Origin of the sequence: [Scytonema hofmanni] UTEX 2349 (genome assembly GCF_000582685.1) — a bacterium.
GTDB classification, from domain to species: domain Bacteria; phylum Cyanobacteriota; class Cyanobacteriia; order Cyanobacteriales; family Nostocaceae; genus Hassallia; species Hassallia hofmanni.
The window spans coordinates 1-115,343 of sequence record NZ_ALWD01000163.1 but is presented as its reverse complement, the minus strand read 5'-3'; the positions used below and the strand labels follow the sequence as shown (position 1 = coordinate 115,343).

At 40.8% G+C, this 115,343-nt stretch carries 87 protein-coding genes and 3 CRISPR repeat arrays; of the genes, 28 read left to right on the top strand and 59 right to left on the bottom strand.

The window, feature by feature from the left end:
* Window positions 1–50 precede the first annotated feature (50 nt).
* The 9 genes from TOL9009_RS41905 to TOL9009_RS37545 form a co-directional block, all read right to left on the bottom strand.
* Window positions 51–5,777, bottom strand: coding sequence for a tetratricopeptide repeat protein (locus TOL9009_RS41905; RefSeq protein ID WP_051502750.1), 5,727 nt, complete (start codon window positions 5,775–5,777; stop codon window positions 51–53).
* Window positions 5,778–5,879: 102 nt separating this feature from the next.
* Window positions 5,880–11,417 carry a CHAT domain-containing protein gene (locus tag TOL9009_RS41900; RefSeq protein ID WP_051502749.1) on the bottom strand — a complete coding sequence of 1,846 codons (5,538 nt, stop codon included), beginning with the start codon at window positions 11,415–11,417 and terminating at the stop codon, window positions 5,880–5,882.
* Window positions 11,418–11,434: 17 nt separating this feature from the next.
* On the bottom strand, window positions 11,435–12,835 hold the full coding sequence (locus TOL9009_RS0102130) for a CHAT domain-containing protein (protein WP_084763069.1): 1,401 nt from the start codon (window positions 12,833–12,835) through the stop codon (window positions 11,435–11,437).
* Between the two features lie 110 nt (window positions 12,836–12,945).
* Window positions 12,946–13,506 carry a tetratricopeptide repeat protein gene (locus TOL9009_RS37555; RefSeq protein WP_038295751.1) on the bottom strand — a complete coding sequence of 187 codons (561 nt, stop codon included), beginning with the start codon at window positions 13,504–13,506 and terminating at the stop codon, window positions 12,946–12,948.
* 199 nt (window positions 13,507–13,705) lie between these two features.
* The gene (locus tag TOL9009_RS0102120) at window positions 13,706–14,377 is read right to left on the bottom strand and encodes a tetratricopeptide repeat protein (protein WP_029630861.1); all 672 of its coding nucleotides are present in this window, start codon (window positions 14,375–14,377) and stop codon (window positions 13,706–13,708) included.
* Between the two features lie 165 nt (window positions 14,378–14,542).
* Window positions 14,543–15,034: a hypothetical protein gene (locus TOL9009_RS0102115; RefSeq protein WP_029630859.1), complete on the bottom strand. Its 492-nt coding sequence runs from the start codon at window positions 15,032–15,034 to the stop codon at window positions 14,543–14,545.
* Window positions 15,035–15,426: 392 nt separating this feature from the next.
* Window positions 15,427–16,149 carry a hypothetical protein gene (locus TOL9009_RS37550; RefSeq protein WP_051502748.1) on the bottom strand — a complete coding sequence of 241 codons (723 nt, stop codon included), beginning with the start codon at window positions 16,147–16,149 and terminating at the stop codon, window positions 15,427–15,429.
* A complete protein-coding gene (locus TOL9009_RS0102105; RefSeq protein WP_029630857.1) occupies window positions 16,142–18,661 on the bottom strand; it encodes a CHASE2 domain-containing protein in 2,520 nt (839 codons plus the stop codon). The genes TOL9009_RS37550 and TOL9009_RS0102105 overlap by 8 nt, the downstream gene beginning before the upstream one ends.
* 65 nt (window positions 18,662–18,726) lie before the next feature.
* Window positions 18,727–23,136, bottom strand: a complete 4,410-nt coding sequence (locus TOL9009_RS37545; RefSeq protein ID WP_186227455.1) for a CHAT domain-containing tetratricopeptide repeat protein — start codon at window positions 23,134–23,136, stop codon at window positions 18,727–18,729.
* 446 nt (window positions 23,137–23,582) lie between these two features.
* On the opposite strand from TOL9009_RS37545, the gene TOL9009_RS0102095 reads away from it, so the two are divergent.
* The 4 genes from TOL9009_RS0102095 to TOL9009_RS0102080 all read left to right on the top strand — a co-directional run bounded on the left by TOL9009_RS0102095 (window position 23,583) and on the right by TOL9009_RS0102080 (window position 24,787).
* On the top strand, window positions 23,583–23,789 hold the full coding sequence (locus tag TOL9009_RS0102095) for a hypothetical protein (RefSeq protein ID WP_015198127.1): 207 nt from the start codon (window positions 23,583–23,585) through the stop codon (window positions 23,787–23,789).
* Between the two features lie 88 nt (window positions 23,790–23,877).
* On the top strand, window positions 23,878–24,072 hold the full coding sequence (locus tag TOL9009_RS0102090; protein WP_029630852.1) for a hypothetical protein: 195 nt from the start codon (window positions 23,878–23,880) through the stop codon (window positions 24,070–24,072).
* A gap of 90 nt (window positions 24,073–24,162) precedes the next feature.
* Window positions 24,163–24,483 carry a hypothetical protein gene (locus TOL9009_RS0102085; protein WP_029630851.1) on the top strand — a complete coding sequence of 107 codons (321 nt, stop codon included), beginning with the start codon at window positions 24,163–24,165 and terminating at the stop codon, window positions 24,481–24,483.
* A gap of 76 nt (window positions 24,484–24,559) precedes the next feature.
* Window positions 24,560–24,787, top strand: a complete 228-nt coding sequence (locus tag TOL9009_RS0102080) for a type II toxin-antitoxin system Phd/YefM family antitoxin (protein WP_029630849.1) — start codon at window positions 24,560–24,562, stop codon at window positions 24,785–24,787.
* A 65-nt stretch (window positions 24,788–24,852) separates the two neighbouring features.
* Here the strand turns inward: TOL9009_RS0102080 and TOL9009_RS0102075 are convergent, their stop codons facing one another.
* The 4 genes from TOL9009_RS0102075 to mobV all read right to left on the bottom strand — a co-directional run bounded on the left by TOL9009_RS0102075 (window position 24,853) and on the right by mobV (window position 30,982).
* On the bottom strand, window positions 24,853–25,764 hold the full coding sequence (locus tag TOL9009_RS0102075) for a DUF4351 domain-containing protein (protein ID WP_029630847.1): 912 nt from the start codon (window positions 25,762–25,764) through the stop codon (window positions 24,853–24,855).
* A gap of 63 nt (window positions 25,765–25,827) precedes the next feature.
* Entirely contained in the window at window positions 25,828–27,216 is a 1,389-nt protein-coding gene (locus TOL9009_RS0102070) for a DUF1822 family protein (RefSeq protein WP_051502747.1), read from the bottom strand.
* A 9-nt stretch (window positions 27,217–27,225) separates the two neighbouring features.
* A complete protein-coding gene (locus TOL9009_RS0102065; protein ID WP_029630843.1) occupies window positions 27,226–28,632 on the bottom strand; it encodes a hypothetical protein in 1,407 nt (468 codons plus the stop codon).
* A 574-nt stretch (window positions 28,633–29,206) separates the two neighbouring features.
* The gene (gene mobV, locus TOL9009_RS0102060; protein ID WP_029630841.1) at window positions 29,207–30,982 is read right to left on the bottom strand and encodes a MobV family relaxase; all 1,776 of its coding nucleotides are present in this window, start codon (window positions 30,980–30,982) and stop codon (window positions 29,207–29,209) included.
* 960 nt (window positions 30,983–31,942) lie between these two features.
* Between mobV and TOL9009_RS0102055 the strand changes: the two genes are divergently transcribed.
* The 6 genes from TOL9009_RS0102055 (at window position 31,943) to TOL9009_RS41890 (ending at window position 42,130) form a co-directional block, all read left to right on the top strand.
* Complete coding sequence (locus tag TOL9009_RS0102055; protein WP_051502746.1) at window positions 31,943–33,151, top strand: ParM/StbA family protein; 1,209 nt, start codon at window positions 31,943–31,945, stop codon at window positions 33,149–33,151.
* Window positions 33,148–33,663, top strand: a complete 516-nt coding sequence (locus tag TOL9009_RS0102050; RefSeq protein WP_029630837.1) for a hypothetical protein — start codon at window positions 33,148–33,150, stop codon at window positions 33,661–33,663. The genes TOL9009_RS0102055 and TOL9009_RS0102050 overlap by 4 nt, the downstream gene beginning before the upstream one ends.
* A 30-nt stretch (window positions 33,664–33,693) precedes the next feature.
* Window positions 33,694–34,803, top strand: a complete 1,110-nt coding sequence (locus TOL9009_RS0102045; protein WP_199341399.1) for a P-loop NTPase family protein — start codon at window positions 33,694–33,696, stop codon at window positions 34,801–34,803.
* A 385-nt stretch (window positions 34,804–35,188) separates the two neighbouring features.
* Window positions 35,189–35,869, top strand: coding sequence for a DUF6753 family protein (locus TOL9009_RS0102040; RefSeq protein ID WP_029630833.1), 681 nt, complete (start codon window positions 35,189–35,191; stop codon window positions 35,867–35,869).
* A gap of 16 nt (window positions 35,870–35,885) precedes the next feature.
* Window positions 35,886–36,911: a hypothetical protein gene (locus TOL9009_RS41895; protein WP_051502745.1), complete on the top strand. Its 1,026-nt coding sequence runs from the start codon at window positions 35,886–35,888 to the stop codon at window positions 36,909–36,911.
* A 425-nt stretch (window positions 36,912–37,336) separates the two neighbouring features.
* Entirely contained in the window at window positions 37,337–42,130 is a 4,794-nt protein-coding gene (locus TOL9009_RS41890) for an nSTAND1 domain-containing NTPase (RefSeq protein WP_051502744.1), read from the top strand.
* 473 nt (window positions 42,131–42,603) lie between these two features.
* On the opposite strand, the gene TOL9009_RS41885 is transcribed toward TOL9009_RS41890, so the two are convergent.
* Window positions 42,604–44,007, bottom strand: coding sequence for a peptidoglycan-binding domain-containing protein (locus TOL9009_RS41885; protein WP_029630831.1), 1,404 nt, complete (start codon window positions 44,005–44,007; stop codon window positions 42,604–42,606).
* A 718-nt stretch (window positions 44,008–44,725) separates the two neighbouring features.
* On the opposite strand from TOL9009_RS41885, the gene TOL9009_RS0102015 reads away from it, so the two are divergent.
* The gene (locus tag TOL9009_RS0102015; RefSeq protein WP_029630828.1) at window positions 44,726–46,891 is read left to right on the top strand and encodes a caspase family protein; all 2,166 of its coding nucleotides are present in this window, start codon (window positions 44,726–44,728) and stop codon (window positions 46,889–46,891) included.
* A gap of 69 nt (window positions 46,892–46,960) precedes the next feature.
* Window positions 46,961–47,188 (top strand): WCX domain-containing protein, encoded by a 228-nt coding sequence (locus TOL9009_RS0102010; RefSeq protein ID WP_029630826.1) that lies wholly within the window; start codon window positions 46,961–46,963, stop codon window positions 47,186–47,188.
* Window positions 47,189–47,292: 104 nt separating this feature from the next.
* On the opposite strand, the gene TOL9009_RS0102005 is transcribed toward TOL9009_RS0102010, so the two are convergent.
* A complete protein-coding gene (locus TOL9009_RS0102005; RefSeq protein WP_029630824.1) occupies window positions 47,293–48,339 on the bottom strand; it encodes a hypothetical protein in 1,047 nt (348 codons plus the stop codon).
* A 318-nt stretch (window positions 48,340–48,657) separates the two neighbouring features.
* Here TOL9009_RS0102005 and TOL9009_RS0102000 point away from each other — a divergent pair, with 318 nt between their 5' ends.
* Window positions 48,658–49,269, top strand: coding sequence for a hypothetical protein (locus tag TOL9009_RS0102000; protein WP_029630823.1), 612 nt, complete (start codon window positions 48,658–48,660; stop codon window positions 49,267–49,269).
* Window positions 49,270–49,645: 376 nt separating this feature from the next.
* Here the strand turns inward: TOL9009_RS0102000 and TOL9009_RS0101990 are convergent, their stop codons facing one another.
* The 4 genes from TOL9009_RS0101990 to TOL9009_RS0101975 form a co-directional block, all read right to left on the bottom strand.
* Window positions 49,646–51,355 carry a DEAD/DEAH box helicase gene (locus TOL9009_RS0101990; protein WP_029630821.1) on the bottom strand — a complete coding sequence of 570 codons (1,710 nt, stop codon included), beginning with the start codon at window positions 51,353–51,355 and terminating at the stop codon, window positions 49,646–49,648.
* Window positions 51,327–51,548, bottom strand: coding sequence for a hypothetical protein (locus TOL9009_RS44995; RefSeq protein ID WP_144238118.1), 222 nt, complete (start codon window positions 51,546–51,548; stop codon window positions 51,327–51,329). The genes TOL9009_RS0101990 and TOL9009_RS44995 overlap by 29 nt, the downstream gene beginning before the upstream one ends.
* A gap of 68 nt (window positions 51,549–51,616) precedes the next feature.
* Window positions 51,617–52,750: a ParB/RepB/Spo0J family partition protein gene (locus tag TOL9009_RS0101980; protein ID WP_029630817.1), complete on the bottom strand. Its 1,134-nt coding sequence runs from the start codon at window positions 52,748–52,750 to the stop codon at window positions 51,617–51,619.
* Window positions 52,747–53,562 (bottom strand): ParA family protein, encoded by an 816-nt coding sequence (locus TOL9009_RS0101975; protein WP_029630815.1) that lies wholly within the window; start codon window positions 53,560–53,562, stop codon window positions 52,747–52,749. The genes TOL9009_RS0101980 and TOL9009_RS0101975 overlap by 4 nt, the downstream gene beginning before the upstream one ends.
* A 222-nt stretch (window positions 53,563–53,784) precedes the next feature.
* Here TOL9009_RS0101975 and TOL9009_RS0101970 point away from each other — a divergent pair, with 222 nt between their 5' ends.
* Window positions 53,785–54,816, top strand: a complete 1,032-nt coding sequence (locus TOL9009_RS0101970) for an NADP-dependent oxidoreductase (protein ID WP_029630813.1) — start codon at window positions 53,785–53,787, stop codon at window positions 54,814–54,816.
* Window positions 54,817–55,217: 401 nt separating this feature from the next.
* On the opposite strand, the gene TOL9009_RS37520 is transcribed toward TOL9009_RS0101970, so the two are convergent.
* The gene (locus tag TOL9009_RS37520; RefSeq protein ID WP_051502743.1) at window positions 55,218–58,955 is read right to left on the bottom strand and encodes a hypothetical protein; all 3,738 of its coding nucleotides are present in this window, start codon (window positions 58,953–58,955) and stop codon (window positions 55,218–55,220) included.
* A gap of 141 nt (window positions 58,956–59,096) precedes the next feature.
* Between TOL9009_RS37520 and TOL9009_RS37515 the strand changes: the two genes are divergently transcribed.
* Window positions 59,097–59,303 carry a hypothetical protein gene (locus TOL9009_RS37515; RefSeq protein ID WP_038295739.1) on the top strand — a complete coding sequence of 69 codons (207 nt, stop codon included), beginning with the start codon at window positions 59,097–59,099 and terminating at the stop codon, window positions 59,301–59,303.
* Between the two features lie 491 nt (window positions 59,304–59,794).
* On the opposite strand, the gene TOL9009_RS48320 is transcribed toward TOL9009_RS37515, so the two are convergent.
* The gene (locus tag TOL9009_RS48320; protein ID WP_199341398.1) at window positions 59,795–59,965 is read right to left on the bottom strand and encodes a hypothetical protein; all 171 of its coding nucleotides are present in this window, start codon (window positions 59,963–59,965) and stop codon (window positions 59,795–59,797) included.
* A complete protein-coding gene (locus tag TOL9009_RS0101950) occupies window positions 59,962–60,435 on the bottom strand; it encodes a hypothetical protein (protein WP_029630811.1) in 474 nt (157 codons plus the stop codon). Before TOL9009_RS0101950 ends, TOL9009_RS48320 begins: the two co-directional genes overlap by 4 nt.
* Before the next feature lie 258 nt (window positions 60,436–60,693).
* On the opposite strand from TOL9009_RS0101950, the gene TOL9009_RS44250 reads away from it, so the two are divergent.
* The 4 genes from TOL9009_RS44250 to TOL9009_RS44990 are packed head-to-tail and all read left to right on the top strand — an operon-like array spanning window position 60,694 to window position 61,787.
* A complete protein-coding gene (locus tag TOL9009_RS44250) occupies window positions 60,694–60,870 on the top strand; it encodes a transposase family protein (protein ID WP_186227453.1) in 177 nt (58 codons plus the stop codon).
* 25 nt (window positions 60,871–60,895) lie between these two features.
* Window positions 60,896–61,252, top strand: a complete 357-nt coding sequence (locus tag TOL9009_RS44245; protein ID WP_084763063.1) for an ISAs1 family transposase — start codon at window positions 60,896–60,898, stop codon at window positions 61,250–61,252.
* Window positions 61,228–61,527: a hypothetical protein gene (locus TOL9009_RS44240; RefSeq protein WP_084763061.1), complete on the top strand. Its 300-nt coding sequence runs from the start codon at window positions 61,228–61,230 to the stop codon at window positions 61,525–61,527. The genes TOL9009_RS44245 and TOL9009_RS44240 overlap by 25 nt, the downstream gene beginning before the upstream one ends.
* A gap of 26 nt (window positions 61,528–61,553) precedes the next feature.
* Window positions 61,554–61,787 carry a transposase gene (locus TOL9009_RS44990; protein ID WP_186227452.1) on the top strand — a complete coding sequence of 78 codons (234 nt, stop codon included), beginning with the start codon at window positions 61,554–61,556 and terminating at the stop codon, window positions 61,785–61,787.
* A gap of 41 nt (window positions 61,788–61,828) precedes the next feature.
* Here the strand turns inward: TOL9009_RS44990 and TOL9009_RS0101940 are convergent, their stop codons facing one another.
* The 13 genes from TOL9009_RS0101940 to TOL9009_RS0101880 all read right to left on the bottom strand — a co-directional run bounded on the left by TOL9009_RS0101940 (window position 61,829) and on the right by TOL9009_RS0101880 (window position 75,381).
* Window positions 61,829–62,023, bottom strand: coding sequence for a hypothetical protein (locus TOL9009_RS0101940; protein WP_190909780.1), 195 nt, complete (start codon window positions 62,021–62,023; stop codon window positions 61,829–61,831).
* Window positions 62,024–62,176: 153 nt separating this feature from the next.
* Window positions 62,177–63,034 (bottom strand): hypothetical protein, encoded by an 858-nt coding sequence (locus tag TOL9009_RS0101935; protein ID WP_144238114.1) that lies wholly within the window; start codon window positions 63,032–63,034, stop codon window positions 62,177–62,179.
* Between the two features lie 184 nt (window positions 63,035–63,218).
* Entirely contained in the window at window positions 63,219–63,527 is a 309-nt protein-coding gene (locus tag TOL9009_RS0101930; RefSeq protein ID WP_029630805.1) for a hypothetical protein, read from the bottom strand.
* Window positions 63,524–64,096, bottom strand: coding sequence for a siphovirus Gp157 family protein (locus TOL9009_RS0101925; protein ID WP_038295736.1), 573 nt, complete (start codon window positions 64,094–64,096; stop codon window positions 63,524–63,526). The genes TOL9009_RS0101930 and TOL9009_RS0101925 overlap by 4 nt, the downstream gene beginning before the upstream one ends.
* 68 nt (window positions 64,097–64,164) lie before the next feature.
* Window positions 64,165–64,359, bottom strand: coding sequence for a hypothetical protein (locus tag TOL9009_RS0101920; protein ID WP_029630801.1), 195 nt, complete (start codon window positions 64,357–64,359; stop codon window positions 64,165–64,167).
* Window positions 64,360–64,460: 101 nt separating this feature from the next.
* Window positions 64,461–65,549: a hypothetical protein gene (locus TOL9009_RS0101915; protein ID WP_029630799.1), complete on the bottom strand. Its 1,089-nt coding sequence runs from the start codon at window positions 65,547–65,549 to the stop codon at window positions 64,461–64,463.
* Window positions 65,550–66,040: 491 nt separating this feature from the next.
* A CRISPR array of direct repeats spans window positions 66,041–66,807; the repeat unit is 37 nt; unit sequence CTCGCGCCGACTGCGTTAAGTCGGATTAGTTGGAAAC.
* Between the two features lie 84 nt (window positions 66,808–66,891).
* Entirely contained in the window at window positions 66,892–68,025 is a 1,134-nt protein-coding gene (locus TOL9009_RS0101910) for a CRISPR-associated protein (RefSeq protein WP_029630797.1), read from the bottom strand.
* A gap of 193 nt (window positions 68,026–68,218) precedes the next feature.
* Window positions 68,219–69,901: a hypothetical protein gene (locus TOL9009_RS0101905; RefSeq protein ID WP_029630796.1), complete on the bottom strand. Its 1,683-nt coding sequence runs from the start codon at window positions 69,899–69,901 to the stop codon at window positions 68,219–68,221.
* Window positions 69,898–70,302: a hypothetical protein gene (locus TOL9009_RS0101900; RefSeq protein ID WP_029630794.1), complete on the bottom strand. Its 405-nt coding sequence runs from the start codon at window positions 70,300–70,302 to the stop codon at window positions 69,898–69,900. Before TOL9009_RS0101900 ends, TOL9009_RS0101905 begins: the two co-directional genes overlap by 4 nt.
* Before the next feature lie 2 nt (window positions 70,303–70,304).
* On the bottom strand, window positions 70,305–71,207 hold the full coding sequence (locus TOL9009_RS0101895) for an RAMP superfamily CRISPR-associated protein (RefSeq protein ID WP_029630792.1): 903 nt from the start codon (window positions 71,205–71,207) through the stop codon (window positions 70,305–70,307).
* Between the two features lie 21 nt (window positions 71,208–71,228).
* Window positions 71,229–72,320, bottom strand: a complete 1,092-nt coding sequence (locus TOL9009_RS0101890) for a type III-B CRISPR module-associated Cmr3 family protein (protein WP_051502742.1) — start codon at window positions 72,318–72,320, stop codon at window positions 71,229–71,231.
* Window positions 72,308–74,122: a Cas10/Cmr2 second palm domain-containing protein gene (locus tag TOL9009_RS0101885; RefSeq protein WP_029630789.1), complete on the bottom strand. Its 1,815-nt coding sequence runs from the start codon at window positions 74,120–74,122 to the stop codon at window positions 72,308–72,310. Before TOL9009_RS0101885 ends, TOL9009_RS0101890 begins: the two co-directional genes overlap by 13 nt.
* Before the next feature lie 269 nt (window positions 74,123–74,391).
* Window positions 74,392–75,381, bottom strand: coding sequence for a hypothetical protein (locus tag TOL9009_RS0101880; protein ID WP_029630788.1), 990 nt, complete (start codon window positions 75,379–75,381; stop codon window positions 74,392–74,394).
* A 227-nt stretch (window positions 75,382–75,608) separates the two neighbouring features.
* Here TOL9009_RS0101880 and TOL9009_RS0101875 point away from each other — a divergent pair, with 227 nt between their 5' ends.
* Window positions 75,609–76,220 (top strand): hypothetical protein, encoded by a 612-nt coding sequence (locus tag TOL9009_RS0101875; protein ID WP_029630786.1) that lies wholly within the window; start codon window positions 75,609–75,611, stop codon window positions 76,218–76,220.
* 147 nt (window positions 76,221–76,367) lie between these two features.
* A CRISPR array of direct repeats spans window positions 76,368–80,440; the repeat unit is 36 nt; unit sequence GTTTCCAACTAATCCGATTTAACCCAATCGGTAGGG.
* Window positions 80,441–80,938: 498 nt separating this feature from the next.
* On the opposite strand, the gene TOL9009_RS0101865 is transcribed toward TOL9009_RS0101875, so the two are convergent.
* The 6 genes from TOL9009_RS0101865 to TOL9009_RS0101840 all read right to left on the bottom strand — a co-directional run bounded on the left by TOL9009_RS0101865 (window position 80,939) and on the right by TOL9009_RS0101840 (window position 85,704).
* Window positions 80,939–81,970, bottom strand: a complete 1,032-nt coding sequence (locus tag TOL9009_RS0101865) for a M48 family metalloprotease (protein ID WP_029630782.1) — start codon at window positions 81,968–81,970, stop codon at window positions 80,939–80,941.
* Between the two features lie 264 nt (window positions 81,971–82,234).
* The gene (locus TOL9009_RS0101860; RefSeq protein ID WP_029630781.1) at window positions 82,235–83,659 is read right to left on the bottom strand and encodes a HesA/MoeB/ThiF family protein; all 1,425 of its coding nucleotides are present in this window, start codon (window positions 83,657–83,659) and stop codon (window positions 82,235–82,237) included.
* A gap of 244 nt (window positions 83,660–83,903) precedes the next feature.
* A complete protein-coding gene (locus TOL9009_RS0101855) occupies window positions 83,904–84,389 on the bottom strand; it encodes a hypothetical protein (RefSeq protein ID WP_029630779.1) in 486 nt (161 codons plus the stop codon).
* Between the two features lie 59 nt (window positions 84,390–84,448).
* The gene (locus TOL9009_RS0101850; protein WP_029630777.1) at window positions 84,449–84,646 is read right to left on the bottom strand and encodes a hypothetical protein; all 198 of its coding nucleotides are present in this window, start codon (window positions 84,644–84,646) and stop codon (window positions 84,449–84,451) included.
* Window positions 84,643–85,086, bottom strand: coding sequence for a hypothetical protein (locus tag TOL9009_RS37500; protein WP_051502757.1), 444 nt, complete (start codon window positions 85,084–85,086; stop codon window positions 84,643–84,645). The genes TOL9009_RS0101850 and TOL9009_RS37500 overlap by 4 nt, the downstream gene beginning before the upstream one ends.
* 42 nt (window positions 85,087–85,128) lie before the next feature.
* Window positions 85,129–85,704 carry a LabA-like NYN domain-containing protein gene (locus TOL9009_RS0101840; protein ID WP_029630776.1) on the bottom strand — a complete coding sequence of 192 codons (576 nt, stop codon included), beginning with the start codon at window positions 85,702–85,704 and terminating at the stop codon, window positions 85,129–85,131.
* Window positions 85,705–85,891: 187 nt separating this feature from the next.
* On the opposite strand from TOL9009_RS0101840, the gene TOL9009_RS41875 reads away from it, so the two are divergent.
* The gene (locus TOL9009_RS41875) at window positions 85,892–86,851 is read left to right on the top strand and encodes a LabA-like NYN domain-containing protein (RefSeq protein ID WP_084763060.1); all 960 of its coding nucleotides are present in this window, start codon (window positions 85,892–85,894) and stop codon (window positions 86,849–86,851) included.
* A gap of 64 nt (window positions 86,852–86,915) precedes the next feature.
* Window positions 86,916–88,459: a CRISPR direct-repeat array (repeat unit 36 nt; unit sequence GTTTCCAACTAATCCGATTTAACCCAATCGGTAGGG).
* Window positions 88,460–88,677: 218 nt separating this feature from the next.
* Here TOL9009_RS41875 and cas2 read toward each other — a convergent pair.
* The 18 genes from cas2 to TOL9009_RS0101745 all read right to left on the bottom strand — a co-directional run bounded on the left by cas2 (window position 88,678) and on the right by TOL9009_RS0101745 (window position 103,636).
* Window positions 88,678–88,953, bottom strand: a complete 276-nt coding sequence (gene cas2 / locus TOL9009_RS0101830; RefSeq protein ID WP_029630772.1) for a CRISPR-associated endonuclease Cas2 — start codon at window positions 88,951–88,953, stop codon at window positions 88,678–88,680.
* A gap of 196 nt (window positions 88,954–89,149) precedes the next feature.
* The gene (gene cas1 / locus TOL9009_RS0101825) at window positions 89,150–90,154 is read right to left on the bottom strand and encodes a CRISPR-associated endonuclease Cas1 (RefSeq protein WP_029630770.1); all 1,005 of its coding nucleotides are present in this window, start codon (window positions 90,152–90,154) and stop codon (window positions 89,150–89,152) included.
* Between the two features lie 176 nt (window positions 90,155–90,330).
* Window positions 90,331–91,299, bottom strand: coding sequence for a reverse transcriptase domain-containing protein (locus tag TOL9009_RS0101820; RefSeq protein WP_029630768.1), 969 nt, complete (start codon window positions 91,297–91,299; stop codon window positions 90,331–90,333).
* Between the two features lie 269 nt (window positions 91,300–91,568).
* The gene (locus TOL9009_RS0101815) at window positions 91,569–92,159 is read right to left on the bottom strand and encodes an HD domain-containing protein (protein WP_038295731.1); all 591 of its coding nucleotides are present in this window, start codon (window positions 92,157–92,159) and stop codon (window positions 91,569–91,571) included.
* Between the two features lie 16 nt (window positions 92,160–92,175).
* Complete coding sequence (locus TOL9009_RS0101810; RefSeq protein ID WP_029630765.1) at window positions 92,176–93,678, bottom strand: TIGR03985 family CRISPR-associated protein; 1,503 nt, start codon at window positions 93,676–93,678, stop codon at window positions 92,176–92,178.
* 185 nt (window positions 93,679–93,863) lie between these two features.
* A complete protein-coding gene (locus TOL9009_RS0101805; RefSeq protein WP_029630763.1) occupies window positions 93,864–94,244 on the bottom strand; it encodes a hypothetical protein in 381 nt (126 codons plus the stop codon).
* A 93-nt stretch (window positions 94,245–94,337) separates the two neighbouring features.
* Window positions 94,338–95,207, bottom strand: a complete 870-nt coding sequence (locus TOL9009_RS0101800) for a bifunctional DNA primase/polymerase (protein WP_038295729.1) — start codon at window positions 95,205–95,207, stop codon at window positions 94,338–94,340.
* 8 nt (window positions 95,208–95,215) lie between these two features.
* Window positions 95,216–95,398: a hypothetical protein gene (locus TOL9009_RS0101795; protein ID WP_029630761.1), complete on the bottom strand. Its 183-nt coding sequence runs from the start codon at window positions 95,396–95,398 to the stop codon at window positions 95,216–95,218.
* Window positions 95,399–95,410: 12 nt separating this feature from the next.
* Window positions 95,411–95,767 (bottom strand): DUF6876 family protein, encoded by a 357-nt coding sequence (locus tag TOL9009_RS0101790; RefSeq protein ID WP_029630760.1) that lies wholly within the window; start codon window positions 95,765–95,767, stop codon window positions 95,411–95,413.
* 109 nt (window positions 95,768–95,876) lie between these two features.
* Entirely contained in the window at window positions 95,877–96,266 is a 390-nt protein-coding gene (locus tag TOL9009_RS41870) for a hypothetical protein (protein WP_029630759.1), read from the bottom strand.
* A gap of 163 nt (window positions 96,267–96,429) precedes the next feature.
* Entirely contained in the window at window positions 96,430–99,279 is a 2,850-nt protein-coding gene (locus TOL9009_RS37485; protein WP_144238113.1) for a DEAD/DEAH box helicase, read from the bottom strand.
* A gap of 164 nt (window positions 99,280–99,443) precedes the next feature.
* Window positions 99,444–99,710 carry a hypothetical protein gene (locus TOL9009_RS0101775; protein WP_242055215.1) on the bottom strand — a complete coding sequence of 89 codons (267 nt, stop codon included), beginning with the start codon at window positions 99,708–99,710 and terminating at the stop codon, window positions 99,444–99,446.
* An 84-nt stretch (window positions 99,711–99,794) separates the two neighbouring features.
* Window positions 99,795–100,106 (bottom strand): single-stranded DNA-binding protein, encoded by a 312-nt coding sequence (locus TOL9009_RS37480; protein WP_038295765.1) that lies wholly within the window; start codon window positions 100,104–100,106, stop codon window positions 99,795–99,797.
* A gap of 9 nt (window positions 100,107–100,115) precedes the next feature.
* Complete coding sequence (locus TOL9009_RS0101765) at window positions 100,116–100,478, bottom strand: single-stranded DNA-binding protein (RefSeq protein WP_029630757.1); 363 nt, start codon at window positions 100,476–100,478, stop codon at window positions 100,116–100,118.
* 429 nt (window positions 100,479–100,907) lie between these two features.
* Complete coding sequence (locus TOL9009_RS0101760; RefSeq protein WP_029630756.1) at window positions 100,908–101,492, bottom strand: hypothetical protein; 585 nt, start codon at window positions 101,490–101,492, stop codon at window positions 100,908–100,910.
* Window positions 101,493–101,503: 11 nt separating this feature from the next.
* Window positions 101,504–101,668, bottom strand: coding sequence for a hypothetical protein (locus tag TOL9009_RS46770; protein ID WP_186227451.1), 165 nt, complete (start codon window positions 101,666–101,668; stop codon window positions 101,504–101,506).
* Window positions 101,669–101,693: 25 nt separating this feature from the next.
* Window positions 101,694–102,281, bottom strand: coding sequence for a hypothetical protein (locus tag TOL9009_RS44985; RefSeq protein WP_221928625.1), 588 nt, complete (start codon window positions 102,279–102,281; stop codon window positions 101,694–101,696).
* Between the two features lie 275 nt (window positions 102,282–102,556).
* Window positions 102,557–103,636, bottom strand: coding sequence for a hypothetical protein (locus tag TOL9009_RS0101745; protein WP_029630754.1), 1,080 nt, complete (start codon window positions 103,634–103,636; stop codon window positions 102,557–102,559).
* Window positions 103,637–104,733: 1,097 nt separating this feature from the next.
* Between TOL9009_RS0101745 and TOL9009_RS0101735 the strand changes: the two genes are divergently transcribed.
* The 7 genes from TOL9009_RS0101735 (at window position 104,734) to TOL9009_RS0101710 (ending at window position 115,196) form a co-directional block, all read left to right on the top strand.
* On the top strand, window positions 104,734–108,471 hold the full coding sequence (locus TOL9009_RS0101735) for a DUF3987 domain-containing protein (RefSeq protein WP_029630753.1): 3,738 nt from the start codon (window positions 104,734–104,736) through the stop codon (window positions 108,469–108,471).
* 253 nt (window positions 108,472–108,724) lie between these two features.
* On the top strand, window positions 108,725–109,717 hold the full coding sequence (locus TOL9009_RS0101730) for a hypothetical protein (RefSeq protein WP_029630752.1): 993 nt from the start codon (window positions 108,725–108,727) through the stop codon (window positions 109,715–109,717).
* A gap of 44 nt (window positions 109,718–109,761) precedes the next feature.
* Window positions 109,762–109,872, top strand: coding sequence for a CHAT domain-containing protein (locus tag TOL9009_RS48315; protein WP_221928626.1), 111 nt, complete (start codon window positions 109,762–109,764; stop codon window positions 109,870–109,872).
* 636 nt (window positions 109,873–110,508) lie between these two features.
* On the top strand, window positions 110,509–111,108 hold the full coding sequence (locus tag TOL9009_RS37475; RefSeq protein WP_051502741.1) for a hypothetical protein: 600 nt from the start codon (window positions 110,509–110,511) through the stop codon (window positions 111,106–111,108).
* 2 nt (window positions 111,109–111,110) lie between these two features.
* Window positions 111,111–111,461, top strand: a complete 351-nt coding sequence (locus tag TOL9009_RS0101720; protein WP_029630751.1) for a hypothetical protein — start codon at window positions 111,111–111,113, stop codon at window positions 111,459–111,461.
* A gap of 4 nt (window positions 111,462–111,465) precedes the next feature.
* A complete protein-coding gene (locus TOL9009_RS0101715) occupies window positions 111,466–114,198 on the top strand; it encodes a hypothetical protein (protein ID WP_029630750.1) in 2,733 nt (910 codons plus the stop codon).
* A gap of 266 nt (window positions 114,199–114,464) precedes the next feature.
* Window positions 114,465–115,196: a hypothetical protein gene (locus tag TOL9009_RS0101710; RefSeq protein WP_029630749.1), complete on the top strand. Its 732-nt coding sequence runs from the start codon at window positions 114,465–114,467 to the stop codon at window positions 115,194–115,196.
* The last annotated feature ends 147 nt before the right edge of the window (window positions 115,197–115,343 follow it).

The following is a 115,343-nucleotide window of genomic DNA, read 5'->3' as shown; positions in this document are numbered from 1 at the left end:
GGTTGGTGATGTATATTTCTAGCTGTTGGGAGGATATGCCAAAATTGGGGCTAAAATTTAGCAGGAGTCCAATCGCCAGAAGGGATGAAAGCAGCCCAGTAAAAAGGATGTTGATACTGCTGGGACTTCAACATTTCTAATTGCGTCTGTCGCAAGGCTTCGGAACGTCCTTCATTTTTGATTAATCGTCCGTAATATTTCACCATCAGTTCTTTAGTTCCCAAATCATCAACATTCCAGAGACTAATTAACTGACTTTGGGTACCAGCCATCACAAAAGCACGACGCAAACCATATACCCCTTCGCCGTTGGTGGCTTTACCCACTCCTGTTTGACAAGCGGAAAGTACGACTAATTTAGTACCCGATAAATTTAAAGAAGATGCTTCTAAGGCTGTCAGTACACCATCTTCATCAGCACTGCGACGGTTGTTAAACCCAGCTAACGCAATACCAGAACGTAAGAGGGGATTTTGAATGTTTTTACTCACCTTGGAACCAAGTTTGACATTGATTCCGCGATTTGCCACAGCTAAATCTTGAATATCTGGAAAGTCTATTTTTTCATCGGTGAGAAAGAAACCGTGAGTAGCGATATGTAAAATACTGGGCGATCGCACTTGTTTCAATGCGTCTTCTGTGGCTTGATTGCCTGTTAGGAGTTTGACATCTTTTAATAAGGGGGTAATGGCTTCGGCTTCTTCCTTTGTTCCTGGTAAGGGTGAGAATTTTAGTCTGTCAAATTCCGAGGAACGTTTTGTTTGGCGATCGCCTTTTCCCGACAGAGATAAATTACTTGCAGCATTGCCAAAATCAATATTTGCCATCACCACAGGTGTTTGACGGCTGGGTGCTTGGTTTGATAAGCGCAGTAAGTCACGTCCGGTAGTAAGGTAATTAATAGTGTAATTTTCTACCAAATAGCGGTTATTTTCATCTACCAGCGCAGCGAAGGGAATTAGATTCAGCTGGCTGTCGGGAGAAAGTAGCAGTTTTCGCTTGTCACCCAATAGTTTGCGGATGGGTTGCATGAGTTTGCTATCCAAGCGACGCGCAACTGGTTTGACATCGCGGGATTTAGTTTGCAGAATTTCACCAAATTCAGTAATTTCTCGATCAATAGCTTCCGCTTCTCCTAAATCTACCCATTGTGGTGCGCCTTGGGATGTTAGGATATATGCAGCATAATGGGGTTTGCCATAGCGATCGCTCTTTTTTCCAGCTTTGGGATTGATTAAGGGTTGATACAGCGTAAATTCTACTAAAGCTGCATCAGTAGGTATTAATTTTTGCACTGATTCAATTGTGGTAATTTGAGTGACAGTGCGAAATTCGCTGCTACGTTTAGAGAGTTCTGCTTCTAATTTGTCGTACTCAGCTTGGAGTTTTGCAAATTCTTTACCAAAGTTACTAGATTCAGTGTATGTGAGTCTTGCAAGTTGGGAACTGATGGTTGTGAGTTCGTCAAATAATTTTTGGTTTTCTGGGGTAAGGTTTTGTCGTAACCAGCTACGACTATCACTGAGAACATCAAGTATACGTCCTTTCCGGCGAAGGATTGTGGTGAGAGCGAGTTTTGCAGCTTCGGAATTATTGGGTGCTGACTGGAGGTGTAAGGAAACTGTGGTGCTGGTTGAATCACTGATTAACGCCATCATATAGTTTTGTTTTTGGCGTTCTGAACCGATGCCAAGGATAATATTGAGATTGCGATCGCTAATATCTAAACTGCGATTTCTCACTTCAATAGCACGGTTTATATCACCTTGAGCATGGTATGCATAAGCTTGTAATCTTAAATCTTTAACAACACCTGGATGTTGGGAGCCAAAAAAGCTTTCTGTCATCGAAAGCGATTTTTGCAAGAGTTCCAGTGCTTTTTGATTATTTCCTAAAAGATAATAAGTCCAACCTTGGTTACTTAAATTGAGTGCAACTTGGGGATGATTAGTACCATATACTTTTTCCAAGATACCTGAAGAACGTTGTAAAAGCTGAAGAGATTCTTGATGTTTATCTTGGTTATTATATAAAAGAGCTAAATTATTCAGACTGAGGGCAACATCAGGATGATTTGCTCCAAATACCTGTTCTCGGATGTCTAAAGCACGTTGCATCAATTTTTCTGCCTCAGTATTATTTTCCTGGTGATAATAAGTAGATGCAAGATTGCTAGCGATTGTCGCAACCATCGGATGATTACTACCAAACACCTTTTCGCTGACAGTTAAAGCTTTTTCGTATAAAGCTTCAGCCTCTTTATCATTCCCCAAATCACTATATAAATTAGCCAAGTTTTGCAGTGATTGAGCAACTAAGGGATGCTCATCATTAAATGCCTTTTTGTTAATTTTCAAAGCTTCTTGATATAACTTTAGTGCTTCTGGATAATTCCCTTGGGCTAAATATGCACCAGCTAAATTGTTCAGGCTATATGCTATCTGGGAATGTTCTGTACCAAATACTTTTTCATTAATTGCTTTAGCGCGTTGGTGTAATTCTATGGCTTCGTTATATTTAGCCAAGCTTTTGTAGATTTCAGCGAGATTATTGATGCTTGATGCAACATCAGGATGTTCTTTACCAAATGCTTTTTCTTGAATATATAAAGCGCGTTGGCTAAGTTTTTGTGCTTCTGGATAGTTACCTTGCTCTGCGTAGAATAGACTTAAGCTGTTAAGAGTCTTGGCAACATCAGGATGTTCAGAACCTAATATTTTTTCTCGTATAGCTAAAGCACTTTGAAATAAAGGAAGAGCTTCTTTATAGTTGCCTATATCAGCGTAAAGACTAGCCAAATTACTAATACTTCTGGCACTGTTAATATTCTCTATACCAAATACTTTATTCTTAATAGCAAGAGCGCGTTGATGTAACTCTATTGCTTGTTGATATTTTCCTTGTGTTGTGTATAATTCTGCTAAATTATTAAGACTAATAGTGATATCTGGATGTTCGGAACCTAAGAGTTTTTCTCGAATTTCTAAAGCACGTTTATGTAAGGAAAGGGCTTCTTGATATTTACCCTGATCTTGATATACACTTGCCAAATTACTCAAGCTACTAGCAACATCTGGATGTTCATCACCAAATATTTTCTGACGGATTTCAAAAGCACGTTTATATAGATCCATTGCTTGTTGATAATTACCTTGTGTGCTATAGAAACCAGCAAGATTATTGAGACTGCTAGCAACTAACGGATGCTCGTTACCAAATGCCTTTTCCCGAATTTTTAATGCACGTTGATATAAATCCAGTACTTGTTTAAATTTACCTTGCTCTTGGTATAGTATCCCTAATATATTAAGGTTTGATGCAACTTGTGGGTGTTCTGCACCAAAATAATTTTGGTTTATTTGCAAAGCACGTTCTAGCAAAGGTATCGCTTCCTGATACTTTCCTAACTGTCTATAAGCAGAAGCAAGATTACTTAGACTCAAAGCAACATCAGGATGTTCTTTTCCAAATGCTTTTTCATGAAGAGATAAAGCTTGTTGATGAAGCTTTACTGCTTCCGTATAATTTCCTTTATCTTGATATAAATTAGCTAAATTATTAAGACTACCAGCAACTCTTCCAGCTAAAGAATTGATTTTATAATCTTTTTCAGGAGGTTTGGCTGTCAACGCATTCTGATATAACTTTTCACGAATGTTGAAACTACGTTGAAATAAAGTTTCAGCTTCTTGATAATTACCAAAGTCTTGATAGAGAGATGCTAAATTATTAAGCTGATTTGCTAAATTAAAATCACTCCAAAAATCACCATTTTTAGAAATATTTTCCAAAATTGATAAGGCTTGCTTATGATTTAATAAAGCTTCTTGGTATTTTCCGAGATTTCTATATATATTACCTAGATTATTAAGACTAGTTGCAACATCATCATGTTTGGAACCATGTACCTTTTTAGTAATTTCTAAAGCGCGTTGAGCAAATTTTAATGCTTCTTGGTAATTTGCTAACTTGATGTGAATATTAGTCAAATGCCAAATCCGTTTAACAACTTCTGGATGTTCTAAACCATGAGCTTTTTCTGTAATAGTCAAAGCGCGTTGAAAATATGGTAAAGCTTCCCGATATTTACCTTGATTATCATAGACATAACCTAACTTTTGGATATTCTGAATAATTTCAATACTATCAGAACCATGTAATTTTTCTTGTATAGCCAAAACTTGTTTATAATATATTTCTGCCTGAGAGTAATTTTGTTGTTCTTCGTGTATTAATCCTAAATAATTAATAATACTAATATTTGAGGTATCTGGAATTTTGATTTTTTGAAAAAGGCTTAAAGTTTGCTTGCAGCTATCTGCTGCTTGATTGTACTGTTTCAAATCAAAGTGAATATGACATATTCCGTAAAGATTAATAGCTTCAAATAAAGGTAGTTGATTTTCTTGAGAAATTGCTAAAGCTTGTTGGGAATATTCAATTGCTTTTTGATGCTGCTGTAAATTTTTGTAGGTTATTGCTATTGAACTAAGCAGCGTTGATTGTGCCGGAGGATTCTTGAGTTCTCGAAAAATTATCAGTGCCTGCTTGTATAGTTCTAAAGATTTATCAAATTTTTGTTGCTGGTTATAAATAGAAGCGATGTTACTGAGAGTGTCTAATTCTAATTCTCGCTGCTTGATCTCTTGAAAAATTCCTAAAGCTTGCTGATATAATGCTAAGGCTTTGTCATACTGTTGCTGCTTACTATAAAATGAGGCAATATTTATCAAAATTTGAGCTTCTTCAGCACGATTTTTTTGTTTTTGATAAATAGCTAATGCTTTCTGAGCTATTTCTAAACTTTGCTGACTGTATTCAAGTGCTTTTTTAGGCTTCTTTAACTCATTATAAGCATCTGCAATATAAGCAAGAAGTTTCATTTCTTCCAATAGATTACCGCTTTGTTTAGCAAGTACCAATGCTGGTTGCATATACTCTAGTTGTTTGTCAGCTTGTCTTGATAAAATATTAACTGTCGCTGCTGACATTAGTGCAGTACTTTCAGCTTTAGGATTATTTACCTGACGACTAAGCTTTAAAGCTTGATTTAACATCTCAAAGCTTTGGTCAATTTTACCCAAAGCATAGTGACTAAAACCCAATAAAGCAATTGTTTCTGGTTCGTTAAAACTATCTTTAATTTGTCGTCGAATAGATAGCGATCGCTCTAAAACTTCTACAGCCTTAGAAAAATAACCTTGATTAATATAAACCGTAGCAATATTACTTAAACTACTTGCCTCACCCTTAATATCTTTAATTTCTCGCCAAATAATCAAAGCTTTTTGAAAATTATCCAACGCTTTTGAATATTGTTTAAATCCACTGTAGGCATTACCAATATTATCTAGTGCTTCTGCTTCCTGTGGGCGATTATTTAATTTTTGAGCGATTGCTAAAGCTTCTTGAGAAAACTTTAAAGCCTGTGTTGGCTGACTCAATAAATTATAAACTTCGCCTAGATAGTTTAGAACGACAGCATCATTTTGTTGTCGTCTTTGCAATAACACTTGTTGAAAGGTTTTTTCAGCATCCCTGAGTTTATATTCGCGTAGCTGCGTGATTCCTTCTTGCAATAATTTATCTGTAGATGTTGCTTGAGAAGTTGGAGAAGGTGAGTTCTGAGCAATAATTTCTTGCTTGGATTTAAGTGCAGTAGCTGCTGGTATACCACTTAATAATCCAGCAATAGTAATGATTGATGCTACCCTCAATATTGCCAGATTAAATTGATTACCTGTTGAGATTAATTTTGGTGTAATATCTGTTTTCATCTTTAATTTTCCTAAGTTTCAATAAATTTAGCTGACACAATACAAGCATTTATCGATCTATTTTGTGAGCATTAATCATAGCCAAGGCAATTATGACTAGATTTATTCCGACTCCCCAATAAGAGTAAAAGCAGCCCATTGAGATGGACTAGAATATTTTTTCTTAGCGGTAAGCATGGCGTTTCGTAATGCAGTGGCTTTGTCAAGTTTCTGTTGCAAATTTTGATAAAATTCAGTCATTAAAAAGGCAGTTGAACCATCATCTACAGCCCATAAAGAGACAATTACACTGGGAGTACCAGCACTAATTAAAGAACGAGATAAACCAATAACACCATCACCAGTTATTCGACCTCTACCTGTGTCACAAGCACTGAGAACAACCAAATCAGCGTTGATTTTCAGATCGAGAATTTCTTCTGCTGTTAATAGTCCATCGCGCTTTTTATCTTCCTTGGTTAGAGATGATGAGAGGGAATTAGGATTTTCTGGTGTGAGAGCGATCGCACTATCTAATCCTCGAATATCATCAAATAAGCCGTGGGTGGCAAAATGAATAATTCCCGCTTGGGGTAAGCGTTGTACAATCGCTGCTTCTGTAGCGTTATTGCCAATTAAAGCTTGGGTGTTAAATAAGGATGCGATCGCTTTGGCTTCTTTCTCTGCACCAGGTAAGGAAGTTAATTGTTGCGGTTTATCCCCAATTTTTAAGGCAACTTTCGGCATGGTAGGATTACCTACAATGAGTGGAGATGTGAAATTAAGCTCTGCTGCCACACTTGTTGAACTTTTCCTTACCTTTTGACGTTGCTGACGGGTTAAATCTAAAACCTGAATTGAGGGTGAGGTGAGAATAGTATGTTTTTCTATCAGATATTTACCCTTTTTATCCTGCAATGCGGGGAAGGGTACAAGAAATAATGAATTTTGAGGTATGAAGATTACTTTGTCAGTTTCTTTTTTAGGTAATAAGTCAGCGATAGGATTAATTAACAGTTCATGTAGTCGTTTTAAATTATTTTCCCCTTTGGATAAACTGGGTTTGTAAGATACTTGAATCCCGCGACTTCTAACACCGATTGATTGACGACTGATGGTAACGAAGCTATTTAAATTTATATTTTCTTTTTGCCACAGAGGTTTAAGGTCTGCTTTGCGGAATGTAACTTCACCTGTAGGTTTTATCACCCAGATATATAGCTCTGATTCTTTGGTTTCTTGTCTATCTGCTACTTTGAAGTCATCAGTAATAATTGAATATTGTACCAATGTGGCGTTTTGTGATTTGGCAGTTTGTTTAATTTGGTCAATATTTGGTGGGTTAGATAATTGTTCTTGAGGGTTAGAAGATACTTGAGAAGCGAGTAACTCTACAAAGGCACGTCCTCTTCCTCGCTCGGCTATTTCTAAAGCTGCATCAGTTTTATTCTGAGCAATAAGAACTTGTTGCAGAGTATTATATGCACTTCTTTGCGTTTCAAAGATAGAGACTTTGCTAGTATCATTTAATTTTGTATTTCGGAGATATTCATAAACTTTAATTCCCTCGTACAGAGTTTTTTCTGCTGCGACAATATCACCAGATTTGTAGAGAGCAAATCCTAAATTATTTAAAGCGGTTCCCTCTCCCAGAAGATATTTAATCTCTCTAGCTTTACTTAAAAACTGCTGAGAATAATCAATCGCTTTTGGATAGTTTGCAAGAGAATAATAAACAACACCTAGATTACCGAGAGCGTTGCTCTCACCTTCACGATCTCCAATCTCTCTAGCAATTACTAAACGTTGCTGATGGTACTCAATCGCTTTCGGGTAATTTCCCTGCTTCTGGTAAACCATACCAAGATTTCCCAGGACGCTACCCTCTCCTTTGCGGTTTTTAATCTCTCTGGCAATTACTAAACTCTGTTGGTAAAAATCAATTGCTGTTTGGTAGTCTCCTAAAGAAACGTAAGCATTGCCGAGATTACTCAGCTCACCACCTTCGCCTTTACGGTCTTTAATATCTCTAGCTATAACTAAACTTTGTTGGTGGTAATCAATTGCTTTTTGGTAGTCTCCTAAAGAAAAGTAAGCGCTACCAAGATTACCCATTGCTGCGCTCTCACCTCGACGATTTTGAATCTCACGAGCAATCGCCAAACTTTGTTCATGATACTCAATCGCTTTTGGGTAGTTTCCTAAACTGTCATAAGCAAGACCAAGATTACCCAATGCTGCGCCCTCACCTTGACGGTATTTAATCTCCTTTGCGATCGCCAAACTTTGTTCATGATACTCAATCGCTTTTGGGTAGTTTCCTAAACTATCATAAGCAAGACCGAGATTACCTAGAGATTGTCCCTCGCTTTTACGGTCTTTAATCTCACGGGCGATCGCTAAACATTGCTGGTAGTAATCAATCGCTTTTGGGTAGTTTCCTATAAAATAATAAGCATTACCAAGATTACCCAGGGTTTTCCCCTCATTTTGTCGGTTTTTTATTTCTCGGTAGATTTGTAGTGCTTGTTGCCAAGAGTCTAATCCAGCTTCAAACTGACTAGTTTGAAATTGCTGAATACCTTGATTAAATAACCTATCAGCTTCCGCTTTGCGGTCAGTATTAGTCTGGGCGAATATCTGCGATGCTACTGGTAAATTAGAAGCTGAATAAATGGAATTTTGAACAAAAGTAGTATTTTGTAATTTAGTATTTTTTTGTTTTTCTAATGGTTGAGGTGATTTGAAATCATCGTTAGCAGTTAAGCGAGACGCCAATAACTCTACAAATGCTCTAGCACGACTACGTTCGGCTATTTCTAAAGCTGCATCAGTTTTATTCTGAGCGATGAGGACTTTTTGTAAAATATTATATGTATTACGTTGGGTTTCAAAAATTGAGATTTTCTCACTATCCTTTAATTCTCGACCTCGCAGAGATTCCAAAACTTTTATGCATTCAATTAGGGTACTTTCGGCTAAAGTTAGTTTTCCTTGTTTGTAGAAAACAAGTCCTAGATTATTCAGCGATTGACCTTCACCAAGACGGTCTTTTATTTCCCGTGCAATTTTCAACCTTTGCTGTTGGTAATCAATGGCTTTGGGGTAGTCTCCCAAAGCACCATAAGCAGTACCAAGATTCCCTAGTGCTGAACCCTGACCAAGACGGTCTTTTATTTCTAGTGCGATCGCTAAACTTTGCTGGTAGTAATTAATGGCTTTGGGGTAGTCTCCCAAGGTATCATAAGCAGCACCTATATTTCCCAGTGATTGACCCTCACCAAGACGGTCTTGAATTTCTCGTGCTAGAGCCAACCTTTGTTGTTGATACTCAATGGCTTTAGGGTAGTTTCCTGAAGCTTGGTAGGCAATACCAAGATTCCCCAATGCTGCACCCTCACCATTACGATATTTGATTTCGCGGGCGATCGCTAAACTTTGTTGATGGTACTCAATTGCCTTGGGGTAGTCTCCCAAGGAATGGTAGGTATTACCGAGATTTACAAGTGAAATACCCTCTCCACGACGGTCTTGAATTTCTCGTTTAATTGTTAAGCTTTGTTGATGATACTTAATGGCTTCGGGGTAGTTTCCCAAGGAATGGTAGGCATTACCAAGATTTCCCAGTGAAATAGCTTCTCCGCGACGGTTTTTTATTTGTCGGTTAATTACCAAGGCTTGTTGATGGTACTTAATTGCTTTGCGGTAGTTCCCTAAGGCATCATAGGCAATACCTATATTTCCGAGTGATTGACCCTCACCAAAACGGTCTTGAATTTCTCGTGCGATCGCTAACCTTTGTTGATGGTACTCAATGGCTTTAGGGTACTTTCCCCAAGCATCATAAACAAGACCTATATTTCCTAGAGCATCACTCTCACTTTGAGGGTCTTTTATTTCTCGTGCAATTTTCAAATTTTCATTGTAATAGTAAAATGCTTTCTGATAATCCCCCAAATCGATATAAGCGTTACCAAGATTGCCCAGTGCTTTTCCTTCGTTTTGACGATTTCCAATTTCTCGAAAGATATTCAATGCATTTTCTTGATACTCAATAGCTTTTCTATATTCTCCAAAAGCATCATGAACAAGACCAATATTAGCCAGCACTTTCCCTTCACCTTGACGGTCTTTGATTTCGCGGTAAATTTGTAGTGCTTGCTCCCAAAGCTTCAATGCTGCTGTAAGTTGACTTGTTTGATACTGCTGAATACCTTGATTCAATAACCTATCAGCTTCCGCTTTACGCTCATTATTAGTCTGCGCTAATATCTGCGATGCTGTAAATACTAATGGTAAATTAGAACTAGAAAAAATTGAATTTTGAACAAAAGTAGTATTTTGTAATTTAGTATTTTTTTGTTTCTGTAATGCTTGAGGTGATTTTAAATCATCGTTAGCGTTAGCAGTCAAGCGAGATGCTAATAACTCTACAAAAGCTCTAGAACGACTACGTTCAGCTATTTCTAAAGCTGCATCGATTTTATTCTGGGCGATGAGGACTTTTTGTAGAGTATTATATGTATTGCGCTGGGTTTCATACAATGAAACTTTTTGATTATCACCCAATTTACTATCTCGAAGAGATTCTTTTACCTTCAATGATTCGATAAGAGTTGTTTCTGCTAAGGCTAACTTACCCTGTTTGTAGAAAATATTGCCTAAATTATTTAGTATTTTTCCTTTGCTAAGAAGGTTTTTTGTTTCCTCTGCAATTAATAAAGACTGTTGTAAATAATCAATAGCTATTGGGTAATTTCCCTGTTCACTATAAACATTACTCAAGTTTAATAAGTCTATTCCCTCACCTCGACGGTCTTTGAATTCCCGTGAAATTCTCAATCCCTGTGTAAAATACTCAACCGCTTTGGAGTAATTTCCTTGTTTCCAATAAACCCGACCTAAACCATCAAGCGCTGTACTTTCAGCATAAGGACGTTTGATATCCCGGAAAATTTTTAATCCCTGTTGGAAATATTCAATTGCTTTCGCATAATCTCCCTCATACCAGTAAATCTCCCCCAATTCTTTTAAGGCGCTCCCCTCTTCTAAATCATTTTTGACTTCCCGTGCTATTTTCAATCCCTGCTCTACATAGTCAATTGCTTTTTGATAGTCTCCCAATTTGCGATACACAGTACCCAAGTCTTGTAATGCATTACCCTCCTTCTGCTTGTCTTTTAATTGCCTTGAAATTATTAAGCTTTGTTCTGCATACTCAATTGCTTGCGGGTAATTTCCCAGCCCAGAATAAGCACTACCAAGATATGAAAGTATCCAAAACTCGATGTCAGGCTTTTTGATCGAGCGTGCGATCGCCAGAGACTGTTGAAAGTATTCAATCCCTTTAGGAAAGTTTCCCAAGTTGATGTATACGTCACCGAAAGCGGACAATGCCATAGCCTCACCTCGACGGTCTTTTATTTCCCGATAAATTTGAAGTGCTTGCCCATGAGACTTTAAAGCTAGCTCAACCTTACCGAATCGACGATAATCGAATCCTTCGTTCAAAAGCCGATCAGCTTCTGCTTTACGCTCAGTATTACTCTGCGCCAAAACCCGCGACGCAGCAAACACCATCGGCAAACTAGAACCCAACGAAGTCGAAACAACAGCCAACAGACAAATAAACACACCTAACCCAAGCTTGCAGGAACGCATCGTCATACCTCACACCACTACAACAAACCAATCAACGTAAAAGCAGCCCAATCTTGAGGATTTGGATACTTTTTCATCGTTTCCAGCATCGCTTGACGTAATGCACCCGCTTTATCCGTATTTTTCCTTAAATTACCATAAAACTCAGTTATAAGAAATGCTGTCTTCATATCATCAACGTCCCATAGCGAACCAATGACGCTATCCGCACCGGCGGCTAAAAAAGCACGAGAAAGCCCAATGACACCATCACCTGTGATTTTTCCCAATGCTGTATCGCAACCAGCCAAAACAACTAAATCGGCTTTGAGGTTTAAATTCTGGATTTCTTCAGTCTTCAACCAACCGTCATCTCGCTCGGAGGAAGCAAGGGCAATCACACCAGGAGAGTTTTCTTCAACGCAATTATTGGGTAAAGTATATGTGGCGAGGTGAATAATTCGCGCTTGGGGCATTTTCTTCACAATTGCGGTTTCTGTGGCAGCATCACCTATTAATGGTTGAGCTTGGAACATCTCTGCAATGTTTTTGGCTTCTTTTTCTGCACCTGGTAACGGTGGAACTTTACAGATTTCCTTTCCTGTTTTAAAGGGTGTTTTTGGCGCCGTCGGATTTCCTACTATTAATAATTCATCACCTGTTATATTTGTAGGGATAAATGATTGTTCACCCTTCCCTTTATTTTTTCGTTGATAGAGTAAATCTAATATCTGAACTGACGGTGCAGTAGAAATAGTATGTTTCTCAATCAAATACTTACCTTTTTCATCTTGCAAAGCTGCAAAAGGAACGGAGAATAAATCACCTTGAGGAATAAAAATTAGTGGTTCATTTGGTTTTTGTGGCAGTAAATCAGCGATTGGTTTAATTAATATTTGATGCAGCTTTTGCAAGTCAGTCCTGGAAAAGTTTTTATTTGGATTGTATTTTAATTTAACTCCTTTTGTAACTTCGCTTCTTGCACCAAGGTTGTGTCGATGTCTTTTAAATAAATTAAGGAATGAATTTTTTTCTATCTCTCCCAAGGCTTTTAAGTCAACTTTACGAAATTGCACATCACCTGTAGGTTTAATTACCCAAATATATAATTCAGATTCTTGAGCCTCTGTTTTTCCATTAACTACAGATTCATCAGCAATAATTGAGTATTGAACAATTGTGGCATTTTGTTGTTTAGCAACCTGCTTAATTTGCTCTGTGTTTAATGTTTCTGAAGATTGGGAAAATTCTTTCGTTAATGGTTTCGTGATTTGCTTAGTTGCAGTTTGCTTAAAACTAATTTTATTTAACTGTAATGCAGGCAATTTATCGTTAGCGATCGCACTGTTATAACTAGCTGTAATAGTTGTCATAATAAGCAATGTGGGAACAACTTTAGTAATCAAGTGGGGAAAATATTCTGTTGATGTTTTCATCATGTTTCTATTGGTGAAAGATTGTTTTTAGAGTTGAAAGTACTGGTAAATAGTGGTGCGTTACATTGACAATAACGCACCTTGCTAATCGAATTATTCAATCTCAAATTGTTCTAGCTAGTCTGAATTTTTTCAATCATATCTTGTGCTTTTTTCGCCAATTCTGGTTTTCCTTGCGCTTTAAAAAGGCTAATTGCCTGATTTAAATCTAAAATTGCTGCTTCTTTATCGCGTAATTGATATCGACTAGCAGCCCGGAAAAAATAAGCATGAGCAAATTTAGCATCAAGCGCAATTACTTGGTCAAAATCTGACTTTGCTGCCTCATATTTATCCGTAGATAAATATGCAATTCCTCTACCAAAATAAGCGTAAGTAGCACTCTCATTATTACGTTCAGTCTGTAGAACTTTGTTAAATGCTTCAATTGCTCCTTTATAATCATTTTTATTTAAGAGGTCATAACCCTGCGATAATTGAGTTTCAACGCTGGAACTATTGCCACTTGTGTTAGCTGGTTTTAGTTGGGAATCTCGAATCTGTGGTTTTTCTTGCAACGGTGAAACTTGTGCTGCCAATTGATTTGGATTTTGGAAGTTTTGAGCATCCGCTTTAGCACTATAAAAACTTGCTCCCAATACAACCAAAGTAACTGCTAATTTTAACCCTTTCATTGTCATGTCTCCTGTGTGTTTACAAATTGGTTACTGTTTCAAGATGATGTATTTCTGAGAGTTGAGAGGATATGCAAAAATGTTCCATATTTGCTTGTCCTTACTCCCTTGAAATGAGCTTGATTCATTAGCCAGAAGCTAGTAACCCCTGGCAATTAAAAGCAGAGAAAACAATCAACATCTCAATCAAAAACAAGTTTTAAGCTGTATGAATTTCTTTCAATACATTTAATGCTAGTTCCGCAGCTTCAGAATCTCGTTGTTTTTGATAAAGTTCCGCAGCTTTTTGTAAATCAGATTTTGCTTCATCTGTTTGAGCTAAATTCGCTTTAGCGATACCTCTCCAAAAATAAGCGTGAGCAAATTCAGGTTTTCTTTTGATAGTTTGCTCAAAATCTGCGATTGACTCACGATATTTTTCCAGTTGAATGCGAGCCAACCCTCTGCCAAAGTAAGGATAAGCGGGACTAGGGTCAATACGTATCGCTTGCTCAAAATCTGCAATTGCTGTTTCATATTGTCCTAAATGGCTGTAAGCAAATCCTCGAAAGAAGTAAGCGGCAAAGTTATTTTTGTCAAGTTTTAAGACTGCATTAGAACCTTCAAGTCCTTTTTGAAAATTTCCTTTATCTAAATCTTCCGAGATTTGAGTTAATAAAGCATCTACATTATTACCATTACGAGCTTTGGGAGAAGAATTGAGCTTGGATAGTGTTTGGATTTTAGGTAGTTTTGATTGGGGTTTTAATTTAGTATTTGCCTGTGTCACATACGATGCATTAGAATCGCTTAGGCTACCCGCAAAAGTTTGGGGAGTAAAAAGGATTGTTGCGACAACTGCGATTAGTGCTGCTAATTTTAAGTTTTTCATTTTGTCTACTCCTTGATATTTGTTGATGTTGGATTGATCTTAGATGAATGAAGTTTTACTAAGATAAATGCACCCGTTGAAATTATGTTTTGCTCGCTTACAGGGATATGTATTTCTAGAGGAAAAGAGGATATGCCAAAATGTATCTCTCTTTAACCAAAACTTTTAAAACCGATAACCTACACCAGTTTTCCAAAGTGTTCCTCCCCCATTGGCGAAATAAGTTGCATCAGCATACAGCACGACATCTTTGCTAACTGCACCTTCTGCACCACCTTGCAATACTGCTCCTGTACCGAAGGAAGCTGAGGAAGTGCTATCGTTTACAGTCAGCGCAGAACCACCAACTCCTGCATAAATATTTACGTCTTTTGCCACACCGATGTCATAAGTAACTGTAGGTATCACTAGAGTTGCACAGACATCACTTTCACAAGCACCTGTTGCAGTAGCACGGATAGAAATTGGTGAATTTTTAAAGTCAATACGTCCTGTCACCGCAGGTAGAACACCACTTCCATCTCCGTTAATTCCCACTCCGATATAGCTTCCATCCATTCCAGTTGCAGCACTTGCTGATTGAGTTGAAAATAAAATTGGAATGCAAGCGATCGCAGAAGCAGCAAAAACAGTAGCTAGAGATTTGAAAGCCTTCATTGTTGTATACTCCTTAATATTTGGGATGAGAAAAGTTGTACGAAAACGAACGATTAAACCTGTTAAAATAGATGAATTACAGGTTAGTTCTGACTTGAGGTGATTCCTCTTTGTCCGCTCGTATTTATATATTTCTGAGCTTTGCGAGGATATGCCAAAATTTGAGATTTTTCTGAGGAAGTGCTTGCAAATTAGCTCATGAATTAGCTCAGAATTCTTATAAAATAAGGCTTTAAGCTATTTGATATTTTTTTGTAAATTTTCGAGAATATTTTTCTTTTATCAGAGTTTTTGTCTCTCCAGAAAACCTGGACTGAGAACACACATAAAAATACCCAGATAATTTATCTGAGTATCTTCTAAAAATATGATTGCTGCTTTATGAACACTTTCTACTTGTCGCACTCTGTTTTCATCTGTTGTAGAATGGCTTTGCGTGTTTTAAGTAACTCAGCAGAAGGTTTTTCTACGGAGTAAGCTTGCTGTAACGCATCAGCCCAGAGTTCTTGCTGTATAAAATAGTCAGCCTTTGTGAGTGCGATCGCTTCCCCATTGGCTCCTTTATATTGATTCTCTAGAGATTTTAATTCATTGGTAATGCGATCGCGTTGTTGTGTTTCCATGACTTGAAATGGAATATTTGCAGTCACCTGCATTTCTCCAGTTGTAGAATCTTTATTCCACACCACCCAAAAGTATTTTAAACCTGGTTGCAAGGATTCTCCTGTATAATTTATAAATTGCTGCCCTGGTGCGATTTTCTGAGTCCAAAGCTTTGTTTTTCTATCCTTATTCAAGCCTACTTCGAGAGGGTTTCCTTGCCAAAGAAATAAAGGACGGTTATTCCAAACAACTCTAGTTTTATCCATAGGAGCATCTGGGGATATCATACAAACAGAATTTGGTGTAGATGAACCAGGATCACGACCAACAGCTTTACGTGGTTTAACAGGGGGTTTTGGTTTCGATAAAGGTAAGAAAATATTAACCCAAGAAAGAGTAGGGTTAGTTTTTTTTGTTTCCGCTTTTGAATTCAGGTTAGGCAATAAAGGCAAACAAGTAATATTTATCGTCAAAAGTAATAAGCAAGGCTTGACATAATTGAAATTATTCATCAACTTTTTTCCTTAAAAATGCTGGCATTACGTATAACCAAATCGTCAGCGATGGTAAAAACCAAGGTAAAATCACCGCGATTGATGAAAGATAAATTTGCAAACTGACCACACCATAAACTACTGTCAATGCACCGGAAACTAATAAAATTTGTAACTTGATATGTGGATTAATTTGTATTATAAAATATAAAGTTTTACCAAGCAAAATAGCTATTAAAATCATCCACAAATCTGGGATAGGTACAACCATCCTGTTATTTAACAAGTGATGTACTTTATAAGCATGAATTTCACCACCAGTCAATACCTCATTGCTATTTTCCGGATTTTCTAAGCGTCGCCATAATTCTATCGCAGGAGGTAAATTAAAGTTATCTTCTCCATCTTTCGACATTCCTGCTTCACCATATCCCCCTGGTGCAATGATGACTATTTGATTTTCGAGATTAGATATAGCTGGATTTTTGTTGCTATTTTCTAACAATTGCCAAGCAGGAATAGTGCGATATACCTGATTTGGAGGCACAGAAAAATCAACTATTGGATGTAACCACATTTGACTAAAATAATAGCTAAATTTTGTGATTGGCTGTAAATGAATTCGCGGTGATGTAAAGCTAGTAATATGCTTAAGATTATTTTCCTTCAGAAACTGTTCAATCTGCTGACTGAAGTTTGTTTTACTATTTAATTGAGGTTGGGGTGGTTGTAGTGCTTGCGTATCTGCAACTGTAATCACTCCTTGTTGTTTTTTATTTGTTGTAATAGCTGTTTGTGGTTCTAGCTTCTGTAACTGATACGATATTGCTAATAAATTAGAAAAGTATAATGGGGATTTATATTTATCTGCTAGGGATAAAAGTTGCATATAACCTGGTATAACCTCAATTTCCCCTCGCAAAGTCCAATTAGGACTAGCAATTTCAGGTAAAACTTTCAGCCTTTCTCCAGTTCCAGCATTAGTTTCTGCCAAAACAAACCATGTTGACTGAGATGAATTCACTCCACTTTGAAGAGATTTCGCTAATACTCTATCATTCTCTCCCTGGTATCGATCCAATAAATAATCAATGCCGATTACCCTAGCACCTTTTGCTCGCAATTTATCAATTATCCTGGCAAAATATTTTCTATCCATCTGTCTTGCATTGGACAGTTTTGAGTCTTTTGTTGCATCCCTAAGTGATTTTTCATCAATTTGTACCAATAAAACTGGAGGAGTTTCTTTTGCTTGAGTTTGTCCTGTTAATTGACGATAAATAGCTTGTACTCTTAAACGCTGTGCTAATAAATTATTCTGTATAGGCAACTGTGTAGTAATAATAAATAAAGCTGAAAGAGCAATAGTTTCAAGTCGAGATGGACTAAGTTTTCGTAAGTTTTCAATAAAACTGGGATTAAAGTGAAATAAGTTTGCCTCTGGATGGAGAAATAAAGAAGGAATAAGATATGCACTCGGATACGTCAAATTATCTTCTAATTTCAGATGCTGACAAGCTGATGTTAAGGCTTCTTGTACATCTTTATATTGAGCCAATATTTGTAGAAAATGTAGCAGAAAGTCAGAAGCAACTTTATTATGAACTGGTTCACGCATAATAGCTACTTGACTTAATCCTAAATCAATCAGTGTGTTAGCAATACTCAAACCATTACAAGAGTTAAATAAAGCAAATTGCAAACCTTTTTCTAAAGCTTGATTTAATAAAGGTATAATTTCACTAATTGATAAAGTTGTGTTAGGGGCAATTGAAATTTCTCCACCTGTCAAAGTTGTTTCATTGCTATGTCCAGCGAATAATAAAATATCCCATCCCAATTCTGATGTAATAGCTTCTTTTAGTTCAGCTTTGAGTTCATCAATATTTTTTCCTGGTTGCCATCCGACAAATTTAATTTCAACAATGCGTTTAAGTTTTTGAATCGCTTTCTTTTCAGCTTCAAAATTTAAGCCTGTATCATCACCTAAAATTACTAAAACTCTAGATTTACCGTGACGGGTATGATTTTGTTTGGCTACTGATTTATGGATATTGATAGGACTGCGAACAATATTAATTTTGCCAAAAGAAAAAGCTAATTCTGTACAAATCTCCCAACTTTCCCAAGGTAAGCGTGCTAATTCTAAAGCATCACAAGTCAGAAAAAGATTAATATTTGCCGATTGGGAATTCGCAGATAATAATGATACTTGAGTTATTGCTGACCTAATTTCATATAGTTCGCTACTACGCAGCCAACTATGAAATTCAGATAGAAATTTTGCCTCTGCTTGTACTAATTTTGCGTGCCAATCAAGAGTTGGTGTTTGAAGAGTGCCGGAATTTTCTACCCTCCCTCGTAAAGATGTTTTGTAAAAACTTAGATAGGTGCGTTGCCATTCTTGATAGAGAAATGTCAAGCTTTCAGGATAGGGAATTTTGGCACTGAGACGTTGTGCGGTTCCCCAAGTTAATTCAAATAAGCAAACCTGTTCGATGCGTTGTACTTTGAGATGAAAGTTAGTCATTTGTGATTTGTGGTTTATTATTTGTTAGTTGGTAGAGATGCAATTAATCGCATCTCTATTAATTTTTAAAGTCCATTGCCAATTAAAATAAATGGTGCCCAGTAGTAAGGATGTGAATAGCCGCTTTGATACTTTTCATTTCTTGAAGAGGTGCCGGGTGATATATTCACTGTAATACCACGTTGTTCGGAGTTTCTGCTGGAGTTATTCCCGTCTAGTAAGCTCAGTTGCGCTTGACGTAATGCTTCAGATTTCGTCATTTTCCCTGTGGCGAGGTTTTTGTAAAATAGTTGCATTAGTTGAGATGTGCTAGGGTCATCAACTTTCCACAGAGATGCCATAACTGCTTTAGCTTTATCTCTTAAGAAATAAGAACTAATACCTTGAATTTCTACACCATTTTGATCTGAACCACCAAGCGCTGTTTCGCAAGCAGACAACACCACAAGATGAACATCACGTAAATTTTGTAAAAATTGAATTTTTTCGATTGGGTACTCCGCACCTGTTCCCAGAAGAATATAAGATTTTGTAGGGTCTTTAGGTTTGAAAAGAGCGTGGGTGGCAATATGTAAAATGTTTCGTCCCTTGAGGTTATTTTCTAGTGCATCTAGATTAAAATCTTTATCAACCAACTTATCACCAGGGTATATTCCTTTCGTGTCGTTAGGTTTTGATTTGATAATGGAGTCTAACTCTATGAGTACATTTTTTAGAGCAGGAAATATGCCATCCGGTGTTTTAGCTTCTTGTGATAAGCCTAAACCTAAAATCTGTGTTTTGTTCACTTCCGAAGGTAGTGTGTCTTTAAAATTTGTTACACCCACATTCAGAATAGATGTGATGGTGTAATTATCTAGCAAATATTTTTCCCCATCAAAAAGCGCCCCCATTGGAATATAATTAATAGCAAGGTCTGGCACAAACACTAAATGTTTGATTTTATTTGCTTTCAGTTCTGCCTCTACAGGTTGAATGAGACAATCATATAGTTTCTTACCTGTTGCTTTTACCTGTTTGATATCACTAGATGAATTTTGTAATAATTTGCGAAAATCAGTAACATCTTTGGTTAGTTCACTTTCACCCATTTTGCAAACTTTACTACCAAAAACGCCACCTTTTGATGCCCAAAGTATTCGGATTTTATCCTTAAGTACTAAGGGATAAATTAAGACTGTATCTGTTTGCTCATCTACTATTTTTGAAGCCCCAGCAATTAAATCAGAAGTACGGTCATATACCTTATCAATACCGGATTTATCAACTTCAGAATTTTGAATATTTTTTACTAGTTGATTGAATTCCTCCGTTAGTTGCCTATACTGATTTTTTAAGCTACTTAATTGAGAACATTTATTTTTGCATTCAGCTAGTTGCTTGCCAAATGCGATTAAAGTTCCATGCTTATTAATAATTTGCTTTTCTGCACTACTTAATTCTACATCTGTGACTTTTGCAGTACTTCTCGTTTGACGGGTAAAATCATTGATATTTTGAAGTGCCAAAAGTTCAAGTATTTGTTGTGCTTCCGCGTTTCGTCCTTGAGAGGATAATAAATCTGCTAGTTGACGATAAATATCAGAGGTTTTGACTTTACCAAAATCAACGGTTGCTTGTAAGAATGAAGCTTGTAATTCTGGCGTTAATAATTTAATACCACTCCGCACTTCTTCAATACGATTGATAGCTTCTTTGTAATAACTAATGGCAAGTTTAGGTTGATTTAAATCAGCATAAGCACGACCTAAACCAGCATAAATTCCCGAATTAGCACCTACAGCTTTCCCTTTAACTTTAATTGCTAATGCTTGATTATATGTTTGGATAGCTTCTTGCTTTTTACCAAACTTACGCTGCAAATCTCCTATAAATGTGAGTACATACTTTTCAAAGCCAGGATTTTTTGACTTTCTAGCAAGTTCTAAACTAGCTTGGGCTGCTGCCATTGCTTTTGGCTCGTTATTTAGCTCACCATAGCCCAGACCAAGTACAATATTTCCTATAATTTCTACTGTAATTTCTTTGGTTTTGGGTAAAATAGCTAAACCTCGATTCGCATATTCAATGATTTTTTGTGGTTGGTCTTTACCGAAATAGCTATAGGCAATAATGAATAAACTTATACCCTCCCTTTGAGGATTTTTTATTTTCTGAGATAGGGTAAGTGATTGTTGTAAATATTCAGTGCTTTGTTGTTCATCTCCTAAAGTTTTATAGAATAGCCCAATTTCTATAAGACTTGACCATTCAGAGTATGGGTCAATATTTTGTTTAGCAACTGACAATGCCTCCTGAAATAATTCCAGAGTTTTCTTATAATTGCCTTGCTTAGTATAAATCTGCCTTTGAATATCTAAAGCATCTATTTTAATCCTAAAGTTTTTAGTTTTTTCAGCTATCAGGAAAACCTGCTGTGAATACTCCAAAGCTTGCTGATAGTCTCCCTTTCCTATGGAAGCTGCACTAAGTTTTTTTAATGCTTCTACCTCCAATTCAATATTATTAATTTCCTTGGCAATTTTTAAAGATTGCTGGGTAAGTTCAATTGCTCTTTGGAATTCTTGGTTATTCTGATATACATCACCTAATGCAATCAATGCGCTAGCCTCAAACTCAGGTTTTTTTAAAGTTTTTGCAAAGTTTAAACGTTGTTGAGCATATTCAAAAGCTTTATCATATTTCCCTATATTCGTGTAGACTAAACTCAAAAAACCCAAAGCAGACAGCTTTTGATAATAAGCATGAGATTGAGAATACTTCGGTAGTTTTTGGATATCAATTTCATTCGATTTGCTTAAAGCTTGTTGTGAAAACTGAATACTTTTATCAAAATCTCCCAAAACACCATAGGTAGTGGCAAGGCTTAATAAAGCCTGTGCTTCAAAAGTTGGATCTTTGAGTTGTTTAGCAATTTCTAATTCTCTCTGACCTAATTCAATAACCTTGCTAATATCTCCTTGGTCTTTATAAACATCGGGGAGAAAAGATAAAGCATATTTCTCAGCATCTAAATTTTCAGACTGTCTAGCAATATTCAAACCTTGTTGAATAAATTTTTCTGCTTTTTCTAATTCCCTTAATTGAAGATGATAATTACCTATGAGTGAGTAGGATTGACTTTGGATTTGTAATATTTCTTTTTCTGCTGTGGAATTATTTAGTTCTCTTGCAAGTTTTAAAGTATCTGGAACTAATTTGAGAGCTTCATTAGCTTGAATTATTACAGGAGAATAATCTTTTTTAAGCGTGAGATCACTAGCACTTCCAAAATAGATGCTCATGATTTGCATGAGAATTTCTAATTGTGCAGAGCGATTATTTGGTGTTTCTCTTTGGAGAGCTAATGCTTGCTGAGAAAATTCAATTGCTTTATCATATTTTTTCTGTAAACTGTAAATCAGTCCAATCCCGGTAAGAGCTTGAAATTCTAATACTTTATTCTTTATTTCCCTAGCGCTTATTAATGACTTTTGTAAATTTTCTATTGCCAAGTCATATTTACCTTGCTGAATATAGGAAACTCCAATAAGCGCAAGTATTCTGGCTTCTTGTTCGGTATTTTTGTTTGCTAATGGTAAAGCCTGTTGATAAAACTCTAAAGTCTTCTCATATTTCTCTTGTTTTGTATAACTATCTCCTAAAGATATAAGAATCCTAGATTCAAGAGATTTATCTTTTACCTGACGAGCTATAGGTAAAGCTTGTTGATAAGCTTCAATAGCTCGATCATATTTTTGTTGATTAAAATAAGTATTTCCTATATTATTAAAAATACTAGCTTCAAAATCACGTATTCCTGCTTCTTGAATGAGCGGTAATGATTGTTGTAAAAATTTCAATGCATTGTCATATTCTTTTTTATTCAAATAAATCAATCCTATCTGCTGTAAACTCCTACCTTCCCAAGCGCGATTTCCGATTTCACGATTCACAGCTAAAGCTTTATTATACCAATCTAAAGCATTGGGATAATTATCTATATTGCTGTAAGCTCCTGCTATCCTAAATAGAGTCAATCCCTCTTGGTATTTATCCCCTAATTCTTTATGCATCGCCAGTGCTTGTTGTAAAAGTTTCAAGCCTTTATCTTGTTGTTTCAAGAAAGTATAAGTTAAACCCATTCGACTGAGAGTAACAGCTTCTCCTGCTTTATCTTTAACCTCACGACGAATTTCTAAAGCTTGCTGTAAAGTTTTTAAGGCTTCCTCATCTTTATCTAAAGCAAGGTAAGCCCCACCGATGTTATCTAGGGTTTCTCCCTCTCCAGCGCGGTCTTTAATTTCTCTACGAATCGTCAATGCTTGCTGTAAAACTTCTAATGCTTTTTCCGGTTGAACCAAGTTGTAAACTTGTCCTATATTATTGAGGGTTTGCCCAATACCTGCCTTATCCCCCAATTGCTGCCTAATCTCCAACACCCGTTGATAAGTCTGCAATGCTTTGGGATATTCCCCACGACGAAACTGCTGCACACCCTCTTGAAACAACTTATCAGCTTCCGCTTTCCCATCTGAACTTGCCGCAGTTTGTGCCAAAGTATGCTTGACTACCACATCATTTGCTGCCAAACCAACACCACAAGTCAGTGAAAACACTAAAGTAGCTAAAGCAAAACTCTTCAAATGGTTAGACATTGGTTACTCCTCTTTTATCCCTACAGTCAATCGCTTGTTCAATCTCTTGTATTTCTGAGGGCAAACCAGGTTATGCCAAAATTGATGCAAAACTCAAAAATAAACCTCAGCATAGTTACGATACCTTGAGGCGACATACTGTACAAACACTGACAGCTATGTGCAATGTAAAGATATTGTGAAGAAAAGCCAAAAAAGTTTCTGGTATTCCCTGCATCACAACATGAATGCCCTTTGCTATTCTATAGATGTAAACCACTTTTGTGATTTATTGGTTGACACTTATGGCAGGAAGAAAGAAACTAGACCGCACAAATCTCCACGCACGAGTCGCCCAAGGGACAGGAGATAAGCTAAAAGAAATCGCCCAAAATTTAGGCTATGTCTATGATGACGAAGGCTCTACCGGACAACTATTGGATGCGATCGCCAATGGAGAGATTATCTTAATCCTCAGCAATAAATCATCTGTAATATCTAAAAATAGTTAAATTTAGTCATTAAAACTGGTGTAAAAGAAAATTAAAATAAATTTGGGGACAATTGTGTCCCCATTTACCGAATTAAGGAGGTGATTTATTGAATCAAAATGGTAACGGTCATCGAGGTTTTTGGAATCCAGTTAAAATCTTTATCCGCACTCTTCTGAGACTTTGGGAGAAGGAAGATAAAGTATCTGGTGAAAGATACCTCGTAGACTCAGAAGTCGTTAATAGCGACCTGGATGATGTGGCTGATGAACCACAACAACGGTCACAAAATGACGACAACTAGTTAACTAGTAAAAATGATAGCCCCTAACCTAACCTGGGGGCTATCTTCCTTAATAATCTTACACTTGTTATTAAATATCGGCGATTAAGTATGTCAGACTCCAGTACAACAATTGTACGTCCGGTTTACTATCGAATTATTCAACGTCGCGGTAATGGTTGGGCTTTTAAGGAGGGTGAACCATTTATAAACCTGTTTAATGCACCTTTACTTTCCCAAGAAGATATATTTGCCGCTTTTGATACTTCGATGAAAAAAGTTGCGATCGCCCTTTTCCGAATTAACGGAGGGAAGCAGGGTTACTACATTGCAAATATATTGGATAAACAATACTACTATTGCGGTACTCAGTGGGAAGATGTGAAAATCAAACTCAAGGAATTGGGGATTGGTAGAGATGACCCAATTTAGAATAAAGGTTAGAGAATGAAGGTAGATTCGGAAATCAGAATATATTCAAGATATTGGGTTTCAATGGAGACTATCAATGCACCAAATTAATTTACAAGAAGCAGAAACTCGATTAGCAGAACTAATTGAAGAAGTAGCATCTGGAGAGGAAGTTATCATCACACGCAGTGACGGTTCAGCTTTTAAGATTGTACCAATTACTGCTAGCGCACCGCGTCCAAAATTTGGTAGTGCCAAAGGATTAGTAAAAATTGCCGATGATTTTGACGAACCACTACCAGACTTTGAGGATTATGCACCATGAGATTGTTGCTTGATACCCATGCATTTCTGTGGTTTATCGAAGGGAATCTCCGCTTCCACTCTCAACTAAGCAAGACTCTCAAACCAAGCTTCTAAATCCCCAATATCAGAGAAATCTAACAGCGCTTCACCCAAATTTTCTAACTCAGGGGTTGACAAATTCTCAATTCTACCCTTTAGCTGTGAACTGATTTCCCCAAAACGACGGTTAATTTGCCGCATTAGCAATTTTAACTCTCCCTGCTTTTCTCCTTGTTCGAGTCCTTGTCGCATCCAACTAGTAACAATTTGCATAACTTCCTCCTGCTCTCTTGCTTCAATGTTAGCAAGTTGTTCTTGAAACACGACTTCTTCTTGGGAGTTCAATTCGAGATAGGTATCAATAAAACCAGAAATTAACTGTACTTGTGCGGGGTTGAGTTGAAGAGTTGTTAACAATTGTAATGATGTCAGTTTAACTTGGGGACGTTCGCTTGTACTCATCCGCATTTTTGCCATTAAAGCGCTAGCGACAGGATTTCGCTGATTCACAAAATCTTGCCAATGCAGTTGATTTAGCTGGATAACATCATAATTAAACTCTAATATTACTTTCTTTGCTAACTGAATACGGTAGGAATTTGGTTCAAGTGTTTTGGGGCTATCGTGGGAATAAATAACAATCGGGTAAATGGGAAGCGCGTATTTTTCGTGCAAACGAGCAAAATAGGTAAACATCCGTTGATTAAACCCAGTTTGGGAATAGGACTGGTGTTCAGTGTGAATGATAAATAAAGTATCTTGGCTTTTAAATGACACTTGCACAAGAACATCAAGAATTTTCCTTTCCCCCTCAGTCACATCGGTAATTACTTCCAAAGGTAAAAACCGTACTGAGTCACGCTCCCACTCAGCACTAATATCAGGGAAAAATAACTCGATAAACTCCGGGAAAAAGTTAGATAGGAGTTCTTTAAACAGGCGATCGTGGTCTATCATCTCAGCATCTTATCGAATTTCCTCAGCCAAAGTATAGACCTAGCAAAAAATTATCAACCTTCCCTACCTCCCCAAATCAAACGCAAACGGTGGTAAAGTCACCTCAACTCCATCCATCAAACTCACACTCACCAGAAACTTCTCATCCCAATTACCCACCACACGGGTAAAGATGTAAGAATCTTCACTTTCCACATTTAATCCCAACTCATCTAAAATACCCGTTTGGTCGCTGACCCTAAGTTTAATATTAGAAGGTAAACTACTTAAAGCAGGTGCGCCTAAAATTAATAATAAACTCCACTCCGGATGCTGAGATTCTGCTACCAAATGCCAAGTTACCGCATACATCCGCAGAGGAATCCCAGCTAATAATATATCCTGATACGCACCCCTTGCTTGTATGGGAATTTCCAAACCTCTCTGTCGTAGTTGAGTAACAATTACCTCAAATTCTTCCTCTGGACTACGTATTGGACGCATTGCGGAAGAAAAAGCAAAACTTGGTAACAACACCCAAGAAAGTCCCTGTGCTAAATCATCCAACTCATCCCACAACCAACGTCCAGCATTGAGAGCAGGTTGCGTAATTAATTTAATTAAATCTTGTAGAGAGGCAAAATTACCCGAAGATTCTGGCTTTGCGCTACCCATCTCTACATTCTCTGTCTCTCTATTTTGTTTCTGTAAGGTGTAAAGCCAATTCAGCAACTCCGGATTAGTAAAAACAACAGAAGCTTGTTCCCAAGTTAAAACTTCAGATAATTCCCGTCTCGGTGATTGTAACTGAGGTAATAATTCAACCAATTGATTTTGTATATTTGCTAAAATCGCATTGCGATTTGTAGGAATTGCAGGTAAAGATATTGCTGATGGTTCCAAACACCGCAAATATAGCAATAAACGGTCTGGATTATCATCAAAACTGGATATTGGTAGTTGATAATTCCAATCCGACTGTAAAGACGTTATCTGTAAACTCTCTTGCAATTCCTGATAGGACAAAAAAGCATAAACATTTGCTGCTTCTTGTTCTTCCAACACCTCCACTAAAACATAAAAGTGGGGAATAAACTCTGGTAAATCGACAACGACTCTCGGTAAACTTACCATTTCATCACTCAGACTACCAGTAGTAATTAAACAAACTTTAAATTCCCCAACTTGTAAATTAGCAACGCTGTTAATAAAATTTACCAAAGCTGGCTGTAAAATCGTACATTTTTCTCGATTAATAGTTACCGATTCTGCTCTTGATTCTAACCATTGCTCAAAAGCCAATAAACCTAAAGAATTAAGATAGGCTTGCCATTGCTTGGATTCATCAAGGATTTGATTGCTAATTTCTGCGGCTTGGTCAATATCATCAGGTGAGATAATAACTGCTGAAGTTGATAAAGCATCAAAATCAAGGTAAGACATGGGAAGAATATTACTTAATAAAATTTTCATAAATTAATTTTAATTTGTTTTTCTAGTTTGGAGATATTCACATAAACGTTCGGCGAAAATATCGGCTTTTAAATGACTTTTAATCGTTCGAGATTGAGTTTCGGAATTTTCGATCATCTGGCTAATTTCTTCAAAAAGTACAACTGTCAATTTCTCATCTAGGTTTTTCAAAGCTTGTATATCAGCATATACTTTGGCTTTTTCTTTCACAGAATCCTTTAAAATCACCAACATTTCCTGTTGCACATCAGTCCGAAGTTCTTTTAATTTTAATAACTTCGTTACTGCATCTTGCGCTCTCATACCCAGAAATTCAGCAATTTCCTTCATGGCTAATTTTTGACATTGAGATAGTTCGAGAGCAGTCAAAAACATCTGTACTTTATCGCTCCTTTTACGTTCTAATTGTCTGATTCTCGATTCTGTAACTTTAGCTAAAGCTTGCTGCAAGCCAATCTGAAATTGATGGCGATAAAACTGCAAAAATTCTGCTTGTTCGTCGTTTTGTTCTAAAATGTTATTAGTATCCGGTGCAGGAATTTGCTCTATTAAAGCATTATAATTGTCTCCATGCACAGCGTCTAGAGAATTGGCTGGCAAAGAACCACCCCGAACATGAATTCGGTATTCACGCAATTGAGTAGCCAATTTTTTCAGCATTTTTCTCACAGTTACATCGTCAACTAAACGACCAGTATCAGTTTTGACAAGTTGGGCAATATCTTGTAATTGTTGCGTAGTAGGTTCAGTACATTTACTCCTAACTTTTCTTCTAATTTGTTGCAGTCTTTGAAGGCGATAAACAACATGGTAACTTTGTAAAAGACATTGGGCTTCTTGAATTGCTGAATCACTAAAAGAGTGAAATTCCTTGAAAATACGCTCTAATTGTTTAGGTTGAGTATCATTTAAAATTGCCCAATCGCTAATTAAATAAACACCGCACTCCAACAGAAATCTATTCAATTCAGAATGTTGTTTTACCTTCATCATCGCCCAAGTAGCCAGACTACTTTGCTGTGAATCGAAACTCTGGAGTATTTGCCGAGAGAAACATTCATAAGAACCTGCTGGGGATAATTTACCATCATCATCCAGGACATAAGGGAACAAATCGCTGCAACTAAAATTATGGTTTTTACCAAATTTACTTTGTAATTGCATACACCCTTGCTCTAAAATCCAAGACAGAAAGCAAAGCAAACAACGTTCCGCCAGCAAAGCAGTTTCAAAAGAACTATGGCGATACAAATGTAGCAATTGACGCTGGATGTCCCCATCTGGTACATCTTCATCTGGTGTCAACCGATCAAACACTTGGGCGTAAAACAACTTAGCAGCAGGTATTTCTTGAATTTTCCGGTTCCCTCCCGCATCAATTCTCACCAATGTCCAATATCTTGAAGCATCGCCCATAAGTATTTTTATTTATTGGTTATTGTTAATTTTCACATTGCCAATGCTCCTCAACGCAAGTGCAGCCATTTTTCGAGATTTCATACTGAGTACCTGATTTCACAATTATCCTGACCCTTCACCTTTTAGTATTTCTGAGAAAATTGACCTTATGCAATTTTGCTTTTCGCTAGTCTCTGATTTTTCTCAAAAAAGGCATCAGCACCACAGAGTGGGCAATTTGTTGTCTAACAAACTCGTAGAAAATGGGAAATACTGATTGTTCTCCAGCTGACATCTCTACAATGTCGTCGGAATGCATGGCATCAACAGGTTAGCAAATGCCGGGTGAGGTATAATTTTACTCTAATAACGTCCTCCCAAACTGTAAGCACAAATGGACTGTGCGCTTTGCTAAGAAAGACTAAAATATGGTCAACCTAGAAGCTGAAAATCGCAAACAATTAATAACTCTCCTAAAAGATTTACCAGAACTGGCTACAGAGCGATCGCTCATACTAAAATTTAGACACTAGCATTTATCGTCAAAGCTAATAGGGGCGATTCTGAGCATTTCCCCACAATGGCAGTTCAATTACACCTCGGTCAGTGGTTGCTGCTGTCGCCTAATTGTATTCAAGTAGAGACGCTTATGCAATTGCTCATTCCAATCCCTGGCTTTTGGTTTGAGCCTGGTGGTTTGTCGCAAAAGCTGCTTGATAAGTCTTGCCGTTTCGTTTCCTTTCTCGTCATTATCGTAAGCAGCAACCACCGTTGGTATCTTTCTCAAAAACTCCACTGGCACGCTTCGAGTGCTATCAACTGCAAGGTACAGGGTTTTATGGCATTGCGGCTGTTCTAGCACAGATGCAGACAAAGCATCTATGGGGGATTTGGTTAACACCGCTCTTTGAATCGGATCGTCACTCTTTCCACCGCTTCGCACGTAGAACCAACCAGCGTTCCGCTTAGTGCCTTTCTCTAAACCCATGAAGGTGTTATCCTTACCCATTGTTCCTCTCAAGAAAGCTCCCGTCACATCCCCATCCAGAGAGCGCATGATGAACACCGCATTTTGTTTAGAGTCAGCGTAAATTAATCCGCGTTTGTGCAAAGTCTGCACTAAATTTTCAGGAAGTTTGCATTCCCTCGTTAGGTAGTGTTGCACTGCCTGCCACCCTTTCTCATCTGGCACTGGGGGCGTAAATTTTGGAACTGGCTCTACAATCGCTAAATGCTTGGCTTGATTGAGTGTATGAAGAGTTACAGCGCTTATCATCCCCGATTCTCCAAAGCGATCGCGTAGCCATACCACAGCTTGTCGGAAGCTACAGTCCTCAACGTGCATCACCAAGTCAATTGCACTACCACCGCGTTGCTCACCTTCTAAGTCGTAAAACTTGGAGTCGGTAATGCTGATAATGTTACCGTGACCCTCCCAGTTATGCTTATTTTTGTAGTCTGGATCTAGTCCCAAGTTGTAAGCAACATCTTCTAGGGGCAAGTCTCGCAGCACTTGTAATTCTTCCTTGTACTTAAAAACTTCTGCTTCTAATTCCAGTATGCGCTGCTCCAGCTTCTGCCTTTGGAGTTCAGATGCTCTCGCTTTTTGCTCCATGTCGTGATAACGTTGTAGTGCCGCAGCGCGATCTGAGAGTTGGTGGTTAATGATGTCGAGTGATGGTTGCAAAGTTTCCTTGACACGTTCTCGGTAAGCGATTGCGTTCTGGGTTTGTGTGGCAATCGGTAGAGTTTGTTCTAAGTCCAAGTTGAGGGATTGGCGATTAACTCTGGCGTAATATTCTTTGACCTCGGTATGTTTGGCAGTACTACCTTTAATGCCCCGTTCTATGCCCAATGGGGCAACAGCAGCTGCAAAACTGTCTTGAAGTTCAGATAGCCTTTTCCGGGTTCCACCAAATAGCGCCCGACAGTTGAGTTTGCCTCGTTCGTCCAGTGGCACCAGGTAGGCGTGAATGTGGGGAGTAACTTCATCTAAGTGTAACTCACAGCGAACAACGCGATCGCCCCAAGATTGTTTGAGCCATTTTGTCGTAAAGAAAGCAAAGTCGTCTAAACGCTTTTGGTTATAAGTTCCAGCGATGGATGGATCATCAGGGCGGAAGTATTCAGCACTAGCACTCAAGACAAATTCAACACCCAGTACAGCATTGGAGCGAATCTTCTGATTGCCAATTTTCGCTTTGAATATCGTCGCCAAATCTGGATCTGACTTCTCTCCAATTAGGCGTATGTTATGTACGTCTGGATCTGCATTGGGCGTATCCCGCTCCCTGGTGGTGTGTAGTTCACTAGAAGTCAGAGTTCCCCAATCCTTTATTTTCTGGATGCGACAAACCGTGTAAGCCATGAAATATGCTTAAGGCAATTCTTTCTATATCCAAGATGCTCGCTTATACTCCTGCAATGGCTCTATCTACGGTTAAATTTTGCGCTTGGTTTTGAGGTGGTTGGAAAGACGTATTAAGGAACGTGGATTTAATAAAGTGCAATACGAGAGGGAAGGTTACGGCTCTCTTTAAGGAACCCTAAACCAAGGGCGATCTGCGAAGCCCCTGTCTGCGACACGCTTGTGAGCGTTTCCACTCTTTTGCTATGCCGTAGGCTTTACGCGATGGCTTCTCTTCTCTACGAGAGGCTGCGCCAACGAGACGCTACGCGAACGCCCACCGTAGGCATCGCACTTTATTTTATTTACGTTTCTTTCGTTGCCTGATAATAAAATCGTTGAGCGTTAACGCTCCTAGCGCTTCCTTGTAAGTGCTGGTTTTGCACGAAGCGAACGAAACAATTTTAGCGGTAGCGATGCCCGTGAGGGCAAAAATTGTGGAGTGAGTCCACAAGCATACTTGTAAGTACCCAGAATCAGTATTGAAATAGAGCTACCAAGAGGCGCGTTTGCTCTTTTGGCGGTCTTAAATATAAGTTTATAGTACACTCTTCAGACATTAATGATGCATTAGTCGTGCGTAGGTAGAACGCAGATTGCGTAAAAATGCGGTGAAAATCAAGGGCTAAAAGCCAATTGTCGCAGATATTTTCAGGTCAATTGTTATTGACGCTCTATATACGCTTTATACAGGCAGTAGTCAGGAGCAATAGTTGAGGTGTATACGTACAGTAATAGAACTACCGACGCACTTGCAAAGCTGTTTTTTGTGAAATTTGCCGCAGGTAGTAAATAAATTTATACATTATGTTCACCGTAGAGAACCTCTAACTTTATTGTGAGGTGATTGAGTTTGTAGAGGAATTATCATCACAGAAATAGGTTGTAACGGTTGTAGGAATGCGATGAGGGATGTGATTAATGAGCCTTGACTTTACCAACATGAACAAAAACGACGATGAAGAAAATGCGAGGGATACGATGAGGGATGTGATAATGAGCCTTGACCCAGGCGAGAGTTTAACTAAAGTACTTTATCAGGTTGTCGGGGAACATAAGAGTAATTTATTAGCAATGCACCCGGAAGTAATAGTAGTTGCCAAGAGTTCTATTGAAAATTACATATCTGCGCGGTTGGGAAATCCCCGTCCTGAAGCAGAAGCTTATGGCACGTTGTCAGATGGCAAATGTTTTATAGTGGGAAATTTAGCACGGGAGTTCTTAGCGACTTCGAGTATGAAAGAACTCAAGTATGAACGTGCAGTATATAAGGTATTGGCGGCAATCGGAGTAGTGGCAGAAAAGAGCGATTTACCGAATCGGTTTGGTGTTGCTTTGGCTGTGTTATTGCCCTGGAATGAATATCCAGACCGCGAACGGTTTGAAAAATTGTTGTATGTTAGTTTAAAGAATTACACTTTTAGAGGTTTAAAGCTTCGAGTAAAGCTAGAACATTTTGAGTGCAAGCCAGAGGGTTCGGGACTAGCGATGGCAAGAATCGGGGAGAAGGGACTTGATTGGTTCAGGTCGCGACCAATTGTCACCCTAATGTTTGGACATCGGAATACAAGTGCGCTGGTATTTGACTCCGGCAAGCTCAGTCAGATACATAGCGGTACGACAGAGCTAGGTTTTCACGTATTGGTGGACTCTGTGATGCGACGCACTTCAGGGCAGAATACCGACAAGCTCACCAAAGCAATCTTTAGTTTGGGGAATGCTGCAAATGCTTTCGAGAGTCCGGTTCTCAGGAATTTAGTACGTGCCACTTCTGCCGAACAGCGAGAAGCTGAGATAACGCAGATAGCAAACGCCATTGCAGCTGCTCGTGAAGAATACTGGGTGCGGCTATGCGTTTGGTTATCCTCGCTGACTGTTTTTAGAGAATTAAATTGTGCAGATGCAATTATTGCGGGGGGAGGAGCGCATTACTTCAAGCGGGAGTTACAGAGTTGGTGTGACGAACGCATAGTTAGAACGTACTGGGGGGATGAATTAATGCAGCAAATGATGACAACGTTGTTTCGTGACCAAGATGGTGTTTCGGCTTTGGCATTTCGATTGGTAGATGGCTTCGGGTTATTTAAACATCTTCTCCAACTTTCAAAAGAAGCAGGGGTAGGAGTATGAGCAAACAGACTGCAAAGCGGCTGTCGTTCACTTTGAGGTACGACGTTTACGCAGATACGTTAGAGGCTGTCGTCCTGCGGTATTTGAGGGATAAGTCGGTGCGGGAATTTAAGACAGGGGTGATTGACACTTTAAGAATGTGTTGGCTGGCGATCGCGTTGAAAGAACTTCATGAATTGCCACCCGACCAATTAAAGCAATCTGCGTTGAATGCCATTGATTCGTTGGAGAAGCATATTGCTTACATCAGAGCAACGTTTAGTTTGGAGAGCGCAACGGGTAATGGTTTGGGTGGAGCGATCGCATCACCCACCAAAATGATGGTGGTTCATCCCTCTTTCTACGGAAGTGGGGAATCGACGAATGCTTATGGGGAATCGCACTTTTCGCCGTATAAGTCTGCAAAAAACAGTGCTGTAACTCCGGATGTAGATACCAATAACACTTCTACGGCTGCTGAAGATGCCCAAAAAGTGGTGTTGTACGGCGACATTGAAGAAATCTTTGAGTAAACCGCAACGTGCATAAAAGGAATAAAAAACATGGGACGTGCAAAAAAGACTGAAACATTGCTTGAAGAAACTAAAAACCCAGAAACTCCGCAAGAAGAAATTAAAAATCCAGAAACTCCGCAAGAAGAAATTAAAAACCCAGAAACACTGCAAAAAGAAACTAATTTCCCAGAAAAACCGGGGAAAGTGGAAGACAATTCCCAAAGGGCAGGTTTTACAGATGCCTCTACAGATGGGAAGGATACAGCCCGAACCAGCGATCGAGAGAATCAGGAGCCAGAATCCCAGAATGGACACAGTGTTATTCCTACATTAAGGATGCTTCCCGTTTCCATTACCGATCGCTTGCCAGAATCCCAGAATGGACACAGTGGTATTCCTACTTCGGAGTTGGATACCGACAACGTTGGTGGTAATCATGTCCCCAACCAACAGCCCAAAACTCCAACTAAAATTCACCTTATCGATGGGGAGAAGGGGGGGGTTGGTAAGTCGTTGTTTGCCAGAACTTTGATGCAGTATGCTATCGACAAGCAAATGAAGCTAACGCTGGTAGATGCCGATCGCACAAATGCCGATGTGAGTGAAGTATACTCGGATGGAGCCAAAACTGCCTCATTTAGTGAAAATGAGAAAAAATCTTATGATGCCGACCAGATTTTTAATTTGGCATTAACTCAATCGGTGGTTGTGAATCTGCCCGCACAGGTTTATCTCCTCGTCAACGAATGGATTTCACGCAACAGTGTTCTTGAAGTCGGTGTTCAATATGACATCCGCTTGGTTAAATGGTTCGTTTGTACTGGAGCATACGACAGTGTGAAGTTATTCATTGAGTCACTCGACAAGTTTAAGGATACTATTACTCATGTTTTGGTGAAGAACTACGCAATGTGTGATGAGTGGGAGCGGGTATTAGAAAAGCCAGAATTAAAAAGTGCGATCGCTAAGTATAAAGTCCAGGAAGTTGTCTTTCCTAAACTGTCGTTTCGAGAGCGGGATATCCTTTTAGAAGAAAAGCTGACGTTTGCTGCTGCAAAAAATTACACCCAGAAATTGGGGGTATTGGGAACTCAGCGGGTGCATTCATTCTTGAAACAGGCACATGGCGAGTTGGACAAAGTGGGGCTATTACCATGATGAAGAACAGCAAAAAATGAACACCAAGGCGTTGCAGCAGTGCGTGTTGACAAGGTGTTGTGCAGTTCTTAGAGGGAACCATAAAAATAAATCTCACTTTCGTCACATCTAGATCCGCACTTGCCTACGAATAATTTACAGCGATTTTCACCTAAATGAACCACATTATTTTTAGCAAATCGCAAAGGCAAGGCAGCGCGTTGCGGGGGTTCCCCCCGTTGTAGCGACTGCCGCGTAAAGGAAGAAATAAAGGAAGAAAAGTGTGGTCTAAATACATGAAAATTGCTGTAAAAACACGAAAGTGAGATTTATTTACGCTTATGTGCCTTAGAAAGCCAAATGTAGCTTTTTCACTTGTTGTGTTGGTCAACTATAAATAAGTTTTATGGAGCAAAGCGAAAAGTCAGTTTCTAAGAGTCGATTAGATGCTGCACTTGAGGGCTACGGCGATGAATTTAAGGGCAAAGTCTTGGACATTGTTCATAAAACTGGGTTACAACCTGATGACCCCTTATTCCTCGTCCTAGCTGCAACGGGCAGGTTGGAAGTGTTGCTAGAAGATGGTCCGGATACTTTAGAGCAGCTATTTAAGAATTGGAGTCGAGAACTTGCTCGTAACCTCGAGCTAGTCGAGTCAGCAACCGTAGAGCGTCAGAAGTTAGCGATCGCCAAAGCAGCTGGGGAATTAATTCGTAAAGCTCAGATTTCCGAAGGGCAAAGATTGCTTACTTCCCTAGTTCCTGCTGCTGGCTTACTTTTAGCGATACTGGGTGTCGGGTTCATCATGGGCATGAGCATTCCTCCCTGGTTGGCTGGTGGGTTCGATCCAACTGGACCACGTCACCTGACTTTAAGCCAAGCCGAAACATTGCGTTGGGCTGAGTCGGGGGAAGGGAAGTTTGCCCGTAATCTCATGCAATGGAATCGGGGGTATTTGGATAATAAATCGTGTGTTAAAGATGTGCAAAGGTTGAAAGTAGTGTTAAATTTGGACGGTCGGCAGGCTAAGTCGGGATTTTGTTTGGTGTGGGTAGTGCCTGCCGATAAGCGCGAGTTTGAGAAGTAAGAAACGTACTTGCGTCATGAGCTATCCCGTTGTCCTCTACCCAAAGCTGCTGGTTGACTTCATAGCAGATAATCCAATACCGCCAACTGTGGAACCAGGGGTAGGCGTGGTCAACGTGCGTTCGGGTAGCGTGCGCGTAGCGCAATCGCTACCCCTGGAAACTTCCAAAAAAATGATGGATGCTCGCACTGTTGAGCATCAAAATTCTTGGTTTTTCTATCCCTGTATTGTAATGGGATATGCCAGTTTGATGGTGTTAAACATTCTGGGGGTTTTTGGAGATTGGGGGTGGATGGTGTTAGGAGGTGGGGCAATTGGGAGTGGGTTCAAGCTTTATCAACTTTTGAAGGCAGATATAAATCGCTTTTTCTCAAATTCTTCAACTAAGAAGAGTGTTAGTGAACATCCAACTCACATCAAAGGTGAAAAATTATCTGTTCCCCAAGTCGTGAATCGTGAGGACTTAAAGCAAAGGCAGTTCCTACAACAACGACTAAAAAAGCTCAAACTCACTCTCCACAATCGAGTGAGAAAACCAGACGGTGTGAGTGATGCACCGATTGGCGCATCTGAGGCTGTATTTAAACAAGTTCTGGAGCGGCATTTTCCGGGGCGGGTACAAACTCAACTGAGGTTTCCGATAGACGGGACAGAATATTCTTATAGCATCGACTTTGCAATTTTATTTGATGAAATTGGGCTTGCTATTGATTGTGAAATTGACGAACCTTACGCTTATAATTCAAGAAAGCCGACTCACTGTGTAGACCAGCCCCAAGATTCTCAACGCAATTCTTTCTTTTTGGAGGGCAATTGGATGGTGATTCGGTTTGCGGAAGAACAGGTGGTGCGGTATCCAGAGTCTTGCTGTAAGCAGATTGCCACTGCCCTCGCATTGATTATAGGGGCAGAGCGGTATCAAAAGAACTTTCAGGATGTGCGTGCTGTCCCCCGAATGCAGCAATGGACGAAGCGGCAGGCGTCAAAGATGGCAAAGTCAAAATACCGTGAGCGGTATCTCGCAATTAATGGTTTTACTTAAAACGGAGTTATACCGGATTTCGGACACTGTTGGCGAATTCATGTAAACTGCAAATTCTGGTGTAGCGGCTACGATATTTTAAGGGTTTGAGCATAGCGATCGCAATTCGCCAACGGTGTCCGTATCTCCACAGGCATCCATGCGGCAAAGCCAAAACACAGCTTGACCCTAGGTAAAATTTTCTTGCTTCGTTTTATGGTTGGATCGAGGCTCTTTGCTTTAGTATAGGCGCTCGGTAAATGGCATATCAAGCGCTTTTGAATGAACAAACGGGTAAAGCCACAAAACAGCTGCATAAATCAATTTTGGTTTTACCTATATATTATGTAGAGAAGTAAAAGCTACGTTTAGACTCAAGTTTTTTCTACGATTATATTTTATTAACTTTGTCTAAGTAGGGCTTGCTGAAAATGAGGAGGTCTGGAATGACGTGGGATAACAACAGAACCAACTTTGAGCGCAATCTAGCAGTCGTCATCGGTATTGATCGCTATGACAGCAGAGGAATTCACGACTTGCAAACAGCTGTCAGTGATGCAAATGCCATTGCAAACTTGCTGCGAGATGAATATGGTTACAAAGACGAGTACATTGTCCGTCTGTTCTCCCCTAAAAATGACGAAGCGACGCTGAAGACGCTAAACCAGCCGTATCGTCCAGCTACACTTGAAGAACTCCGGATATTACTCACTGAAACCCTCCCAAATCAACTTAAACCAACTTCGGCAGACCGTTTGCTCTTTTACTTTGCAGGTCATGGAATTCCTCGCAACAGTCAGGATGGTCCCGCAGGCTATCTGGTTCCTCAGACGGCTGAACAGGGGAAGCCTGATTCTTTCTTGCCGATGCGCGAACTGCATGACGCACTGAGCAAGCTGGAGTGCCACCACCTGCTGATCATTTTGGACTGTTGCTTTGCAGGTACATTTCGCTGGGCAAGCAGCCGAAAATTAATGCCAATTCTACAGACAGTTCACAAGGAACACTACGATCGCTTCATCCGCTATCCGGCTTGGCAAGTTCTCACCTCTGCTGCTCACGATCAACAGGCATTGGATCTTTCTATAGACCAGCGTGGCAGTGTAAAGGAAGATAGCCTAAACGAAGATAGCCTAAACGAAGATAAAAAACACTCTCCTTTTGCGCTAGCGCTGATTGAAGGACTACGGGATAATAAAGCAGATATCATTCAAGATCAAGTCATTACTGCCCACGAACTTTATCTTTATATGGATGGGCGGGTTAACGAGTTATCTTGCGAACAGCAAACGCCTGGAATCTATCCTATGCGGTTGGAGTATGACAAGGGGGAATACATTTTCACCCGACCAGGCTTCAAGCGGGATGATTTAACACAAGCACCACCGCTTAATGAAGACAACAATCCCTATCGCGGACTCAAACCTTTTGAAGAAAAGCATTCACGCTTCTTCTTTGGGAGAAAGACCCTGGTTGAAGCGCTATCGCATCGCCTTGCCAATTCTCACCGTCCTCTCACTGTTGTTTTAGGTGCATCGGGTTCTGGCAAGTCAAGTCTGGTACAAGCTGGACTGCTGCCTTACCTCCGGGAAAAGCAGAAAAAAGAGCAGCCAGCGCAACGTTGGTACATCCTCGATCCCATGCGCCCCGGCAAATCTCCCTTTAGAGAGTTAGCTAGATCCTTTCTACCCGTTGCCAATAACAATCTGATTGCTCAATTGGATCAAGTCATTTTCTTGGATAAAACATTTGCTGAAATTCTTGATCCCAATAGCAAACAACAGCAAAAAGCTGCCAGTCCAAACCTAACTCGATCTGATATTCGAGAAGGAGGCTTAGGCGATAAAGCTTTTGATGTATATAAACTGGCAGAGTGTTGGAATAATGGTACCTCTGAAGCTAAATTGCTATTAATAGTAGACTATTTCAATCTGTTACAAAGCTTTTGTTACCAGCCCCAAGAGCAAGCACAACTCTCTAGCCTTCATAGTGAAATTAACAATATTCTTAATCAACTTACTCAAGAGCTTCAGAAAGAAGAGCCTCAATACTTCACTAATGTGATGGCAAGATGGAGTCAAGAGAATGCAAATACTAAGCTCTTGCTCGTCATTGACCAATTTGAAGAACTTATTACCATGAGCCAGGACAAGCGCGGGAGTGGAGAACAGAGTGATTCGCAGGAGCAGAATGAGCACAAGGAGCGGCAATGGTTTTTATCCCGGTTGAGGATAACCTTAGTCAAATATCCTCAGCAATTGCACATTGTGCTGACGTTACGTTCTGATTTTGAGCCTCGGTTCCTCAACTCAAAATTGAAGAATTACTGGAAGAGTGCTCGGTTTCCGGTACGGGCAATGAACTCAGATGAGTTGCGGGATGCAATTGAGGGACCGGCTCTGAAGCAGGCATTGTACTTTGAGCCACCGGAGTTAGTGGGCAAGTTGATTGATGAAGTGGGACAGATGCCGGGAGGATTGGCATTGCTCTCGTTTACGTTGAGCGAACTTTACATCAAATTGTACGAGCGTTGGACGAAGGATAATGCAACTGATCGCGCTTTGCGAATCGAAGACTATAAGGAACTCGGCGAAGTTGCAGGAGCGCTGACTAGTCGGGCAAAAGAAGAGTATGACAACCTTGTTAAAAAGTTTGGCAAAGCATCAGGTAAGGCATATCAAGCCACAATGCGACGGGTGATGCTGCGGATGGTGTCGATTGAAGGGGGAGGAGTTGCACGGCGACAGGTGCTGGCATCTGAGTTAGAGTATTCAGATCCAGAAGAAAACAAGCGTGTGGAGTATGTAATCGAGCAGCTTGTCAACGTTCGCCTATTGGTGAAAGGACATGAAGATAAAGCGCAATATGTGGAACCAGCCCATGATTTATTAATCCAAGGATGGGGTTTATTACAGGAATGGATCAAGGATGAACAAGAAAATTTAGTGCTTCAAAACCGTCTGACTGCACCTATCCTTGATTGGAGCAGCCAAAGCGATCCTATTAAACGCACTCACTATCTTTGGAAACAAGACCCTCGTATTGAATTGTTAGAAAAAAATGCTAAATCTGAAAATAGTTGGCTAAACAAATTAGAGTTAGACTTTCTTAACGCTTGTGTGCAGTACCGCGATCAGGAGGCAAGCAAAAGATTAGAACAACAGATTAAGTCTAACACTGAAACATCCCAAAAGCTCTTTAATGCAAACGATAGGCTCGATGCAATAGTTAAGATGATTGAAACCGGAAAACTTTTGCAGAAAGGTCCGAAAATTTCTGAGTATGAACACCTCACATTTATAATTATATTTAACCACTTATTGAGTGAATTAGGAGAGTTTAATAGCATTAATATTAGAGATGAAGTAAAAAACTTTAGTTGTAATCAAGAAAACCAAGTTATTGCTACTTTATCTGGTCGAGCTTATGACAAAATTAGCTTCTGGAATTGGTCTGGAATGCCAATAGATTTTAAAGAAGGTAAAGATAAGTTTTACGATTTAGCTTTTAGCCCAGATGGGAAAACTATTGTTACTGGCGGAAATGATGGAATAATTAAGTTCTATCGAAAAGAGGATAACGGCTGGCATTGTTTTTATAAAACTCAAGGTGATACAAAAAAACATAGCGGTGTAGTTAGTTGTGTAAACTTTAGCCCTGATGGAAATGTCTTGGTTTCTGTTGGGTCTGATAGAAAGATAAATTTTTGGGAACGGGAAGGTAAATTTATCAGGACGTTTATCACCCATGACCATAATGTTGGAAATGTAGCTTTTAGCCCAAAAGGTCAACTGATAGCTTTTGTGAGTCAGGACAGAAAAACCGGAAGGGGTTCTATTAAGATTTTGGAATATCAAGTTTACGAAGATAGAGAGAATGAAGCTGTTTTAAGTCAAGGTAATAGTCTCTTTGAATTTGAAGAATTTTATGCAGAACACGAAGGCGAAATTTCTGCAATTGACTTTAGCCCTGATGGCAAAACTTTAGTTTCAGCCGGTAAGGATGGGAAACTTTGCATCTGGCTCATCAATAGAGATTGCAGCAAAATTAGGAACAATGGGTTTACAGATGAAGAGGCAAGTATAAGCTCTGTTGCTTTCAGTCCTGATGGAAAGATAGTGGCATCATCTCATACCAATGGCATTATCAATCTTTGGGATACTTCAATCACCGAAGTTAGTCATCGGTTGCAAAAATTATATAAGTTAGCAGGGCATAAAGATGGGATCAATAGGATTAGCTTCGCATTAGATGGCTCCCAATTGCTTTCTAGCAGCAATGACGGAACAGTTAAGTTTTGGTCTTTTAAAGACAGATTTGCAGGACAGACGAGGGCTGAAGTTAAGAAAGTTAGTTTTAGCGCGGATAATCAAATTGTCACTACGGTAGATAGGAAGGGAAATTTAAAGTTTTGGAGTTCTACCGGAGAACTACTGAAAATATCTATTGATAATACAAGCGACATTTGTGATGTTCAATTAACCAGAGATAATGAAATTGTTGTGGTAGAGGCAAGAGATCGAGAGGTTGAAGTCAAGCTGTATAGCTTAGATGGGATGATCCAGGCTCGTTCCATTATCAAGCATGAACAGATAATTAACAGCCTTAATTTTAGTCCTAAAGAAGATATCTTTGTCACAACCAGTAAAGATAATACTATAAGTCTTTGGCGGATAAATAGAGATCTAGATAATTTGAATGTAAAGTTATGGAAAACATTGACTGGGCATCACGAGGAAATTACAGCAATTACTTTTAGTGAGGATGGTAAGTTTTTTGCTTCAGGTAGTGATGACGGCACAATAAAACTTTGGAATTTCGATGTTAATCAAGCATATTACACAATCCCTGATGTTGGAAGTAGTATTGTCCATAATGATTTAATTGAGCGTTGGTGTAAAGAGACTACAGATAAGATTTATGCTTTAAAATTTTGCTATGAAGATAAAATCATAGTTTCCATCAACCAAGCTGGTGATATAGAGATATGGAGCATCGATGGAACTTCTCAGAAGCGCATTGAAGCATTGAATAAACAAGCATTGGATATAGAGATTGAGGCTGCCGCTTTTAGTTCCAATGGAAAAGAAATTGCTATAGCAACTCGTATAAATGATAGTTACTATAGCTATAGAAGAATACAAACTTACAACTTAAGTCTTGAGAATCTGGTAGAAACTGCTTGTATCCGTATTCAGGATTACATACAGCAAAATGATATAAAATTTGAGGATGAGTAGAGCGTATCACTTAGATACAGCACTTTGCATCTAAATGGAGTAGACCCCTCCCCAACCCTCCCCATGAATCCGGGAGGGTGCTTGATGTGCGCGGGTGGGGTATCTCTGTACTTCACCAACTTGCAATCTGCTGTAAGTATACTATAAATCAATCTATCTCTATACATTTGATAGAGACAAACATATGGATAATGTTGGTAAGAAATGGTTCCCAAAAAACTACGAGAAAGTCTGCCCTTGATCGAACAAATCGCCTCAGATGAAGTTTTAGAAACAGCTTATCAATGGCTGTGTGAAAAACGCGTCCATTATCATTTTAATGGGGATGTGTGGCAGGTGCGGCGATGGTGGCTGGAGAAGAAACCTCTTTTCCAAGAGCTATTATGCTCGGGATGCTATCGGTTTCGGGAATTACGTTTGATTTGGGATAAGGATTTTTCATTATCCTACTCCACCACACGCCATGACTCTTACTACTGCCCTGGTGCTAAACTCAGTACCATTTCCGTTCTCCGAATTCTTTCATTCTTTATACAATTCGCCCCTTTAAGGATCGTTTCGAGCGATTCACGGGGAGTTAACTCTGCTTGCGCCATCAACGGTTGCGACTTGACTACTTTGTTGTTCGTACTCATAGTATTGATTTTTTTTGTGACATTTGCTACACTTACCGCATTGCTTACCAATGCATCTACCACCTCTACTGTTCTTACTTTGTATCCACATTTCACTGTGAAAAACTCATACAATTGTTGCCTCAAGGCCGTTGGGTCTACTGCGCCCTCCAATACACTCGCATTAATCCATGTCTCTGTGAAGTTTGCTATATCGACGAAATTTTGTGTGTCTCCGTTGTTTCGCAAATATTGGTCGATAAGCTTTTTCTGGTTCTCTTTGGCTTGCGATATGACGTTTACCATCGCCTGATTCTCGCGCAGTATATCGTCGGTTATACCTTCTGTGGCTTTGTATGCTTTGTTTACTCCCTGGTATTCTGGACTTATATATTGTTTGCTTTGTTGCGCCAACTTAAAGGCTTCGTCCGTTTGTTTTATCCCTTTATTAGCTACGTGGACTAATGCATCGTCACTACGAGATAACGCCCTTATCCCATCGTCTAGAAGTGAAAGTGGTGACCAAAATACTTGTGTTGCCCGTTGCCCGTGTTTCTCCTCCTCTTGCTTTTTTATACTCTCCTTTAATTTTATATACCCTAGACACTTTACTCCTTCTTTATTTTTTTCCATACTACTTGCTGTCACAGAATAAACCCCTCCACGATGAACATTTAGTCCATGCCATGACTCAAGATCATTGCTGACATTCCAACTGCTACTGTATTGTGCGTTCAGTGTTCTCTCTGTGCATCCACGCAGGTAGGCATATCTGGAATACCTCACATCCCCTTGCTTTTTTAAATATATAATTATTGGCCTTGGTATATCGTTAATCAATTTCAGCTTGCCTTGCTGTAGGGGGGTTTGGTTGGAAGCTTGAGCTAGATTGAGCGAGCCAATACTTGCAAGAGTTTTAGGTGTGGCAACACCATCAACTGCCAACCCGTGTGCTGCTTGGTAAGATTTGAGTTTACTTAAGGTCTGAGAACCAAAGATCCCATCAACCGCAATACCTCCTAATTTTGATTGCAATATTGCTATACCTGAACCTTTATCTCCATAGCTAAAGGTTTTATGTACAGTCTCTGCTTGAGCCGCTGTCCCTGCGACTACTCCGGCTGTAGTACAACCTACCGCGATCGCAATAGACTTCACTGCTTTGAGTGCTTTGAGTTTTATATTCCTAAAAGCTCTGAGTTCAGAGGATGAATTTAATTCTTCGTAATGAACAGCAACGTGAGTATAAGCTAATGTTTCCATGAGAAATACAACCTTATAAGAATACGAAAAAAGACCAAAAATTCACCAATACCACCTTTAGTAGAACTAAAATTAGGGAGTTGAAAAAGCTGCATGAGTTAATACATTTATTCGTCCTTACCTTTCAATCAAGTCATACCGCTAACTATTAGCTAATAACTCCAAAAGGCTTTTAGCAATTGGGTTCTCCTTTGTGAACTCACTAAAAACCCAATCCTTACATAGTAAGACTTTCAAGCTTAATTCGGTTTTATGTTCTAAGGGTACTAACACCCATAAGTAGGTGCGGATCAATAAGCTAAAAATAGTTATATGGTTATGCAGTTCAAAAACTTGCCCAACCGACATTTAACTTTTGATATCTAAAAGTGGTGTTAAGTCTAATTACTTGCATTCACTTAATCAACATTAGTTATTTGTCTTTTAACAAAAGTCATTTTTGCATAATTAATTATCAAAATCTACCAATAGAAGGTAAAAAATAAAATTTCTGTCTTTAGATAGATAACAAAATTGAGCATTTTAAATTGCCAAACTAATATATGGGTACAAGCCGTACCAACTTATGCAAGTATTCAGCAAATTTGCAATAAAACGTTGAAAAAACGCCATTATCAAAAGAATGCTTTAAAATCTTAGAGTTGCATCTATAGAAGTTCTGCTAGCACAGCAATGCTCTTTTATATGCACAAAACTACTAAAATTGTGGAGTAGATAAATGGCTGAAGAAACTAATCAAGCACCAAATTTGTACGCATTGTTGATTGGCGTTGATTGCTATATGCCTAATAAATTACCCGATGGCAGTTGCTACGATCACCTTGGGGGATGTGTACGGGATATCAATCATGTAGAGGCTTTTTTAAAAGACACTAGGAAAGTCCCAGAAACTCAGATTTTGAAGCTGACTGCTTCTGTCAATCCTGAAAATCCAAATCAAGGACAACCTGTGGAGCCTCCAGAAAAACTGCCCACTCGCAAAAATATAGTAGATAATTTTAGAAAATTAGGTGAAATGGCACTACCTAAATCACAAGTTTACATTCAATACTCTGGACATGGTGGGCGAGCAAAGACACACTATCAAGATATCAAAGGAGATGATGGAATTGATGAAGGACTGGTACCTACAGATATTGGCACTTCAGAAGGACAGTACCTCCGCGACCTTGAGCTTGCTAAACTCCTGAAAGAATTGGTAGACAAAGAACTAGTTGTTACATTGGTACTAGACTGTTGCCATTCGGGTGGTGCAACACGGGGAGATGTACAAATTCGTGGGATGAATGTGGTGGATGATAAACCTCTTCAATCAACGTTTGAACCTGTTGCTGAACTAGATATTCTGGTTGCGAACTGGAAGGATCTGACTGAACAAGGAACTCGCGGACTGAAAGCAGTGGGACTACCAGAAACGAAAGATTATGTGGTTTTGGCAGCGTGTCGTCAGAATGAGGTTGCCTTTGAGTATGCTTTCAATCGGGAAACTAAAGAGCGCAACGGGGCACTCACGTATTGGCTGTTGGATACCTTAAGACAGCAAAATCCTGGGCAAACCTATAAAGATTTGTTTGAGCGTATCCACGCCAAAATTCATAGCCAATTTCCTTCACAAACCCCCATACTAATAGGCGAAGTTAATCGTGAGATTTTTGGCACTGACCTTGCTGAGACTGTATATGCAGTTCCTGTTTTGAAAGTTGAACGAAATGCACAGACAGGCGAAATGCAGGTTAAGCTGGCTGTTGGTCAGGTAAATGGTCTTGGCAAAGGGGCAGAGTTTGCCATTTACCCTCGTAGCACAACAGATTTGACCAAAAAAGAAAATCGAATTGCGATCGCCAGAATCATTCAACGGGGTGCAACTGAATCGCTATGCAAACTTGAACCGATAGAGGGCAAAGAGTTTAAAGTTGAAGATGGAGATCAAGCTGTTCTAATTTCTCCATCAATTAATCTTGTTCGCAAAGTTTCTCTTGTATATCAAGAAGAAGCAGCACCAGCAGAGCAAACTCAACCTGCACTAGCATTTAACAAACTCTTACCAGAAATTTATAAACAACAAGCAAATGCGCTGGAGGCAATCAAAAAAGCCCTACCAGGAAATGGCTGGGTGGAATTAGCAGAAGAAAAAGTAGCAGAGGATGACGATGAGGGAGTTGATTATCAAGTTGCTCTCAATAATAACGGAGAGTATGAAATATGCGATCGCACTGGTCATCCATTTGAAAATATCACTCCTGTAAAACTAAGCAGATCTGATGCTGCTGTCACAGTAGTGAAACGATTGGTTCATCTAGCAAAATATCATGCTACAGCAGAGTTAGATAATCAGGATAAGACCTCACCTCTAGCAGATAAGCTAGTTGTTAGCTGGCTAGGAACATCAGACGATTATCAGCCAGGGGATAAAATTCCACCTAGATCTCAGTTGCAACAATTTACCGATCCCAGTAACCCAACGGTAAAAATTGGCGAATATGTATTTCTGTCAATTCATAACAATTCCTCCCAAGATCTCAATGTTGCTGTCCTAGATCTTGCCTCTGACTGGTCAATTGAGCAGATATATCCTGGTAAAGGACTAAATTTGGAGACAATTGAGGCAGGTAGAAAAGAAGTGGTGCCTATTCCAGCAGGTTCGGCAGGAGAGGATACTGTGAAAGTATTTGCTACAGTTGGTTCAGCTAACTTTCGCTGGTTAGAACTGCCATCACTTGATGAAGAGCTTAAGCCCAAAGGATTAGCTCGATCCGGTAATCCCCTAGATACTCTACTTGCTGCCATTGATGAGGAGCAACCACCAACTAGAAAATTATTTGTAGCAGCATCTCCCAGCCGTGAGTGGACAACAAAACAGATTAGCCTGATCGTCACCACATAATCAAACGATTAACAGGATATAGGGGGTAGGGTGTCCTGCGATTTTCCAAGATTGAAAGTACATTCTCAAATGAGCGGACAACTAGCTAACTATCAACCTCGACGCAAGGATGAGGTTGTCATTTATCGTGACCCTGAAGGACAATTTGTTGATATTGAAACAACAGTAGATTATTGGTTCTGGTTTCGACAACGAATATTGCAATATGGGGCAAATGCTCAAGTTTTAACCCCAGATTTTTTAGCAAAAGAAATTAAAAAGGAGCATCAAAAGGCATATGAAAAATATTGCTCATAGTCCAGTTCATTTGTAATCCCAGCATAGCTGCCTTTTAGCACTTCTGGGCGGAGCGCTTGGAACAAGTGGTTGTATCAAACAAAAAGCAGGATTGAAGTCTGTAGTCATGATTTTTGGTTCCAGGCAGTCGCAGCGATAATTTGAGCATTGATATCATCCAGGTAAAACTCATAAACTGGCACACCACTTCGCTCACAACGCAATGGCTCAATAATTTTACTGAAAGGATTCCAAACAGCAGTGACAGTGCGTTTAATTTTCTTACGAACCAATTCACATTCAATATGAACCGTGGGCAGGTGAATTACCATTACACTATATAAAGAAGCTTCTACTTTTAGAGAATACCGCTCTTCTAAGTCTGCCAATTTGCGCTCTAGCTCCTTATTAGTAGCATCCAACCGAGCCAATTCTCTTTCTTTACTTTCTCCCTCCATTTGGCGAGATTGAATTCGATTTTGAATTTCTACAGCTATAGTGTTGTAATATGTTTTTAATCGTTCTTCATCTCTGGCTTTTGCCCTAGATAATTTCGCCTGCCAATTTTTCAGGTCAGATTGTACCAATTCAGCAGAAGTGTGTTCAATAATAAGTGAAATTTCCTCACTCTTTGTTTCTGAAATTGCTTCTGGATGTTCTACCACAATACGGTCAGATTCCCAAAATAGTGCATCACCAATATCAACTGGCGTAACTAGAGTCAATTCATTGATAATAAACGAAACCATGCCGACTCTTTTTTCATCAGCTTCAGCAGTATACGCTACATGACACCACAAATAACGGGTTGTCTCCGGTTTTGCCTCTAGAAAACGAATTAAGCCGTTGTGGGGTTTTATGGTTTGCAGAAGTTGTTTCTCGAATCCGCTGGTTTTCAGATAGCCATCGTAATTAATAGCGATCGCACTCACTGTTCCCCGATTTCCCAAAATCCGCGAAAATCGACTCAGCAATTCTGAGTGATAGGTGACAAATACACTCTTGTCTACATCAGCTTTGGTTGAAAGTGTCACTTCTTCGGGGAGTTCCAACTGTTTGGCAATGTTGGCAGTCAACATCACCATCATCTGGTTATCACCGTCAGGTTCGGCAACACCATCATACAGAGATACCAATTTTGACAGAGTTGAAAGAATCGGATCTGATATCATCTGGGTACTGGGGATTGGGGATTGGGTACTGGGGGAGTAAAAAGGATTGGGGACTGGGAACAGCGTCAGAAAAAATCATGTTGCAAGAATTCTTACATATACCCTCTTCTCCAATTCCTAATCCCCACTGCCCTTATGCGGTATATGGTTGTTAATAATTGGCTTGAATCAGTTTATTTGTTCGCTTATTAATTATAAATTAAGAGCAATGCGAGTGCAAATCGACAAGATTACCAGCACCGCTTTTTCAAAAATATTTGAAATACGCTACTTACGTTCATGTACAGAGCATAGTTTTTAAATTAAAGGTGAATTACCATGCCATTTAGCAGTTACAAAAGTCTTAGCGCAGTTATTAAAAAGTTTCAAATAAAGTATGTGCAAACTAACTTTGTTCTAGAAACAGAATTTCCAGTTAAAGATGATTTCAAATCCGAACTAGATTTATTATTCACAGATGGAGTTATTGACAATTCCGAATCTGCTATCTGTGAAAATCTCATCTATCCTGTTTTGAAAGAAGTATGGAAATTTTATCGAAACAAACTAACGCTTTGGAGTCACCAAACATTAATTTACGATGAAGATTTATCAGGAGTTCCTGATTATATAGTGACGCAGCGAAATCCTCTAGCTACTATTGTTTTTGATAAGCCTTATTTTTTGGCTGTTGAGGCAAAACAAGACAAGTTTGAAGAAGGATGGGGTCAGTGTCTTGCGGAAATGATAGCAGTGCAACGGATTAATGATGATTTAGAAAAGACCGTTTTCGGGATTGTTTCTAATGGGAAAGTATGGCAGTTTGGTAAGCTAAATGCAGATATTTTTACCAGAAGTAGAAATCTTTATACAATTGAGGAATTAGATAAGTTATTTGCTGCGGTTAACTATATTTTCCAACAGTGTGAGTTACAGATTAACAATCTATAGTTGATGCCATTTCCTATGGTGTAGCTCAAACATGACCAAAAAAGCATGTTCGCAAAGCGTCTCCCTTTGGGAGAAGGATGAAAGATGTTCGCGCAGCGTCTCCCCTTCTCCCAAAGGGAGAGGCTAACGCCAAGGGAGAAGGATGAAAAAGCGGAAAGTTTGTGGGGACGGTTTCCGTCCACAAAACTTTTCAAGACAAAGGTATGGAAAAGTTTCCATACCTTATACAAAAATACGTTCCAAGTAGACGGGGGTTGGTAATATCATGTCCGGCTAATTAACACTAATAAAAACATCGTAACCAACGCTCATAGACGTTCGGTCTGGAACGTCTCTACAATATATTTAATAAGCCTGTCATAATATAATTAGTAGTTTACGCTTCAAAATCCTCACCAAAAATCTGTTCATCCAATTCCTGAGTTTGCTGATACTGTCCTTTGGCTTTTAATAAATTATCCGCCAATTGGTCAAAAGCCGTATCTAATTCTGGTTTTGCTTGATGCTTCAACCAGATATCCATGACAATTTCACTAAAGTCAAATTCATCATCTACATTACCCAGAATAGTTTCAATCTCTCCTACAACTAACTCGAACATATTGATTTTGTCGTGGAGTATACGCAAAATATATTCTTCAATGCTGTCTTTGAGACAAAAATTAAAGATAAAGACATCCTGGGTTTGCCCGATACGGTGGATGCGACCAATGCGCTGCTCAATTTTCATCGGATTCCACGGTAAGTCGTAATTGACGATGCAGTTGGCAAACTGAATATTACGTCCTTCTCCCCCTGTTTCCGATGCTAGGAGTACAGAAACGGTATCTCGAAAGGAAGCGATCGCAGCATCTTTATCTTTCAAAGACATCCCACCTTGAAATTCCGCAAAAGGTATATCTGCGGCTTTTAGTGTTTCAGCCAAATAAGTACTGGTTGCTTTATGAGTGGTGAAAACAAGCGTTTTCTGGCGAGATTTGGTGAGCATTTCTACCAATGCTTTCGCTTTCTCCACCTGCTTAACTTGAGCTGCACGTCTTGCTAGAGATTTGAGTTCTTCATGGGGTAGACGTTTGGTGAGTTGTTTGAGGGAGTCAGCCAAAGCACCAGGGGAAGAACCAGCCCGCATTAGCAAATTAGTGCGGGAAAGTCTGTCGAGTTTATCATCAGATAAACGCAGATATTCGCTTAAGTCGTGGTAAAGTTTTTGTTCCCCAGCAGACGGGGTGACGGTAATTGTGGTAGCAAAGCGTTTGGGTAGTTTGACATCTACAAGTGCGCGGGTATTTCGCACCATGACTTCCCGCATTAAGGAACGCAACTTTTCCGGATTTTTAGGGACTCGTCCATTTTTGGAATCGACATATTCTTTTTTGAAAGCAGCTTCTGTTTGCAAAAGTCCCGGTTTAAGAAGGGTGAGGAGATTAAACAATTCCACAAGCGAGTTCTGCACTGGTGTCGCAGTCAGCATAAGGATAAATCGCTTGTTGAGAGCGTTGACAAGTTTCCAGTTAAGGGTACTGCGATTTTTCAGATGGTGTGCTTCATCTACGACTACCAAATCCCAAGTGCGGTTGGTAACAACAGAAAAATGTTTAGCAGATTTTGCGGTGTTGAGGGAAGCGATAATTCGGGGATTATTTGTCCAGAATTCTTCTATGGGTTGTTGCGGGTCGCGATCGTCTGTTGTAATACTGGTGATGTTAAATTTATCATTTAATTCTAATTGCCACTGGGAAACCAGGGATGCGGGAGTCAGTACCAATAGGGATTTAACCATACCTCTTGCCAGGTATTCAGCTATTATTAGTCCGGCTTCTATAGTTTTGCCCAATCCAACTTCATCCGCTAATAATGCACGTCCCCCAAGTTGTCTGAGGACTTTTCTGGCTGTTTCAATTTGATACCAGTATTTATCAATAGCGGTGAGTGTGGGTAGGCACACTAATTGGTCATAATCTGCCATAATGGACAGGTTGAAGAGGTCTAGACGTGCCTCGTAGAAGTTGAATGGGTCGTAGTTACCAGCTTTGAGTGCTTCTAAGGCTGTGGAGGAGTTAAATTTGAATGTATAGTTTGTATCCATAATCCCAGATGTATAACGAGCGTGTCCGCTTCATTTGAACTCTCCACTCCGAGGGGAACCAAGGCAGGTTGGGGTAAATAATTCTACAAATGTTGTTGAGAATTGTCGCTTTTTTCTGCCCTAAAAAGCCAGAATGTTCTTCGTTTTTACCCTTGAGGTATTGTATGAGGTTGTCCTCGGAGTGTCCAGACATCTCCCAACCTTGAGGGGGTAATAGCAATATGGTCAAATTTGTCAACAATTAGACTCATTCGTGAGAGGTCAATTTTGCTTTAAAACTTCTTCAATTTCTGCTAGCTTTTGACGCAGGACTTCTTGAAACTCTATTAGTTGAGTTCGTTCAGCTTTCTTCAACGATTCTAGGGAGAGTTTTTGCAGCCGACGGCAAGACTGTGACACGGGTTTAATCTTTGCTTCAGACGTTGATGATGACTGTGCATGTGTTGCTATCACTTCAGTTACTAATTTTCGGGTACAAAGCGCAGATAACTTTTCTGTCATAACTTTCTGCGTCGTTGTAACCCTAATTAACTGCGCTTCTTCTTCTGTAACTCCCAAATTTTTTGGCGAAAGTTTTTGTAGTGCCATTGCATGAACCCCTTTTAATCCGCTTCTGATGGCAACTTTCAGATCAGATGCTAGAGATAACATCGGAAAAACGTTGGCATCAATGGAGGCAGGATTAAGCTGTAAATCCAACAGTAAACCCAATACTGCTTGTTCTGAGTCACTTAAACCCAAAGCCACTAAACTTTGTTGTTGCTCTGCATTTTCAGCCATCATCAGTTCTACAACAGAGTTCATCTTTTTTTGTGCATTTAACCGTCGCACCACTGTTGAAAGAATCCGGGGAATGTCCACTTGCTCTAACTCAGTATTATTAGCCAATTCTCGTACAATCGCCTCAGCTTTATCGAGGGGATTTAGGTCTTCTCGATGCAACGAAGTCAGTAGTGCTTTGCGGTGCAAGCTTGCAGGTTCTGGAATTATGACAGCTTGAAGATTTTGCCAACCCAAAGCTTTAGCACTGCGCCAACGTCGCTCTCCATCGAATAGTACTAGATTTTCACGCTGAATTAGGATAATTGGCTGTAATTGTCCATCCTCTGCCAAGGAACGTGACATAGATTCGATACTTTCGGGTAAAAATGTCTGTCTGGGTTGCTCTGGGTTCGGTTCAATTTGCTCAATTGAAATTGAAAGGATACCTGATTGTGATTGGAGTTGCGATCGCAGTGCAGCTAGTTGCACTTCCAACTCAGCCGCACCGGAGGAACGAAGTTCTTCAATTTCTGCTCTTAATTGTTGTAGTTCCTCTTCGGCTTCAGATAACTGCTGAGACTGCTTGGCTGCTGAAAAATAATTGGTGAGGTCAGAAGCTTTACGCGCAGTCATGATTTGTTACCTCTTGTCTTATTTTGATTTCCAATTAGATTTGCAACGTATAAAGCAACTTCTTTAAAATCACTTTTAGCAGGATGGCTGGGACGGTGAATATGTAGGGGTAATCCTTGTCCGCTGGCATTGACAAATTCAGCACTATCGCGAATAGCAGCAAATGCACGGATATTCATTTGCTCTAACTGAGATGGCAATGCAGCCAACATCTGCCGATGCGTCGCTCGTCGGGAATCATATTGGTTGGGGACAAATCCCATTATTTCTGGAACAGGTTTTAAGCGTAGGTGCTTGCAGTGGTAGTAATACCATTCCAGTAAATGTGCTGCTCCTTGAATTGACTTTGGCTCTAGTTGCACAGGAATAACGATGTGAGTGCAAGCAGCCAAAGCCATTAAAGGCAAAGGACCGAGGGTAGCTGGGCAGTCAAAGATAATCAGGTCATGCTCTAGTGGATGGTCAGTTAAGCAGTCACCCAAAAGGTAGGCTCCTCGTTTGTGGAGTACCAGTTCATCCGCCGTTTGCGTTAATACCATTCCACCTTGACAAATAACTACTTTATCTGTATGTTCTGTCCAACAGGGAGTTAAGGGCCAAGAGCCGTCAAAGTTATCTTGCAATACAGCGGATAGCGTATGTTCTGGTTCTGGGGGAGACAAACCACAAAATAGTGTCAAAGACCCTTGGGGGTCAAGATCCATGAGGGCTACAGATAAGGAGCGTTTTGCCAAAAGGTAGGCTAAATGAACTGAAAGTGTAGTTTTACCACTGCCACCGGCATTGCTGATTACAGCTAGTCGAACTTGCATGGTTTTTATTTAAATGCTATTTCAGCATCATATATCGAAATCGGGGCATCATATATCGATATATGATAAATAGAATATTGGGCGTTGCTGAATTGAAGTATGAAACTATAAAAATCAAGGATCTTAAACCTTTACTCTCTGCGACTCTGCGACTCTGCGTGAAACAAATTCATATCACCAACGCCAAACGTTGAACCACCGCATATTATCAACAAAAAACTTATGACTAAAGCGATAAATCGACAATTTCGATTGGCAGCTCGTCCTGTGGGCGACATTAAAGAAAGTGATTTTGAGTACCGAGAAGAGCCAATCCCCAGCCCAAAAGAAGGTGAGGTGCTGGTACGTGCTATATATCTGTCACTAGACCCGACAAATCGCATTTGGATGAGCGACGTGGAGCAGTATATGCCTCCTGTTAAACTTGGAGAAGTTATGCGCGGCGGTATTATAGGTGTAGTTGAAGAGTCAAAAAATCCCAAATTTAAACAAGGGGATTTGGTTTCGGGTATGCTAGGCTGGCAAGATTACGCGATAGCCTTTGGAGACAGCGGCTATCAGATAACGCGATTACCCAATCCTCTGCCTTGTCCGCTCACCGCATTTACTGGACCATTAGGAGCTACTGGTTGCACAGCTTATTTTGGGCTATTGGATATAGGACAGCCAAAAGTTGGAGAAACTGTGGTCGTTTCAGCCGCAGCAGGAGCAGTTGGTTCCATTGTTGGACAAATTGCCAAGATTAAGGGTTGTCGTGTAGTTGGTATAACTGGCAGTGATGAAAAATGCCGTTGGCTTACAGAAGAACTTGGCTTTGATGCAGCAATTAACTATAAAAACGCTGACTTAGAAAAAGCGTTAGCTCAAGCTTGTCCCGATGGAATTGATGTGTATTTTGATAATGTTGGCGGAATAATCCTTGATACCGTCCTAACCAAAATTAATTTACACGCACGGATTCCTTTATGCGGTTTAATTTCAACTTATAATGCTTCGGAGCCTGTTCCAGGTCCATATAATTACAGCCAAATTCTCATGAAACGCGCTTTCGTCCAGGGATTTATTATCTTGGATTATATACCGCGATTTCATGAAGCGATAACGGAGATTGGACAGTGGCTCAACCAGGGGAAAATTAAATATGCTCTTGAGATTGTCGAAGGCTTGGAAAATGCACCCAAGGCGATCCTAAAACTTTTCGACGGGAACAAGAAGGGAAAACTGATTATTAAAGTTTCAAATGAACCTACCTGAAAGTTTATAAGGAGCGTCTAGAAGAGGTTTTAAGCTGTTACGCAAATACAAATTGCACCGGGTTGAGCTTTAAGGCAGTCAAAAGTCACGCATTCGGTGAGTCCAGAAGAACTATTGACTCTCCACCTTAAGGAGTAAATATGCAAACCTTGTTGTGTTTTAGCTTACCAATTTTAGATTTTGGATTTTGCGAAAAGTTGTAAGAAGGGTTTCCCTGCGTAGCAAACTTTTCTAGACGAATTTTGAATTGTCTATCCTCACAGTCAGGCTGTTATATAACCTCAAATAATACTATCTACCGCAACGCACGTATTATTGCCTAAATGCATAAAATATCAAAAAAGGCGCGAACCCTTTAGTTACGAGGTCAAACCGACATAGCAATTAAAATTGGCGTTTTGTTAGCGTTCAGATTGAGAGTGTTGGTTTTTACCTGTGGTAGATTGCCAATAAGATTTTTGCTTTTCTGTAAGGTGGTTAATTGTGGCTCTTTGATCCCTTGTAGCTTGGTAAACTACTTGCTGTTGATCGTTAATGATTTGCAATGTATTGTTTGATGTTGAATAAATAGCAGTGTGTTTGCTGCCGACGGTCGCCGTTTGAATAATGGCATTTTGATTATGGGGCAAAGCGCGAATCGCTTTGAGGCTGGCGTTGATTAAATTTTGCTCCCATTTTTCACGGATTATAGTGGGAGTAGGGTTAGGTTCTGTGCGTTCATTAGGCGCTGGTGTGGTATCAATTAAGGGTTCAGTTTTAATGATTTCACTTTCTTGCGTCGTATGAGTGTTAGTGTTGACACCTTGAGCTTTGTTGTCGAGTTCAGTTTTAATAATTTCCCTCTCTTGGGGAGCATCTTTATTTGTCCACTCTTCGGGATACCTGACAGTAGCTGGGTCAATAATTAGATGGGCGGTTGTTGCCGGGGCAGATTGAATGGTGGCATTAAATTTCAAGCTTTCTATCGATTGATTAGCGGCTTGCACCTTTTCACTCAGTACTGCAAACGAATCTTTATCAATGACCCCCAAGGCTTTGCCATTAACTAGGGCAAGCGGCGTAGGCGGTTTACGATGGTCAGAGTTGGATTTTAACTCAATGGAGATGGTGTATGATTCACCTTGAAACGAGCGATCGCCAAAAGCATACTTTTTAATCTGCCCTACCTTTAACTGATTGCCTTTGCTGGAAGTGATAATGACTGAGGCACTGGGGGGAGAAGTGATTGTTGCCACAGCTTCTGTGCCAGTGGGCAGTTGGGGTGATTCACTATTAAACATAGCCAGTTTCTTGCCTTCTGCTATCACCCAACGTTGGGAAATATTGGGGTCGCGGGGGTCAGCATCCAGTTCAATTTTGATGGGGACTTTCTCACCGTGCCAGTTGCGTCCATTGTGTTGGCTGCTGGGTTGGTGTGTGCCAACTACAGAAAGATTGGTGAATTGTAATTCCTTCAGTTGTCCGATAATTTGGTCGGGGAAAGCAGCAAACGCTACACTGGCTTTCTTACGCCCCTGGTACAAATGACTTTCTTCAGTGTGGGTAATATTGTGGAGAGCTGCTGCAAGTGGAAGTTTTTCGGATTCAGATGTAGAGTTTCTTACCGTTTCCAGGTATTCACTGGCTTTTGAGAAGGCAGCTTCTACGATACTCTTGCTGACTCCAGGCTGGAAGGAGACTTTTCCTTGTTTGATTGTCATGCCTGCCTTGAGATTATGTTCACGAACGGAGGCAACAGACACAGTGCCAATACTTTGACTTGTTTTTTCCACCGTCTTAGGGTCTTTGAATGTAACATTGGCAGCCAGTGTTTGAGGCATATCTTTGGTGGCTTTACGGTCTTCTAACCTAATGCTTAGTTCTGTAGCTTTCCATAAGTTAGGATTTTGGGACGTATCAAATTTGATTAAATTAGTAACTTCGATTTGTCGCCCACTTGTTGCAGATGTAATTATTAGACTTGGACCTGGCTCTAATTTTCTTTTTTCTTCTAGTCTGATGGCTTCTTTAATCAAGCCGTTATAGGTATTTTTAATAGTGGTAGCCTGGTCTTTATGTTCCTGGGTAAACTCAACCCCAGGATATAAAGCTCTAAATTGCTCTAGTTGTCGGGCAATGAGTTGATTTTCTTCAAAGTGCTGATTAGTCTGTTTTACCATCAAGTCAATAGGACTATGGTTCGTGCTTTTCATTCCCCGATTCAAAAAAGCCTCTGGGTTTTTCTTATCAGTTAACCAGACAACAGAGGTGTAATTGCATATCTCCTGGCAGTATTTGAGGATGGATTCATCAGGACGAAGTGCGCTTTTAGGACCATCTACGGCTACTTGTAGCTCGTTTGAAAGTTCTCCTACAAGTGAACGCAATAAATTTCTTACCTCGCTCAATCCTTGTTTTATTTGTTCAGTAGTGAGACTAGCTGGTAATTTAGTAATAGGAGTTATTTGTTTTAAAATTTCTTCTGGGATATTAATTTCGCCGTTTTTATGTTTAGCTCCGATATTACTTAAATGAGCAGATATGCGTCTAAGATACCCGTATTCTTCTTCTTTGGGCATTAGCTGGGTTTCCCATTGCAACGCTACGTTTTTTTGAATTTCGTTGGCAATAAGTCCAATTTTATTTTCCATAGCACTGACGGCGATTTCTGCAAAAGTGCCTTGATAGGGGACTTTTGCTTTTTTGACCACATCAGGATAGCGGTTGGCTGGCAGATTGTATTCCTTGACTTCAGCAGCTAGAGTAGGAAAATCACGCTTATGAGCAAATGCCAAGCGATCGCCGTCGAAATCAGCTTGCAAGTTATCAGCAGCGGTTTTAGGATTAATATGTACTGTCCCAGAAAGCTTCATAACTTCGGGCAGGTGTCGATTAGTAAGTACAATTACCCCATTAGAGTTGACCAAGGGAGAGCGAGTGACAATGATTTCTTCTCCTTCGGGAATATAAGGAACGCAGATTTCATTCTCAGCCAGCTTCAAACTCGGTTGAGCTAGTCCAGAATTGAATTTGATAGCCCGACCAGTAGCAATATCCACCCAGGAAGCACGAACAAATTCTTGCAGTTCGGCAATAATTTTAGGGTGTTCTAATATCTGGAAGTGACCCTCTAAATCTGCTTTAATCAAGCGATAAATTAATTGGTCTTGTTGTTGCTGTTGTTCTGGATTAAGTTCACCGCTTTCCCCCAAGTTGCTGAAAACTGATTCAACTTCTTCGGCTAAATCGCCTTCAAAGTCTAAAATTTTGGACTTTCCTTCTCCATTGACAAATGCTTTGCGAAGTGAATAAGTTTCAACGTAATGTTGAGCAATTTTGCGAGGATCTGATTGGATGTTTGCTAAAATCATCGCATCCAATTCTAGCCTCGGTAGCATATCGGCTTCTACTGCACGAGGGTAATTGACCAGTATTTGTGTGCCAAGGCTATGTTTCCCATACTCAGCCAAAGTTTTGATTCCTAAGCCGACTGTTAAGTTATATTCACCCGGTGTAATAGCATCTTCCCCTTTCCTACCTTTGAAGGAAGATGTTGCTAACACCATGTCGTAACCAGTTTTGCCGTTATCTCTAATTAACGCTTCTCCTACTTGCTCTAGCCGAAAGGGAGCTAATGTTCCTTTAGCAATCCGGGCTACAGGGTTTTTCTCTTGTTCCTTGATGCCTAGTCGAAACTGGAATGGAGTGTTGCTGCTACCTGTGAGTTCTTCTGCCAAGTCCAGGCTGATTTTGCCGTAACAGTCACCTACTAGGTTTTTTGCTACATCCAGTGGCAGAAAGCCTCCGTTTTCTCCAGTTGCATCGTCTATTACTATCAGGCGTAGGTTTTTAAGTTCCTTGAAGTCCCGACAAGGAGTAAACAGCAGTGAGCCGTAAGCTGCTCCGTCTGAAGCATTTGGGTAAATGCTATCGCGTACTTTATCGTCACTGGCAAAATACATTCGTTCCCCAGCGGCGAACTGTAGCGTCTTGCCCTCATGTTCCTCCAAGTCTTGGGCTGTTGTAGAACCTGGGTAAACTGTGCCGATGGCAAATTCGACATCGGGATACAAGTATTCTGCCAAGGAATTTTCTATCTTCTCTTCTACCCCAGTATCAAGCTTTAGCTTTGTATCAAAGTGTTTGAGGGTTAGAGTCATCGTTTATCTAAAAGTGTGAACATATTTATATCCAGATTGGATTACATAATTTGCTATTGATATCTGCCTTTGTAGGTAAATTAAAAAAATTGTTTTATTCTTGACATAAGTTAGAATAAGATTGCCGAGTGTTGCAAACCCATGAGTAACCAAAAACTACCACTATTGACTCGCGAGCAGTCTATGCGCGGTTTGATGCCTGAAGAACTCATGAGTGAGGGGTATATGGAGGCTGATGACTTTTATGACCCAGTGCAAGACGAAGATGATGAAAAAGACCCAACAATTGTTGAATTGATTAGAAACGGTATTCCTGATGTGGAGATTGGTGAAGGAGAGGAGTTTTAAGATATGTTTGACGTGATTGATGTCCACTTGGCAAATCAACAGTCCTTTATACTTAAGACAACAGTTGTGATTGGATGAAGTCATAACCGTGATCAAATCGCGGTATCATCCTGCAATTAAATTTGCTCAGTTCATTCACAATATCAGGACTATCAAAATCTCTCGAGTTCCGATTGAGGAAACACGCAACTGTTGGTTGATCCTGATGAAGATGGGAAATGACTGATGCATAAACAAGAGCATCTTGTGGTTTCAAATCGTAAGGATCTTCATATATTGCTGCTTCAGTAAGAATATCAGCAGTTAGTGGAATTATTTCCATATTCTTAAAAAGTCGAGCTCTATACTGCACAAAGCGTTGACTTTCATCCTTGTTGCTCTGAACCAACAGATTTGCAATATCTTGAATGCTATTGATGCGAGTTGTGTAAGATGCAGTGCGTGCAAGCTGCCGTAACTCAGTGTCGAGTACTTGCTGGATCTCTCTACGACTATGAAGCTTGACGACTCAATTTCTCGTGTGGTTCAGCTAGACTGTACGCTGGTATAGCCAGCTTAATACGTCCAGCTTCACTTAGTTGCAGAATTTGCTCACAACTGACAAGCTGCTCTTGCTGAAAAACGAGTTCCAAAACAAAGTTGGTTTCAACGTAAACGTTCACGCAACAGCCTCGTGACCGAAACTGCCTCCAGCGATAGCAGCATAAAGACCTGAGTCAACCAGCCATCGCTCTGGTTCATCCGTTTCATCAAGAGGCATCTCAGAATAAATAATTTTCGATAGCCAAGATGCTACTATTAGTACAAGGCTCTGACTACTTATTTTTTGCCCTTGCGTTATTCCAGCTTTATCAAGATAAGGCTTCAGAATAGGACGCCCATCAAGAGCATAAGTTGGTTCGCTAATGTCAAGTTGTGCATCTTCATTAGTCCATAGATAAAACTTGTCAGGAAAGACCATGAGGAAGTAAGGGGCTTTTGGGTAGATGCCGTGCGCGAGGATATTGCTTCGCAGTTGGGAAGCCCACTGTGCCGAGGCATTGAGTTTACCCTTGACTTGAACGACAAGCACCAGTTGACCGTCTTTGTCGTAAACTGCTAAATCCCAGCCAGTGTCCCGTTGAGCAAACATGATCAAAGACTTTATCGTATGAGTTACTACTTACTATTCTGACGCAGGACGAGATATTCGTCGCCAAATTTTATGCGGAGGTTGAGGGTAACGAAGGTCTAACGGCTTAGTTCATAGCGCGGTCGTATTTGGGAACTGGTTAAATAATTTGGTAAACGACAGTGCCAGTTGCAAAAAATTAACCAGCCCCTACAAGTAAGCAGGGCTGTTTCATTCCCTAAAAGATGTAAAATAACAAGCGTCGAGGGGATGAAAACAATGGGTGCAAATCTGATTGAACAACTACGGCAAGTAAAAGATTTTCGAGTCAAAGATGGGCAAAGACATCAACTGTGGATGGTATTGCTGTTTGTGATTATGGGAACAATGAGCGGGTACGTAGGATATCGTGCATGGGGAGACTTTGTAAAACGTCATCGTCGTGTAGGGAATTGATAAATTCAGAATTGAAAAACATGGCGTGCCTTCCTACTCGACAATCCGTCGCATATTAATAGGAGTAGACTTTGATATTCTTGCCAAAATATTTAATCAGTGGGCGCAAAACTACGTTCATGTGGATACATCTGAGTGGTTTGGAATTGATGGTAAAAGTATCAAAGGAACTGTACAAGACTACGAAAACGAGTATCAAAACTTTGTAAGTATCTTATCCGTATTTACTGCAAAAAGAGGGCTAGTCCTAAGTCTGAGCAAATTGGAGAACAAGCAAGGTAGTGAAATTAGCACAGTTAAAAATTTAATTACGCTATTAGATATTGAGGGTGTTGTTTTCAGTTTAGATGCTCTACATTGCCAAAAAAAACCTGCAAGCTAATTATTGATAGTGGCAATGACTATGCGATCGCAGTCAAGGCAAATCAAAAAAACTTGTATCATCAAATTCGACACAATACGGAGAATTCCAAGCCCACAAGTCGGTACATCACAACCGAAAAAACTCGAAACCGAGTTACAACACGTACTATAGAAGTTTTTCATGATTTAACTGGCATCAGTCCAGAATGGACTGGGTTGGAGTCCTTAATTAAGGTTGAAAGAATCGGTACTCGTGCCAGCATGTCCATATCACCAAGTTGCTTACTACATTAGTAGTCTAGTTCGTTCAGCAACTGATTTTGCCCTCATGTATTCGCGGACATTGGGGGATTGAGAATCGTCTTCATTGGGTAAAGGATGTCATTTTTGATGAAGACCATTCCACCATACGTATGGGTAATGCTCCTGCGAATCTGTCGGTGATGCGAACGATCGCACTCAATATACTCCGCCGAAATGGTCATGCTTCCATCACAACTGCTCAAAGATTTATCTCTAATGATATTGACAAACTTCTTGCCCTTGTGGAATGAAACAGCCCTGCTACAAGTAAGGGCTGGTTAAACTATTAGTGTTACCTATATTTCTCGTATCCTTTGGCATAGCCCAAAAGGTAGAAAGGATTTTGACATTGTTGGGGAATGCCAAAGTCCCCATGACGTTTTCCCCGGTCATAGCAGCACCAATCGCTGCTTTGCCAGAGGTTTTGGTCTTTTAGCCTTTCTTCAAGAGGTGGAATTTCACGTTCAACTGGTTCTCGGTCTTGCACAACATAATGGAATTCTTCAAAATATTCGGGATACACGGAGTCATAAATGAAACTTCATCACCGTGCAAGCGTGAGCTTGAGAAAAAGAGAAAAACCCACTGGTTAAATACCAGTAGGCTATATTATGATGGGTGAAATTACTGAAAAGAAGTGTTAGTAGGGAATCTCGTCTTCTAAAGAGTTGTTTACCCCTACAGTCACGAGTTCTGGCTCAGGCACAGTTCGGGAATGCGCGTCTACTGTGACTACTGGGCGCGTCGAAGCTCCTAACATTGGCAACCGCTCCCGCAATGCACAGTCCACGGTGAACTTGTTTTCAGCCAGCTTCTCAATCCTGCTGATGACGAGCATCAGTGGCTTTTCAGGATTTGGTCGCCAGCCAGATTCCAATAAGATGGTGACATTGCCCCGCGACAGCACAGTTCGTCCATCCAGAAGATGCAATTTGTACACCGTCCCGTATTCTCCATCAGAGGATGAGATGTAAGAATGAAGTTGGTACTCTCCAATGCCAAGCTCGTGCATTTTGAAGGAGTTACCAGGGACTTGCCGCAACAGAGGCAGGATAGGTTCTTCGTTGATGACTGTGGCTTCTACGTCTGCCACGGTAAGATTCAAATCGCGGCTAGCCAGCTGGATAGGAACCCGGAACACATCTCGGTTTTTGGACACAAACGAGCAGGTAGCTTTGGGGTACTTATTGCCGGTGAGGTCTTCTTCCTCGGTGACAACTACCTTACCTTTGAGCTTTCCGCAGTGCAGCAAGTCGCTCTTTTGAGTAATGGGGAATTGATTATCTCCCAGCTTCAAAACTATGCTTTCACCATCCCGGAAAATGGCAGCGGCATACACTGCCTGCATCACACAACCAGAAGCTTTGACTAATAGGACGCTATCTTGGTTGAAATTCTCAAGTTTCTCGTATTCAATAAGTTCCAGAAACTTGAGTAATGGTTCTGATTCGGCAGGTGGCAATGAATCCAGCCCGATGTTGTTCCACGTTTGTGTCAAGTCGTCTCTTAAAATGAGGGACGGAAACGCAGACCCATTAAATTCAATTGTTGTCGCCATGTATTCGTGTAAAAAACATCACCCGGGACGGCGCGTGAGCGCGAAGGTCAGGTGATAATTAAGTCTTGGAACTATAACGCGCTCAGGCTTCTTCTTGGGCGCATTATGGTTCTAATGGTGATTGCTAGAAAGACTCGCCCGCAGATACAATTGCTTTACAGTTACCGTTAACATTACTGTTAAGCGACAGATCAAGCTGAGAGATTTGATGCTGCAAGTCTTTCAGTTTCAATTGCTGGGACTGTATTTCTAGCTTTCGTAGCTCTGATATTAGCGTTTCCAGCACTGGCAGATTATCTGGGTTGAATTGGATGGCGATTGATTCGCTAGAACCATTTAGATATAGAGTTGCTGTTCCCAAGTTTTCATTGGTGAAACAACTCAGATAGCTGCTAGGTGTGATTGTGATAGTTGTGCTTTTGCTGATGTTCATTTTTTACTCCGTGGTGACTTAGACTGTTTCATGTGTCGAAAGCGGACGTGCTTTGCGGTGACTATTTCGGCGATCGCACTCACGTCCTCGCCGCGTTTGTGTGCTGCTAAAATATCCTTAGACTTGGCATTGACTTTGACTTCCTGATATTCCGTTGGCAGTTTGTCAGGTTCAACCAGCAGCACAACTGAGGGCGGATTGTTTTGAAAGTCAATACGGCGCTCGACTCCAGCTACCTGCTCACTTAGCACTCCCGAAGTGTGCAACTTCAGGAGATACCCCTTTATTTGGGCTATCTGGTTGCGACGCCGTTGGATAACTGCTCCATGTAGTTCTACAATCTTTTCTAGCCGTGCTTCCCAGCTTTCCAGGTCTAGCTTTAACTGGTCAGCGACGTAGGCGATCGCGTCTACTTTTGCCTCTATTGCTTGCTGCACGTTAAGTTGGTCATGCAGCAACTGTTGTAACTCTAATTCGCCCTCACAATTGTCAATCGCTGACCACAATTGGGCGCTGGTGATTGATAGCACTGCAAGGCTGGCATGGTTGATGTCAGTGGTTGTTGTCATTGGTATCCTTAATAGGTAGGGTTCCATAGCAATTGGGGCGTTTTGGTTGCAACAGTTTTGTTGATGGTTTAGCAGCGGTCAGAATACAGGTGGATATCGTGATAATACTGACGTTCTTGCTCCCAAGCAGCCTCAGCCTCGGCTAGGGCAATAGCTTCGGCTGATTCAGCCTGCTGGATGGCAGTAAGCCATTGTTGTTCCAGCAGGTCGAACCAGTTTGATAGTTCAGCTTTTTGGAGCGGGGTTAATGTGGTATTTCTCACGATGGGATTTCCTCAAACATCACCCCCAATAGCGCGTGAGCGGTTTTCAGGTTGATGTTGTGTTTGGAGTGTTACCATTACTCTTGCTTGCAATGGTTTCCTCATTCGTGAGTAGGTTTATCAATCACAAGCATTTTTGTGTTTACGTTTGTCCGCCGATCTGATTGGAGGAAAGAGCCTGCTGGGTTGTCAAACTCGGTTGCTCCTAGACAACGCAACCAAGAGCGGAAGTGTTGATGTTTTTGCTTTGATCCGAAGGTGTAGGAGTTGCTAACAATGCTCACTAGTCGTCCTGAGGGGACTAACCATTTAAACGCTTGCTGGATGTGATAAATATCGTTGCCAAGACTAAATGGTGGGTTCATAATAATGCGGTGATATATTGGTTTTGGAGTTACTTCGATAAAGTCCACACCAATTAAGTTAAATCCTTGGCGAGTGAGGATTTCTCGCAGGGTAGGCGACACCTCGAAGCAATGGGGTTCAATGCCTGCTGCCCTGACTGACAAGCAAATCGACCCGGAACCGGCGCTTGGTTCTAGCACGCGCATTCCCGGTTCGAGTTCAGCAAGTTGCATCATTCGCTCCAACAGATGCTGCGGTGTGGGAAAATAATCAGGTATTTTCTGCCACACAGCTTCTCGCTTAAGTTGGCTGATTTCTGATGCTTCAGTTTCCTCAGTACTTTTGGGACGTTCTGCACCCAACTCTTTGAGAGCAGCGATCGCACATTTACACTGTTGGGGTGTGCGGATGCCAGCACTTTTCAGCTTTTTTACCCACTCCTTGTAGCAACCGTCCGAGGCGAATACGTCTTCTATATCCTTGTCGCTCCAACTGTCCTTGCTCATGGATGCTAGGACTTCCAGTTGGGTTTTGGCGGTGATTCCTTCCAGGATGCGGGGCAGGTTCCCAAGTTCTGCACTGTTGGCAAGCGCATAAAGCAGGAATTGAATTTGCTCCAGTCTCAAGCCTTCTTGATAGAGCGAGTCGGCAATTCGGGCGCGGCGACGGGTGGAGGGGAGAGAGGCGATGGGCGGATGTTTCTTTGCTGTTATTGCCTCGGTCATGCCGTCAGCCAATTCGCGTAGTTTTTCGGCTTTGCGGGGATTGGGGAACAGCAGCGGCTTTATTTCCTGAGAGCTGTTTTCTACAGAGGAAAGCAAGTCCCAAAGTTCGAGTTGTTGCATAAATGGAAGATAGGAAAAACCTCTCCCTCTCCCAGCCGTGAGGCTGTAATCTTTGTATTAAAATTTATCCTTGCTCTATTCAAAAGCGCGATTTTATGCATGAAGTACTTATTATGTCGGCATAGCAGCGTCGGTGAATGTGAAAGCGATTTCTAGCATTCAGTTATTGTAAAATGGGACTACAATGTGCAGATGCGATCGCCTCCAATGGTAATAATTATTTAGGGAAAAACCATAAAAACATCGACAAAGACAAGCGATCGCAGTAATATTTTGTTATCAGCTTGATGTTTGGCAGAGCGAAGCGGGGGCTAAAAGCTGGGGGGTTCTGCCAAAATCGCCAGAATCTAGACAGGGAAATGGTTACAGCCGTTGAATGTTGGAGGTAAATAGTAATTTATGTCAATAAGCGCGGCTGAAATCGACCTGTTTTTGAGGTCTGCCAAAATCTGTTCTGGAGTACTTGCTCTGCAAGGGTTTCAGGGGACGGACTCGCGCCGACTGCGTTAAGTCGGATTAGTTGGAAACATAGATGTTTAGTTAGTCCTGTTAACTTAGGGATGTCTCGCGCCGACTGCGTTAAGTCGGATTAGTTGGAAACATTCAATAAAAACCCGATTTGCCGCTTCAAAGGGACTCGCGCCGACTGCGTTAAGTCGGATTAGTTGGAAACATTGAGACTGAGTTTCTTCAATAGGTTGTCCAACTCTCGCGCCGACTGCGTTAAGTCGGATTAGTTGGAAACCTATTCCAGATATTCTTGTTCCTGATGCGATCGCTTGCTCGCGCCGACTGCGTTAAGTCGGATTAGTTGGAAACAATCTATCAACAACTCTATATACTTTCTTTTGAAGCTCGCGCCGACTGCGTTAAGTCGGATTAGTTGGAAACTCTTCTGCCGATATAAAATAAATCAAATCGCCGTCAGCTCGCGCCGACTGCGTTAAGTCGGATTAGTTGGAAACCAATTCATCCAGGTTTGCAGAAGCTTCCTCAAAACTCTCGCGCCGACTGCGTTAAGTCGGATTAGTTGGAAACACTGTTCACATCTGTAAAGCGAATCTTCTTCTTCAACTCGCGCCGACTGCGTTAAGTCGGATTAGTTGGAAACACGTTGCGCTTGGAAGAGATTTTTCGCAATTTCTGCTCGCGCCGACTGCGTTAAGTCGGATTAGTTGGAAACACCCAGGTGTGTTTTTGCAGACTCCAGGCGACATTCGTCTCGAGCCGACTGCGTTAAGTCGGATTAGTTGGAAACACAACATATCCCCGACTTTTTCAAAAAGTCGGGGATATTAGAATTAGGGAGAAAAAATTAGTCAAAGTAAAAATCTAATAATTACTAAGGATTATTATTTACTTCCGGCTCCAAACCATAGCGACGTAAAATCAATTTACCCTGAGAAATAGTATTACTTACTCGCGTATCTTGAGTTACCCGAAAATGGTCAATATTTCCCTTATTCACATATCTGTCATACTGTATTCCTCCATGTTGCCTCAGAATAGCAGTATCACCATTAGACTCATCCAATAAACGTGTAACCGTGGCTAAAGTTTCTTGTAATTTGACTCGTTTATGCTTTTCTTTAACTCTATTGTAGTCAGCCCTAAAAGTATCTTGATATTCTAATCTAGAGAAAGGAATTAAATCACCGCAAAGTAAATCATCTTTACACTGATTCCAAATTAACTGTCCCCAGGTTGAAAGGGTCATTTTCCCATAAGCTTCTCCTAACATCGTTTCGGGAATTCCTGCCGTTTCCTGGGGAGAAAGTCCCGCACCAGCATTTAATAAAGCTAGTTGCATGGTATAGGGTTTAATTAAGGAAGAATCCACAGAAATTGGTAAACGGGGAATTGTGATTAAATCAGATTTTTCCCCTTCAAAAATGTAAATTATCTCATCCGCATAAAACATGCCAATGGTGTTGAGATAACCTTGTAAACTTTTGAAACTACCCACCAAATTAAAACAAACTTTGTATTTACTTTCCTTCAACGGTGGAATAGTTTCTTGCAACCAAACAATTAAGGCATCAATCCCCACAGAAAAAGCTTCTGTACTCACAGTAGAAAGTCCATTGGGAGCATAAATGCTGGTATTAGTTAAACCTTGTTTTCTGAGGAAATCTTCAACAATTTCAGCCGTAGTTTTACCTTGGACTGTATCAGTAGCAATGAGGAAATGGTAATCTTCTCTTCCTTGACTCAAATCTTCTTGATAAATACCATAAATGCCATTTAATTCAGCACTTGCACGACGAATTAGGGAAATTTTGGCATTACCAAGCTGTTCATCTGCTCTTTGTTTGAGAGTAGAAATAATATCTTTGACATCTGACGGTGTTTCCTTTTCGTTGAGATTGGCTGTATCACGCAGATGCGAATACCAATCCTTTTCCTCCGGGTTAGCGCGGTTGATTTGATTGGTAAGTAAACTGGTGCCAATGGTAGATAGAATTACTCGACGCATAATGTTTTATCCTATTATTTTTCTTAGAGGATGTTTAAAAATTGGGCATTGGAGTATTTGCATCGATATTGACCCTTAGTAGTATTTTCAAGTCAGCTAATTTTAGCTCCATAAAATATTCTCAAACAGTCCTCTTGAAGAGGACTTGAGCTATAAGACAGGGACTTATAGTAGCTTGGTGCATTTTGGTGAGCTACCAAAGTTGTTGAAAACCTCCGGTTCGCGTTTGTTGAGAATTAAGAAATTCCACAAACTGCTGTGATTCCTGGGAATCATCGGGGAAAATTGTTAAAAGTTCTAAATATTGTCTAGTTTGCCTGGGAATAGGTTTACCATTAGGGTCTTGAGGGTTTTTCACTAATCGCACCAGTGGATACATCCGATGCCATAATCGACCGATTCGTCCCATCTGTCCGGTAATCGACGAACGATAAATCGAACCTTCTTGTTGTACTCCGCGAATCTCCTCTTGATATGGTTGATGTAACCAAAAAATCGCTTCGCTGTCTTCTGCCTCGTTAGCTTCCCTTCCCCATACCTGAACTGTATCGTGGTGCCATGCTTCTCGCCAAGGTGCTTTTTGAGCGGGATTAGGTGTGATACCCTGAAGTTGCATCCAGTCTCTAGCTGTTTGCTGTACTTTATCGATAAATCCACCCACTTGGTCTAATTTGCGTACTTGCACGTCTGTAATGAGCGATCGCTCTCCCAACCATTGCCAATGACAACCAATTAGAGATTTATATTCGTTTTCATAGTATTCTTCATAGAATAAGCGATGATCTGCCCTTCGCCAAGATTTACCAAAACCACCTAAAACCATCGCAAACCTAGTTAAAGCTGCAACCAATTTCTTCAGTGCTTCCTCATGTTCTGGGTTAGGTAGTTTTTTCGCTAATAACCAGGTTAATTCCCCTTCCAGATTATAAGTTGGCTGAATGTAACCTGCTCTACCAAAGCTTCCGGGATTATCCTTGAGAACCTGGAAACTCATTCCTAATAATCCAATGATTGCCTCACCTTGAATCCCACCAAACAGATTATTGACAATTCTATCTGCCGTATCTGCGTTAGTCAGTCCCCCAAAAATCCGCAACGCATGACCTCGCACTGCTGCCCGGAAAATATTTGCTCGAAACTCTCCCGTCCCATCAATCAACTTCGCTGCTTGCCCTTGACCTTTTAATCTGGTACGGTAAAGGACATTACCAGTATGTTTTTCTGGTTGTCCGTACCCAGCACAAACACGGCTACCAATGCCTGTAGAAATGGCTTTTTCCCAAATATTCCAGATTATTTCCCACTCGGAATCTTCTAAAGGGATGTTACTAGAAATACCAAATTTTAGTTCGGGTTTATGTAGAGAAATCTGAATAAAAGCACCCCCATCTTTGTGATTCGATTTAACTTGCCAATTTTGCTGGGGATGAACGATATCCACCAAATCTTCAGTCCAATCAGTGTTGGTAGGATAACCACCATGAAAGCGCAAAATACCGGGTTTAAAATCATTATCTGGGAGGGATTTTCCACAATAGCGATCGCGTTGTTCATTTGTACAAGCACGACGAAATACACCTTTCATACTACTACCAGGATAAAATGCCCAGCCCCTAGCACCAATTACAGGACGAATTACACCGTCATCCTGTCCGCTATTGGTAATAAATCGCCAAGTTAAATTATATATGCGAGTTTGCACAATTGTAGCAGGTTCGGGAAGTTGGGGATAGGTCTTTTCTACCCACTCGGATGCCCAACGTGTAGCATCTTGTTCTTGGGCACCGGGAACCAGTCGTTGAATTTGGCAGCGTCCTCCAATTTGTGCGCGAAACATCATCGGCACTTTTTTCGCTGCATCGGGAATTACAGTCATTGATTGTTTCCTTTATAACGTTGCGTCCACCAAACAATACAGTCGCAAAGCTGGGTTAAAACTGCCAAAGAAACTCGCTGTTCGTCTATTTTTAACTTCCATAGTTCGTCAGACATTGCTTGAATTTGGTTGACATTATTGGCATTAACTGGTTCATTAGGAATTAAAACCCCCGCTTGTTCCATAATTCCTACCAATGCGTCCCAAGTTTCTTTCCAATATGCAGACTTCTCTGGTTCCTTTGCTTGCAAACGCAGATGTTCACCCCAAAAACGCTCTAACCCGTAAGCAACAGACATTCGCATTTTATAGGACTGATTGAGAGACTTTTCATCGCGCTTTTTGGCAGAGAGTACCAATTTTTGCGCTTCCCGATCTAAATCGTAAGATTTCCAACCCATGATTAATAGTCTCCTCCTAATCTGACTCGACAATGACCAAATCCAATGGACTCCAAACCACCAAAATATAATTCTTGGGATGTTTCTTCACCAAAAGGTTTCCAACCTTTTTCCTTCAAAGCGATAGGAAACACCAAAATACTTCCTTCCGGTAAAGCTTCGACATTAAAAAATGCTCCTCCTTCTACCTTCTTTTCCTCCGAAGCTAACTTCACTCGACTTTGACGATAAAGCCCCATATCGTGCAACATAGCGATATCATTGTCAGCAACTACTAGCAAATTATCGGCATTTAAATCAGCACCGGTTGGTATCCAAGCTGAGAGATTATCTTCATGTTCAATTTCGATAAAACCCAAGTTGAAAAAGAGAACTCGGTGATTAGTCCCAACTTGACGACTTTGTAAAGCTTTTGGTGCTGTATATGGTTTGGGTAATTTTGCGTTTATATTAGCAACTAGCTTGTAGCGTTTGAGCAGTCGAGGACACGTTACCCATATAATTGGTTGACCGGGACAAAATACCGGAAGCCATACTAAAGAAGCGTATTCAAATTTTACATTAGCTTCTGTCGTGGCATTTTCGGCTCCTAATGTAGCTTCATGTCCATACCATTTTCTTTCCGTTTCGTTTTTGATTTTTTCTATTTTGATTTCCCGTTCTTTTTTGAGTGCTTCTAACTCTTCTTTACTTTTTCCATTACCATCAATTTCTGGGTTATCAATTATTATATTTCGACGGATATCTGCCCGAAATCTACCCCGAATCGAACTACCAGGAATAATCCCCGTCTGGGTAAATTGATCGCGGAAAATCAAGTTTAAATTACCCGTTTCTTCTCCCGCACTAGCTCCAACATGCAGAGGTGCTAAGGTTTCAATGATGCCGTATGCTTTTTGATACATTTATATACTCCAAAGTTCAAATTAGTTAATTGCACTCTCTAAAGGAAGCGCTAAACCACATCCCCAGCGTTTGAGCGATGGTCCTTCTTTTGGGAACCATTTATCATCCCAATCTTGCCAAGATTGATTTATTGCTTCTTCCAAAACATAAACCGTACCCGCAGGAACTGCATAACGTCCTCTAGACAGTAGCTTCGTGTCACCTTTTCCCCCCAAACGGTAACGAAAGGGTATTGCACGATCAGTGAAAAGTGCTTCTACTTTCCAAACTGTACCTTCGTTGATTTCTTCATCTTGATTCTTAGCTGTTTGCAAACAAACAGGTTCTCGCTTTGATAAACGATTGGAACCCCAAACCGCAGGTGTAATTAAAGCAAAGCTAGTTTCTACAGGTTCAAAGAGCAAATTACCGATCGCACTACAAATAGGTTCGCATCGCACATCAACCATATGTCCCTCACCACCAAAGCGATACCAACCAGGTTCAAGTTCGGTATTAGAGAGATAAACTAAACCAGTACCAGTTTCCATTTGCACTGAGTTTTCTAGAAACAAGCTTCCTTGCTGTTCGTGATTTCTAATAACATGTCGTTCTTCCAGTTCCAAACGTGGATGCAAGTGCGCTAAAAACTTCCAAGGATTTTTGGTTACTTCTTTGGGTTCCGTCCAGTCTTGAATCGCTAACCAAGTATTACTTTCATATTTATCAGTAGGACTTTCACCTTTTTGATTTTTCCATGCTTTCTGTTCGCTGTTCCAGCTTAGTTTATCGATGATTTTTTTATCTTTAACTAAATAGTTGCGTGGAGTTGGTACATAAAAGTTCTGAATTGTTGACGTTAACTCGTCTACATTCCCCCAAAATGGTCCCGCTAACATCAAATCGCGGATATCTACGTTTTTACAGGAAGCTGCAAACAAACCCGATAAAGTCGCAGCACTGGGAGGAAAGCTACTACCAGAACGTCCTACCAAGTTCTCTGGTGACAAGAATCTTCCTGAACTACCGTAGAGTAAACCCAAGGGTTCGATGATGATTAGATGTGTAAAAGGAGAACGGGGAGGAAGATATTTTTCTTTGGATGTGTTTTCTGTGGTTTCTATTGCTGACATAGGTGAAATCCCACTTTTGCAAGGTTAATTATCCAGTTGGTTAAAGCTTTATTGAGTTTGGTTTGGTCTACTTCTTGAGAATTTTCCTTGTGATAGTTTTTATCTTCACCTAAAATTCCTGCATTAATCTTTGTCAAATCTGCTTTTTCTGGATGTAATTGCTTGCTTTTGTCTTTAACTACATCTACATACTTGGGAAAGTATATCTCCAGCAAACCCAATGCAACATCTAAACCATCGTCATCGAAAGCATGACGGGATTCTAAAACAGCGACATCATTATATATGTGCGTCCAGTTTTGTTTTCCCTCTCTATCCCGATAACTCGACAACAAACCAGCTTCTAACAACCACCAGGGACACACCCATTCTAAGTGATTACCGTTATTAAATAAGATGCGAAAAGCAATCCTGTCTCGTCCATTACTTTTTGCCGATTTTTCAGCTTCCCGACAATGTTGCAATACATCCCGTTGCGGAATACCCGGAAAAGCCCAAACAAACCCGACACTGACGGTAATCTTCTTTTTTTTCTCTGGCTCATTCCAAGTATCACTTTTAAATTTAGAGAAAAATTTTACACAATCCGTCGCATCTTTTCTATCATAAAAAACACCTAAAAAATCATCACCTCCTGCATAAATAACACGCCAATTTGCAAGAGCTTTACTTTTGGTTTTGGGTAAATTTTTCAAATAATCACCCCATTCTCTCATTTCTAGACTAAATTTCTCAATTTCTTGAGCTTCTTCAGGTTTATTGGCAAAACTTTTCAGATAATCACCAGCTTTGTCTCCGTCTCCTTGAAACCAACCTTGAAAAAACTTATTTTGCTCTAATTGCTGTTTGTCATTAATTAGCTTTGTTTTTTTAAATCTGTTTAAATCAGTGAAGCGCTGAGGATTAAGGTCTTCTGATAGGTTTTCAAATTCATTTAAGAGTTTGTTATCCTCAAAAGACTTATTAAAGCGTTCTTTTAATTTTTCAGCAACTGCTTTATGGGTAATTAATCGCTTGATTAACTCTGGAACACTCAATTCTTCATCGGGATCGATAAAAGATTCTCCATACTCTTTACTAAGTTGAATTTTTTCATCACCAGAAAAATTCAACCCTGGAGTTAAATCGATAAATGATTCTCCTAATTTTTGACTGAGTGCTTTGTAAAAAGCTGTGACATCTTGCTTTTCTTGCTGGTAGTCGTATTTACGAGGATCGGCAATTTGACCGAGTTTCGGATATGCGATCGCATCCGTACCAGAAAGGGTAGAACTTTCACCTTGCCAGTTTATCCCAGTCCAATCACGTCCGCGTTTTTTCTCATTCAATTTTTCTCGAACATCACTTATACTCTCATCTGGACTACCTTGAACCCAGAAAAACTCCCATGCATATTTCGTCCACAAACCCCAACTTCTTCTCCAAGGCATGTAATCAATGCTGACATTTTTGACAACTTTGACATTTTCAACAACTTCGATATTTTCGACATTTGTCACATTTTCCTCAACCCACTTCCGGCAGGTTTCTGTGATGCATTTCCAAGCTTTATTCAGTGCAGACTCTGCATCTTCTTCTGGAAAATCACCCTCAATAATAATTTGGTTAGGCATTCCTTGAGTGATATTTGGTAAAGCTGGAGAAATAACTTCACAACCATATTGTTTTGCAGCGTTACAAATTACCCAAGATAAATATGAAAGTAGATAAGAACTTCCATATAAATCTCGCAACTTCCGCGATTTCTCGATAAACCCCTGCACAGGTGAAAAGGTGATTACAGTGTAGATTTTGTTTGTCATAGTAGGTGAAAATTTATGATCTTTTGGCTCCCTTACCATGCTGAATTTTTACTCAATTTTGTGAATACTTGTAATCTGTGTAAAACTAAAATTTCGGCAAAATTTGTTGATGTTCCCATTTATCCGTCAAATTTGCAGCCGAGAAAGTTAGGGAAGTTTTAACTAATAAGTGTGAAATATTACATCTTGTTTAAGCTAGTCCTTTTTTTTTATATAAAAGCATCTGCTTAAGATTAATTTTCAATATTTCACATTTCTTCAAGATTTTCTTAACACTTCGTCAAATAAATCAAAACCTCAGCTAATGCTTGCACCATCGGACGAGTTGATAAACTCTCTCCCCGCTTCAAACTATGGACGCTACCTGTGAGCAATGTGGTGCTTTCCAGCAATTCGCTTGTTTTCTCTTGCCAACCATCAGCAAACAAAACTTCATCTTTCACAGCATCTAACTGACTGTGAACTTTTGCAATGATTTTTAGCCCTAGTAATTGACAAAAGTCTTCCCACTCTGCAAATTTATTTACATCTCCCGACAAAATAACTGCGTGGGTTGCTGGCTGCATAATTATCTTATTTTCTGGTGAAGTTTTACCGCCAACATCAATAATATTTATTAACTGGTTCGCACCTCTTACCCATTTAGCCGCTTCTTGTGCAAAGTCTGCGGTAACATCTGCTTTATTGTTGCGTTTGCAGTCCTTAGCTACTGATTCATTATTTTCATAAGCTTCTTGATGCCAAGACCCTTCCCCATCAGGACAAGCTGTGATTACATAGGGGTAGGGTGCTCCTAAATTACCCAAAATTGCTTTTTTCAAACCATCTCGCAAACAGGACTTTCCTGACTGGGGTGGTCCACACAAGACTACTTTAATAAGCGATCGCTCTGGTTGCGATTCTTCAGTTTCAATCAAGTCTCCCACTTTATACTCTGGGGAACCGTGTACAGAGGTGACGATATAAGTTTTGTGTCTGATAGCACCACTTAGTGTACTGATTTTACTGCCGAGTTTGGGGTCAAGGACGGCGACTACTGAGTATAAATGTACGAGTTTATGAGAAATAACGTAAGCAACAGCAACAGTTTGGGGACCGTCAATTAAAATACGCTTTCCTCCCGCAATTTCCCCGGAATCAATCTTTTGGTTTAATACTTCCAGCGCATCTTGAACTATGCGATCGCCTTGTGCAGGAAGATTACGATTAAACCCAACCTGCAATACTTCACCTTTTAACTCTATCTGGTAGCTGTGCATACTCTGCATTTACTGTATTTTCTGGCAACAGATTTACTATGACACATAGATGGAAAACGCCCATTCCACTTATGCTCTTTCCTGGAGTCATATTCTCGACTTCCATCAAGATGGGAAGCTATCTTATCTATAATAAGTCTGGGTTCTTGTTAGTCACAACTGGAAATATCGTTTTCCACTGACTCACTATATTAAATACATCCAAGTCAATATTAGTGAGTTTCAAAATGAACAAAGAATCCGTGGAAAAAAGCCAATTTATTTCAGGACTAATCGCAGCTGAGGCTGGAATATATGAAGAGTTAGTCTCTTTAGTAGGTGAAGATGCAAAGAAAGCTGTAGAAACCATTAGACAACACTCCTATATTTCTGCTACCTGTGGTGTACTTGTTGTAGCTCCAGGAGTCGATTTATTAGCATTTGTTGCTAATACTTGGACAATGTATGCTCGAATAAATAGCGCACTTGGCATTTCACTCAGCAAAAACATTTTAAAATCAGTTGCATCAGCAATAGGAACAAATATCTTGTCAATCATTCCTGGAATGATATTAAGTTCAGTCGGAGGTTCTATTTTAAAAATAGTGCCCGGTTTAGGAACAGCTGGAGGAATGGCAATAACAGGTACTACGTTCTATGCTCTTTCGACTGTTATGGGTTGGACTTACTTGAAAGTAATCATGTTTCTTGTTTCTTCAGATGCGCCCATTAATGAAAAAAACTTAAAAGTTGCAACAAAGCAAGTGACGAAAGATAAGGATTTTATCAGGGAAATATACAATTCCGCAAAATCTGATTTTCAAGAAGAACAAGATTCCGATTCTGCTAATGATAAGTAATTAAGCAAACTTGATATTTAAGTAAAACATTAATTAAAATATCAAGTTGTTCGCATCTCTAAAAATAATCGTCAGCACTGGCAAAATAATCGCTAAATATCACATTTTGTTAGTAATAAAAAAGCCCTCGAATTTGTAGAGGGCTTTTTTGTCAACTAATCCGATTTAACCCAATCGGTAGGGGTCGTAATGAGAATATCGGCAATTCTCCTTCAAGCTCGTTTCCAACTAATCCGATTTAACCCAATCGGTAGGGCGCTTAAGAGTTTTGCTCGGAATCCAAAAAATTCAGGGTTTCCAACTAATCCGATTTAACCCAATCGGTAGGGTGTAAATAGTTTCACCTCCTCCTGTCGGGGAGAAGGGGTAGTTTCCAACTAATCCGATTTAACCCAATCGGTAGGGTTGTTCCAGGAAATTCCCGCCCTGCTCCAACAATCGAGGTTTCCAACTAATCCGATTTAACCCAATCGGTAGGGGCTCAAGATAATGAGCAATTAAGTCGAACCACAACAAACGTTTCCAACTAATCCGATTTAACCCAATCGGTAGGGGCAGTTGTCGCACGAGTGCCACGCTCTCGTTGCAACAAGAGGTTTCCAACTAATCCGATTTAACCCAATCGGTAGGGCCCTCCAAGGGAGCATCCAGCTCCCGCCCCACGTTTCCAACTAATCCGATTTAACCCAATCGGTAGGGATCGTGCTCAGAAAAAGTTCTCTCGCCTTTATTTCGGTTTCCAACTAATCCGATTTAACCCAATCGGTAGGGTGGGAGCCAATTCTAACCAGGCGACCCAAAGTATAGTTTCCAACTAATCCGATTTAACCCAATCGGTAGGGAAGTTGTCAACGTCGCCGTTGATAACAGCATTCCCGTTTCCAACTAATCCGATTTAACCCAATCGGTAGGGGGGTCGGATTCTTTCACATTGTCAAAGATCAAATTTTTGTTTCCAACTAATCCGATTTAACCCAATCGGTAGGGTAGCAGTTGCGTCTCGTCAAGGTGCAAACTGTGGAAAGTTTCCAACTAATCCGATTTAACCCAATCGGTAGGGGATACAGCTGCCGTTACGCCCTTGGAAATAAAGTTTCCAACTAATCCGATTTAACCCAATCGGTAGGGAGACAATATGTCCAACCCAGAACCATCCGTCGTAATGTTTCCAACTAATCCGATTTAACCCAATCGGTAGGGCAATAACCGACTGCTCTTACCAAGCCGCAACCTCAGTCGTTTCCAACTAATCCGATTTAACCCAATCGGTAGGGACATTAAGTTGGTAACGGATCAGCAACACTTCCTGTGAGTTTCCAACTAATCCGATTTAACCCAATCGGTAGGGCCGCGGACTACACCATGGTCTGCACACGTTCTACGTGTTTCCAACTAATCCGATTTAACCCAATCGGTAGGGAGGTATGTTGAAAATGGAATCCACAGGTACTTCCACCGTTTCCAACTAATCCGATTTAACCCAATCGGTAGGGGTGTTTTACTTAACGCTCAGTCTAAAGTAAATCTTTTTGTTTCCAACTAATCCGATTTAACCCAATCGGTAGGGTTTCCTCTTCTGAAGTTGAATTTGCGCTAAATTCAAGTTTCCAACTAATCCGATTTAACCCAATCGGTAGGGAAAGCGGAAATTTTAATGGCATAAATCAACAGAATAGTTTCCAACTAATCCGATTTAACCCAATCGGTAGGGCTTCAATGGTTTTATCAAACTCTCCTCTGATTGTTTCCAACTAATCCGATTTAACCCAATCGGTAGGGAAGCTTCTGCCAGTTCAGCATGCGAATCTGGGTACAATGTTTCCAACTAATCCGATTTAACCCAATCGGTAGGGCTTCTGCCAGTTCAGCATGCGAATCTGGGTACAATGTTTCCAACTAATCCGATTTAACCCAATCGGTAGGGGAAATCAATCTCCAAATGGTTTCGTGCAGCCAAATAACGTTTCCAACTAATCCGATTTAACCCAATCGGTAGGGAGTAAGCCAACAGGTCATTTCCCGCTCTAATCCAAAAAGGTTTCCAACTAATCCGATTTAACCCAATCGGTAGGGGAAGTCAAACCATTTGTGGTGACAGAAACTCCATTGAAAGTTTCCAACTAATCCGATTTAACCCAATCGGTAGGGAGGTTTTTCTTCTTCATTGCTCGAAAGATTGTTTCCAACTAATCCGATTTAACCCAATCGGTAGGGTATAGACCCCACAACAGTCACGGAAGTGACTGTTTATTGTTTCCAACTAATCCGATTTAACCCAATCGGTAGGGTCGAGGGGCTGACAAGATTTGGAGAGCAAGTTTCCAACTAATCCGATTTAACCCAATCGGTAGGGACTTTGAATTTGCATCTGCAATTTCTGGCGGTCTTAAAGGTTTCCAACTAATCCGATTTAACCCAATCGGTAGGGGCAGGCAAAGTGTGAATATTCGTAACTTTAAGTTTCCAACTAATCCGATTTAACCCAATCGGTAGGGTTCACGGTTACCCCAAATTTGCTCTGATTCGATTTCGAGGTTTCCAACTAATCCGATTTAACCCAATCGGTAGGGTTGAACCTCAATTTGAGGTCGAAATCCCTGAAAATGTTTCCAACTAATCCGATTTAACCCAATCGGTAGGGTGGTGACGATCCAGAGCAACGCATTGCATCATACGGTTTCCAACTAATCCGATTTAACCCAATCGGTAGGGTTGTTCTCTATACAGATGGAAACCCCACAGACGAGTTTCCAACTAATCCGATTTAACCCAATCGGTAGGGGATTATGAATCCAAAGAACAACCGGTGCCTATCGCAAAGGTTTCCAACTAATCCGATTTAACCCAATCGGTAGGGTAGCGCCTCAGCAAAACGGAGGACGCTGTAACGTTTCCAACTAATCCGATTTAACCCAATCGGTAGGGCAGAGCGCGCAGGAATGTCACGCTAATGGTCCTAATGTTTCCAACTAATCCGATTTAACCCAATCGGTAGGGCTCTTAATATGATATTAAGAGCTAGTCTGAGTTTAAAGTTTCCAACTAATCCGATTTAACCCAATCGGTAGGGGGTCAAATAACCGTAGGCTGCCAAAGGATTTGCAAAAACAGTTTCCAACTAATCCGATTTAACCCAATCGGTAGGGGGTTAAAAATTCCCCCCATCCCCCTAACTCTCCACGGGTTTCCAACTAATCCGATTTAACCCAATCGGTAGGGTCAGACGCTGTAAAGCCAATCGAAGATGCAGTTTTGTTTCCAACTAATCCGATTTAACCCAATCGGTAGGGGGGGCTGTGATCCATATCTCAGAATTGCATCAGCAATGTTTCCAACTAATCCGATTTAACCCAATCGGTAGGGGCGATGGTTTGGACTAAAGACGACGGCGTACTAATTGTTTCCAACTAATCCGATTTAACCCAATCGGTAGGGTCCTCTAGCCCGGGCATGGCGCTTGAGGGACGGAAACAAGTTTCCAACTAATCCGATTTAACCCAATCGGTAGGGTTTTACCTATGGTCCTTGGGCGTGTTGTCTTGTTTCCAACTAATCCGATTTAACCCAATCGGTAGGGTCGAGATGCATCAGCAGCTGACAACCATCCTTTGCTAAGTTTCCAACTAATCCGATTTAACCCAATCGGTAGGGAAGAATGGTTGACTCAGGCGAACCTTGATCATGCTGCGGGTTTCCAACTAATCCGATTTAACCCAATCGGTAGGGTGTCCACTTTGTGAACAGAAGGTTGAGATTGAAAAGTTTCCAACTAATCCGATTTAACCCAATCGGTAGGGCAGAAGTTAAGCAGCAATACTGGGCAGGAGTAAAGTTGTTTCCAACTAATCCGATTTAACCCAATCGGTAGGGGAAGATATAATTTGCGGTGTATCACGCACTTGTTTCCAACTAATCCGATTTAACCCAATCGGTAGGGAATACTGTTAAAACCTCGCAATCCAATTCCCAAAACGTTTCCAACTAATCCGATTTAACCCAATCGGTAGGGTAAAGAAATAAACCAGACCATGTTTTCTGACGTTTCCAACTAATCCGATTTAACCCAATCGGTAGGGCTAGATAGCACCCATTATCGCATGAATTGCGCTGTGACGTTTCCAACTAATCCGATTTAACCCAATCGGTAGGGCGAAACGAGGGGCAACAGGACCCTCCGTTCTACAGTTTCCAACTAATCCGATTTAACCCAATCGGTAGGGAGTTCGTCTAGGAGCCTTTGCCCAGTAAGGATTTCAGCCACCAAATCGACACCACTGCTAAAAGTATAGTACATTCTCCCAAAAATTGACTCAAACACATACCTCAAACCCTTGCCCAGTAAGTAATCGACACCACTCAACGAAATAATAGGCATTTCAGCGATTTGCTGAGTGGTGTCGATGACCATGTTACAAAACCTCCTTCATAATCCTAAAACCTATATAACGTAATACTTTGGCTGTGCTGCTGGTTCCTCCAGCCTTTGCCCATAGCCCTCTAGAAAGTTGGATAACAAGCGTGCATCTTTTATCACCACGAATATTATATGCAAAAATCACCAACTCTTTGAGGAGTAAGAATTAATAATTAATGTAAATATAAGTTTTTTTACTTAAAGAATACAAAAAATAAATTACACCAATAAAAATTGGTGCAAGATGCAAGAAAAAATAAACTGCGCGTTTTTCTAAACATCAAAAACTGAAAGCATTTCCCAATCATCTCAAATAAAATCCACGTCTTAAAGCCTCAATTCTTTTATGAATCGGTGGATGTGTATGTTTTAACCAGTGAAAAGTCCCTACTTCTTCATTCATTGCCACCCTAATCCATAAAGTAGCCATTTGTTCTTTATTTTTTTTCGGTGGCTGAAAAGGTAAACGGTCAAGAACCGCCAAAGCTGATACCATATCATCAACACTTGTTAACCTAGCAGCAACCGCATCAGCATGATATTCTCGCCAGCGACTATGCCAAAAGGTTAATAATGTCACCATAAATTTTGTTATCGTCGGCAACATCATTAAAATAGTCCAAACCAACACACCTACAAAAAAGCCTGTTGCGTGTTGCCAATTGCCTAAAAGACCATAGATTAAACCTGCAACCAGCATTAATAAAGCCGCAAATCTTCCGAAATACCACACAATCAGCAACATTGGCGTAAAAAGTATTAACATCACACCATCCAAAGCAGCTGAAAGCAAAGTTTTTGCCATTGTGTCTAAGTTAGCAATATGCCCTAATTCGTGTGCCATCACAGCAGCAACTTGTCTTTGATTTAATTGCTTAATTAAACCAGTAGTAGCAACTACCATTGCATAAGAACGTGTTGCACCCACCGCATAGGCATTAGGATTCTCATCACACAATTCAATTGCTACCACCGGAGTTTTTGGTAATCCTTCTGCTCTCGCTAACTCCTGAACTGCCGTACATAGCCCTTTTTCAACATCAGAATACAATCCCTTTTCATGTATTAAAAGTGGATTAATTACTCGTAATTTTCTTTGATTAATACAAGAAGGTACAGCAGCAAAATATTTGTAAATTGTTGTTATTACCCAGTAAATGCTAGGTATACCAATGCAACCCAAAAAGAATAGACCGATAACAAAATTGAAAGCACCTTGCTGAAACAATTGCAATCCATAGTAGCTGGCATATACTCCATAGCCGAAAACACTCAAACAAAACAACATCATGATTGCAATGACAGCAATATTACCTTGAGCATTTCTAAATTTCATAACTTTCTCCCTGTATATTTGAAGAGTTAATTAACAGTGATCCAAAACCTATCCGAAGCGAGGGAAACAAAGTCTAGGGAAGCAATCTCAAAGAGTTTGCGCTAGTCTGCAACACTAAAAAGCGAATATTTCGCATACTTTTAGATTTGATTCCTTTAGTAACTTTTCCCTTTTTCCTTCCCAGTCCTCATGAGCGAGGACTTTAGCTATGAGACAGGGACTTACAATCCCTGGCTATTTACGCAAAACTAAAATACTTCCCTCTCACCAGATCATTGAATCCGAATTCTCAAAATCCGAATTCTCAAAATCTGGACTCTCAACAACTTCCTCTAAACTCCCCATCCCACAAAAGTAACAATCATCAGTCTGCAAATACTCTGTATTAGTCTTACGCCAATCACTACCGGGAAACTCATAAATCCAATCAATCCCGGAATCTACATTCAAAAAACCGCTTACCATCCCATGAATTACACCAACACCTGTACTTGCACAGATACCATTCAACCAAAATACCGCCGGGTCATTCACACCTTCTAAATAACCCGCAGCCATTTGATTAATCTCCAATGGCGCAGACTCTAAAGCTGCACGTTGCAAGTTAATAATATTACCGCACATCAAACACCAACCACCACCCAGAGGAGGAACGGTAATTCTGCAATACATTCGCGGTGTATTGTCTGGTTTCACCTCTATATGAGTCCCCAAACACACCAAAGGACGCATGTATTGCAACGCTAATTCTTGAGCAGTTTTTCGAGAAAGATGATTATCAGTCGCCACCACAATTAAATCGCAAGTTGCTATTTCTTCCTTGGCTAATTCACTTTCAACTGAAGTTGGTATTGTTTTGACACAGGAACCCTCACTGTAAATTTTCTTGATAAGATGCTTGACATAATGCACTTTATGCCAATTTTGGTCTACCATTTCTTGTGTAGCACCGGGCATCCGATTGAGGTTAACTGTCTCCAATTCATCAGGGTCAATTAATACCCAATTCTTCACACCTAAACGCCCCAATAATTCTGCAAAAATTGAACCAATACCACCACAGCCAATTAATGCTACTTTTAGCTGATTGAGTAGCTTTTGATTGGTTTCCCCAAATATTTTTTGCCGAGCAAACATCAAATCATAGTTCAAGTCAATATTATTCATCACATGTTTATTTTTGGAGATTTCAAACAGGGAATTACAAAATTGAACGTTCTCAAACTCCCGTCCTTTTCTATCCCACATCCGAAATTGACCAGATTGTAAATCCTCGTCAAACACACCCGAAATCAAACGAGGTTTTTTGGGAAAACTAGATGAGATAAACCGCGCATATTCAGACTCATAACGATCATCGACATAGGAAAAATCAGGTATACCTCGACCCGCGTGAGTATGAATGTGAACTACATCCAAACCTGGCTGAAGATGATTTTGTAGCAAATAGGAATGAAAATGCTGTTTTAATACCAATCCACTGGCAGATTGATGTTCGTAGCAGTCAGAAGCAGGAACAACCCAACTTTTAGGAATATACCGGATTTTGTGTTTTGAAACTTGATGACGCTGACAAAATAAAAAACCAATCACTTCTTCATTAAACATCCGAGACTTGAGCATAGATTTTTGAAACTCAGACCACATTTTTGGTGGTATGTGCAGAGAAATTGCCGGAGATTTGTTCATAGTTAGTTGTTAACAAAATACTTGGCGATATTCGTAATCGCAGCTACACAAACCCAGGATTTACGCACGGATTACGTATTTCCGTCCCTATCGACGTAAGGAAGCAATCTCAAAGTCTTGTTTTCTGGTAACGAGTGCGTAAGTCCTAAAACCAAGTCCGCGATTAGGCTCCCCAGTATTTAGCCCAGGTCGGTTGGGCTTTGTCTGTGTAGCCGCAGATTTCAGTCTGACGGGAATAATTCCGTCAATCATCACTATTAATCGCGTGACGTGCTGTTACAAATAAAGTCGCAAGATTGTGACCATTCTCAGGATTATTACTAGGTCTCCAAGAATTTAACCAGACATCATGGTTAAATCCTCCCCCTAATCCCACACAGTACCAATACCATCCTTGTTCACTCAGAAATGGCGCACCATAGTAACTTTGTCTGGTAAAGTGATGGTCTCCTTCTCCTACCGTATTCCACGGGTAATTTAAATAGCAACCAATGGGGGGAAGTCGCGGATAATCTAGTGGTAACAAAAACAAAACATCTGTGTTAGAAACTGTAAACTTTTTGGAAGATAAAGGCATTCCCTTAATCAGAATAGCCGTGTATTTAATATCTCCTACTGTCTTGCTACCAACAATTACATTTTTGGCTACTTTTTCTAACAGCTTGAGTTCTTCTACAATTCGCAAACTGGGTTTAAATCCTGATTTATCTTGACTAATTGTAACTGCCATACTTCACCTTCTCAATTCAAAACTCCAAATTAGTGGATAATCCAAAATCTAAAATCTCACTATCCTTTGACAATTTTGGGTACAGTCCAAACCTTTGAACCCTCTTTAAGCGCTTCGTTATTTTTCAGAGGACGAGTACCAGCAAAACCTTCTTCCATCACATCATCGTGACCAATTTCTGGCAACTTTTTTCTTAATTCTTCAACAGTTGTACCTTGTGGTAAATCAACCAGTTTACCGTTAACAATTGCTCTCATCTCATTTCCTCACTTTGTTCTAATTGTTTACTTGATGACGATTTTATTTTTTTAGATTTCGATTGAATGAATTCCAGAGACTCCACTTTTTTGTGAGGTTTAGTTTTGTTATATTCGGGTTTATTATTTATGCTAAACATAAACCATAAACCGACGAAAACGATAACACTGGTTATTTTGATAAAAAACAATTGTCTAGCTTGTCTTGATGTTACATCCTCCAAAAAACCAATTCTTTGATCTAACTTTTGCAAATAAGATTTGTTACTATCAACCTCCTCAGTTACCTTTTGTAAATATTGCGTGTAGTCTTGTTTGCTAATAGCATTAACCTGAGATTCTAAATACTGACAACGTTGATTAATTCTCTCAGTCCTTTGCCTAAGTTCCTCAAATTGGTCTAGCTCTTGATTAATTAACTTGCCATTCACTGTCCCCATAAATAACTCCTTTCCTTTTTTGTTTATTCCAGCATCATGCATTCAGGAATCAAAAACATTAGAACTACCAATGCGGTGATAATTTTGGCTAGTATCATGTTGGTCAAATTTATCAAATACCTCAGTCAAATCCACTACGCTATTAGCCGAATTTTTTAACTCACTTCCTAAAGATTGTTCGACTGAAGCTACCTCAACTCGGATTCCTCGTCTTCTCAGTTTCTCTGCTAAATAGGCAAAATCGGAATCTCCCGTCACCAAAACCACAATATCTGGTTTAATTTCTAAAGCTAACTCAATTGCATCTATTGCCATCACAACATCAACATTATTCTCGTAATCGTCTCCTTTCGCTTTACCTTCTTTTGCTACGACTAAAAAACCATTACTCTTTGCCCAGTAGACAAATTTTTCTTTGCTTTTTCGCTGTTCTTCAAATCTTTCTTTTGCGGGAGGTAGACCGAGATAAATTACCATCTCAATTAACTCTCTTCCTTCTTTCGGGTCAGCTAAATAATCTCGCACTTTATGCCAATTTATTTTGCGATTAAAACTTTGTGCTGCCATAAAAGCGTTATCGCCATCTGCTATAATTATCACTCGATGAAGATTTCCCATGCTCTTTCACCATTTATCTTGGGTTTGTTTTCTTGTTTCCTATTAAAACCTATGGGTGGAATATGCTTTTTCCCTCAGCCAGATCCTTCACGAAGAAAAGGGTTTGGGGTGCGGAATACTGGAAATATCGTTTTCCACCTACTCGCTAGATTAAATACATCGAAATAAAGATTAGTGAGTAGTAGCAATGAAATTTACTCAAGGGTTTCCAATCATAATGTTTGCATCAATGGTGTGCATCTTAACTGGTACGATTAGCAAACAACCTTTAGTGCGAGTACTGGGTGAAATAGCTGTGTTAGGGGCTATTTATAGAAAAACAACAGTCAAGCAGCACCACTTAGATGCGAATAAGCAGAAGCAATTAAGTCTATTAAGTAAAGAGAATACTTGCTTGCAAGCCAAACTTACTGATACACTGTATGAATTAAATAAGTTGGAGAAAAAAGTCAAAGTTCAACATACCTGTCAACGTCTTTATCTTTCTAAAATTGATAAATTACAGCATCAACAAAAAGTCATTGCCGGAAATCTCGCTCAATTGCAAGAGAAGTTAGATAATAAAACTGCTCCTCAATCTGAAAATCATCAAAATAAGTCTCAAAAATCATCTGTTAAATTACTTTCCGATACTCAAACATCGATAACTCGTGTTTATATTGACGGTAATAATTTCAGTTTTGCTCTTGATCGCTTGCAAATTGAGGTTGACTATAATGCGTTGCGGGTAGAACTTTCTCAAAGCGCAAATGCTACCACTTTTAAATATTACACTGGTGTTCATTCACCGATGACTGATGGACAAAAGCGGTTTGTAAGTTATTTAGAAGGTTTGCGTTATGAAGTAATTGGACTTCCGATTTTACCTCGAATTGATAGCAATACTGTCAAAACTGTTGGTGATGATGTAAAAATTACTGTTGATATGTTAAGGGAAGTCAAGCAGCAAGATAGGGTGATTCTTGTGAGTGGTGATGGTGACTTTGTTCCTGCCATTACTGAAATACAACAACGTGGTGTAGAGGTAACTATTATTGCGAAGAAGGGTATGTTAAGTCAAGAGCTTTCGGAAATAGCTGATGATGTGATTTTTTTAGATGATATACAATATCAAGTCGCTAAGTATACAAAGTTGAATATAGCTTAAATAATTTGTAGCGATGTTGTTAGGAATAAAAAAGCTCTGAAAAATATCAGGGCTTATTTTTTTGTAAACATTCTAATCCGATTTAACCCAATCGGTAGGGTTGGTTTTATCGTTGGTCTCCATCGTGGCTTTTTTGTTTCCAACTAATCCGATTTAACCCAATCGGTAGGGATTTGGTATATCTTGTAGCCCTCACCATTCCCAATGAATGTTTCCAACTAATCCGATTTAACCCAATCGGTAGGGGATCGTAAGCCTCATCTTAAGCGTAGTCCTAAGCGTTTCCAACTAATCCGATTTAACCCAATCGGTAGGGAAACGATGACGCACAACAGGTTCAGCGGAAGATTGCCGTTTCCAACTAATCCGATTTAACCCAATCGGTAGGGAGCAGCGCAGCCAGTGACCAAAGTCATCAACATAAACGTTTCCAACTAATCCGATTTAACCCAATCGGTAGGGTAAGAATCGCTGCTGACCAAGCGAAGCTCGATATTGTTTCCAACTAATCCGATTTAACCCAATCGGTAGGGGTCGCTAGCAACGATGCACACAATGCTCGTGTAGTGTTTCCAACTAATCCGATTTAACCCAATCGGTAGGGGCCTTTAGTGGCTTGGGGTGGGTGTCAAGAACACCGTTTCCAACTAATCCGATTTAACCCAATCGGTAGGGTCAATGGCTACCCACGGCGCAGCCCGGCAGCCAAATGTTTCCAACTAATCCGATTTAACCCAATCGGTAGGGACAAAACGATCAAAGCGACTTGTGGAAACATAGCGTTTCCAACTAATCCGATTTAACCCAATCGGTAGGGACTAGAGAGCAAGTTTCTAAAGCAAGGGACCAGGCGTTTCCAACTAATCCGATTTAACCCAATCGGTAGGGTCAATCGCTGCTGGGATTGTTGGTTTTTTCGTTGCAATCGTTTCCAACTAATCCGATTTAACCCAATCGGTAGGGAGCGGTAGATCTAATTGTATCTCCCACTAGCTTGACAGGTTTCCAACTAATCCGATTTAACCCAATCGGTAGGGCTCGTCTTGTTCTCGTTAGAGAAAATTACGAAGACTAGTTTCCAACTAATCCGATTTAACCCAATCGGTAGGGAAACCTCGAAAGTTGATGTTTCAGAGTTTCTAGTTTCCAACTAATCCGATTTAACCCAATCGGTAGGGAAGGATAGTCTTGTTTGCAAAAACTTGACTTAGGGTTTCCAACTAATCCGATTTAACCCAATCGGTAGGGTAGTTTATATCAAGGCACCCAGCCTTCTAACCTGGTTTCCAACTAATCCGATTTAACCCAATCGGTAGGGCCAATTGTTGAGCATGTAAATGGCACCCATTATAGCGTTTCCAACTAATCCGATTTAACCCAATCGGTAGGGTCTAAGCTTCGAGTTGGGTTTGCCTTGATTTCAAAAAATCGTTTCCAACTAATCCGATTTAACCCAATCGGTAGGGCGGACCGATTCCTGCGTATTACACGTTAATCTAAAGGTTTCCAACTAATCCGATTTAACCCAATCGGTAGGGAGTAAACGAAGAGGCTGATAAATGCCACCTTCGGGTTTCCAACTAATCCGATTTAACCCAATCGGTAGGGTGTTCGTCTAGGAGCCTTTACCCAGTAAGGGTTTCAGCCATCAAATCGACGCATCTCTGAAAAACATTATACATGTTCTCCAAAATTAAGCAAAATACATACCTCAAACCCTTAGCCTGTAAGCAATCGACGCATCTCAACGAAAAAGATAGGGTTTCAGCGATTTGACGAGATGCGTCGATGACCATGTTACAAAACCTCCTTAATTATCCTAAAACCTATATAACGTAATACTTTGGCGGTGCTGCTGGTTCCTCACTACCAATAGTTAACACCCTGGAAACAGCCTCTTCCGATATCCAGTAAAATCGCACATTGTCCTCGGATGGTTTAACTAGTTTTTTTGATTTCTCAAACAGTTGCCGCATTTCGTCCAAACTTAAAAAACACTCAAACACGGAAAATTGTACTCTTCGCCCATAGCCCTCTAGAAAGTTGGATAACTTAGTGCGTCTTTTGTCATCAGGAATATCATATACAACAAGCACTAACATCTTTATCAGTGAGAATTAATACTTTACGAAAGTATAAGTTCTTTTACTTATAAGATACAAGGTGTCATTTAAATTATAATCATGTTAAGATTCCCAAATATAATGGTGCGTTACGGCTCACAAAGATATTCGATGAAATTCACAATAATTCTCTAGTCGTAACATATTTTACTACCAACTTTTTAATCCAAAATTCCTAACCTGCCCTTAAAAAAGATTCATAGGGAACTCCAGATAACAAACAACGTTTATATCTTCTCACTTGCAACTGAATTGCATGTCTATATGTAACTTGAGATATTAAATCTGGATGAGAAACTTCTTCATTCATCCGAGTTTCAAACTGTTTCAAAAAAACTTTCCGCGCAGATTGGCTTAAATACACTCCTCCCGTACTAGCAACCAAATCAAAATCATTCGGTTTAAATAAAGATTTATTAATTACCTTTAACACCAAACTATCAACAATGGGAGAACGAAATTCTTCCATCAAATCGAAAGCTAAATATGGCTTCTGCTTCTCACCATAATGGAAATTACCAATATATGGAGAAAGCCCTTCCGCAATAATAAAACTCAACACATTATTAAACAAAAGGGTATAACCAAAACTCAATAACGAATTCACCTCATCAATAGGAGGTTGACGAAATCTCTGAGAAAAACTAAAAGCAGAATTAGTAATCAACTTGCCAAAAGCTGGAAAATATCTGGCAGCAGCAATACCTTCATAACCCCGCAATGAATCCAAATTATCTACATATTCTAAGGCATCAATATCTTGATTAATGCCATAAATAGCCTTTTCTACATCTTCTAATTTCCGTTTCCGATTAAATCGCATTAATAGCTGCTTGGAATTCATTAACTTACCTAAAACAACAGCTTTTGATACGCTAAATTGAAAATAATCATCATTGCGTCTCTCAATTTGAATTAGTTGATTATCCAAATTAGTAGACTCTTCACTCCACAGATGACCGTGATATTGTCCTGATTGACTGAGAAATAACACAGCAATTTTATCTTGCAGACAACTATTAATTACTGGAGTTGATAATTGAATATTGCCAAAAACAAGAATTTGCTGCACTTCCCGTATCGGGACTTCCAGCTTAGGTTTTTCTGAGACATGAATAATAAAACGTTGATAATCTTTATAGATTGACGTTCCTTGTTCAATTAAGTAAATAGCTGCCATTTCTAGATTCCAAATATTTTTTTGAAAAGAGCTATTATCCTCTTCGCTTTCTGGAAGTATTTCTATCTCTACTTCTGCAAGAAAAGGTTGATGTAAATAAGCAATATTTTTTGTATCTTCGTCCTTCTCCTCACCTAAGTCATCAACCTGCTTATCTGGCAGTAAAGGCAGAGTTTCTAAGCCTTTTTCCTTGTATAATACAGATTCTTTTGGACTTTTTTTTTACTATAATTTTTAGCTTGTTTTTTTCCTTGGTTCTCCTCTATCCCCGACTTCAACTTTACTTTATTCGCATCTACAGGGAAAATTGCATTTTCTAAAAAACCATGACCTAAAAATCGAAAACCACGCTCAAAATTAGTAACTTGTGTTTTCTCGGTATTTATTGTCAATCCCATTGAATCCAATAAATTGATAATTTCTGACTTTGCTGATAAAATTCGTTCTTGACTGCGTGATAAAACCAGAAAATCATCGGCATAACGCACAAGTTTTAAATCAGTCGCACTCACTAACTCATCAAACTCATGTAGATAAATATTCGCCAAAATCGGCGAAATTACCGCACCTTGGGGTATACCCTTTTGTGGTAATATCAATCCTTCTTGTGTTTGTACACCAACGGTTATCCAAGATTTTATTAAACATAAAAAACCCGGATTATCTATATGTAACCTCACCTCTTTTAATAACCTAGAATGGTCAATATTATCAAAAAACTTGACAATATCTGCATCTAACACCCATAAATAACCCATATCTCGCCAATCAGCGATTTTCTCCACCGCATTGATATAAGATAAATTGGGACGATAGGCAAAACTTACAGGTGAAAATTTCTCCTCCATTAATGGGTACAGCACATTTAATAAAGCTTGCTGAACAATTCTGTCCCTAACTGTTGGTATTTTCAACTCTCTTTTGGTGCCGTTTTTTTTAGGAATAATTACCTGTTTGCAAGGGAGAGGTTGATAAGTACTATTAGCTACGGCATTGAGTAATTGATAAATATTGACAGTTTGGTTGCCAGCAAAACTACTAATTGTTTCTCCATCTACCCCCGCACAACCACGATTTTCGGCAACTTTTGACCAAGCACGTTGAAAATTATTGATATCGAGAAATTTGCTAGCAATATCAATCATAATAATTTGTAATCCCAATTTAATCAGAGTTGAAAATTCTCACATCTTGCACCAACATGTTATGCAAGACAAAAAGACTAAGTATTTATAGCTTTTCCGACTGCCAGGGACTATAAGTCCCTGTCTTATAGCTTAAGTCCTCTGAAAGAGGACTGTTTGAGAGTATTTTTTATGTCAAATTAGCTACTAAAAACTGCTCAATTCATTGTTTATGCGTAAAGGTGCAAGATATAAGAATTCTGTTTTTTTAGATGCAGCCATGCCAGAGGCTATTCTTTCTTGTTAAACTCACTAACAATCCGATTTAACTCTTGTACCAACCAAGAATCAGCATCTGTTTCTAAAAAGACTTCCAATAGAGTGTAGTAGTACCATAATGTACCGTCCTTACCACCTTTAAACTTTTCCCAAGTTGCTTCCCCTTCTTTGTATAAATCACTCAAAATACTACGGGCATTATGCAATTTATCTGCTAGCGCTACTCTGCGAACTGAAGTTGAAGCATGACGCAATTTTTCAATATATTGCTGTTTGCGTTCTTCCCAAGGCGGTTTTGGTATAGTATCTGCATCGGTGCAACCATCAACTATTTCGATGACTTTTACACCAAACATATTTAAAATCACTTCACGGGTTGCTATCCCTCCTTGGTCTTCGACTGCATCATGTAATAATGCAGCGATCGCTTCATCTTCATCACCACCATTTTCTAATACCAGTGCTGCTACACTTAACAGGTGACTGATATAAGGTACGTTACCCCCTTTTCTTATTTGTTTAGCGTGGAGTCTGGTAGCGTAAACTAAAGCTTGTTCAAAACGATGAGTTAATTTTGGTGTTTCTGTTGCGTTTAAGTTCATACTTTTATTTCCGTAATTATCTATAAAGCTTGTAAGTAGCTTCCATATCTTTTTTCATGCGCTGTCGTAAATCCCAAGGTAAAATCACCTCAACATTCTGTCCCCAAGCCCGCAAACGCATGATGATGTTATTATCATCTTTGCGATAATCGACTTTGCAGTAAATATCGCTATCTGAACGAGATTGTACTATTGAAAGCAAATTTTTTTGTTCTATTGATGCTGCGGGTGTGTAAGATTTGACGAGTGCTTCAACTTTTTGTCGAGAGATTTTTGTAAACATTTCATCCCGTTCTGTACCCAAAATATAATTGCCATAGAAATATTGCTCAAACCTCAACACAAGTAATTCTTGTGGTTTGTAAATATCAAATCCCCAAGCTACTGACATTTTATGTTTAATATCATCAGGACTCGGTGGATATTTACCCTGGCATTTATCTACAAAGTGTTTAGGAATATTGACTTCATCTATATCTTTTTGGAATTCATCTAATTGGAGAATACGATCAAGTCGATAATCGTACCAATCAATTTTACTCCAAGGATTATTTTCATCCTGCTTAGGAGTTTGACCGTAAGCAAATAGATAAGGTGCGCGTTGATAGTAGTAAATAGAAACTGGATAAACGATACAATCAACAGTATCTTGAAATAGTTTAGCACTCTGATAGGTCAATTTTACCAACGGTACTTTATCTTGCTTCCAAATGTTTTTTAACTTCTTTTTGAGTAATTCTACGCGATTATATAGCTGGGGATGAACTATATATTCGGCATGTATAAAAAACCTTTGAATGCCATTAATTGGTTGTGATAATGAATTATTGAAAGCAGATAATTCTTCATTTGTGAATTGTTCTGATTGAGTTTCGACATCTTCTAAACGAGTTAAGAAAAATTCAGGAAACTCATCTACTTTCAAATACGTATCCTGTTCTTTTAGTTTTTTGATTTTTAACCAGCCGAGATTTACTAATGATTGAAAGTCATGGTCTTTTAAGTTGCGACTGGTTACAGCAAATAAACGCCCATCAGATAGAGATTTAGAAAATCGGTAAGATTTTTTCTGATTATTGGTATCAACTGAGTTGTGTTCTTGGTTACTACTTTTCGTAGTATTAATCATTCCAGTTAATAGTAAATTATCTAACTCATCATCTTGAATAGAATAATATTGTTGAAATGACCAACGCCATTTACTTTTTTCAACACTTAAGTTTGATAGAAATAACCAGTCAGTTAATTTTGTGGTACAGCGACATCCTTCATGATGTAAAATTGGAGCTTTATCACGTAAATGATGCTTTTTTGCATCTAAAAAAAATAAATAGCGCCATTCCATAAAAGTAAACTCTTCTGTTAATTCTAATTTAACTTCATCACCATCATCTCCATAAATAGAACGTAAAATAACCCATAGTCTTACTGCTTTCGCTAAGTTTTGTTTGAGAGATCCTGGCGTTAGCAACTTTAAGACTTCCACAGTGGGAGGATAATTAAAAGCTTCTCTCTTCATCGTGTGTTGTGCTGCTGGTGTGTGTGTGTTTCTACATTAGCAGCAGGTGGAAAAGGCTATTTCCATCTCATCCCTCAAATGAAACGGTAGATTCAGATTCCATGTATAGAGATTTTTGTAAATTGAGATTTCAGTATCGAAGTAAAAATTATGTAGTTCCTCTTAATAGGAACTACATAAGTTGATTAAAACTCGGCAGTGTTTGGAAGTTCTACAACGTTGTTCTGCTGTAAGGAACGAGCCTTGCGCCGCGCCCACGAACGGTCGTTGATTTCCTGTAAGTCTTGCAACGATTTACCGAACTTACGCCCTGCATATTCCAGCAACTGGTCGAGGGAATAGCGCCGTTCTTCAATAGTGCCGAAAACTTCAGTAAACCGTTCTTTGAGTTCATCCCAGGAGAAGGAATCCCCTAAAGAGCGCTTCACGGACAACCCCTGCAACTCGCGCAAAGCGTAGTATACCGTGGCATACTGCTTTTCGCAGTAGTCAGATGTGTTATATTCACCGAGAGCGGAGGTATCGATGGACTGAACAGCGGCGATAGTGGATTTACGAGGTGCCATAGTAGTAGAACCAAATTAATTTCACTTTTTCATGAGCGTCAGCGATTCTTTAGAAGAACTTAAAGGCATAACTGAATGTTGTAAGTGACAAATTTAAGCTGTGTTACGCATAGGTGAATCGACTTCAGCTAGATAGTATAGTGTGCTGATACTAATCCTGGTGGGGTTGAAAGTTGACCACTTGTAAGCGCACTCTCCCGGTTTATACTTGTTTGACTGTCGGCTCCAGTCTGACCACAAAGGCAACAGCGCACTTGAGTAGGAGTACAGCGCCATTCCTACGCGAATCCAGTCGTGGTAGTCGTCGGCGCGGTGGGGATGAAGCCGCGACAGCAGCATAGCAATGTGACGGTACATAGCTTGTCCTGCTGTTTGTGTAGCGTGAGGATGTCTGCACACTTTGACTGGCACACGGGATTTGGGTTGCTTTTTGACCATCAACTGTATCAGCCAATCTGGAGCAAAGGCGATCGCTCTTTCATTAGGACTGCAATTCTTTAGCCAGCGGTAAGGCTTGTGGGTGATAGGGTGAATCGATGGCGGCAGGACAGACATCAATCCTTTAAACCGTAATTCCAGCCCCTTGTCCAGCTTGCGAGAGTGGAGTGAAGGGGCTATATCGGCTGACACCTTGAACAACCGCTGACAACGCCCCGGTCGCCCAGACGTGAAGGTGACTGTATCGGGCAGAGGGTTTTTTTGTGCCAGTACAAGCAGCACTTCGGCAGCGGCTGCGCCATCTTGGTCGAGTGCCAGCAGATAGTTACGCCCTGACTCGATTGCCGTGCCAGTCAGCAAGGCAAATCCGGTGCAGTGATGACCATTGGCAAGCCACTGGATTAGCTGCCCCGGAGTATAAGGACGCTTATTCCAACCCTTTCCTCCAAGGGGTTGTTTCCCTGAAACAGGAACTAACTTCCAGTCTGAAGGGAGTAAGCTTAGTTCTTTATAAAATTGTTGCATCACTCTTTTTAGTCATTGCTTGAAGGTGACTGATTTTCTAATTTTTTGGCACATCGCCTCATGGTTGCTGTAACTATTAGCATGGAACTGTATATTTCTGCTCCATCTTCAGACGCTGTTTCAAGTGCTAGCTCTTCAAGTTCTTCAGCCTCTTTCAATAATTTGAGAAAGCGTTTTACTATAGGTTTCATGTAACACAAAAGCTAATATTCCGAGGGCAGCATCAACACCTTTTCAACCAGATAAAGTTTGATGCAAGGCAATGGAAAATCGGTGTACTCAATCTCCTGCCGTAAGATTTCCGAATCTGTATCTTGCTCACAAATTAATGTGGCAGATTTGTTATCATTTACGACCAATCGCCAAATTTGGAAGTCCCGTAAGTTTGGTAACGCAAGGGACTTATTAGTTTGATAGGAAGCAATGGCATCAATTAGCCAGTAAGCGTTACCAGCAGTAGCTAGATACCTTACTCCGCAGGTGTAAAGCAGCCCCAGTGGATGTTTGTACAGTGATTCTGAACTTGTAAACTGGTTGAGGTCTGTTTGCTTTAGTGTCATTTTCAGTGTTAAATGAAGTTGGGATGAAATGCCATGAGCCACGACAAAAAACAACTCTCCCGTCAAAATGCGGAAAAGTTGTTTTTAGGAGTCGGGGGAAGTGAAAGGTTTATTTGGACTTGCTACCGATTGCGGTTTTTGCTTTTGTTCCGTTAGCACCACCAGCGCCCTCTATGTTGGAATCTGCTGGTGATGTTGGTAACGAGCCAGTGTCGGGAGGGTTATTTTCACGAGCAGCCTCTGGCGTATTGGTAGATGCTTTTGAAGTTGCCACAATGCAATCAGCACCTAACTCTTTAGCCTGAGTTTCTACCAAGCTTTGCACCTGCTCCAAAGTCAATCCGGGAATGCGCCCTAACTGTTGAGTTTTGATTAATTTCCAAACTGCCAATGCCTCAACTGGCGTTGCTGATTGAATAGCTTTGCGTGAAGCTGCAATCAACTTTTCTGTCACTATATTGACTCGGTTTTCTAGAGACATATCTTTTGTCTTAGCCATTGAACCTCTGGGGTTATTGGTACATTTCATTTGCCTCAAGGCGTGAGCCTAAGCCCACAAAAACAACATGAGCCAAAATTTCGGCTCATGTCGTTATGGGTAGAGAAATAGGTGGTGCGAAAATACTCACACCTGGTTTTTTGGTTTAGTCGGTTGTGATCGCCTAAGCGCGATTGGCTGTATCCGCAGATATGGACACAGCATCGGATGCGACGGAAGCGATCGCCTCCAGCAGCGTCAGCCCGACTATTTTATTAAGCGCCGAGTTGCCTTGAGGACAGCTATGCAAGTGCAAGCATTTGGGACAGCCAGCTTCACAACTACAAGCTGTTGAGAGCGATGCAGCACTATCAGCAAACTTCTGAAACTGATGGAATATCGCTTCACTACAGCCATTTCCTCCATCTACCGCATCGTAGAAATAGCCCACGGTTTCGCCTTCCTCAACCACGATGTAGTTTAAATCGAGGCTGGAACTGAGGATGACGAGCGGCACGGCAAATATCATTTGATGACCCATGCTGTGGAGGGCAATAGAGTCAGCAGCTGCTTCCCACAAGGCAGCATAGGCAGACGGAATGTTTGTGCTAGTAGAATGAAGAACTTGTTCCTTAATTTGTCCGACCTGGGTTGAAATTAGCTGTTTAATTGCGTCATTGATTTCTACCTTTACTATGGGTGTTTTGTACTGGGTGCAGTAGGGCTTCTCAAACGCAACTTCATCAATGACGGTTACGAGTTCGACATTCTTAAGGCTAGAACCGCAATGCATACATGACTTGCCAGAAACGGGACGGTGGTAATTGCGACATCCGGAAGAAGTGCAAGTTAGTTCGTAGTTTTTGACACACAACTTGTAGCCAGTCACCGATGATGTAATTTCACCCCAGCCCAGAGTCAGTTTTAACTCACCTTTGGGGATAGAAAGCGCGACTGTTTTGGAGTCCGCCAGAAGTTCGAGCATCTTGATGTCCAAATCAGTCTCAGCTATGGTGAAAGTGTTGCTTTTAGAATTTATAGGGTTTAAAATTGCTATTCGTTGGCTAACATCCAGCGCGGTCGATTTGTATTTGGCAATCTCACCTTCCGTATTCTGAGCGCTGTAGATAGCACCGGGGAAAACCTCTCGGAAAGCCATGTCAAGAGACATTTCTTCAAAGTCCTCGCCAGTAAGGTTGTCAATCAACTTGACACTCGTCATTGCATTTCCTCGCAAATTGATTTCCTTGTGAGGATAGCCGCGTCCCCAAAGTTGTCCGTTTCGGCTGAGAAACAGTTGATTCTGGTTCATGAGGACATCAGCCACAGCAGGCGCTCGTTCCCCAAAGTAATGAGTTAGCATAGCAATAGGAATACCGCTTTCCACAGCAGATGCCATCAGGTGCTTGCCCAGCAGTATGGGATAATCGGGATTGAAACTAGCGCTTTCAGCTATTGAGTGCAGTAATACGTCGGGATTGGCGCTGTAATAGTTATCCAGGGGGCTTTGAGCTACTGGCAGGAAGATGACTAGCCCAGGATTTCGCCGACCAGCGCGACCGATTCGCTGCCTGAATGACATTAAACTTCCAGGCCAGCCGCGCACCAAACAGCAATCGAGTTCGGGTAAATCTAGTCCCGCTTCAAGAGCCGACGTACTCAGAATCCACCGAATTTTACCTGACTGCAACTGCTGGATAATGTCACTGCGGCGATCGCTTCGCAATGAGCCGTAGAAGATAGCTACTCCATCAGCAAGATGCGAACAATCCTGTTTGCGGGCTTCTTGCTTGATTATGCTCAACAAACTCTTAACCGCAGAGCGATTGTTGCAGAAACAAATCCCCGTAAGTTCATGAAGCAGCATTTTGAGGATAATTTTGGCAGCATCGGGATTAGCATTGCTGCTAGGCTTCAGACACAGAGTTGTCCGTCCTGCAATAAAAGCCCCGCTGCGCGAAATCAACTGCAACCGCTCTGGTGTTGTCTCCCGCCCCGAAAAGCGCAGTGCCATTTCAGCCGGATTGCCAATTGTGGCACTGCTGAAGACCCATTGCAAACAATTTGAATCCCCGCCAACACTATCAACTGCAACCCGCAGCCGTCGCATGAGGTTGGTGAAATTGGCACCAAAGGTTGCTACATAGGTATGCGATTCGTCAATGACTACGTAGCGTAACCGCCGCAAGAACTCGCGGAACGACTCGCCTTCGTCTTTCTTTCGTACATTGTAAAGCTGGTAGTGCAGCAGATCGGGGCTGACTCCCAAAATCTGGGGTGGATTCGGGCTAAACAACCGCTGCCGTTCTATAATTGAGGTGTCGCCTGTCATCAAGCCTACCTTAATTTGTTCGTCTTTGGGTAGTTGGGAAACGAGCGATCGCAACTTGCCAATTTGGTCAACTGCCAGCGCCTTAAGCGGGTACAAATACAATGCAGTCGCATTACTGGTGAGGCACGATTCAACAACAGCAATGTTGAAGCACCAGGTCTTGCCGCTGGCGGTTGGAGTCAGGATGGAGATATCCTTACCGGAACGCAGTGCTGTCAATGACTCTAGTTGATGAGAGTAAATTTGGCTGATACCAGTTTTCAAAAGTGCAGTTCTGAGTGCAGCAGGCAGGTCATCAGGCAGTGAATACAGTTCGCCATCATCGGGCAGAGTAGTTTCCACCGCTATCAGGTTGTCTGCAAATTCTGCCGCAACATCTTTGAAGACGGGATGAGAAATCTGATCCAAGTCGAAAACTGGACTGGTCGTTTGCACGGGTGCGTCTTCCGCTTTGACAACGCTTCCAGATTCCACTGCGTTCTGCCAGTTGGGGAAAGATACATGAGAGGCTAACTTCTCGAAATCAACGACTAACCGAGAACCCAACACCCCAATCACTTGACCAAAGCCGTAAGTAGGAGAGTAAATTGGCTGTCCAACTGCAAGCCAGTCTTCTGGCGTGGGTGAGGAATGAGACACCGCTTTGACGAGGGCAGCGTAGTCGGGTTTGGAAAATTCTGATTGACTCATGACAATCTGCATAAACCTAAATTTCCTCCCCGGACTGCCGTGAGGCAGCAATATCAAAAAAAACCGACAGCGTTAAAAGCGTGTATATCCGCCCAACACCGTCGATTTCACAAAACACAGTTACAGTAACTTCATGCCAACTTCGTCATACAGCGAGGATCTGGTTTCTTCCACTCCTACTGACATGATGCAAGTTCATTTTCTGCCACTAAATCCTCTTCAGACCATTCTTCGCAGTAGCCTTGCGGATAATCCAAATTGACTGTATAATTCCAGATACTTGCAGAATAATCATCGAGTCGCAGCCCGGTAATTTTGCCCTTTGCCCATTCTTTGGGTTGGCAGTTGCTGGTAATTGCAACGCGATCGCCGAAAGTGTATTTGGGTGACTTAGCTAACTGATGAGCGAATGTGATTGTGATGATGTTCATTGCAATGGACATATAAATTTCAAAATTTGACTTTCACTCCGTGCATGAGCCGGCAGAAAGAAAGCCCTTCCAGGTGGAAAGGCAACTTTTCTGAAGCTAGATCGAGATAATTCTTTCAGCCGTCAGTTCGGCTAACTTTTCTTTGAATCCCTCCGGTCGTTCAACTGTGTTCATTTGCAAGCGTCCCTGAATTACGCATTGCTGTGAGGAGCGCAGACTACTAAGTTGCGTGGCAAGGTTTTCTCCCCACGCCACTACTTTGATGGTTGAAGGAGGAGGAGGTGCGTCCTTTTCATTATGATGAGGACTATAAAATGCTCCTAAACATTGAGCGATATGGTCGCCGTTGCGAGTGTGTCGATATTCCGGAGCGGCGACTATGGTAATGGCTATTGTGCAATCGTTCATGGGTAGCTCCTAAAAAGTGTCAAGATTAGTGTCGTCTTCAGCTTGGGGTCTGTCTTGTTTAGACCCTAGTAGGTGTAACTGATTGGCGTTAACAATAGGTTTGGAACGCAGAGTACCTGTTGTGCAGTCATTCCATGTGTCAATTTTGAGGTAGCCAGTTACACCAACTTGGTCGCCTTTACGGACGTAGTTGGCAGCAATTTCTGCTGTCTTTCCCCACAATTCGATATTGAACCAATCCGGGGGCGCGTCCTTAGCCCGTCGTCGCACCGCCAGTGATAAAGTAGCTTTGACGCTCCCCGACTCAAAGAAGCGCATTTCCGGGTCTGCACCAACCCGACCAACCAAGTTGACAGTATTGAGAGTGAGGATTTGGGGTGTAAGTTCGATTTTCTCCTCAACTACTGGTGCTGCTTCTACTGCCTTTGTATCTGGCATTGGCAGCGAGTCATCGACGGGTGCAGGATGAATAATAGTGGATGTTTTTCTCATATCACTCAAATGAAATATCAATAATGCTTTGGCGTGAGCCAAAATAATTAACATAGTGTTTTTAACGAAAGCTGCTAGAAATTCCCCTCCTTCAACGAAGTTAAGGTGCAATAAGCTGTTGCGTTTACAATTTACAATGCTTAAAATTTAGAACCAAAGCCTCAAACTTTCTCCCCCTCCCCCCTCTCTGCCTCAACGAGAAAATTAAAAGCCTCACAGCTTTGTTTATTAACAACAAATAACTAAATGTGCCAGTTGCAATCCTAAAAATAAAACTCCCGTTTATGGGGAGTGATTAGTTATTATGATTTACAAAACTATTTGAGTAACTGGTGAATTGTTGGGTAAGAAAGCAAAGTCAGGGTATTTATCTAAGTTCTTTCGCACAGTCCAGATATTGAGGCTGAATCGTTCAGCAGAATGTTCTAAAACTCCGTGTTGATGTTTGCAATTGAAGCTGTAGATATCGCCATGATTAAGCTGAAGTTTTTTAATAGTTGAAGCATTTGGATTGCTGCTTTTTCTATCAGTGTTGTAAGCAAATGTAGCAGTACCAAGATTAACACCACAAGCGTGTTCTATCGCATAGGTATCGTCTCTGTGCAAAGCTATGGTTCCTTTACTGTTAATGCCTTGCGCTTCTCCGCCGAAGGTGAGTAAGGCAATGTTAGAACCAGGATAGATGCGTTGGCAGAAATCCCACAAGCGCTGGTCAAAATGCGCGGAGATAATGCGATTTTGAGATAGCAAAGCTTCGTGGAATAGCCAGAAGCGATATCGACCAGGAGCGTATTTACTAACATCGGGTGTCATTTGTGGTATTAAACTTTGGCAGTGCAATCGCAAAGCTTCAAGTGTGCTGGCTCTGACCAAACTGAATTTATTGAATGTCATATTAGCGCTCTTCAATTATTCCAACCATCATTGTGTGTGAACACATCTTGATTTCTGTTACCTTTGGTTGGTTGCTGCAATAATCGTAAAGTGGTTAGTCCTTCTAAGTTTGTCTGAACGGTTATGAAAGGCTCAATGGCGTGGATAGTTGAGGCAGTCGGGGCAGCAGTTGCCACCCCCACAATATGCCAAGTTTTTGTGCTAACTAGCTTGTTGTAATATTGATGAAATCACCTCGGCTGTTTGGACTGGTTGGTCTTTGAGTCGTGCCTTGATCTGCGATCGCAACCAGGATACGGGTGCATCTTTACCATCTACTTTCTGAGCAATGTTTAAAGCTTTGGCTATCTTGCGTGCTGGGCGCAGTTGTAGCTTCTCAATGTCTATTCCTTGAAGCGAGTTATTAACAGGTGCGGTAGTTTCTGGGACAGGTGAGAAAGTACTTTTGGAATGAGCCATATCAATCACATTGGGTTGTTGCTCATTTTCATCTTTTACGGGGTTGACCACTGTCCGTTTCTGGTGCAGTGTCGAAATGGATATGAATGTGATGAAGTCGAATGTGACGATGACGATGAACAAAAGTGCGATCGCGTCGAATAGCAGTGTCAGAAAATTCTGGGTGTCCATTGTGTAAATTGTTGTAGTGTTTACTAGCGTGTAGCGAGTGCTAGGTTTTCGTTTCTCATGCCCCGTCAGGGGCGGCGATCGCCATGACTGAGCTATATCCAAAGATACCCAACCGTTCCAATCGTGCTGTGACTGCTCTACAGACGCAGCGTTTTGCAAGTCCCTCAAATCTTCCAGAAAATATTGATTCTAAACTACCAAATTAAAGAACGTTGGTTGAGATTCTCTGATCTGATTTCCAAGCGCGTCCACTGCTAACTTTTACACAATTTGTAAGGTTAACAGCAGTTTATTATATTTGGCAAGACTATACCAAAATGGTCTAATTGTAAGTTTTCGTAGTTAAGGCAAACACTGAGAGCCATGTTATACTTATTGCGCGTAATTGGTATTTTTTCATTTCTATGCGTCAATCTTGATGAAACAAGTGCTTTTTAATTACAACGTAATTTTTGAGAATTGATTTGAAACTCGATACTGGCAATCTTCCGCTTTCCAGGTATCTCTTGAGCATCTAAAATATACCCCTCAGTTTGCAATTCTTCTATTGTTCGCCATAAAATTTGGCTGCTCCTAGACGGATTACTGCCCAACAAATCCAGATTCTTCAAAAGATATTGTTTAGAAATGTGTAGATATTGTCCATCAATTAGCTTATCCCATTTCATTCGGCTAGCAAGATAAACTAGGAGTTTCATCTTGTAATCATGCTTGGCATTATTCCCTTGCTTTTGCTTAGTGTCAATGCTGTTTGAAAACAGAACATAGTCACCCGTCCGTTCGGGTCCTTCAAAGAATTCCAGTGCTACCGTGTAAGCATCTGCCAATTCATAAGTGTAATCGGCAGCCTTTGCTAAATCAAAGTCTCGCGGCAGATTATCGATTTCGTAATCTCGAATGCGGAGGATACTTTTAACGATCACCTTCGCTCCCATTGTGTTGCCTTTTTTCAAAGACTTGGCAAACACGAGTTCTGTTCTGTGAAGGGTAACTAAGTCTTGGTTAAGTTGCGATCGCAATCTAGTTGTGAAACTACCATCCTTAGCACGGGTATAGCCCAAGCTTTCTAACAAATCGTTAGACCGAAAATAAACCAGAGAACCTTTACCCTGCTCTCGCGCTTGCTTGTATAGAAATAACACAATTGCAACTTGCCTCGGATTTAGAAAGGTAAGCAATGCTACAAACAAGCGCTGAACCCGTAGGTCTTGAATGTTCTCTAGTCCTTTGCTAATTCCTTCATCTTTACAAGCTTTTAAATCGAAATTAGCATACTGCTCTTTTATTTCTTCCCACTCCTCTTCTGAAAGTTCATCTAGTCGAACACGACGGGTAAGAGCAACTTCGCTGTTGTCTTTGGAATTACCAGCAACCCGCATCTCCAGATAATATCCTTCTGCATCAGCGCTGAAAACTGGTAATCGCACATCAGGGTTTCTGATGGAGGCTCCCGCTCTAGGTAATATCATTAGCAACTGTCCGTCCACTGGAAAAGCAGTGTCTTTTTTGTTCACACTTACTCTCTACTACTTTGAACAAATTCTATCAAGAGTGTGCAGTCTTGGGCAGTTTCCTCAGCATTTTAGAAATGGGCAGTTCCGAAATGTAACAAATCTCAACAATCATCCGTGAGTCCGGCGTATGATTTTGAGTCTTTTATCCGTGAGTCCGGCGTAGAGTTTTCTCCGTAAGCCCAGCACACATCACCTTGTTTTATCCGTGAGTCCGGCGTACATTTTTATCCGTGAGTCCGGCGTACATTTTTTTCGGGTTGACTTTTTGATGACTTACGCGGTAAGGCTTGTAAAACTTTATCCGTGAGTCCGGCGTAGAGTTCTCTCCGTAAGTTTAGCCTATTTTGTACCTTTGTTCCCGTAAGTACCAGATACATTTTTATCCGTGAGTCCGGCGTATAAGTCATATGTGAGTCCGGCGTATAGGCAATTTTGACCCCTTGAAAGTGAAATTTTTAAATGCTAAGTTCTAAACTTGACAGCCTACTTGTTTGTGACTGTCGCTTTAGCTAAGTGCTGCATATGGATGCCATATTGACAACCAAAAGCACTTCGGTTTGAAACGGGCTATCATATGCCCCTAAAACAGGCTACGCTAATAGACATCCCTATGGGGTACGAATTGGCTTATTTTTGTCCTACTTACATAAACCAAAAACTAGAGGAATACCTATACCCAGATTCAACAACCCCGAACTGTCCTGACATTTAAAAAGCCGGAGAAAACAGCAAAAGTAACTGTTCTCACCGACTTACCGAAGTTTGAAACGGGAAGTTTGCTAAAGTCTCCAAGCAGCGCTAACTGCATGGAACAAAAATCCAGATAGCCAACACTATCTAGACTTTAGCAAAATTTTCGTTAAATGGTAAGCGTGGAGAACTATACTTTTGCTGTGATACCGGCTTCGTAAACCGAAAAACTCACGGAGTCCGTATTCAATGAAAGTAACCTCCATCAATTTGACTTTTTCTAGCCAAATAGATTTAAAAACTGGCATTAAACAGCGATTTACTGCCATTTGCTTTAAATACCGCAATTTTACATTAGCTATTGTCTCCAAGCTCACCCCTACTTTGAACAAGGAGGGTGCTTGGTCATGACTACACAATTTCCATCATTTGAAATTGATACCTCCCAAGCGATTAAGCAGCTAGAACTTTTGGGATATCAGCGCGGTGATGCTGTTTATGTCCGAGCTTTCTTGCCCAAAGAAGACCCTCGTTATGCTCCAGGCACAGCACGCAAAGCCGATAAAATCAACTTCAAACAAATTTTGCAGTGGCAGCAGCAAGGTTACGGTGTATATTTTGTGATCAACGGCGGTGGTCATAAAGATGAAAATGTTCAACTTTGCCGTGCGGTTTTTATTGAGCATGACGACTTAGAAATAGAATTACAGCGGGATTTGTGGCAAATACTCTCGCTACCAGAACCAACCTTTCAAGTCCAGACTCGCAAATCCGTCCATTCTTACTGGGTGTTTGAAAAACCCATTTCTGTTGAAGATTGGAAGCAGTTGCAAACGGACTTACTGATATACACCAACGCTGATCCAGCCATCAAAAATCCTAGTCGGGTGATGCGATTGGCTGGAGCATGGCACATTAAGCCAGGGGAAAAGCCGCTACGTTGCGATATTATTTCCCAGTCTGGTCTGAAATACACCTATGAACAATTGCGTTCCTCTGTTCCAGCGCAACAGCAACATCCTGAGTCAGTTGAAGAAAAGCGTGAAGCCATGCGATCTGCTGAACGCAATTTACTCGCTGACGCAGAGCGATCGCACTTTGAACCGACTGCACACCAGCAACAGTATACTCGCTATGAAGATATTTCTGTACCTGTACCAGTTGCAGTACCGCTCGAAGTCTGCCTCTCCAAAGAGTCTCGCGCTTTGCTTAACTTTGGGGTAAACGAAGGAGGTCGCAATACCAATGGGGCAAAACTTGCACGAGATTTAATTGGTACTGCCAATCACTTTACTAGCATCGGTCAACAGTTTGACGGTGATCCACTGCAACTTTTACAGGATTATGCCGATCGCTGCACCCCATCACTGCCAACCAAAGAAGTTAATAGCATCTGGAAATCAGCCGAGAAAGACCACCCAGGTCCTAGTTGCACTTCTGAAGGTGTGGAAACTTGCATTAAGGCTTGGTACTGGAATACTCATGTCAAGCCGAATCAAAATTCATCAGCTAATTCTGGTAATCCTGATTTTGATGATGTTTCCAGTGTTGGGAAGAAGCAGCCTGTTTCAGATAACACACAGCGCGAATCTGATAAAGCTGACGCAAATGTTCGGCGATCGAACTCCTTGCGCGATCGCATTTTAGAAATTTTAAGCCGCCATGATTCTGAGTCAATGCGAGCGATCGCACTGATGGATTTGGCTAATTTGCTAAAGCTTCCATATCGGCAAATTGAGCAGCTAGCTAAAATACTCACAGATGAAGTAGATTTCGACTTTGATACTTTAGTTGCCACGCAGAAACTTTCATCTCTGCTTAAAACTTGTCCTCAACAACTTGACCTTACCCGATTACTCGAACCTAAGTTCGCACGACTATTAATTGATACCGCAAACGCCATGCCTACAGCTCCGGAATTTTTATTCACGACGCTTCTGGCAACTGCGGCATCTCAGATTGGCTCGGCAGCACGGATAGTTGTCAAACCGTCCGCCAACTACACCCAACCAATGGTAATGTGGACGAGCATTGTCGCTGACTCTGGCTCCGTAAAAACTCCGGCACAGCGAGTAATTATTGACCCATTGGTAGAATTAGAAACCTCAGCTTTTGAACGCTATCAAATAGAAGCAGCCGACTATAGTAAGTTACAAGCAGCACATAAAGGTAAAAAGCAGGACGACTCATCAGAAGAGTCTTTAAAAGTACCTATCCGCAAACGCTACATAACTAAAGACAGTACACTGGAAACATTGCAGCGGATTCATGGCGAAAACCCACGGGGGGTATTGTACTACCGAGATGAACTAGTAGGGCTATTTAAAACCCGCAATCAGTATCGCGGTGGTTTGGGAGCTGATGAAGAGCAGGAACTCGATCAATTTAATGGATCTGCAATTATTTACGATCGCTCAGAAAAATCTGTATGTTTACCCAAAAGTGCCATCTCCCGCACGGGCAGCATCCAGTGGGAAGTTTTATCTGCAATAATGGGAGATCACAATGACTACAACGGCAGTTTTGCTCGGTGGTTGTTCTGCGCTGCTAAGTCTCCAAAACGTTATCTGCGGTTAGTTGGAGAAAATCCTGCTCCCCATACTGGTATCTCCCAAGCGCTGCGTCAGCTTTACATAAAACTTGCCCAGGTGCCAGAAAAAGACTACTTTTTAAGCACAGATGCAGCTATGTTTTTTGAGGTGTGGCAGCATTCTCTTGTAGATGCCCAAGTTGCTGAACAGTCCTATGGAATAAGGATAGTATATCCCAAGATTGAAGCTTATACAGCGCGATTGGCGCTGTGGTTACACATTGTTAATGCTGTGTTAGCAGGTGAAACTCCGACCCAGGTGATTTCTGGGGACACGATGGAAAAAGCAATTGAGCTAGCGGCTTATTTTCTTTGGCAGCATAAATTAATTCATACTCAAAACTCCCCGGAATCAGGACTGACATCTTGGGGTCTGAAAATCCAGAAGTTAGCTGAACAAGTGGGAGGAGCTACAGCTTCCATGCTCAAAAGTAGTATTCGCGCTCTGCGGAAAAAAACAACTTTTGAAATTCGCCAACTGATGGAAATGATGGCAGCTGCGGGTTGGGGTCGTGTTGAAGGTTCTGGCTCCAATTCAGTCTATATGGCAAACAGTGTACCACCGAAAGGAATTGACAAAATTGACACAAAATTGACACAAGTGTCAGTCCTTGAAACGCCTATCAAAACTGCATTTGACAACATAATTGACTCGTTTGACACTCGTGTTGCGGCAGATGTTGTGAAAGAGCAGGTCATTAGTCTATCGCATACGACAGTAGATAAAGCACGGAATATAGAGGTTGCAGCAGATGTTGTGAAAGAGCAGGTCACTAGTCACCACTTAAATTCCTCATTGGACGTGGAAAATGTAGAGTCATGTCAATTTGTCAATTTCAATGCTGAAATGCCTACTGTAACTGGCATTGATTCGATTGACCAGGAGGGTCAATCGGAATGTCAATTGTCAATTGATGAATCGTTAAATATAGAAACCCCAGGCGTAAGCAAATCCGACAATCCACCCAGCGTCGATCTAAAGTTCCCAATGAGTGTAATTATAGAAACCCCAGGCGTAAGCAAAGACGATAATGCACCTCATCTCCTTGAGTTAGCCGATGTACCAAGCCTCCCGCTATTAGATAGTGATGCTGGGCAAGTTTTTCAGTGTCAGGATTCTCTGGCAACCAACTATACAGATGAGTTATCAGATTGTGAAGCGCTTAAAGCTTTTCAAGGTCAGGGACAAGAATCTACTGAAATAGTGGCAGACGTAGCGATCGCTAACTCCATTTCCTCAGAAGTGACTGAAAAGACAGAGCAAGATGTAAATGCAATGGCTACAAGTAGCAATGAACACGACCACAATCTCCAGCCTGTTGAGGTATTGACATCACAACCGGAATCAATTGTAGAGAATGGGCTAGAAGATAACCCCAAGCTTCAGCCTATTGAGGTGTTGACTCTGGCTGGGGAACGGATTGGTGGATATTTCATCGATGCTTGCATGAGAATTGCCAATTTAATTGAAAAAACGCAGCAATTCACTTTCTTTGATGCAGACGGGGTGATGTATGTCTTTGAAGGACAAATCCGAAAAGCACCATCAAGCTAGGTGCAAGCGCACTCTTAACACCAACTTTTGTTGCCATTTATCCCGGTGTAAAAGTGTTGTACCCCGTTTTTGAGGTAGTCAGGTACGCTTACCTTCAAAAGATAGGTAATAACTGCATCCTAACTAACATTACATAGCTGATGCACCCAATAGTTAGATGGGTATACTCAGACCATAAAAACGTACAACAACCCTACCTCGACCCAAAGTTTCCCCATACAAAAGTTTCAGCACTTTTGAATAGGTATTAACTATGACAGTTACTGAAGTTAAATTCAAACCTGGTGAAGAAGTTGATGCAAACAAAGATAACAAGGTATTAAAAAAAAGTGATAGCGAGATTTCAGCCGCTACGTCCTGTAATCCTCTACAGTGCGAACCCATGCACTCGGAAGAATTTTCAACAGAGTCGGAATTACCATCTGCTGATACTGTAGTAGTTGCAGTCGAGGTACTAGAGGAGCTAACCCAGGACGAAGCAGATGACCGCCATCGGTTAGAGCTAAAAATAGAACGGGCATTTTATGAGGCAGGTTGTGCCTTGAGAGAACTGCGGGAACGGCGGCTATACCGGAGTACTCACAGTAATTTTGAGGAATATTGCCGCGATCGCTTTAACTATAGTCGCGACACTGCTTACTTAAAGATTGCGGCTGCTGTTGTTTATGACAACATCCAGAAATTTTTGCCGACCAATGGTCGGCAAATTCCGATGCCGACCAATGAGCGTCAATTGCGAGATTTGGCTAAAGCAAATTTTGAACCAGAAGTTCAAGCGGATGCATGGATGCAGGGTGTAGAAGAAGCTGGTGGTAAAGCTCCCAGCGGACGCATTATTAAGGGAATTGTCGAACGGCTGAAGGAAAAGCCTTTATTTCTTGCCACTGAATTTTGCCAAATAGGTGACGTGTTCACCATAACTAAGTTGGAGGGTGTTGAGCGTAAATACAATGGCTGTTGGGCGATCGCTGTTGCGCTTAATGACTTTACTCTAGAGGTTGACGTTCATGATACTACCCTAAACGTGAAACCTGAAAACCTCAACAAAATTGATTCCCCAGAAGCACATCGCCAACTGCCACAAATCAAAAAACGCATTTCTCGTTTGCGTAACTGTGGAATGCTAGACCGATGTGCCTATACAGTACTAGAGTCTTTGGGACGGCAGATTTATTTGACCCCAGTCGAGGATGGCTTGTTGCAATGGTTGGAGAAGCATTACGAAGTTGATAGCAAAGAAAATTAGTAAGAGCGCGATCATGCCCTTTTCCTCACTCCACCTCAAAACTAATTACAGGAGATCGTGTTATCGGTTTATCTCGCTCTTTCATTAGTCCAGGTGTACCCAGTGTTGTTGTTTCCCTGTGGGCTGTTCCTGATGAATCAACAGCCTTTTTATAACAACTCTATTTTATCAAAACTTGCAATAATTAAGTTGACAAAGCGATCGCATTGCGAAAAGCGATAATGCCATCCTTGACAAAATATCCTAATCCCTGTCAGTTGGCAGCATTTACTGTCATTGGCGAATAGGCGTTTGACGTTGCCAAAGCGCTTTAGCCCATTCGCGCACATTATACCTCAAAAATGCGCTTTTTCAAAACTGATGATTGCCCCTGAGTTTAACTTCTATCTGTTGATAGAGTGCAAATATTTTCAGTAAATTTACTAAATTTTTAATTGTTTAGTAAAAAATGGACATGCACTCAAGTATTTTGCTACCGTTACGTAGATTTTCAGTGCTATTAAACCTTGAAAGTGCTACTTTTTTTCAAAACCCCTTAATAATTTATTAATAATTACCAAAAAATAATGGCTGGAAGTCAGTAACAAACCTCTAACAATGGTTTGATGGGGGTTCTGGTGACAAACTGTTACCACAGATATATAGCAATCCTAATTGAAGCGTGAGAAAACACGTAGAGAAAAAGTACGTATTTATAGACTTTTCAGTCTGTTTTCTTTCTCACGAATAATTTCGGACTGCTATAGCAACTTTGCTATCCGCTTTGTTTTACACATAAAGGTGTTTTTCCAATGTCATCAAGAACATTTAAAACAGAAAAAACTGGTTTTTCCAAATCGCAAGTGCCGCATAATCCCTCATCTCAATCAATCACCATCTATCCATTGATGATTTGTGCAACTCTAACCATGTTATTAGACATGATTATGACTGCAAGTTTAGTCAGCTTTGCAACTTTCGGTAGCGCAACTTTTGGAACTGCTGCAATTGTCTGGCGACACGAACTAAATCCTTTTTTCAATTGGCTGACTCGATTCAACCGCCGTTATAAAATTGCCACTGTTTTATTTACACTGGTGGGTGCTTTATTCCTATTAGATGCGCTATCGACTCCAGCTAATGCTCAGTTCTTCCAAGGTGCAGAAACTTGGATGACCGGGCAGTTTACAAGTGCAGGTGAGGCGATTCCTTTAGTCTTTAACGTGCTACGAGGCTTGTTCTTACTTTACTTGGGAATTTCCTTAGTCAAGGTCATCCAAGCAGCCCGCCAAGATGAGGATTGGCAGAATTTAGCCCGGACACCGATGATTATTCTAATTGCAATAACAATGGGCGATATTCTAGCAAGTTTGATTGTCGGTGGCGGTGGTGGTGGCATCGCTAAAGGATAGGAATGGAGCCGAATAAATCTAAATTCCGCACTGTCAATGCAACTCTGGGAAAACAACCGAATATCGGTCCGTTTCCAGCAGATCAACTTATTCCTTGGGCAGTTATTTGTGGCATCTCTTATTACTTATGTCACGGTTTGTTGAAATTGAATTGGATTTGGACATGTGCTGTGGCTGCCTGGGGAATATCTACTTGGTGGGTGCTTACAGGGTCAAGAGCTTGGCGATTCTTAGCTAAGTTTGTACTGACTCCCAACTGGACAAGAGTGCGCGTACCATATCAAAGAATGTTGCAACTGAATAATTACAGCGCACCCAAAAAAGTCAAGAAAGTCAAAAAAACAAGGAGGTGATAATTTGACTCCTAAAGTAAAAACAAAAGTTGGTAAAGCAACCGTTGACAACGGCACAACAAAAGTTCGTTATTCACCTCTAGAAGATGCTTTTTCCTTGGTGTCGATGTTACAAATTAATCTTCAAGGTAGGCAAGTCGGCGCTTATGTGCTGCGTCAAGGATTGAACAACTTCATGATTCACTTTGGGTTTGAATGCGCGGGCATTCATGCCACATTGCGAACAGAAGAAATTGAGCCAGTGTTTGATGCGATTGAATCAGGATTGAAAGATTTACCTGACAGAGAACGTTTAACAATTCATCTTGGCTCTTTTACTTCAGATGAAAAAAGGCAAAAGGAACTACGCAATTTATCTGCAACTGCTCCCAACCAAGAATTACAGTATCTGCTCATGGGAGAGCGATCGCGCGTCCACCAATTAACTAAAACTGGAGTTCGTAAACCAAAAACTTTGAGATTGTACTGCACATATACAGTTGAACCAGATATGGCTGGCACAACTGACGCAATTGAGAAGTTGCTGTCCCGTTTGGAACGTTCCTGGAAGTCATTTACAGGTGAAATCAACGAGATGCAATTTGTTCGGATTGAGCGTCTACTCTACACATCCTTTACTGATGGCTACCAGCTATGGGAACAACTACTCGCCAATAAAATGGGCTTAGATATTCGTCCTCTAAATGCAGAGGAACTTTGGGCAGTTCTCTGGCAGCGGTTTAACGACACCCCACCACGAGACATCCCCCAACTGCTAGTTTTGGATGAAGACGGGCTGAGAGAAGAAGTTTACTCAGAAGTCCATCCTACCTCTTTATTGATGGAGAGTGAGTCATCAATTCCCGTTGCCGATCGGCGTTGGGTACACCTGAAAGATAAATATATTGGCGCACTTACCTTTGCTGATAAGCCCGGTGGGTGGACGGACAAGGAGCGTCAGTTGCGTTATCTGTGGGAGGTAGTCTCACGGGAACGGGTGTACGACACTGAAATTTACTGCCAGCTGATGCGAGCGAACGAGACGCTAGTTAAAACTAATATGCAGCGTCTTACCAAGCAATCGAATACTACCGCTCAGATAGCAACTGAGAAAAACTCGGTTGATGTTAAATCGCTGCTTAACATCAAAAAGTCAATCGCTGCCCAAGAGGAACTATATGAGGGAGCCGTTCCCATCCACACTGCTGTAGTGTTTTTAGTGCATCGCCCTACAAGAGAAAAACTAGATGAGGCGTGTCGATATCTGCAATCAATGTTTTTACGCCCAGCTTGGGTAGTGCGCGAAACTGAATATCCCTGGCGACTTTGGTTACAAACTTTCCCGATTACCTGGGAGCGCTTAATGACCGTTCCCTTCAATCGTCGGCTAGTTTACCTCAGTGGTGAAGTCCCTGGATTGATGCCCCTTGTGCGAACAAAAGCCGGAGATAATACGGGATTTGAACTCATTGCTGAAGAAGGCGGGACGCCCACTTTTCTCAATCTTTATACCCAGCACAAGAATCTGGGATTATTCGGCACAACCCGGAGTGGTAAATCAGTACTAGCAGCAGGGATTCTCACCCAAGCTCTAGCTCATGGAATGCCCGTTGTAGCGATGGATTATCCCAAACCAGATGGTAGTAGCACGTTTACCGATTACACCCGCTTTATGGGGAAAGATGGCGCATACTTCGACATCGGGCGGGAAAGTTCAAATTTGTTCGAGTTGCCCAATTTGCGATCGCTCGACCCAAAATTGCAGCAGGAGCGGTTTGAAGACTACAAAGATTTCTTAGCAACGGCGCTGCTGGCAATGATTGTGGGAACAAAGCGCTCCGAAAGTGGCGCTGCTTCGTTGGTGATGACCGATACAGTGCGGTCAATTTTGGCACTGGCAATTACTGCCTTTTTCAGTGACGACCAAATCCGCGATCGCTATGCAGCAGCATTCACTTCGGGCTTTGGTTCCCCTGAATGGCAAGCAATGCCTACCCTGGTTGACTTCTTGAGCTTTTGCTCCCACGAACGACTGCGCTTGGACGCAATAAGCGGAGATACCAAAGCTGGATTAGAGCAAGTAAAATTGCGCTTGCGCTTTTGGCTTAGTAGTCGGGTGGGTAAGGCAATCTCTCAACCGAGTACATTTAACAGTGATTCTAGGTTACTCGTCTTTGCGTTGCGTAACTTGTCCAACGATGAAGATGCAGCCATTTTGAGTTTAAGCGCTTACTCAGCAGCGTTGCGTCGGGCATTGGCAGCTCCTGCGAGTGTGTTTTTTATCGATGAAAGTCCGATTTTGTTTGAATATGACTCAATCGCTGCCCTTGTGGGGCGCTTATGTGCCAACGGTGCTAAGGCTGGCATTCGAGTTATTTTATCAGCTCAAGACCCTGACACGATTGCCAAATCTCCAGCCGGTGCCAAGATTTTTCAGAACTTGACCACTCGCCTGATTGGTCGGATTCAACCAACAGCGGTAGATAGTTTCGTTTCGATTCTCAAGTACCCGCGAGAGATTATTGGGCGGAATGCTACTGAAAGTTTCTTTCCTAAGAAGTCTGGGATTTATTCGCAATGGCTGTTGGATGATGCTGGAGTGTTTACATTTTGTCGTTACTACCCAGCCATAAATTTACTAGCAGCAGTGGCAAATAATCCCGACGAACAAGCCCAAAGAACAACAGCACTCGCTCGTCATGCTGACAAGTTTGTAGCACTCACTGAGTTTTCTAAACAGTTAGTGGAATCACTATGAGAAAGAGGGGGAAAGGGGAAAGGGGAAAGGGGAAAGGGGACTCATAAACCCCATATTTAATGCGGAGGGGAATAAGAGCGTAAGGATGCTGATTAATGAGCGCATGAGTGTCTCAAAAATCTTCCAATAGATGTGTCCATATTTAATGCGAAGGGGCTTTATACCATGTGGGGAAAAGTTTTTTCTTTTTCCTTTACCCCTTAGCCTTTCCCCTTTTCCCCTTCTTGGTAACAAAGTTTGCAATCAACTAAAATTCTGGAGGATTTATGAAAGCAGGTCAGTGGAAAAAAGTTGTATTTGGTACAGCTATGGCGATCGCACTCCTATCAACTGCAAACAGTCCTTCTCTTGCTACAACCCTTCCCTTCCAAGGCGATAACCCTTTAGCTCAGGTGTTTGAGCAATTTACTTCTCAACTTGGTTCTCTGCAAAATTATGTGTCCTCCATCCTCTCTGACAAAATTCAACCCTTAGCTGAATCTTTGGGGGGAGATTTACAAGCTGCCATTGATGAAGCAATGGGTGCATTGGGCTTACCCGACCCGACTGTTGCAAGAAAAGAAGTTGAGAAAATAGGGGATCATACAGATGTTCCAGTTAACCCGGTTGAGAACGCAACCAACGAAGTTGATCGCCAAATTACCCGTGCGGTCAGTGCTTCAACGTTAGGTAAAGAAGGTCAAGAACGCCAAAAAGAACAAGTTCAGCGCACTCAACAATCGATTGAGCGAGTCCAGCAACAAGCAACAACTGCTCAAGGCGAAGTTGTGACGCAAAACGTGATGAAGCAAATCGCTCAACAAAACGCCCAACAAGCAGCAATCTTAGGAGCGATGCGGGCTGACGGATTGAAACAGCAACAATCGCAAGATTTAGCAAATATCAACTTGACTAATATCTCTCGCTCTGTTGATGGTCAAAACCAGGCAAAGCAACGGGAAACAGTAGGACAAGGATTTGAAAACTACCGTATAACTGCCAAAGCGCGGTTATTCTAAAGGATTTTAGCAGTTGACACTCCTCAACTATCGCGGTATGAGGATTCTTGGTTCAACGAGTCCACTTAACTTAGACCCCTTGCGGTATCTAAGCCAGAGGTGGTTCTCTCCCCAAGCGTTGACTTTTGGTCTGCCCGACCATAGTTG

Coding starts and splice junctions, on each gene's coding strand:
- TOL9009_RS0101760 (WP_029630756.1), bottom strand. CDS start 101,492: ATGACATTCAATAAATTCAGTTTGGTCAGAGCCAGCACACTTGAAGCT.
- TOL9009_RS0101915 (WP_029630799.1), bottom strand. CDS start 65,549: ATGCAACAACTCGAACTTTGGGACTTGCTTTCCTCTGTAGAAAACAGC.
- TOL9009_RS0101850 (WP_029630777.1), bottom strand. CDS start 84,646: ATGAGAGCAATTGTTAACGGTAAACTGGTTGATTTACCACAAGGTACA.
- TOL9009_RS0101970 (WP_029630813.1), top strand. CDS start 53,785: ATGACTAAAGCGATAAATCGACAATTTCGATTGGCAGCTCGTCCTGTG.
- TOL9009_RS0101905 (WP_029630796.1), bottom strand. CDS start 69,901: ATGACTGTAATTCCCGATGCAGCGAAAAAAGTGCCGATGATGTTTCGC.
- TOL9009_RS0101975 (WP_029630815.1), bottom strand. CDS start 53,562: ATGCAAGTTCGACTAGCTGTAATCAGCAATGCCGGTGGCAGTGGTAAA.
- TOL9009_RS41870 (WP_029630759.1), bottom strand. CDS start 96,266: ATGGCTAAGACAAAAGATATGTCTCTAGAAAACCGAGTCAATATAGTG.
- TOL9009_RS0101925 (WP_038295736.1), bottom strand. CDS start 64,096: ATGACAACAACCACTGACATCAACCATGCCAGCCTTGCAGTGCTATCA.
- TOL9009_RS0101720 (WP_029630751.1), top strand. CDS start 111,111: ATGGAGCCGAATAAATCTAAATTCCGCACTGTCAATGCAACTCTGGGA.
- TOL9009_RS0101910 (WP_029630797.1), bottom strand. CDS start 68,025: ATGCGTCGAGTAATTCTATCTACCATTGGCACCAGTTTACTTACCAAT.
- TOL9009_RS0102095 (WP_015198127.1), top strand. CDS start 23,583: ATGGCAGGAAGAAAGAAACTAGACCGCACAAATCTCCACGCACGAGTC.
- TOL9009_RS0102015 (WP_029630828.1), top strand. CDS start 44,726: ATGGCTGAAGAAACTAATCAAGCACCAAATTTGTACGCATTGTTGATT.
- TOL9009_RS0101805 (WP_029630763.1), bottom strand. CDS start 94,244: ATGGCACCTCGTAAATCCACTATCGCCGCTGTTCAGTCCATCGATACC.
- TOL9009_RS0101930 (WP_029630805.1), bottom strand. CDS start 63,527: ATGAACATCAGCAAAAGCACAACTATCACAATCACACCTAGCAGCTAT.
- TOL9009_RS0102130 (WP_084763069.1), bottom strand. CDS start 12,835: ATGATGAAAACATCAACAGAATATTTTCCCCACTTGATTACTAAAGTT.
- TOL9009_RS0101900 (WP_029630794.1), bottom strand. CDS start 70,302: ATGGGTTGGAAATCTTACGATTTAGATCGGGAAGCGCAAAAATTGGTA.
- TOL9009_RS0101735 (WP_029630753.1), top strand. CDS start 104,734: ATGACTACACAATTTCCATCATTTGAAATTGATACCTCCCAAGCGATT.
- TOL9009_RS37485 (WP_144238113.1), bottom strand. CDS start 99,279: ATGCAGATTGTCATGAGTCAATCAGAATTTTCCAAACCCGACTACGCT.
- TOL9009_RS0102000 (WP_029630823.1), top strand. CDS start 48,658: ATGCCATTTAGCAGTTACAAAAGTCTTAGCGCAGTTATTAAAAAGTTT.
- TOL9009_RS37515 (WP_038295739.1), top strand. CDS start 59,097: ATGAGTAACCAAAAACTACCACTATTGACTCGCGAGCAGTCTATGCGC.
- TOL9009_RS0101895 (WP_029630792.1), bottom strand. CDS start 71,207: ATGTATCAAAAAGCATACGGCATCATTGAAACCTTAGCACCTCTGCAT.
- TOL9009_RS0102085 (WP_029630851.1), top strand. CDS start 24,163: ATGTCAGACTCCAGTACAACAATTGTACGTCCGGTTTACTATCGAATT.
- TOL9009_RS41905 (WP_051502750.1), bottom strand. CDS start 5,777: ATGAAAACAGATATTACACCAAAATTAATCTCAACAGGTAATCAATTT.
- TOL9009_RS0101980 (WP_029630817.1), bottom strand. CDS start 52,750: ATGACTGCGCGTAAAGCTTCTGACCTCACCAATTATTTTTCAGCAGCC.
- cas1 (WP_029630770.1), bottom strand. CDS start 90,154: ATGGCAGCTATTTACTTAATTGAACAAGGAACGTCAATCTATAAAGAT.
- TOL9009_RS0101800 (WP_038295729.1), bottom strand. CDS start 95,207: ATGCAACAATTTTATAAAGAACTAAGCTTACTCCCTTCAGACTGGAAG.
- TOL9009_RS0101890 (WP_051502742.1), bottom strand. CDS start 72,320: ATGTCAGCAATAGAAACCACAGAAAACACATCCAAAGAAAAATATCTT.
- TOL9009_RS0101950 (WP_029630811.1), bottom strand. CDS start 60,435: ATGTTTGCTCAACGGGACACTGGCTGGGATTTAGCAGTTTACGACAAA.
- TOL9009_RS0102105 (WP_029630857.1), bottom strand. CDS start 18,661: ATGACTAACTTTCATCTCAAAGTACAACGCATCGAACAGGTTTGCTTA.
- TOL9009_RS0102115 (WP_029630859.1), bottom strand. CDS start 15,034: ATGAAGGCTTTCAAATCTCTAGCTACTGTTTTTGCTGCTTCTGCGATC.
- TOL9009_RS0101795 (WP_029630761.1), bottom strand. CDS start 95,398: ATGAAACCTATAGTAAAACGCTTTCTCAAATTATTGAAAGAGGCTGAA.
- TOL9009_RS0101810 (WP_029630765.1), bottom strand. CDS start 93,678: ATGAAGAGAGAAGCTTTTAATTATCCTCCCACTGTGGAAGTCTTAAAG.
- TOL9009_RS0102040 (WP_029630833.1), top strand. CDS start 35,189: ATGGAGCAAAGCGAAAAGTCAGTTTCTAAGAGTCGATTAGATGCTGCA.
- mobV (WP_029630841.1), bottom strand. CDS start 30,982: ATGGCTTACACGGTTTGTCGCATCCAGAAAATAAAGGATTGGGGAACT.
- TOL9009_RS0101885 (WP_029630789.1), bottom strand. CDS start 74,122: ATGACAAACAAAATCTACACTGTAATCACCTTTTCACCTGTGCAGGGG.
- TOL9009_RS37500 (WP_051502757.1), bottom strand. CDS start 85,086: ATGGGGACAGTGAATGGCAAGTTAATTAATCAAGAGCTAGACCAATTT.
- TOL9009_RS0102070 (WP_051502747.1), bottom strand. CDS start 27,216: ATGAAAATTTTATTAAGTAATATTCTTCCCATGTCTTACCTTGATTTT.
- TOL9009_RS41885 (WP_029630831.1), bottom strand. CDS start 44,007: ATGGAAACATTAGCTTATACTCACGTTGCTGTTCATTACGAAGAATTA.
- TOL9009_RS41875 (WP_084763060.1), top strand. CDS start 85,892: ATGAAATTTACTCAAGGGTTTCCAATCATAATGTTTGCATCAATGGTG.
- TOL9009_RS0102010 (WP_029630826.1), top strand. CDS start 46,961: ATGAGCGGACAACTAGCTAACTATCAACCTCGACGCAAGGATGAGGTT.
- cas2 (WP_029630772.1), bottom strand. CDS start 88,953: ATGTTAGTGCTTGTTGTATATGATATTCCTGATGACAAAAGACGCACT.
- TOL9009_RS0101710 (WP_029630749.1), top strand. CDS start 114,465: ATGAAAGCAGGTCAGTGGAAAAAAGTTGTATTTGGTACAGCTATGGCG.
- TOL9009_RS44250 (WP_186227453.1), top strand. CDS start 60,694: ATGGGTGCAAATCTGATTGAACAACTACGGCAAGTAAAAGATTTTCGA.
- TOL9009_RS0102045 (WP_199341399.1), top strand. CDS start 33,694: ATGGGACGTGCAAAAAAGACTGAAACATTGCTTGAAGAAACTAAAAAC.
- TOL9009_RS37555 (WP_038295751.1), bottom strand. CDS start 13,506: ATGAAAGGGTTAAAATTAGCAGTTACTTTGGTTGTATTGGGAGCAAGT.
- TOL9009_RS37480 (WP_038295765.1), bottom strand. CDS start 100,106: ATGAACGATTGCACAATAGCCATTACCATAGTCGCCGCTCCGGAATAT.
- TOL9009_RS0101990 (WP_029630821.1), bottom strand. CDS start 51,355: ATGGATACAAACTATACATTCAAATTTAACTCCTCCACAGCCTTAGAA.
- TOL9009_RS0102065 (WP_029630843.1), bottom strand. CDS start 28,632: ATGGGCGATGCTTCAAGATATTGGACATTGGTGAGAATTGATGCGGGA.
- TOL9009_RS0101855 (WP_029630779.1), bottom strand. CDS start 84,389: ATGGCAGTTACAATTAGTCAAGATAAATCAGGATTTAAACCCAGTTTG.
- TOL9009_RS0101840 (WP_029630776.1), bottom strand. CDS start 85,704: ATGGGAAATCTTCATCGAGTGATAATTATAGCAGATGGCGATAACGCT.
- TOL9009_RS0102075 (WP_029630847.1), bottom strand. CDS start 25,764: ATGATAGACCACGATCGCCTGTTTAAAGAACTCCTATCTAACTTTTTC.
- TOL9009_RS0101820 (WP_029630768.1), bottom strand. CDS start 91,299: ATGATTGATATTGCTAGCAAATTTCTCGATATCAATAATTTTCAACGT.
- TOL9009_RS0101860 (WP_029630781.1), bottom strand. CDS start 83,659: ATGAACAAATCTCCGGCAATTTCTCTGCACATACCACCAAAAATGTGG.
- TOL9009_RS0101730 (WP_029630752.1), top strand. CDS start 108,725: ATGACAGTTACTGAAGTTAAATTCAAACCTGGTGAAGAAGTTGATGCA.
- TOL9009_RS0102055 (WP_051502746.1), top strand. CDS start 31,943: ATGAGCCTTGACTTTACCAACATGAACAAAAACGACGATGAAGAAAAT.
- TOL9009_RS44995 (WP_144238118.1), bottom strand. CDS start 51,548: ATGTCTGGACACTCCGAGGACAACCTCATACAATACCTCAAGGGTAAA.
- TOL9009_RS0101815 (WP_038295731.1), bottom strand. CDS start 92,159: ATGAACTTAAACGCAACAGAAACACCAAAATTAACTCATCGTTTTGAA.
- TOL9009_RS41890 (WP_051502744.1), top strand. CDS start 37,337: ATGACGTGGGATAACAACAGAACCAACTTTGAGCGCAATCTAGCAGTC.
- TOL9009_RS0102080 (WP_029630849.1), top strand. CDS start 24,560: ATGCACCAAATTAATTTACAAGAAGCAGAAACTCGATTAGCAGAACTA.
- TOL9009_RS41900 (WP_051502749.1), bottom strand. CDS start 11,417: ATGCGTTCCTGCAAGCTTGGGTTAGGTGTGTTTATTTGTCTGTTGGCT.
- TOL9009_RS0101880 (WP_029630788.1), bottom strand. CDS start 75,381: ATGCACAGCTACCAGATAGAGTTAAAAGGTGAAGTATTGCAGGTTGGG.
- TOL9009_RS0101775 (WP_242055215.1), bottom strand. CDS start 99,710: ATGTCCATTGCAATGAACATCATCACAATCACATTCGCTCATCAGTTA.
- TOL9009_RS0101875 (WP_029630786.1), top strand. CDS start 75,609: ATGAACAAAGAATCCGTGGAAAAAAGCCAATTTATTTCAGGACTAATC.
- TOL9009_RS37520 (WP_051502743.1), bottom strand. CDS start 58,955: ATGACTCTAACCCTCAAACACTTTGATACAAAGCTAAAGCTTGATACT.
- TOL9009_RS0102120 (WP_029630861.1), bottom strand. CDS start 14,377: ATGAAAAACTTAAAATTAGCAGCACTAATCGCAGTTGTCGCAACAATC.
- TOL9009_RS0101790 (WP_029630760.1), bottom strand. CDS start 95,767: ATGACACTAAAGCAAACAGACCTCAACCAGTTTACAAGTTCAGAATCA.
- TOL9009_RS41895 (WP_051502745.1), top strand. CDS start 35,886: ATGAGCTATCCCGTTGTCCTCTACCCAAAGCTGCTGGTTGACTTCATA.
- TOL9009_RS0102050 (WP_029630837.1), top strand. CDS start 33,148: ATGAGCAAACAGACTGCAAAGCGGCTGTCGTTCACTTTGAGGTACGAC.
- TOL9009_RS0102005 (WP_029630824.1), bottom strand. CDS start 48,339: ATGATATCAGATCCGATTCTTTCAACTCTGTCAAAATTGGTATCTCTG.
- TOL9009_RS37550 (WP_051502748.1), bottom strand. CDS start 16,149: ATGAATAATTTCAATTATGTCAAGCCTTGCTTATTACTTTTGACGATA.
- TOL9009_RS0101865 (WP_029630782.1), bottom strand. CDS start 81,970: ATGAAATTTAGAAATGCTCAAGGTAATATTGCTGTCATTGCAATCATG.
- TOL9009_RS37475 (WP_051502741.1), top strand. CDS start 110,509: ATGTCATCAAGAACATTTAAAACAGAAAAAACTGGTTTTTCCAAATCG.